This window comes from Agrobacterium burrii (assembly GCF_017313405.1).
Classification (GTDB): Bacteria; Pseudomonadota; Alphaproteobacteria; order Rhizobiales; family Rhizobiaceae; genus Agrobacterium; species Agrobacterium burrii.
On the sequence record NZ_JAFLNA010000006.1, the window covers coordinates 173,015 to 288,357 of the forward strand.

At 58.2% G+C, this 115,343-nt stretch carries 101 protein-coding genes and 3 pseudogenes (2 of these 104 running past the window's edge); 52 read left to right on the top strand and 52 right to left on the bottom strand.

The features are described from left to right. The 6 genes from JZX89_RS13430 to JZX89_RS13455 form a co-directional block, all read right to left on the bottom strand. Nucleotides 1-162: the start of a DUF1801 domain-containing protein gene (locus tag JZX89_RS13430; RefSeq protein ID WP_207134332.1), read on the bottom strand. Its footprint begins 297 nt before the window's first position; 162 of the gene's 459 nt are visible here — the first part of the coding sequence; the start codon lies at nucleotides 160-162; the stop codon falls past the left edge of the window. 278 nt (nucleotides 163-440) lie between these two features. Then, the gene (locus JZX89_RS13435; RefSeq protein WP_207134333.1) at nucleotides 441-1,874 is read right to left on the bottom strand and encodes an FtsX-like permease family protein; all 1,434 of its coding nucleotides are present in this window, start codon (nucleotides 1,872-1,874) and stop codon (nucleotides 441-443) included. Further along, nucleotides 1,871-2,560: an ABC transporter ATP-binding protein gene (locus tag JZX89_RS13440; RefSeq protein WP_207134334.1), complete on the bottom strand. Its 690-nt coding sequence runs from the start codon at nucleotides 2,558-2,560 to the stop codon at nucleotides 1,871-1,873. Before JZX89_RS13440 ends, JZX89_RS13435 begins: the two co-directional genes overlap by 4 nt. Before the next feature lie 4 nt (nucleotides 2,561-2,564). Then, entirely contained in the window at nucleotides 2,565-3,029 is a 465-nt protein-coding gene (locus JZX89_RS13445) for a hypothetical protein (RefSeq protein ID WP_207134335.1), read from the bottom strand. A gap of 114 nt (nucleotides 3,030-3,143) precedes the next feature. Continuing rightward, complete coding sequence (locus JZX89_RS13450; protein WP_149900755.1) at nucleotides 3,144-4,898, bottom strand: alkaline phosphatase; 1,755 nt, start codon at nucleotides 4,896-4,898, stop codon at nucleotides 3,144-3,146. A gap of 176 nt (nucleotides 4,899-5,074) precedes the next feature. Beyond that, nucleotides 5,075-5,668 (bottom strand): TetR/AcrR family transcriptional regulator, encoded by a 594-nt coding sequence (locus JZX89_RS13455; RefSeq protein ID WP_174374476.1) that lies wholly within the window; start codon nucleotides 5,666-5,668, stop codon nucleotides 5,075-5,077. A 121-nt stretch (nucleotides 5,669-5,789) separates the two neighbouring features. Here JZX89_RS13455 and JZX89_RS13460 point away from each other — a divergent pair, with 121 nt between their 5' ends. The 12 genes from JZX89_RS13460 to JZX89_RS13515 all read left to right on the top strand — a co-directional run bounded on the left by JZX89_RS13460 (nucleotide 5,790) and on the right by JZX89_RS13515 (nucleotide 20,004). Further along, entirely contained in the window at nucleotides 5,790-7,016 is a 1,227-nt protein-coding gene (locus JZX89_RS13460) for an MFS transporter (RefSeq protein ID WP_207134336.1), read from the top strand. A gap of 293 nt (nucleotides 7,017-7,309) precedes the next feature. Continuing rightward, on the top strand, nucleotides 7,310-8,020 hold the full coding sequence (locus tag JZX89_RS13465; RefSeq protein WP_052819159.1) for a GntR family transcriptional regulator: 711 nt from the start codon (nucleotides 7,310-7,312) through the stop codon (nucleotides 8,018-8,020). A 30-nt stretch (nucleotides 8,021-8,050) separates the two neighbouring features. Continuing rightward, entirely contained in the window at nucleotides 8,051-9,166 is a 1,116-nt protein-coding gene (locus tag JZX89_RS13470; protein ID WP_207134337.1) for an ABC transporter ATP-binding protein, read from the top strand. Further along, nucleotides 9,163-10,092 carry an ABC transporter permease gene (locus tag JZX89_RS13475; protein WP_207134338.1) on the top strand — a complete coding sequence of 310 codons (930 nt, stop codon included), beginning with the start codon at nucleotides 9,163-9,165 and terminating at the stop codon, nucleotides 10,090-10,092. The genes JZX89_RS13470 and JZX89_RS13475 overlap by 4 nt, the downstream gene beginning before the upstream one ends. Nucleotides 10,093-10,103: 11 nt before the next feature. Further along, a complete protein-coding gene (locus JZX89_RS13480) occupies nucleotides 10,104-10,985 on the top strand; it encodes a carbohydrate ABC transporter permease (RefSeq protein ID WP_035223884.1) in 882 nt (293 codons plus the stop codon). A gap of 60 nt (nucleotides 10,986-11,045) precedes the next feature. Further along, the gene (locus tag JZX89_RS13485; protein ID WP_207134408.1) at nucleotides 11,046-12,575 is read left to right on the top strand and encodes a type 2 periplasmic-binding domain-containing protein; all 1,530 of its coding nucleotides are present in this window, start codon (nucleotides 11,046-11,048) and stop codon (nucleotides 12,573-12,575) included. A 71-nt stretch (nucleotides 12,576-12,646) separates the two neighbouring features. Next, complete coding sequence (locus JZX89_RS13490; RefSeq protein ID WP_207134339.1) at nucleotides 12,647-14,977, top strand: heparinase II/III domain-containing protein; 2,331 nt, start codon at nucleotides 12,647-12,649, stop codon at nucleotides 14,975-14,977. Between the two features lie 17 nt (nucleotides 14,978-14,994). After that, on the top strand, nucleotides 14,995-15,744 hold the full coding sequence (locus JZX89_RS13495; RefSeq protein ID WP_174374471.1) for an SDR family NAD(P)-dependent oxidoreductase: 750 nt from the start codon (nucleotides 14,995-14,997) through the stop codon (nucleotides 15,742-15,744). A gap of 16 nt (nucleotides 15,745-15,760) precedes the next feature. Continuing rightward, nucleotides 15,761-16,930, top strand: coding sequence for an SGNH/GDSL hydrolase family protein (locus tag JZX89_RS13500; protein ID WP_207134340.1), 1,170 nt, complete (start codon nucleotides 15,761-15,763; stop codon nucleotides 16,928-16,930). Next, entirely contained in the window at nucleotides 16,927-17,961 is a 1,035-nt protein-coding gene (locus JZX89_RS13505; RefSeq protein WP_207134341.1) for a hydroxyacid dehydrogenase, read from the top strand. Before JZX89_RS13500 ends, JZX89_RS13505 begins: the two co-directional genes overlap by 4 nt. Continuing rightward, the gene (locus JZX89_RS13510) at nucleotides 17,958-18,755 is read left to right on the top strand and encodes a sugar phosphate isomerase/epimerase family protein (RefSeq protein WP_207134342.1); all 798 of its coding nucleotides are present in this window, start codon (nucleotides 17,958-17,960) and stop codon (nucleotides 18,753-18,755) included. Before JZX89_RS13505 ends, JZX89_RS13510 begins: the two co-directional genes overlap by 4 nt. Nucleotide 18,756: 1 nt before the next feature. Further along, nucleotides 18,757-20,004 carry a glucarate dehydratase family protein gene (locus JZX89_RS13515; protein ID WP_207134343.1) on the top strand — a complete coding sequence of 416 codons (1,248 nt, stop codon included), beginning with the start codon at nucleotides 18,757-18,759 and terminating at the stop codon, nucleotides 20,002-20,004. Nucleotides 20,005-20,066: 62 nt separating this feature from the next. On the opposite strand, the gene JZX89_RS13520 is transcribed toward JZX89_RS13515, so the two are convergent. Next, complete coding sequence (locus tag JZX89_RS13520) at nucleotides 20,067-20,909, bottom strand: LysR family transcriptional regulator (protein WP_207134344.1); 843 nt, start codon at nucleotides 20,907-20,909, stop codon at nucleotides 20,067-20,069. Nucleotides 20,910-21,007: 98 nt separating this feature from the next. On the opposite strand from JZX89_RS13520, the gene JZX89_RS13525 reads away from it, so the two are divergent. The 3 genes from JZX89_RS13525 (at nucleotide 21,008) to JZX89_RS13535 (ending at nucleotide 24,234) form a co-directional block, all read left to right on the top strand. After that, the gene (locus JZX89_RS13525) at nucleotides 21,008-22,261 is read left to right on the top strand and encodes an MFS transporter (protein ID WP_207134345.1); all 1,254 of its coding nucleotides are present in this window, start codon (nucleotides 21,008-21,010) and stop codon (nucleotides 22,259-22,261) included. Between the two features lie 357 nt (nucleotides 22,262-22,618). Then, complete coding sequence (locus JZX89_RS13530) at nucleotides 22,619-23,569, top strand: MYG1 family protein (protein WP_207134346.1); 951 nt, start codon at nucleotides 22,619-22,621, stop codon at nucleotides 23,567-23,569. A 146-nt stretch (nucleotides 23,570-23,715) separates the two neighbouring features. Further along, nucleotides 23,716-24,234: a hypothetical protein gene (locus tag JZX89_RS13535; protein WP_207134347.1), complete on the top strand. Its 519-nt coding sequence runs from the start codon at nucleotides 23,716-23,718 to the stop codon at nucleotides 24,232-24,234. A gap of 104 nt (nucleotides 24,235-24,338) precedes the next feature. On the opposite strand, the gene gst is transcribed toward JZX89_RS13535, so the two are convergent. From gst to JZX89_RS13555, 4 genes are all read right to left on the bottom strand, one after another. Then, nucleotides 24,339-25,037: a glutathione transferase, Atu5508 family gene (gene gst / locus JZX89_RS13540; protein WP_207134348.1), complete on the bottom strand. Its 699-nt coding sequence runs from the start codon at nucleotides 25,035-25,037 to the stop codon at nucleotides 24,339-24,341. Between the two features lie 236 nt (nucleotides 25,038-25,273). Next, nucleotides 25,274-25,570 carry a eukaryotic translation initiation factor eIF-2-beta/eIF-5 family protein gene (locus tag JZX89_RS13545; RefSeq protein ID WP_149900741.1) on the bottom strand — a complete coding sequence of 99 codons (297 nt, stop codon included), beginning with the start codon at nucleotides 25,568-25,570 and terminating at the stop codon, nucleotides 25,274-25,276. Nucleotides 25,571-25,604: 34 nt separating this feature from the next. Then, complete coding sequence (locus JZX89_RS13550) at nucleotides 25,605-25,787, bottom strand: hypothetical protein (RefSeq protein ID WP_174374461.1); 183 nt, start codon at nucleotides 25,785-25,787, stop codon at nucleotides 25,605-25,607. 139 nt (nucleotides 25,788-25,926) lie between these two features. Further along, nucleotides 25,927-27,615 (bottom strand): dihydroxyacetone kinase family protein, encoded by a 1,689-nt coding sequence (locus JZX89_RS13555; protein WP_207134349.1) that lies wholly within the window; start codon nucleotides 27,613-27,615, stop codon nucleotides 25,927-25,929. Nucleotides 27,616-27,879: 264 nt separating this feature from the next. Here JZX89_RS13555 and JZX89_RS13560 point away from each other — a divergent pair, with 264 nt between their 5' ends. The 5 genes from JZX89_RS13560 to JZX89_RS13580 all read left to right on the top strand — a co-directional run bounded on the left by JZX89_RS13560 (nucleotide 27,880) and on the right by JZX89_RS13580 (nucleotide 33,826). After that, entirely contained in the window at nucleotides 27,880-28,185 is a 306-nt protein-coding gene (locus JZX89_RS13560; protein WP_153515999.1) for a hypothetical protein, read from the top strand. A gap of 332 nt (nucleotides 28,186-28,517) precedes the next feature. After that, the gene (locus JZX89_RS13565) at nucleotides 28,518-30,113 is read left to right on the top strand and encodes a peptide ABC transporter substrate-binding protein (protein ID WP_207134350.1); all 1,596 of its coding nucleotides are present in this window, start codon (nucleotides 28,518-28,520) and stop codon (nucleotides 30,111-30,113) included. 54 nt (nucleotides 30,114-30,167) lie between these two features. Then, nucleotides 30,168-31,091 carry an oligopeptide ABC transporter permease OppB gene (oppB, locus tag JZX89_RS13570; protein WP_149900736.1) on the top strand — a complete coding sequence of 308 codons (924 nt, stop codon included), beginning with the start codon at nucleotides 30,168-30,170 and terminating at the stop codon, nucleotides 31,089-31,091. Further along, nucleotides 31,084-32,214 (top strand): ABC transporter permease, encoded by a 1,131-nt coding sequence (locus JZX89_RS13575; protein WP_207134351.1) that lies wholly within the window; start codon nucleotides 31,084-31,086, stop codon nucleotides 32,212-32,214. The genes oppB and JZX89_RS13575 overlap by 8 nt, the downstream gene beginning before the upstream one ends. Before the next feature lies 1 nt (nucleotide 32,215). Beyond that, nucleotides 32,216-33,826 (top strand): ABC transporter ATP-binding protein, encoded by a 1,611-nt coding sequence (locus tag JZX89_RS13580; protein WP_207134352.1) that lies wholly within the window; start codon nucleotides 32,216-32,218, stop codon nucleotides 33,824-33,826. Nucleotides 33,827-33,946: 120 nt separating this feature from the next. Here JZX89_RS13580 and JZX89_RS13585 read toward each other — a convergent pair. The 3 genes and pseudogenes from JZX89_RS13585 to JZX89_RS13595 all read right to left on the bottom strand — a co-directional run bounded on the left by JZX89_RS13585 (nucleotide 33,947) and on the right by JZX89_RS13595 (nucleotide 39,117). After that, nucleotides 33,947-34,782: pseudogene (locus JZX89_RS13585) on the bottom strand (oxidoreductase). A gap of 112 nt (nucleotides 34,783-34,894) precedes the next feature. Beyond that, a complete protein-coding gene (locus tag JZX89_RS13590; RefSeq protein ID WP_207134353.1) occupies nucleotides 34,895-38,008 on the bottom strand; it encodes an efflux RND transporter permease subunit in 3,114 nt (1,037 codons plus the stop codon). Continuing rightward, nucleotides 38,008-39,117, bottom strand: a complete 1,110-nt coding sequence (locus JZX89_RS13595; RefSeq protein ID WP_207134354.1) for an efflux RND transporter periplasmic adaptor subunit — start codon at nucleotides 39,115-39,117, stop codon at nucleotides 38,008-38,010. The genes JZX89_RS13590 and JZX89_RS13595 overlap by 1 nt, the downstream gene beginning before the upstream one ends. Nucleotides 39,118-39,214: 97 nt before the next feature. Between JZX89_RS13595 and JZX89_RS13600 the strand changes: the two genes are divergently transcribed. Next, nucleotides 39,215-39,793, top strand: coding sequence for a TetR/AcrR family transcriptional regulator (locus tag JZX89_RS13600; RefSeq protein ID WP_149900720.1), 579 nt, complete (start codon nucleotides 39,215-39,217; stop codon nucleotides 39,791-39,793). 115 nt (nucleotides 39,794-39,908) lie between these two features. Continuing rightward, complete coding sequence (fabF, locus tag JZX89_RS13605) at nucleotides 39,909-41,207, top strand: beta-ketoacyl-ACP synthase II (RefSeq protein ID WP_207134355.1); 1,299 nt, start codon at nucleotides 39,909-39,911, stop codon at nucleotides 41,205-41,207. A gap of 489 nt (nucleotides 41,208-41,696) precedes the next feature. Here fabF and JZX89_RS13610 read toward each other — a convergent pair whose 3' ends face one another. The 3 genes from JZX89_RS13610 to JZX89_RS13620 all read right to left on the bottom strand — a co-directional run bounded on the left by JZX89_RS13610 (nucleotide 41,697) and on the right by JZX89_RS13620 (nucleotide 44,396). Then, complete coding sequence (locus JZX89_RS13610; RefSeq protein ID WP_207134356.1) at nucleotides 41,697-43,076, bottom strand: enoyl ACP reductase FabMG family protein; 1,380 nt, start codon at nucleotides 43,074-43,076, stop codon at nucleotides 41,697-41,699. A gap of 243 nt (nucleotides 43,077-43,319) precedes the next feature. After that, the gene (locus tag JZX89_RS13615) at nucleotides 43,320-43,718 is read right to left on the bottom strand and encodes a hypothetical protein (protein WP_153515951.1); all 399 of its coding nucleotides are present in this window, start codon (nucleotides 43,716-43,718) and stop codon (nucleotides 43,320-43,322) included. A 264-nt stretch (nucleotides 43,719-43,982) separates the two neighbouring features. Continuing rightward, on the bottom strand, nucleotides 43,983-44,396 hold the full coding sequence (locus tag JZX89_RS13620) for a winged helix-turn-helix transcriptional regulator (protein ID WP_246746696.1): 414 nt from the start codon (nucleotides 44,394-44,396) through the stop codon (nucleotides 43,983-43,985). Between the two features lie 23 nt (nucleotides 44,397-44,419). Here JZX89_RS13620 and JZX89_RS13625 point away from each other — a divergent pair, with 23 nt between their 5' ends. Then, complete coding sequence (locus JZX89_RS13625; RefSeq protein WP_369809550.1) at nucleotides 44,420-45,403, top strand: NmrA family NAD(P)-binding protein; 984 nt, start codon at nucleotides 44,420-44,422, stop codon at nucleotides 45,401-45,403. Between the two features lie 155 nt (nucleotides 45,404-45,558). Here JZX89_RS13625 and JZX89_RS13630 read toward each other — a convergent pair whose 3' ends face one another. The 7 genes from JZX89_RS13630 to JZX89_RS13660 all read right to left on the bottom strand — a co-directional run bounded on the left by JZX89_RS13630 (nucleotide 45,559) and on the right by JZX89_RS13660 (nucleotide 55,237). After that, entirely contained in the window at nucleotides 45,559-47,508 is a 1,950-nt protein-coding gene (locus JZX89_RS13630) for a MacB family efflux pump subunit (protein ID WP_207134357.1), read from the bottom strand. 8 nt (nucleotides 47,509-47,516) lie between these two features. Then, entirely contained in the window at nucleotides 47,517-48,710 is a 1,194-nt protein-coding gene (locus tag JZX89_RS13635) for an efflux RND transporter periplasmic adaptor subunit (RefSeq protein ID WP_207134358.1), read from the bottom strand. A 248-nt stretch (nucleotides 48,711-48,958) separates the two neighbouring features. Then, complete coding sequence (locus tag JZX89_RS13640; protein WP_207134359.1) at nucleotides 48,959-50,308, bottom strand: sensor histidine kinase; 1,350 nt, start codon at nucleotides 50,306-50,308, stop codon at nucleotides 48,959-48,961. Between the two features lies 1 nt (nucleotide 50,309). Continuing rightward, nucleotides 50,310-50,984, bottom strand: coding sequence for a response regulator transcription factor (locus JZX89_RS13645; protein WP_153515956.1), 675 nt, complete (start codon nucleotides 50,982-50,984; stop codon nucleotides 50,310-50,312). A gap of 197 nt (nucleotides 50,985-51,181) precedes the next feature. Beyond that, entirely contained in the window at nucleotides 51,182-51,466 is a 285-nt protein-coding gene (locus JZX89_RS13650; RefSeq protein ID WP_149900712.1) for a YMGG-like glycine zipper-containing protein, read from the bottom strand. Nucleotides 51,467-52,252: 786 nt separating this feature from the next. Further along, entirely contained in the window at nucleotides 52,253-53,005 is a 753-nt protein-coding gene (locus tag JZX89_RS13655) for a response regulator transcription factor (RefSeq protein ID WP_207134360.1), read from the bottom strand. Between the two features lie 171 nt (nucleotides 53,006-53,176). Next, on the bottom strand, nucleotides 53,177-55,237 hold the full coding sequence (locus tag JZX89_RS13660; protein WP_207134361.1) for a sensor histidine kinase: 2,061 nt from the start codon (nucleotides 55,235-55,237) through the stop codon (nucleotides 53,177-53,179). Between the two features lie 343 nt (nucleotides 55,238-55,580). Here JZX89_RS13660 and JZX89_RS13665 point away from each other — a divergent pair, with 343 nt between their 5' ends. The 3 genes from JZX89_RS13665 (at nucleotide 55,581) to JZX89_RS13675 (ending at nucleotide 62,884) form a co-directional block, all read left to right on the top strand. After that, on the top strand, nucleotides 55,581-58,688 hold the full coding sequence (locus JZX89_RS13665) for an IPT/TIG domain-containing protein (protein WP_207134362.1): 3,108 nt from the start codon (nucleotides 55,581-55,583) through the stop codon (nucleotides 58,686-58,688). 76 nt (nucleotides 58,689-58,764) lie between these two features. Then, complete coding sequence (locus tag JZX89_RS13670) at nucleotides 58,765-61,662, top strand: RICIN domain-containing protein (protein WP_153515960.1); 2,898 nt, start codon at nucleotides 58,765-58,767, stop codon at nucleotides 61,660-61,662. 109 nt (nucleotides 61,663-61,771) lie between these two features. Then, nucleotides 61,772-62,884, top strand: a complete 1,113-nt coding sequence (locus JZX89_RS13675; RefSeq protein WP_153515961.1) for a hypothetical protein — start codon at nucleotides 61,772-61,774, stop codon at nucleotides 62,882-62,884. Nucleotides 62,885-63,390: 506 nt separating this feature from the next. Here the strand turns inward: JZX89_RS13675 and JZX89_RS13680 are convergent. Together JZX89_RS13680 and JZX89_RS13685 are read right to left on the bottom strand one after the other, a co-directional pair. Next, on the bottom strand, nucleotides 63,391-63,765 hold the full coding sequence (locus JZX89_RS13680; RefSeq protein ID WP_149900706.1) for a VOC family protein: 375 nt from the start codon (nucleotides 63,763-63,765) through the stop codon (nucleotides 63,391-63,393). A 39-nt stretch (nucleotides 63,766-63,804) separates the two neighbouring features. Further along, nucleotides 63,805-64,611, bottom strand: coding sequence for an AraC family transcriptional regulator (locus JZX89_RS13685; protein WP_153515962.1), 807 nt, complete (start codon nucleotides 64,609-64,611; stop codon nucleotides 63,805-63,807). A gap of 432 nt (nucleotides 64,612-65,043) precedes the next feature. Here JZX89_RS13685 and JZX89_RS13690 point away from each other — a divergent pair, with 432 nt between their 5' ends. From JZX89_RS13690 to JZX89_RS13700, 3 genes are read left to right on the top strand one after another with little or no spacing between them, the layout of a single operon-like run. Then, a complete protein-coding gene (locus tag JZX89_RS13690) occupies nucleotides 65,044-67,074 on the top strand; it encodes an FUSC family protein (RefSeq protein ID WP_207134363.1) in 2,031 nt (676 codons plus the stop codon). Beyond that, on the top strand, nucleotides 67,071-67,280 hold the full coding sequence (locus tag JZX89_RS13695) for a DUF1656 domain-containing protein (RefSeq protein ID WP_149900703.1): 210 nt from the start codon (nucleotides 67,071-67,073) through the stop codon (nucleotides 67,278-67,280). The genes JZX89_RS13690 and JZX89_RS13695 overlap by 4 nt, the downstream gene beginning before the upstream one ends. Continuing rightward, nucleotides 67,277-68,155 carry an efflux RND transporter periplasmic adaptor subunit gene (locus tag JZX89_RS13700; protein ID WP_153515964.1) on the top strand — a complete coding sequence of 293 codons (879 nt, stop codon included), beginning with the start codon at nucleotides 67,277-67,279 and terminating at the stop codon, nucleotides 68,153-68,155. Before JZX89_RS13695 ends, JZX89_RS13700 begins: the two co-directional genes overlap by 4 nt. Nucleotides 68,156-68,530: 375 nt before the next feature. On the opposite strand, the gene JZX89_RS13705 is transcribed toward JZX89_RS13700, so the two are convergent. The 3 genes from JZX89_RS13705 to JZX89_RS28560 all read right to left on the bottom strand — a co-directional run bounded on the left by JZX89_RS13705 (nucleotide 68,531) and on the right by JZX89_RS28560 (nucleotide 70,125). Next, complete coding sequence (locus JZX89_RS13705; RefSeq protein ID WP_153515965.1) at nucleotides 68,531-69,286, bottom strand: anti-sigma factor family protein; 756 nt, start codon at nucleotides 69,284-69,286, stop codon at nucleotides 68,531-68,533. Next, nucleotides 69,283-69,825, bottom strand: coding sequence for an RNA polymerase sigma factor (locus tag JZX89_RS13710; RefSeq protein ID WP_153515966.1), 543 nt, complete (start codon nucleotides 69,823-69,825; stop codon nucleotides 69,283-69,285). Before JZX89_RS13710 ends, JZX89_RS13705 begins: the two co-directional genes overlap by 4 nt. A 123-nt stretch (nucleotides 69,826-69,948) precedes the next feature. After that, nucleotides 69,949-70,125 carry a hypothetical protein gene (locus JZX89_RS28560; RefSeq protein WP_246746697.1) on the bottom strand — a complete coding sequence of 59 codons (177 nt, stop codon included), beginning with the start codon at nucleotides 70,123-70,125 and terminating at the stop codon, nucleotides 69,949-69,951. 189 nt (nucleotides 70,126-70,314) lie between these two features. On the opposite strand from JZX89_RS28560, the gene JZX89_RS13715 reads away from it, so the two are divergent. After that, nucleotides 70,315-71,352 (top strand): S8 family serine peptidase, encoded by a 1,038-nt coding sequence (locus JZX89_RS13715; RefSeq protein WP_246746698.1) that lies wholly within the window; start codon nucleotides 70,315-70,317, stop codon nucleotides 71,350-71,352. Nucleotides 71,353-71,430: 78 nt separating this feature from the next. Here the strand turns inward: JZX89_RS13715 and JZX89_RS13720 are convergent, their stop codons facing one another. After that, the gene (locus JZX89_RS13720) at nucleotides 71,431-71,679 is read right to left on the bottom strand and encodes a hypothetical protein (RefSeq protein WP_207134364.1); all 249 of its coding nucleotides are present in this window, start codon (nucleotides 71,677-71,679) and stop codon (nucleotides 71,431-71,433) included. 240 nt (nucleotides 71,680-71,919) lie between these two features. Here JZX89_RS13720 and JZX89_RS13725 point away from each other — a divergent pair, with 240 nt between their 5' ends. From JZX89_RS13725 to JZX89_RS13765, 9 genes are all read left to right on the top strand, one after another. After that, entirely contained in the window at nucleotides 71,920-73,401 is a 1,482-nt protein-coding gene (locus JZX89_RS13725) for an SLC13 family permease (RefSeq protein WP_369809551.1), read from the top strand. 145 nt (nucleotides 73,402-73,546) lie between these two features. Continuing rightward, entirely contained in the window at nucleotides 73,547-74,755 is a 1,209-nt protein-coding gene (locus JZX89_RS13730) for a glycerate kinase family protein (protein ID WP_207134365.1), read from the top strand. Between the two features lie 339 nt (nucleotides 74,756-75,094). Further along, a complete protein-coding gene (locus JZX89_RS13735) occupies nucleotides 75,095-77,506 on the top strand; it encodes a TonB-dependent receptor (RefSeq protein WP_207134366.1) in 2,412 nt (803 codons plus the stop codon). Between the two features lie 170 nt (nucleotides 77,507-77,676). After that, nucleotides 77,677-78,600, top strand: a complete 924-nt coding sequence (locus tag JZX89_RS13740) for an iron-siderophore ABC transporter substrate-binding protein (protein WP_246746699.1) — start codon at nucleotides 77,677-77,679, stop codon at nucleotides 78,598-78,600. Beyond that, the gene (locus JZX89_RS13745) at nucleotides 78,597-79,625 is read left to right on the top strand and encodes a FecCD family ABC transporter permease (protein WP_207134368.1); all 1,029 of its coding nucleotides are present in this window, start codon (nucleotides 78,597-78,599) and stop codon (nucleotides 79,623-79,625) included. The genes JZX89_RS13740 and JZX89_RS13745 overlap by 4 nt, the downstream gene beginning before the upstream one ends. Continuing rightward, nucleotides 79,622-80,608 (top strand): FecCD family ABC transporter permease, encoded by a 987-nt coding sequence (locus JZX89_RS13750; protein WP_207134369.1) that lies wholly within the window; start codon nucleotides 79,622-79,624, stop codon nucleotides 80,606-80,608. Before JZX89_RS13745 ends, JZX89_RS13750 begins: the two co-directional genes overlap by 4 nt. Continuing rightward, entirely contained in the window at nucleotides 80,595-81,389 is a 795-nt protein-coding gene (locus tag JZX89_RS13755; RefSeq protein ID WP_149900693.1) for an ABC transporter ATP-binding protein, read from the top strand. The genes JZX89_RS13750 and JZX89_RS13755 overlap by 14 nt, the downstream gene beginning before the upstream one ends. Nucleotides 81,390-81,668: 279 nt before the next feature. Next, nucleotides 81,669-82,214, top strand: a complete 546-nt coding sequence (locus tag JZX89_RS13760) for an RNA polymerase sigma factor (protein WP_149900902.1) — start codon at nucleotides 81,669-81,671, stop codon at nucleotides 82,212-82,214. Between the two features lie 122 nt (nucleotides 82,215-82,336). Continuing rightward, nucleotides 82,337-83,287, top strand: coding sequence for a FecR family protein (locus JZX89_RS13765; RefSeq protein ID WP_149900692.1), 951 nt, complete (start codon nucleotides 82,337-82,339; stop codon nucleotides 83,285-83,287). Here JZX89_RS13765 and JZX89_RS28885 read toward each other — a convergent pair. The 4 genes from JZX89_RS28885 to JZX89_RS13785 are packed head-to-tail and all read right to left on the bottom strand — an operon-like array spanning nucleotide 83,258 to nucleotide 86,889. Then, entirely contained in the window at nucleotides 83,258-83,488 is a 231-nt protein-coding gene (locus tag JZX89_RS28885) for an SDR family NAD(P)-dependent oxidoreductase (RefSeq protein WP_207134370.1), read from the bottom strand. The genes JZX89_RS13765 and JZX89_RS28885 overlap by 30 nt on opposite strands. A 30-nt stretch (nucleotides 83,489-83,518) precedes the next feature. Next, nucleotides 83,519-84,376 (bottom strand): aldo/keto reductase, encoded by an 858-nt coding sequence (locus JZX89_RS13775; RefSeq protein WP_207134371.1) that lies wholly within the window; start codon nucleotides 84,374-84,376, stop codon nucleotides 83,519-83,521. 47 nt (nucleotides 84,377-84,423) lie between these two features. Beyond that, nucleotides 84,424-85,407, bottom strand: coding sequence for an aldo/keto reductase (locus tag JZX89_RS13780; protein WP_174374427.1), 984 nt, complete (start codon nucleotides 85,405-85,407; stop codon nucleotides 84,424-84,426). A 15-nt stretch (nucleotides 85,408-85,422) separates the two neighbouring features. After that, on the bottom strand, nucleotides 85,423-86,889 hold the full coding sequence (locus JZX89_RS13785) for an MFS transporter (RefSeq protein WP_369809552.1): 1,467 nt from the start codon (nucleotides 86,887-86,889) through the stop codon (nucleotides 85,423-85,425). A gap of 107 nt (nucleotides 86,890-86,996) precedes the next feature. Here JZX89_RS13785 and JZX89_RS13790 point away from each other — a divergent pair, with 107 nt between their 5' ends. The 8 genes from JZX89_RS13790 to JZX89_RS13825 all read left to right on the top strand — a co-directional run bounded on the left by JZX89_RS13790 (nucleotide 86,997) and on the right by JZX89_RS13825 (nucleotide 93,282). Further along, nucleotides 86,997-87,890 carry a LysR family transcriptional regulator gene (locus tag JZX89_RS13790; protein ID WP_149900688.1) on the top strand — a complete coding sequence of 298 codons (894 nt, stop codon included), beginning with the start codon at nucleotides 86,997-86,999 and terminating at the stop codon, nucleotides 87,888-87,890. Between the two features lie 120 nt (nucleotides 87,891-88,010). Continuing rightward, entirely contained in the window at nucleotides 88,011-89,096 is a 1,086-nt protein-coding gene (locus JZX89_RS13795; protein ID WP_207134372.1) for an alpha/beta hydrolase, read from the top strand. Between the two features lie 35 nt (nucleotides 89,097-89,131). Then, nucleotides 89,132-90,235, top strand: coding sequence for an alpha/beta hydrolase (locus tag JZX89_RS13800; protein ID WP_207134373.1), 1,104 nt, complete (start codon nucleotides 89,132-89,134; stop codon nucleotides 90,233-90,235). Between the two features lie 141 nt (nucleotides 90,236-90,376). Beyond that, nucleotides 90,377-90,718, top strand: coding sequence for a carboxymuconolactone decarboxylase family protein (locus tag JZX89_RS13805; protein WP_153515980.1), 342 nt, complete (start codon nucleotides 90,377-90,379; stop codon nucleotides 90,716-90,718). Nucleotides 90,719-90,759: 41 nt separating this feature from the next. Beyond that, entirely contained in the window at nucleotides 90,760-91,230 is a 471-nt protein-coding gene (locus JZX89_RS13810; protein ID WP_207134374.1) for a (R)-mandelonitrile lyase, read from the top strand. A gap of 31 nt (nucleotides 91,231-91,261) precedes the next feature. Next, complete coding sequence (locus JZX89_RS13815) at nucleotides 91,262-91,735, top strand: cytochrome P460 family protein (protein ID WP_149900684.1); 474 nt, start codon at nucleotides 91,262-91,264, stop codon at nucleotides 91,733-91,735. After that, the gene (locus JZX89_RS13820) at nucleotides 91,732-92,415 is read left to right on the top strand and encodes a DUF4405 domain-containing protein (protein WP_207134375.1); all 684 of its coding nucleotides are present in this window, start codon (nucleotides 91,732-91,734) and stop codon (nucleotides 92,413-92,415) included. Before JZX89_RS13815 ends, JZX89_RS13820 begins: the two co-directional genes overlap by 4 nt. A 249-nt stretch (nucleotides 92,416-92,664) precedes the next feature. Further along, nucleotides 92,665-93,282, top strand: coding sequence for a glutathione binding-like protein (locus tag JZX89_RS13825; RefSeq protein ID WP_207134376.1), 618 nt, complete (start codon nucleotides 92,665-92,667; stop codon nucleotides 93,280-93,282). A gap of 26 nt (nucleotides 93,283-93,308) precedes the next feature. Here the strand turns inward: JZX89_RS13825 and JZX89_RS13830 are convergent, their stop codons facing one another. Beyond that, on the bottom strand, nucleotides 93,309-94,256 hold the full coding sequence (locus JZX89_RS13830) for a LysR family transcriptional regulator (protein WP_207134377.1): 948 nt from the start codon (nucleotides 94,254-94,256) through the stop codon (nucleotides 93,309-93,311). A gap of 319 nt (nucleotides 94,257-94,575) precedes the next feature. On the opposite strand from JZX89_RS13830, the gene JZX89_RS13835 reads away from it, so the two are divergent. The 3 genes from JZX89_RS13835 (at nucleotide 94,576) to JZX89_RS13845 (ending at nucleotide 97,550) form a co-directional block, all read left to right on the top strand. Beyond that, a complete protein-coding gene (locus JZX89_RS13835) occupies nucleotides 94,576-94,893 on the top strand; it encodes a DMT family transporter (RefSeq protein WP_149900681.1) in 318 nt (105 codons plus the stop codon). Nucleotides 94,894-94,927: 34 nt separating this feature from the next. Then, nucleotides 94,928-95,923, top strand: a complete 996-nt coding sequence (gene pdhA / locus JZX89_RS13840) for a pyruvate dehydrogenase (acetyl-transferring) E1 component subunit alpha (RefSeq protein WP_149900680.1) — start codon at nucleotides 94,928-94,930, stop codon at nucleotides 95,921-95,923. An 85-nt stretch (nucleotides 95,924-96,008) separates the two neighbouring features. Then, nucleotides 96,009-97,550, top strand: coding sequence for an amino acid adenylation domain-containing protein (locus JZX89_RS13845; protein WP_207134378.1), 1,542 nt, complete (start codon nucleotides 96,009-96,011; stop codon nucleotides 97,548-97,550). Nucleotides 97,551-97,769: 219 nt separating this feature from the next. Here JZX89_RS13845 and JZX89_RS13850 read toward each other — a convergent pair. After that, a pseudogene (locus tag JZX89_RS13850) lies at nucleotides 97,770-97,961 on the bottom strand (transposase); the annotation flags it as partial. A 7-nt stretch (nucleotides 97,962-97,968) separates the two neighbouring features. After that, entirely contained in the window at nucleotides 97,969-99,150 is a 1,182-nt protein-coding gene (locus tag JZX89_RS13855; protein WP_207134415.1) for a glucoamylase family protein, read from the bottom strand. Between the two features lie 357 nt (nucleotides 99,151-99,507). Here JZX89_RS13855 and JZX89_RS13860 point away from each other — a divergent pair, with 357 nt between their 5' ends. Together JZX89_RS13860 and JZX89_RS13865 are read left to right on the top strand one after the other, a co-directional pair. Further along, on the top strand, nucleotides 99,508-100,317 hold the full coding sequence (locus JZX89_RS13860) for a cyclase family protein (RefSeq protein WP_174374417.1): 810 nt from the start codon (nucleotides 99,508-99,510) through the stop codon (nucleotides 100,315-100,317). 539 nt (nucleotides 100,318-100,856) lie between these two features. Continuing rightward, the gene (locus JZX89_RS13865) at nucleotides 100,857-101,090 is read left to right on the top strand and encodes a BrnA antitoxin family protein (RefSeq protein ID WP_207134416.1); all 234 of its coding nucleotides are present in this window, start codon (nucleotides 100,857-100,859) and stop codon (nucleotides 101,088-101,090) included. 30 nt (nucleotides 101,091-101,120) lie between these two features. Here the strand turns inward: JZX89_RS13865 and JZX89_RS13870 are convergent. From JZX89_RS13870 to tssH, 15 genes and pseudogenes are all read right to left on the bottom strand, one after another. After that, nucleotides 101,121-101,300, bottom strand: a pseudogene (locus tag JZX89_RS13870) (IS3 family transposase); the annotation flags it as partial. A 146-nt stretch (nucleotides 101,301-101,446) separates the two neighbouring features. After that, on the bottom strand, nucleotides 101,447-102,439 hold the full coding sequence (locus JZX89_RS13875; protein WP_207134379.1) for a type VI immunity family protein: 993 nt from the start codon (nucleotides 102,437-102,439) through the stop codon (nucleotides 101,447-101,449). Nucleotides 102,440-102,448: 9 nt separating this feature from the next. Beyond that, the gene (locus JZX89_RS13880) at nucleotides 102,449-103,441 is read right to left on the bottom strand and encodes a type VI immunity family protein (RefSeq protein ID WP_207134380.1); all 993 of its coding nucleotides are present in this window, start codon (nucleotides 103,439-103,441) and stop codon (nucleotides 102,449-102,451) included. A gap of 9 nt (nucleotides 103,442-103,450) precedes the next feature. Next, nucleotides 103,451-104,443: a type VI immunity family protein gene (locus JZX89_RS13885; RefSeq protein WP_207134381.1), complete on the bottom strand. Its 993-nt coding sequence runs from the start codon at nucleotides 104,441-104,443 to the stop codon at nucleotides 103,451-103,453. 8 nt (nucleotides 104,444-104,451) lie between these two features. Further along, nucleotides 104,452-105,573, bottom strand: a complete 1,122-nt coding sequence (locus JZX89_RS13890; protein ID WP_207134382.1) for a DUF4150 domain-containing protein — start codon at nucleotides 105,571-105,573, stop codon at nucleotides 104,452-104,454. Then, nucleotides 105,570-106,637, bottom strand: a complete 1,068-nt coding sequence (locus tag JZX89_RS13895) for a hypothetical protein (RefSeq protein WP_207134383.1) — start codon at nucleotides 106,635-106,637, stop codon at nucleotides 105,570-105,572. Before JZX89_RS13895 ends, JZX89_RS13890 begins: the two co-directional genes overlap by 4 nt. Next, nucleotides 106,634-107,659, bottom strand: a complete 1,026-nt coding sequence (locus JZX89_RS13900) for a DUF2169 family type VI secretion system accessory protein (RefSeq protein WP_207134384.1) — start codon at nucleotides 107,657-107,659, stop codon at nucleotides 106,634-106,636. The genes JZX89_RS13895 and JZX89_RS13900 overlap by 4 nt, the downstream gene beginning before the upstream one ends. A 5-nt stretch (nucleotides 107,660-107,664) precedes the next feature. Then, entirely contained in the window at nucleotides 107,665-107,913 is a 249-nt protein-coding gene (locus JZX89_RS13905; RefSeq protein WP_207134385.1) for a hypothetical protein, read from the bottom strand. 82 nt (nucleotides 107,914-107,995) lie between these two features. Next, nucleotides 107,996-109,159 (bottom strand): hypothetical protein, encoded by a 1,164-nt coding sequence (locus tag JZX89_RS13910; protein WP_207134386.1) that lies wholly within the window; start codon nucleotides 109,157-109,159, stop codon nucleotides 107,996-107,998. Nucleotides 109,160-109,175: 16 nt separating this feature from the next. Continuing rightward, nucleotides 109,176-110,327, bottom strand: coding sequence for a hypothetical protein (locus tag JZX89_RS13915; RefSeq protein ID WP_149900668.1), 1,152 nt, complete (start codon nucleotides 110,325-110,327; stop codon nucleotides 109,176-109,178). A 9-nt stretch (nucleotides 110,328-110,336) separates the two neighbouring features. After that, nucleotides 110,337-112,451 (bottom strand): type VI secretion system tip protein TssI/VgrG, encoded by a 2,115-nt coding sequence (gene tssI, locus JZX89_RS13920; RefSeq protein WP_153517072.1) that lies wholly within the window; start codon nucleotides 112,449-112,451, stop codon nucleotides 110,337-110,339. Between the two features lie 14 nt (nucleotides 112,452-112,465). Beyond that, on the bottom strand, nucleotides 112,466-112,966 hold the full coding sequence (locus tag JZX89_RS13925; protein WP_149900666.1) for a type VI secretion system amidase effector protein Tae4: 501 nt from the start codon (nucleotides 112,964-112,966) through the stop codon (nucleotides 112,466-112,468). 11 nt (nucleotides 112,967-112,977) lie between these two features. Next, nucleotides 112,978-113,367 (bottom strand): Rap1a/Tai family immunity protein, encoded by a 390-nt coding sequence (locus JZX89_RS13930; RefSeq protein ID WP_149900665.1) that lies wholly within the window; start codon nucleotides 113,365-113,367, stop codon nucleotides 112,978-112,980. 109 nt (nucleotides 113,368-113,476) lie between these two features. Next, on the bottom strand, nucleotides 113,477-113,953 hold the full coding sequence (locus tag JZX89_RS13935) for an Hcp family type VI secretion system effector (protein WP_046801021.1): 477 nt from the start codon (nucleotides 113,951-113,953) through the stop codon (nucleotides 113,477-113,479). Between the two features lie 57 nt (nucleotides 113,954-114,010). After that, a protein-coding gene (tssH, locus tag JZX89_RS13940; protein ID WP_207134387.1) for a type VI secretion system ATPase TssH crosses the window boundary here: on the bottom strand, nucleotides 114,011-115,343 show its 3' portion. The gene runs 1,316 nt beyond the window's last position; the window shows 1,333 of its 2,649 coding nt (coding positions 1,317-2,649); the start codon falls outside the window, past its right edge; the stop codon is at nucleotides 114,011-114,013.

Consider the following 115,343-nt stretch of genomic DNA (forward strand, 5'->3'; position numbering starts at 1 on the left):
CGGGCTTTTCCAGCCCGGCATGGCGGCGATATAGGCCTGCACCGGTGCATCGCCATACCCCTTGGCAATCTGTGGATTGCCGCCTGAAAGAAGCTTCGGCGCGTCAAAGGGCGGCTCGGCCTCCGCGATCTTGGCAGCTTTTTCCGGTTTCTTTTCAGCCATCGCGCCTCCCCCCAATGTTACGCAGTTTCCTCACGATTTCGCAGGTGTCGGGGAGAGCCTGCCACAAAAAAAAATCGACCACAGTAAAAAAACTATATTTTATATGCGTTCTTCGCTGCCCGGGCCGGTGGACATGTGCAAAGCCGGATTACACGCCGACACAACCCGATCTACCGGCATGGCGATCAAAACAAGGGGACACGACCGTGCCAATCACCCCGGACTGGCACGCGTCAATAGATCCCCAAACGTAGCCTACGATACCCCTATGGGTGCTCTCAGGCGCGGAGCGCGGCTGCGGGAGACTGGCGATAGGCAAGCAGCGCGGGTATGGCCGCCAGAACGGCGGCAAAGCCCAGCAGGAAAAGCGCAAGACGCAGATCTTCGCGGGTGAAGCCGACCGGCAGGATCACGCCACTTTTCGCGGTAAACAGCTGCGCGCCGATATGGGCAGCGCCCAATCCGAGCAGAAAACCGATACCGACACCAAGCGCCACCAGAAAGAAAAGCTCCAGCCAGACGATGGCGAATACCGAGCCGCGGGGCGCGCCGAATGCCCGCAATGCGCCGATCTGCCTGCGCCGTTGCCCGACATGGATCACCGTTACCAGCATCAATGCTGCCGCCACCAATCCCTGCGAGCCGGCCGCGACCGCACCCAGAACCATCTTGGCATCACCAAGCGTGGCATAAAGACCGGTCAGCACCTCGCCCGGAAAAACGCCAAGCGTATTGCCGCTGCGATATTCCTGTCTCAGCCGATAGGCATCGGCAATCGTCTTCGGTTTGACGAGAATGGCCGGCAGGCCGGGCATGTTCTCACCAAAGGTCTCTACAATCGGCGCGTCGGGATCGATGCTGCCATGATGATCGGACTCGGCATGCCCCGAAGAGGCGTCCGGCGCGAGAGCCGCTTTGGGCTCCTGCGGCATCCCGATCTGAATAACGGCATCGGCGTGGCCGTCCTCACCTCCGACATGCGTGTCGCCATCCTCATGATGTGCCCCCTCTTCGTGGGCGTGGTCATGGCCGTGCTCCTGATGCCCGTCATCATGCGCAACCGCGTGACCTTCCCCATGGTCCTCCCTCTGGCCCTCGTTGTGATCATGGCCAAGACCATGAACGTGCCATACGGCCTGAATCGGCACGAGAATGGCGCGATCCCAGGGCGTGCCGGTCGGCCGCAGCTTGCCGACGGCCTTGTAGGCGATCTCTGTATGGGTGCGGCCACCGGTTTCGGCGGAACCATGCATCGGCTTGATCTCTGCCCCGACGGACAGGTTGACGGCAGCACCAAGAAGGGCTTCGCCTTCCAAAGCAAACATCCTGCCCTCGGCAAAGCCGGGCGTGGTGTTGCTGACGAGGTTTGTCGTCGTACCGACAATGGGATAGCCGGCGAAAGAATCTCCAAAACCGACGGGGGCAGCCCAGGCAACGCGCGGATCGGCGGCAAGTCTGGTGAGGACGGCGCCATCCACGAGCGGCAATGGCGCCGCCTGCAGGAAGATGGATGAGAGGATCAACTGTGTTTCGCTGCCGGCAGCACCAACAACAAGGTCGAATTTATCGGCGGCGCGGGCGCTGCCGAGACGCAAAGACCTTTCCTGCAAGGTGACGGCCACACCGAGCGCGGTGGCCAGCGCCACCAGCAGAACCACGACGGCCCCGCCCAGCCACAGGCGACGCAGGTCGGCCAGGATGAAGCCGATCATGCTGCGATCTCCTTCGCGTCAGTATCGGCAACGACACGGCCGCCACTGAGTGTCAGACGCCGGTCAAGGCGACCGATCAGATGCTGATCGTGGCTGGCGACAATCAGCGTGCTGCCGGTGCTGGCGGCAACGGCAAGCAGCAGGTCGCCGACAGCCTCGCCGCTGTCGAGATCGAGGCTGGCGGTCGGTTCGTCGGCAATGATGACGCCGGGGCTGCGCAGCAGCGCCCGGGCGATGGCAACACGCTGCATTTCACCCCGCGACATGGTCTCGACATGCTGCCCGGGGCGCTTGAGGCCAACGGTCGCAAACAGGGATTCCGCACGCTTTATAAGCTCTGCATTTGCCACACGCGACAGGCGGGCGGGTAACAGGATGTTATCCAGCGCAGACAGGCCGGGAAAAAGATGAAATTCCTGCATGACGAGGCCGATATTGGCAGCCCGCCAATGGTCGCGACGGCCCTCGGACAGATCCGCAATGTTCCCGTTCCCCCAAACGACGCGGCCGGTCTTAACGCGCTCAAGGCCGGCGATGATGTTGATGAGGGTGCTCTTGCCCGAGCCGGAACCACCCGTCAGCGCCACGTGGCTTCCGGCAGTGATTTCCAGATGGTCGATAACGAGAACCGGGGCAGCCAGTCCGGGAAAGGACACGGCAAGATTTTCTATCTTCAGAGGCAGCATGGTCTCAAACCGTCGCGTATTCTGCCTGGCGAATGCGCAGGAGACTGACGAAGCCGGTGTCCGGATCGGTCCAGGAACCCGTTTCCAGCGTGCCGCGCACTTCGATCGTCTGGCTGGGCTGGGTAAAGGTCTGCTTTTCGCCGAGATAGACGACGACAATATTGTCCGGCCAGTCTGAATCGGTGGAGCAAAACGGGCAGATCGACATGGGTATTTCGGTGAGCACGAAAAAATGCGCCTCGGCCTTCAGCGGCGGCGCCATGAAGCCGCGCATGGCGACCTCCTTGCCGTTCAGCTGCTTGACCTTTTCGGAAAATTCCAGCCCGAGAACGGTGACCTTGCCATAAAGCTCGTCGAAGGTGATGTCGCTTTTCGCCTGCGCCCGCGTGCCGGCGGCCAGCAGCGGCAGACCAGCAATGAGACCAAGGGTCTGGCGGCGATTGAACCGCGCCGGATCAGTCCTGCTCATGATCATTTTCCTTCTTGAAAGGTCTTTCATCGTCAACCGTCATGACCGGCAATGCAGGACCGTCAATGACGGCAAGGGCACGCCATGGTGGCGCGCCCCTGCCCTGCTCAGATATTAGTTGGTCTGCTTGGCGCCGAGAGCGAAAGCCTCTGCGAGACCCTTGTAGACATCGCTCTGCTCCATATAACCGCGGAAGCCTTCGGCACCGGGTCCTTCGGCCTGCAGCACGACGTCATCAACCGCGTGTACGCCGCTGTCGGAGCTCTTCGGAATGATGCCGGTGACCAGCACGGCACCGGGAACATCCTTGTACTGCTCGTTGGCGATGTATTCCTTCTTTTCGTTCTGGATAGCCGGCGCAAACGGGCCATCGAGCTTCGGACGGAAGGTTTCGTAATGATCCGGACCGTTATTGGCGTTCAGGAACAGACGACGCGAAACATCGACCTTGTCCGGATAGCCGTCGCCGTCCTTGTCTTCATAGTTCGGGAAACCGGCTTCGGCATAGGTGCCGACCTTTTCACGCATGTCCGTACCGGGCTTGTCATCATCGACAGTACCGATGATGGAAACGCCGTGGGTATGGTCGCCGGTGACGATGATCAGCGTATCGGGGTTCTTGGCCGCAAATTCGCGGGCAACGCCGATGGCCTTGTCGAATTCGATCGTGTCGACGACGGCGCGATCCCAGTCGAGCGGATGCGACATCTTGTCGACGTTCGCCGCTTCGACCATCAGGAAGAAGCCTTCCGGGTTCTTCGACAGGCTGTCGAGCGCAACCTTGGTCATTTCAACCAGACCCGGTTGGTCCGGGAACTTGCCCGTGGTGCCCTTTTTCAGGAACTCGCGGTCAAGCGTGGTATCCATGTTGCCGGTGTGGAACAGGCCAAGGATCTTGCCGGTATTGGTGCCGGCAGCCGTTGCGAGTTCAGCCTTGCTGGTCGCCAGCGTGTAGCCCGCTTCCTTGAACAGGGCGATATAGTCCTTGTCGTCCTTGCGCTTGGAACCGGCGGTTGCCTGCGGCAGGAAATAAGCGGAACCGCCGCCGAGAAGCACATCAGGCTTCACGTCGAACAGCATGCCGTTGATGTCGGCCTTGTCGCCACGCTTGCGGGTATGGGCAACGACGGCAGCCGGCGTCGCATCCTGAACTTCGGCGGTGGAGATGATGCCGATCGACTTCTTGGTCTGGCGGCGCAGGGCTTCAGCCAGCGTTTCGACCTTCGGATCGTCGAGCGAGGCCGGAGTGCGGTCGGCATAAACGCCGATGGCGTTCACGGCGGTCTTGTGGCCGGTCATGTAGGCCGACATGGTGTTGGCGCTGTCGGTGGCGACGGCATCGGTGGCGGAGGTGCCGATGAAGGCAACCGGCGGCACGTCATCCATGTTGAGACGGCCATTGGCCTTACCCTCGGTCATGCCCTTGGACATGATGCGGGCGGCGGTGCGATGTGCTACCGACAGACCGTCGGCGATCAGGAAGATCACATTCTTGGCCTTCGCCTGGGCAGGCGTGCCATAAACCGTCCAGGTCACGTTCTTGGTTTCGGAACCGGCCGAAACTTCAACCTTGTAGTCACCGGCATTGGCGAGCGTGATGCCGCGCAGGATGACGGCCGAACCAAGAACCTTGTCCTTGTTCTTCTCTTCGGCAACGAACTCGACGTCCTTGCCGAGAACAGCCTTGTAATCCTGGCCGTTGACGGTGATCTTGACGTCTTCCGGCTTTACGACGGCGTCGAATTCCGCTTTGAAATCAAACGGCGAACCGGTCAGGATCGTAGCACGATCAAGCGGATAGACCTCGGCAGCCTGAGCGGCGCCGGCAAGAAAGGTCGTAGCGACCAAAGCAGCAACAATTTTGCGCATATTCCCCTCACGAGACATGTGAAAACCACAGCCTCTCCTAGACCCGCCATATGACAGTTGGATGACTTGTTGATTGCCATGTCGTGAAAGCTTGCGCTGACGGGGAAGCTATGAGGTGGGCGCTCAAGACGCCGCCCTCCCTTCAGTCCAGAGGTGCACGCCTGAACGGACGCGCATCAGCCTTTGTGAATGCGCAATCCTTCAAGCAAGGTGCGGAAGCTCTCAACCGCCCGTTTGGAAGTCGTCTCAGGATCGTCGGAATTGGCGATCCACTGGGCGGCGCTGCTGCTTGCTGCGTTGATGAAACGGGCACACGCCTCCGGGTCGATATCGGTGATTGTCCCTTCCTGCTTCAGCACATCAAGGCTTCGCGCGACGGCGGAGATACAGCCATTGGCATTTGGCCAGCGAGAGGGATCACCGAGCACAGCCGGTCCATCGCGAAACATGATCCGCTGTATTTCCGGCTCAAGAGCCATGCGGACATAACCGACATTCTCATCGATGAAACCGTCCCACCGGGTCGCGGCTTTCGACGAAATCTCGCAGAGCCTTTTCGTCATCTCCGCGTCGATCTCAGCGACAACCGCCAGCAGCAGGCCCTTTTTATCACCGAAATGGTGATAGAGCGCGCCACGGGTCAGCCCCGCCTCGGCGGTGAAGTCGTCCATCGACGCTTCAGCATAACCGATGCTGCCAAATGCCTTGCGACCGGCGGACAGAAGCTTTGCCCGTGTCTCGGCAATCATTTCACTGCGGGGTTTGCGCATTTTTTCTCCGTAGTCCACATACATCACGTATATTAGTTGACATACGCGACGTATGCAATTATTTCATTCACATACGCCACGTATGTGTGTGGTGGATACTCCCTGAAGAAGGTGCATCCCGATGTCTAATCCATACAGAGAAATTTTTAAGGCTCCGGGCGCGAAGGGCTTTTCCGCCGCGGGCTTCTTCGCCCGCCTGCCAATTGCGATGGCGCCGATCGGTATCGTCGCCATGCTTTCGCAGACCCATGGCGAATATTGGCTTGCCGGCGCCGTCTCGGCAACCTTTGCACTCACCAATGCCGCAGCCGCACCGCAGATCTCCCGCCTGGTGGACCGCAAGGGCCAAAGCAAGATCCTCATCCCGGCCACCATCATATCGGTCATCGCTTTTGTGGTTTTGATCCTCGCCACGAACCAGAAGTGGCCGGTCTGGACCCTGTTCCTTTCAGCCTTCCTCGCCGCCGCCATGCCCAGCATCCCCGCCATGATGCGTGCCCGCTGGACGGAAATCTTCCGCGACCGGCCAGAGCTGAACACCGCCTTTGCCTTTGAATCCGCCGCGGATGAGCTGGTTTATATTTCCGGCGCGTCGCTTTCCGTCGGGCTTGCGGTCTCGCTTTTTCCGGAAGCGGGCATGATGATCAGCACGGCGTCGCTGGCGCTCGGCACCTTTGCCTTCCTGCTGCAGCGGTCGACGGAACCCAAGGTGCGCCCGGTTGAAGGCGACAAACGGCAGCAATCAGCTATACGGCTGCGGCCGGTCCAGATCATTACACTTGCTCTGATCTTCGTCGGCTCGACCTTCGCCACGGCCGAGGTGAGCGCTGTGGCCATCACCAAGCAACTCGGCCAGCCGGAGGCCGCCAGCCTCGTCATCGGTGTGTATGCCATCGGCTCCTTCGTAGTCGGCCTGCTGCTTGGCGCGATCAACCCGAAAATGCCGTTACATCGCCAGTTGCTGATCGCAGTCAGTGTCCTTGCGCTTACCGCCCTGCCGCTTCTCTTTGCCACCTCCACCGTTGCCCTGCTCGCCTTTGCGGTTTTCCTCAGCGGTGTTGCAATCTCACCCATCTTCATCACCGCCTTCGGCCTGATCGAGCGCCGCGTACCGGAATCGATGCTGACGGAAGGTGTGACCTGGGTGATGACCGGCATCGGTATCGGCATGGCGCTCGGCGCCTTCATCGCCGGCTGGGTAATCGACAATTTCGGCCCCACCAACGGCTTCTGGATGTCCGTTGTTGCCAGCCTTTCGACAGTCGCCATCATTGGCCTCGGTCAGCGCAGCCTTTCCGGAGAGCAGAGATTTTCTGATCCGGCATGTGCGGCACAGCCCGCCGAATAATAACGGCGGCAAAATAGCTGGCATTATCATGCCCACAAGGCGCTTTTAGCCGCCGCTGAAACTCCCTTCAAAATCAAAACCCTTGCACCGGAGCGATCAAAGGATCGCTCCGGTTTTTTCGGTGTGGCGCTTCCCAACCGATCATTCACGCTTGACTCTCAAAAACACAATAGATATGTCACTACATAATCTGATATCTCAGTTTGGTAATTGATATGTCTAACGCTCTTAAATTTCCATCGCTGCCATTATCCGAACTCGTCACCCCGCGAGACTTGCCGGCTGATGGAAACATGACAAACCGGATCCATGCCCTGCTTCGCAAACTGATTGTCGAAGTGAAGCTGCTTCCCGGGCGTGCACTGTCGGAAAAGGAAATCGCAGCGCTCCTGCATGTCAGCAAGACGCCCGTGCGCGAGGCGATCATTCGCCTTTCCGAAGAAGGTTTCGTGACTGTCGTGCCGCAGGGCGGCACCTATATTTCGCCCATCGACGTGCAGCGTTACATGGAAGCCTGCTTCATCCGGTTCAAGCTGGAAGAGGGCGCCGTCATCGAGGCAACCAAGCGGCACTCGCTGGAAGACATAGCCCGTCTGAAAACCTGCATTTCCCAGCAGCGCACCGCTGCCGAGGACGAGGAATTCACGGATTTCTTCCTGCTGGATGAGGAATTTCACCGCACCATCTTCGCGGCAGCCCGCCTTCCCGGCGCCTGGAGCGTCGTCAATCAGGCGAAGGGCGAAATGGACCGGATGCGCCATCTGAAGCGTGTTTTTGCGGTTCGTCGCACTGAAAAGGTGATCGAGGAGCACGAAGCGATCGTCAGCGCCATCGAGTCAGGCGATATCGAGGCCGCACGCGAAGCCGTCCAGCGCCATCTCGGCTCACTCGAAACCAAGATCGCAGAACTCTCCAAGAACCCGAAGATCTGGACGTTCATCGAACAGGTCAACACGCGCGTCACGAGGAAGCGCGCCTCACGGGGGTCGAAGACGCCTGACTGAACATTCAAGGCTTTTGAGGAGGGGCCTTTCATGTCCGCAGTTCAAATCAACGACGTCGTCAAGCGCTATGGCGCCCTCGAAGTCGTCCACGGTATCAATCTTTCCATACAGCCGCAGGAATTCGTTGTCCTCGTTGGGCCTTCGGGATGCGGAAAATCCACCACGCTGCGCATGCTCGCCGGACTGGAGGACATCTCGGACGGCACCGTTTCGATGGATGGCCGGGTGGTCAACAAGGTCGCCCCGAAAGACCGCGATGTCGCCATGGTATTCCAGAACTATGCGCTCTACCCCCATCTGAGCGTGGCCGAGAACATCGCCTTCGGCCTGCGCGTCAGGGGCGAGAAGCGGGCCGTCATCGACAAGGCCGTTGCAGAAGCCGCACAGATATTGGGACTTACCGAATATCTAGCCCGCAAGCCGGCCGATCTTTCCGGCGGCCAGCGTCAGCGCGTCGCCATGGGTCGCGCCATCGTGCGCCAGCCGAAAATCTTCCTGTTCGACGAACCCCTCTCCAATCTCGATGCCAAGCTGCGCACCCACATGCGCGCCGAGATCAAGCTGCTGCACAAGCGGATGCAGGCCACCAGCATCTATGTCACCCACGACCAGGTGGAGGCGATGACGCTTGCCGACCGCATCGTCATCATGAATGGCGGCCATATCGAACAGGTCGGCTCGCCGATGGAGGTTTTCCTCGAACCGGCGAACACATTTGTCGCAAGCTTCATCGGCTCGCCGCCGATGAACCTTCTGGACGGGACGATCGAAAGCCATGATGGCCGCGTCACCGTTGTCCTCGATGGCGGCTCCGGCCAGCGCTTCAACATTCCCGATGCCTTCGCGAAGAACGCAACGCAAGGACAGGCCGTCAAGCTCGGCCTGCGACCGGAAATCATGTCGGTGGAGGCTGAAGAGGGTCGTGAAACATTAAATTGCAGCATCGATCTCGTAGAGCCGTTGGGCGCTGAAGCGCTGCTGCATGGGAAGGCCGATGGCCAGCCATTTATCGCCAAAGCCGAAACGCTTTATGGCGACCATGCCCTCAACGGCGTCAACCGGCTTTCCATCGATACCGCACGCGTCCACGTCTTTGATGCAGCGACCGGAAGGTCGCTCAAAAACCGGGGTGGAGCGCGGCCATGAAACAGGATTTCCAAGGGCGCCTTCACGACCTTCAGGAAGACATGCGCCGCGACTGGCAGCTCTACCTCCTGCTCGCGCCGATGCTCATCTGGTTTGCGGTTTTCCTCTACAAACCCATGTACGGATTGGTCATCGCATTCCAGGATTTCTCGATCTTTCGCGGCATCGAAAAAAGCCCCTGGGTCGGTTTTGCGAATTTTGTGGAGCTTTTCCAGAATGACATGTTCATTCGTTCCTTCTGGAACACCATCACCATCAGCAGCCTTGGCCTGATCTTCGCCTTTCCGGTGCCGATCATTCTGGCTCTGATGTTCAACGAAATTCAAAGCGGCATTGCCCGCAGCTGGGCGCAGACGGTCGTTTACCTGCCGCACTTCATTTCGGTGGTGATCGTCGCCGGCATCGTCATCAATTTCCTCTCGCCATCGATCGGCATCGTCAATCTCATGCTGAAAGGCCTTGGGTTTGAGCCGATCTATTTCCTGACCCAGCCGGAATGGTTCCGCCCCATCTACATCGGCTCGTCAGTCTGGAAAGAGGCAGGCTTCGAATCCATCGTCTATCTCGCCGCCATCGCCGGCGTGAGCCCGACGCTTTACGAATCCGCCCGGGTGGACGGCGCGTCGCGCTGGCAGATGATGTGGCGCATCACCCTGCCCTGCATCCTGCCGACAATCGTGATCATGCTGATCATCCGTATCGGCAATCTGGTCGAAGTCGGGTTCGAATATATCATCCTGCTTTATCGCCCATCCACCTATGAGACGGCGGACGTCGTTTCCACCTTCATCTACCGCACCGGCCTGCAGGGCACCCAATATGATCTGGCGACGGCCGCCGGCCTCTTCAACGCGGTCATCGCCTTCGTCCTCGTCTATTCGGCAAATCGCATCAGCCGAAAAGTCTCTTCGACATCGCTGTGGTGAGGAGCTGAAACATGGCAAACTTCAATCTCTATTCCCGCGGCGACAAGATTTTCGGCTGGGCAAACGCCATTCTTCTCGGCCTGTTCGTCCTGTCGACGCTCTATCCCTTCATCTACGTGCTGTCGGTCTCGCTCTCCTCGGGCGCTGCCGTCACGGCCGGCCGCGTCACGCTCTGGCCCGTCGATGTCACGCTTGCCGCCTATGACCGGGTGTTGTCCGACCGGATGTTCTGGGTCGCCTATGGCAACACCTTCATCTACACCTTCGGCGGCACGCTCATGAGCCTGCTGATCATGATCCCCGGAGCCTATGCGCTTTCGCGCAAACGCCTGCGTGGCCGCACCTTCTTCAACATCGCCATCGCATTTACGCTCTGGTTCAACGCCGGCATGATTCCCTTCTTCCTGAACATGCGCGATCTCGGGCTTCTCGACAGCCGCTTCGGCATCATCCTCGGGTTTGCGGCCAATGCGTTCAACGTCATTCTGCTGCGCAATTTTTTCGAAGCCGTGCCAAAATCATTCGAAGAGGCCGCCAAGATGGATGGCGCCAGCGAATTGCAGCTGCTGTGGAAGGTATTCATTCCACTGTCGAAACCCGCAATTGTCACCGTCGCGCTGTTCTGCATCGTGTCGCGCTGGAACGGTTATTTCTGGGCCATGGTGCTGCTGCGCGGCGAAGAAAAAATCCCGCTTCAGGTCTATCTGAAGCGCGTCATCGTCGACCTCAATTCGAATGACGAGTTCGCCTCTAGCCTGCTCACCGCCCACTATTCGTTCGAGACGGTGACATCGGCGATCATGATCGCGTCGATCATTCCAGTCCTTATTATCTACCCCTACGCGCAGAAGTATTTCACCAAAGGAATTCTGCTGGGTGGGGTCAAAGAGTAGCAGCACAAGGGAGGAGAACCTGTGAGAGCACTACGAAAAGGCGCGCCCCTACTGGCGTTGATGACAGCCGCAACCCTGTCCTTGCCGGCATTGGCACAGGATACGGGCAAGATCACCGAAGACCCGCTGGAACTGACGATCCATTTCCACTTCCGCGACAAATACGTCTATTCGGAAAAGTGGCCGGTGGAACAGAAGGCCGCGGAAATCACCAATATTCACGTCCGGAACGTGGCGTCGCTGGCGACTACGAGCAGCCGCGATGCATTCAATCTTCTGATCGCTTCGGGCAACCTTCCCGATATCGTCGGCGGCGACGCCACCGGCGGTTTGAAGGAGGACTTCATCCGTTACGGGCTGGAGGGCGCGTTCATTCCGCTCGATGAGCTGATCGAGGAAAACGCCCCCAACCTCAAGGCATTCTTCGACAGCCACAAGGAAATCCGCAACGCCATCTCCGGACCGGACGGCAAGCTTTATTTCATTCCCTATGTGCCGGATGGCAAGTTCTCGCGCGGCTGGTTCATCCGCCAGGACTGGCTCGACAAGCTTGGACTGAAGCAGCCGGAAACACCGGAAGAGGTCTACGAAGTTTTGAAAGCCTTCCGCGACAAGGACCCGAACGGCAACGGCCTCAAGGATGAGGTGCCTTATTTTGCCCGTGAGGAAATCGATGCCGTCCGCCTCATCAATCTGTGGGACGCACGCGTTTCGGGATCGGAGCGATATGGCGACTTTGCCGTTTATGACGGAAAGCTGCGTCACCCCTGGGCGGAAGAAAACTACAAGACCGGCATTTCCAATGTCGCCAAGTGGTACAAGGAAGGGCTGATCGACAAGGAGATATTCACCCGCGGCGCCCGCTCGCGCGAATATCTCTTGGGCAACAATCTCGGCGGCATGACACATGACTGGTTCGCCAGCACCTCGACTTACAATGACGCCCTGTCGCCGAAGATCGAGGGCTTTGCGCTAAAGCCCATGCTTCCGCCCAAGACGGTTTCGGGTGAGCGTTTCGAAGATTCCCGCCGCCTGCGTGTCCAGCCCGTTGGCTGGGCTATTTCGGCGACCAACGAACACACCGTCGAAACCATCAAATATTTCGACTTCTGGTTCTCGCAGCAGGGCCGCATCCTGTCGAATTTCGGCGTCGAGGGTCTCACTTACGAAATGGTCGACGGCAAGCCGCAGTTCAAGAAGGAAATCCTCGACAACAAAGATCCGGTCAATGCCCAGCTATGGGCAGTCGGTGCCGCGATCCCGCGCGGATACTGGATGGATTACGAATATGAGCGCCAGTGGACGAACAAGATCGCGCTTGAAGGCATTGACATGTACGAGAAGTGCAACTGCCTCAAGGACGAGTTCATGGGCGTTTCCCTGAACGCCGAGGAAAAGGCGACCTTCGACCGCTACTGGCCGAGCATCCTCACCTACATGACCGAAATGCAGCAGACCTGGATTCTCGGCGCGCAGGACGTCGATACCGGCTGGGACGCCTACAAAAAGCGCCTCAGCGCCCTCGGTTACGACGAGGTCATCAAGATGATGCAATCGGCCTATGACCGCCAGTACAAGGCGGCGCAATAAACCCTCCGACCACGATGGCGGCTTTATCGCCGCCATCCTTTCCCATCTGTTTTCATAGGAGTTAGAGCGCAATGCGTCCCTCTGCCCCGGCCATCTCCAGACAGACACTTCTCGATGAACCCCGCCCGGGTTCATTGACCATTGGCTACGAGCCGAGCGAAGAAGCACAGCCGACGGAGAACCCTCCGCGCTTTTCATGGCTACCCGATATCGACGACGGCGCGCGTTACGTGCTGCGCATTTCGACCGATCCCGGCTTTGCGGACAAAAAAAAGCTCGTCTTCGAAGATCTCGCCTGGAATTTCTTCACACCGGATGAAGCACTGCCGGAGGGCCACTATCACTGGTGTTACGCGCTTTGGGATCAGAAATCCGCAACGGCGCATTCCAACTGGAGCACCGTGCGCAGTTTCGAGATCGGTGCCGCACTGCCGAAAACGCCGCTGCCCGGCCGGTCTGCCCGCCACGCCGCCGCGCAAACCAGCCACCCCCGGCTGTGGCTTAACTCCGAGCAATTGAGCGCCTTCGCCAACGCCGTTGCCAAGGACCCCAACCATTGCGGCTGGGCCGAATTTTACGAAAAATCGGTTGAACCATGGCTGCAGCGGCCGGTTATGCCGGAACCGCAGCCCTATCCCAACAACATGCGTGTCGCCACGCTCTGGCGGCAGATGTACATCGATTGCCAGGAAGTGATCTATGCGATCCGGCACCTGGCCATCGCCGGCCGCGTGCTCGGGCGCGACGATCTTCTTGATGCATCCCGCAAATGGCTGCTGGCAGTCGCCGCCTGGGACCCGAAAGGTGCGACCTCGCGCGCCTATAATGACGAGGCGGGGTTCCGTGTCGTCGTCGCCCTCGCCTGGGGTTATGACTGGCTGTACGACCATCTGAGCGAAGACGAACGCAGGACCGTGCGATCCGTTCTTCTCGAACGGACGCGGGAAGTTGCCGATCATGTCATCGCACACGCCCGCATTCACGTCTTTCCCTATGACAGCCATGCGGTGCGCTCGCTCTCGGCTGTACTGACACCAGCCTGCATCGCGCTTCAGGGCGAAAGCGATGAGGCCGGAGAATGGCTCGACTATACCGTCGAATTCCTTGCCACGCTCTATTCGCCATGGGCCGGAACCGATGGCGGCTGGGCGGAAGGTCCGCATTACTGGATGACAGGCATGGCCTATCTCATCGAGGCCGCCAACCTGATCCGCTCCTATATCGGTTACGATCTTTATCAACGGCCGTTTTTCCAGAATACCGGCCGCTTCCCGCTTTACACCAAGGCGCCCGGCACCCGTCGCGCCAACTTCGGCGACGACTCCACGCTCGGCGATCTTCCCGGCCTGAAGCTAGGATACAACGTCCGGCAATTCGCCGGCGTCACCGGCAACGGTCACTATCAGTGGTACTTCGATCACATCAAGGCCGATGCGACGGGCACGGAAATGGCCTTTTACAATTACGGCTGGTGGGACCTGAACTTCGACGATCTCGTCTATCGCCACGATTACCGGCAGGTGGAAGCCGTGTCGCCCGCCGACTTGCCGGCACTCGCCGTTTTCGATGATATCGGTTGGGCCACTATCCAGAAACATATGGAAGACCCGGACCGGCACCTACAGTTCGTCTTCAAATCCAGCCCCTACGGTTCGCTAAGCCACAGCCACGGCGACCAGAATGCCTTTGTGCTTTATGCCCATGGCGAAGATCTGGCGATCCAGTCCGGTTATTATGTGGCGTTCAATTCGCAGATGCATCTGAACTGGCGGCGTCAGACACGGTCGAAAAATGCCGTGCTGATCGGCGGCAAAGGCCAATATGCGGAAAAGGACAAGGCGCTTGCCCGCCGCGCCGCCGGCCGCATCGTCTCGGTGGAGGAAAAGCCCGGCCATGTTCGCATCGTCGGCGATGCAACCGCCGCCTACCAGGTTGCGAACCCGCTGGTTCAAAAGGCTCTGCGCGAAACCCACTTCGTCAATGACAGCTATTTCGTGATTGTCGATGAGGTGGAATGTTCCGAACCCCAGGAACTGCAATGGCTTTGCCATACGCTCGCAGCCCCGCAGACCGGCAGGTCGAGCTTCCGCTACAATGGCCAGAAAGCCGGCTTCTACGGGCAGTTCGTCTATTCTTCGGCCGGCACGCCGCAAATCAGCGCCGTGGAAGGTTTTCCCGATATAGACCCGAAGGAATTCGAAGGGCTCGATATTCACCACCATGTCTGCGCCACGGTTCCGGCCGCCACCCGGCATCGCCTTGTCACCCTTCTCGTGCCTTACAGCCTGAAAGAGCCGAAGCGTATCTTCAGCTTCATCGATGATCAGGGTTTTTCCACCGACATCTACTTCAGCGATGTCGATGACGAGCGCTTCAAGCTCTCACTTCCCAAGCAGTTCTAACCATACGAGGTTTTCCAATGCAGCGTTTTACCAACAAGACCGTTGTTGTCGCCGGCGCCGGCCGGGATATCGGCCGGGCATGTGCCATCCGTTTTGCGCAGGAAGGCGCCAATGTCGTTCTTACCTATAATGGTGCTGCCGATGGTGCGGCTACAGCCGTTACCGAAATCGAAAAGCTTGGCCGCTCGGCTCTGGCCATCAAGGCTGATCTCACCAATGCAAGCGACGTTGAGGCAGCCATATCCGCAGCTGCGGACAAATTCGGCGAGATCCATGGCCTCGTCCATGTTGCCGGCGGCCTGATCGCCCGCAAGACAATTGCAGAGATGGACGAAGCCTTCTGGCATCAGGTCCTCGACGTCAATCTGACATCGCTGTTCCTGACCACCAAGGCCGCATTGCCCAAAATGGCAAAGGGCGGGGCGATCGTCACCTTCTCGTCGCAGGCCGGCCGTGATGGCGGCGGCCCGGGCGCTCTTGCCTATGCGACCTCCAAGGGTGCCGTGATGACGTTCACCCGCGGGCTTGCCAAGGAAGTCGGCCCTGATATCCGTGTTAACGCCGTTTGCCCCGGCATGATCTCGACCACCTTCCACGATACCTTCACCAAGCCGGAGGTGCGCGAACGGGTGGCCGGCGCGACGTCGCTCAAGCGCGAAGGGTCGAGCGAAGACGTCGCCGGTCTGGTGGCCTTCCTCGCGTCCGACGATGCCGCCTATGTCACCGGCGCCTGCTACGACATTAATGGCGGCGTCCTGTTTTCCTGATATCCCGGTAAAAACCATGTCCGTATCGTTACCAAGGGCGAGCCGGGTTGCCATTCTCGGCACCTCGCTCGTCCAGCAGAACCATATTGGCGACGCCAGCTCGCTTGCCACATCGGCACGCGGCTGGATGAGCTGGGCCGAGGTGCTGTCGCATGGCAGGCTTTGTTGCCCGGTTCACCACGATCCATCCGTGCCGCCCGGCTGGGAGCCGAGTAATAGGCCCGGTGTCAGCCGGTTCTTTTCCGGCCTCAATTTCGGGGTTTCCGGCCAGAAGGCGGTCGAGATCGAACGGCGGCTGCCGCGACTGCTGCAATCGGATTTCGATCTGATCATCGTCGATGCCGGTACCAATGACATGATGGTGGAAACGCGCCAGACGATTGCCGACACGCGGGCAAGGATCGCCTCAGTCCTGCTCGCCGCCGGCAAGACCGTGATCCTGCTTCCCATTCTGGCGCGAAGCGTCGGGAAATGGCCCGCGGGCGGTACGGAGCGGGCAAAGGCGCACTGGATCAACCGGCGAAGCATCGAATTTGCGGCAAACAACGCCAATTGCCATGTCTTCGACTGGAACGCCGCGTGGGTCGACCCTGACAGCGAATTCGGCGAGCCATATCCCGGCTATTCCGATGACGGAACTCATTTTTCCATACCCGGCGCCTTTGCCGTCGGGCAATTGCTGGCGGATTATCTCGAAACGATCGTGCCCCGCGCGACTGCCCGGCTGCTGTCAAAGGATGACCGCTTCGATCCGGTAAACAATCCCGCCGGCAATCTCGCATCGGATCTTTCGGCCCGGACCGTCACCGAAACGGGTGAGCAGAACCATCGTCTTGGCGGGCAGCTTGTCCACCCCGGCACTGGCGTGTGGGTGGAAGCGATCTGCGACGTGGAGGTGCCGGCCAATGATGGCGTTCTGGCCATATCGCTGCGACTGAAAGATGTCGCAGACGAAGGACAGTCAGTAACAGCGCTCGCACCGTTCCGTGCCAATGACGGCAGGCTCTTTTCCTTTCCGTCCGCACAGTGGCAAGGCGCGTTAAGGACCCCTCCCCTGAAACTGCGGCCGGGCAAAACACGGCCTGAGCTTTTTCTCGATGTGATCCTGCAGCCAGGTTCGCAGCCGATCGAGATCGATGTTTCCAAGATCGACATCCGCCCCATTTCAAATCCGGTGCGCGCATGAAACATTCTCAGACCAAACCACGCCTGCTGATCGCCATGCGCAGCGAGCTTCCCGAAGGTTTCTTCGGTTCGCGCGAATGGGCGCGGCTGAATGCCATAACGGATATCATTCCGGGTTTTCCCCATACGGATTTCGACACGGCTAAAGGTGCCGAAGCTCTCGCCGAAGCGGATATTCTGCTCGCTGCCTGGGGTACGCCATCCCTCACCCGCGAACGCCTTTCACGCGCGCCACGGCTAAAAATGCTGGCCTATGCGGCATCATCGGTGCGGATGGTTGCGCCCGCAGAATTCTGGGAGACGTCCGATATTCTCGTCACGACAGCCGCATCCGCCATGGCCGTGCCGGTTGCCGAATTCACCTATGCGGCGATCATCATGTGCGGCAAGGATGTCTTTCGACTGCGGGATGAACACAGGGTAGAGCGCGGCACCGGCGTTTTTGGCAGCAGGCGTGGCAAAAGCCTGGCCCATCTCGGTAACCATGCCCGCAAGGTCGGCATTGTCGGTGCCTCACGCATCGGGCGTCTGGTGATGGAGATGCTGGCGCGCGGCACATTCGAGATTGCCGTTTACGATCCCTTTATCTCAGCAGAAGAAGCAGCTTCCCTCGGCGCGAGGAAAACGGAGTTGGACGAGCTTCTCGCATGGTCCGATGTGGTCTCGCTGCACGCGCCGATCCTTCCGGAAACGCACCATATGATCGGCGCCCGCGAACTGGCGCTGATGGCCGATCATGCCATCTTCATCAACACCGCGCGGGGTTGGCTCGTCGATCACGATGCATTGCTGGCCGAGGCCCTTTCCGGGCGGCTGCGCATCCTGATCGACACGCCCGAACCCGAGCCCTTACCAACGGAAAGCCCGTTTTATGACCTGCCCAATGTCGTGCTCACCCCTCATATAGCCGGGGCGCTGGGCAACGAATTACGCGCTCTTTCCGATCTGGCCATTACCGAGATTGAACGCTTCGTCGCGGGGCTTGCGCCCCTCCATCCGGTCCACAAGCAGGATATGGAGCGGATGGCATGAGCGGTTCCGACTATTGCTTTTCGACCCTCGGCTGCTCCGAACTCAGCCTGCATCAGACCGCCGATCTGGCAGAGCGCCATGGTATAACAAGCGTGGAATTGCGCGCACTATCGGGCACGATCGACCTGATCGCCGCGCTCGTTGCCGAGTTTGGCACACCTGCCCGATTTGCCGCCTTCCTGTCCGAACGCAACCTCAGAATTGCCGCTCTCAACACATCCATGCGGCTGTTCGGCAGCAGTAGTCTCTCCGAGCTCGACCCCTTCATTGACTGGGCGGAAGCTGCCAACATCGCCTATCTGCGGATATTCGACGGTGGCAAAAAAATTGGGGCGGAGGAGCTGGATCGCGCAGCGGCGCTGCTGGACGAGTGGCAAGGTCTGCGGCAATCACGCGGGCTGAATGTCGAGCTGATGATCGAAACCCACGATGCGTTGGCCGATTTCGATCAGCTGCTCGCCTTTCTGGAATACGTGCCGACGGCCCGGATATTGTGGGATACCCATCATACATGGGCCAGGGGCACCGATCTCAAAACCCTTTGGCACCATATCGCGAAAAACGCCGTCCACCTGCACGTCAAGGACAGCACGGCGGATATAGAGGGAAAACGGCACTACGTCTTGCCCGGCCAGGGCGACTTTCCCATCGCGGAACTGCTTTCGTTGCTCCAGCCGGACGAACGGAAAATACCCCTCAGTCTCGAATGGGAACGCCACTGGCACCCTCAACTGCCACCATTGGAAGACGCGCTGAAGGCTGCGCGCCACTGGTGGCGACAAGGAGTTTCTTGACATGCGCATAGCCGAAATCCACCTCACTCCGGTCGCCATTCCCGACCGGCCGTTGCTGAACTGCAAAGGCGTCCACCAGCCCCACGCGCTGCGCACAATCATCGAAGTCATATGCGACGACGGCACGACCGGGCTTGGGGAAAGTTACGGCAGCATCAAGGCGCTGGATGGGTTGCGCCGCGCCGCGCCAGCCCTCATCGGCTTGGACCCGTTTCATCTTCACGAACTGAAATCGCGTGTCATCGCAGCCTTGCCGGGCGGTGGCGGCATCAATGCCAAATCGGCTGTCGCCGATCACAAGCTGACGGATGTGGTTGCCTCGGCCTTCGAAGTCCCCTGCTTCGACATTCAGGGCAAGCTGCTCGGGCGGCCGGTTTCAGACCTGCTCGGCGGCGCGGTTCGCACAAGCGTACCTTTCAGCGCCTATCTCTTTTTCAAATTCGCAGGCCATATCGGCGAAGCGGCGGATGAATGGGGGGAGGTTCTGACCCCTGACCAGATGGTAGGCGAAGCCCGCAGGATGGTCGACACATACGGCTTTCAATCGTTGAAACTGAAGGGCGGCGTGCTGCATCCCGATCTCGAGATCGAGACGATGCTGAAGCTGCGGCAAGCCTTTCCGCATCATCCCCTGAGGATCGATCCCAATGGCGGCTGGACGGTGGAAACGGCCATCTACATTGCCCGCAAGCTTGAAAATATTCTGGAATATCTTGAGGATCCGGTCATCGGCATGGACCAGATGGCGCAGGTGGCGGCCGCAACCTCAATCCCGCTCGCCACCAACATGATCGTTCTGGAATTCGACCAAATCGCCACCGCCTTCCGCAAGAACGCGGTGCAGATCGTGCTGTCAGATCACCATTACTGGGGCGGATTGCGCGCTTCGACCCATCTCGCAAAGACCTGCGAGACATTGGGGCTTGGTGTTTCCATGCATTCCAATTCCCACCTCGGCATCACCCTTGCGGCGATGGTGCATGTGGCCGCCGCAACGCCGAACCTTAGTTTCGATTGTGACACACATTACCCATGGACAGGCGTCGATGTGATCGAGGGCACCCCTTTCACATTCCGAAACGGTCGTCTGGATGTGCCGACAGCGCCCGGACTTGGCGTCAGTCTTAATCGGCAGAAGCTCGCCGAACTTGCGGCTCTCTATGAGCAGACCGCGATGAAGGAGCGCGACGACACAGCCTACATGAAGCTCTTCGACCCCGCCTATGAAAGGCGTGTGCCGCGTTGGTAATCTTGCATGGCCAGAACTCGACTGGGCGATTTCTTCGCGCTTCCGGCCAACCGCACGCCAGATCAGGATGATCGAAATGCCCCGGTGATGCGTCGAAGCACGGCATTTGCACTGTCGCCGGTAACCGTCGAAATCATCACGACATCCAGTTTCGGAAGCTCCGGCAGCGCGCGGGCCTTGACCTGCCGCACACCGGCGGGGGCTGCACTTTGCGCCAGAAGTGCTACGCCAATCCCGGCTTCGGCCGCGGCTCCGACCGCCGTGGCACCGGTGCCGACAAACACTTCGCGCCAGGGGATATCCGCCGCCTCCAGCGCCCGAAGGGCCATGGCGCGCAAATTGCAGGGTTCGGGTTGAAGTACCAGCGGCAGCGGGGCGTTTGAAGGCAGATCGAAATCCGCGCTGCAATACCAGCCAAAGCTCTCCTGAAACAGAGGCTCGCCATCCCGGCGGATATCATCGTGCCGCAGCACAACGATCGCGTCGAGTTCTCCGGCATCATAGAGGTCAAGCAGGGTCCGTGTGCCGGCCGTGCGAAGATGAAGCGTCACGCTCGTCTCGCGCTCGCTGACCACCCGAAGTATCCGAGGCAGGTCGGCTCCGATCAGATGATGGGTGACGCCGATCGCCAGACGCGTTGGCTCCTGCCCAAAGACATCAAGCGCACGACGACCGGCAGCGACATAGGCCCGCGCCGGCTCCAGAAAGCGTTCGCCTGCAGCCGTCAACCGCACCCGGCGTGGCGTCCGCTCGACGAGGCGATGCCCCAGCAGGTCTTCGAGCCGGCGCAAGCGCAGGGATATGGCCGCCTGCGTCGTATTCATAACGCCTGCAACCCGCGTGAAGGACTGCAATTCGGCAACAAGAAGAAAAGTCTCGACGGCTTCAGGATCCAATGAACGCATGCTTGCATAACAAACTGTTATCGCTGAAACTTGCAAGCTCCTAATTCTGTCGGCTGAACAGAAAGGTTACTGCACGAAAACCCTGATAGGAGCCTTTCGTGTCGTCACAGATTTCTTTGTCCTCGCCCCCACCCGCGTCCGAGACCGATCCCAGCATCTGGGCAGTCCTTGCCGTGGCGGTCGGAACGCAAACCGCGGGCTCATTCGTATCGCAGGGAATTTACATTCTCGTGCCCTTCTGGCGGGAAGCATTCGGGGTCTCCCTCGCATCTGCGTCGCTTGCCGTGACCGTCATGAACGGTGTCCAGATCGCGACAATGTTCATGCTCGGCCGCGCCATTGATATTCACGGTGAACGTCACATCGTCGGCATTGCCATGCTCGGCATGGCGATCGCCATGGCCTGTGCGGCGGCATTCGCAAACAGCCTGCCCGCGCTGCTTGTTTGCATCGCTTTTCTGGGCGGCACCTATGCGGCCGTCCAACCGGGCGGCACGCGGGCGATCATGCGCTGGTTCCCGCCTGCCAAACGCGGCATTGCCACAGGGTTTAGGCAAGCAGCGGTTCCCTTCGGGACAATGATTGCAGCCGCTCTCCTGCCATTCATGGCGGTCCGTTACGGGTGGCATGCCGCGGCATGGCTTTGCGGCGGTATTTCCATCGCCGGCGCGGCGCTCTTCTGGGGGCTGTATCGTGAGGGAGGCGATTTGGCCGCCAAAACCGAGCGTCCACTGCCTTTGGCAAAACTCGTCCGCATCGTCGGACAGGATCGCAGCTTCTGGCCCGTATTGCGGCTCGGTATCGCCATGTCTGCATTTCAATTCACCCTGACCGCACACATCATCGGCTTCATGGCGGATGGATTGGGGCTAGGCCTCTTTGTCGCTTCTTCGATGTTTGCCGCCACACAGCTTGCTGGCATTCCCGGCCGTATTCTGCTGCCATGGCTCAACGATCGTTTCCGGCCCGGTCTTCGCGGCCAATCCTTTGGCCTGGTATCCGTCATTGCCGCCGGCGCGGCCACAATCCTTGCGCTTCTTCCCATCGGCACTCCGCCGCCGGTGATCCTCCTGGTGCTCGTCATATTGGGTATATTCGGGATCGGCTGGTTTCCGCTTTACCTTCTGCAGATTGCCGAGAGCGCACCGAAAGGTTCGATAGCATCGACAATCGCCTTCGCGTCCACGATCTGTTTGGGTGTGATGGCAATTGGTCCCTATCTCTTCGGGCTGCTGGTTGATGGTTTTGGCTATGGGGCGGCATGGGCGGTACTCATCTTGCCGGTGGTTGTGACGGCCCTGCCCCTGGCAATCTCGCCGCGCCCCTCGATAGCCCAAACCGGCTCGTCGTGAAGAGACTGAATAAAGACGCCGATCAAAACCTCTCTGAGACGCCGCAACAGGTGGAAGAGGCTTGCCGCGGCGATGGAAATCTACGCAGCCCGCATCAAACAAGCCACAGGTCTAGATGTCGGCTCTCCACTGGGCGCTGGCGCAGCGCGTGGGCTGGGAGCGGCTGTGCGGCAAGCTTCACCCACCGCTACGGCATTGTCATATGGGTCAAAACGAAAACCAAATATCCGGGAACGTACAGCATATCATTGCTTTTGGTCTCCATCGCGAATGGCGGGTTGAGATGGCGTCCGGCACAGGGTATCAGATGCCCAGCCCCAAAGCGGGCCTTCCGCAAGCAACAAGGCGTATCCTGACATGATCCCGGACTTCCTCGTCACCCATTCCGGTGGCTTCCATGCTGACGAACTTCTGTCCAGCGTCGTGTTGACCCGGCTTTTCCCGCAGGCCCGCCTCGTTCGCAGCAGGGCAGCCGAATGGATCACACCCGGCGCGGACCGCATCATCTACGACGTCGGTGGTGCTTATGACCCAGCGGGCAGGATCTTCGACCACCACCAGCGCGGCGCACCGTTGCGGGATGACGGTCAGCCCTATAGTTCGTTCGGCCTGATCTGGAAGCACTTCGGCCGGGACTATCTTGCCGCCTCTGGCGTTCCACAAGAACATGTCGAAACCGTCCATGCATCGTTCGATACCAACTTTGTGCTGCCGGTCGACCTGGTCGACAATGGCACGCTCAGCCCGTCCATCGCTGGGCCACTTGCCGGGCTAACGCTGCCTGTTTTACTGGAAACCCTGAAGCCCGTTTTTGACGAGACAGATCCCGACGCGGACAATCGCAGTTTCCATGCCGCGCTGGCCATTGCCCGCAGCTTCATCGAGGCGAGAATAGCCAACAGCGCTGCAAAATTGCGGGCTGAGGCGCTTGTGAAACAGGCTATCGTGGATGCCGGTGAAGGGCATATTCTGGAACTACCGGTGGGAATGCCGTTTCGGTCCGCCATCGTGAAGTCGGGTGCCGACCACCTACTTTTTGTCGTTCATCCCCGCAACAACGACTGGTGCCTGACCGGTATCCGCCGCGCGGATGAGGGCTTCGAGCTGCGGGCAGATTTGCCGGTGGCCTGGGCCGGCCTGACGGACAAAAATCTCGAAGCGGTTTGTGGCGTCGAAGGCGCGAGCTTCTGCCACAACGGCCGGTTTGTCGCGGCGGCCAAAACCCGCGATGCCGCGCTGGCCATGGCGGAGTTGGCGGTGAAAGAAGCACTCTCCCTCGGCAATGAAGCGACAGCGACAAAGCTGTGACATTAAGAGGATGAGCATCGTCATGTTCTGATGGTTTGGGAAAAGGCTCCTCGGATATCGACAAGTGGAAACTTTGGTGCTCCAAGCAAAGGTGATACCTGACGCATCTCGGCCAATAAACGACAGGCAAACTCTAAGGATCGCCTATGCTTGCTTTCACACACCTTCGTCACGGCGCGGCCGTAATGTGCGCCGCCTTCGCTATGCTTCAAGTCGGGAGCGCTGCGGCGGCGGAAGCGGATCCCACATTTTATGACGCGGCGTTGTGCAATCCTCCTTACTCGATGACATCCGCGACCGAGATTTACGATGCAGCGGAAAAGCTTGCAAAACCCGATACATCGTCACTGGGCGCCGCAATCTACACGCTTCCATTTCAGATTGGCCGCGATGGATTTGAAAGTGAGGAAGTGTTCTTCGCCAATGGCGCAGTCGGCGTCTTGATCAAGGGCCAGCGCGCCGACGATCTGGCGGCGAAATATAATCTGAAGCCAGAAACCTCCGACCTGATGGGCACATCCAGCAAAGGCTACGCCCGGGAACTTTCGCAGGACCTGCAGCCCCCGGAAGGTCTGGCTGGCCCGGGGAAAGTTTCCATTGTGGCCCGGGAAGGTGACGCTCTAGGCGGTAAGACCCTGTTGGCTTGCGAATTCGCAGCGGACTGAATAACGCTTCCGTGGAAGGACCGCCACACAAGACTTTGCGACCAGTTGCCTAGTTAGGCTTCAAGGCTTGGAGCCACGCAGCGGATTGTCCGATACATTCACCGTTAGCCGGCAACTTTTCGGAGCGATTTTTCGATCTCTCCTCCGCAATAAGCGTCACCATAGTTTTCAAAACTCCGGCGGTTCAAGAGCGCCAGCGGAGCCGTATTCCCCACCCGCTTGGAAAGCCCCCAGATGACTGGCGAGGTGTCTTCGATGATGCCTTTAATGACCGGAAAGCGTTCAGCCACCGTCGTCCAAAGGAGGGCGGTGACTATATCTGCGACGCCGGGTTTTTCCGGTCCGAGCATAAATCCGGAATCAGCAGTCAGGCCGTTTCTTGCTCCGGTATCCTCGAAAATACGGATCCACTTCTTCAAACGAGGGCCGAACTCCGCCCATTTTTCTGGCGTCCACATCTCGCGCCCCCCACTGAGCGTCAGCTCATCAAGGACGTCGTTGGCGTCGTTTACGACTTTGGCACTAAGCGCGCGGCCCTCGGCAGCGGCCGGCAAAATATTCAGCCGCTCACCCAGATAGAGGGCGATTGCCGGCATCTGAGAGATTGCGAAATGGCGCTCGCGATCAATCAAAACCGGCGGCCCCATGAAAGCTATCGGCTGTCTCCCCACCTCACGATGCATCATATCGTCTATCGCATCGACACCATGTTCATCCCAGGAGCATCCGCCATGGGCCAGAATTCCCCTGATGAACTGACCTCTAAACGGAACTGGCCAGTAATAAAGGTCGAAGTCGCTCATGTCGTCCTCCTATATGTTACGTAAACCACTAACGGGGCTGGCGATTGCCAGTTCCCCCCCGCATTGCGCTGAAAGCAAACACGGGAATTCGACGACCTGCTGCAAGCAGCTGGTCGTTCAAATTTTGACGCATTACGGGTGATGACGACCGGGCGCGCTTGGGCTCAAGCTGTAAGCACCGCAGCACTTTCGGTTCATTGCATTTGCTACTTGCTCCACAGATGTCAGCCACGGCTTCAATCCGTTGGGTCGAAGATCAGGCGTATCAGAGTTCCGTCAGTCGCCGCGGCACTAATTGCTTTTGCAATCAACCGGAGCGGTCCGCGCGCGACGAGTGTCTCCGGCAAAGGTTTTTTTCCATGGCCCGGATCGATAAAGGCTGAACACTCATCATCCGAATTCAACATTGCCATGAACGATGTTGCAACGACGTGCTGGCCGCAAGCGGCGCATCGCAGAATATACGAACCGAAATGGATGACAGGTTCAGTCTCGTCCAATCCGCACGAGGTGCAGGCCAGCATCGTGTTCATGCTAAATATATCCCGAGTACAGCTGCCGATGCCCCTATGACGCAGCGGTCAAAATGATCGCGATACCGATCAGCATCGGTCCCATCCACTTGAAATGACGAACCACCGGTAACTGCTGCCTGGGGTTTTTCGATAGGGGCAAATAACCAAAACCCACTGCGGTCATCCACAGACCGGCGCAGAACATGATGAATTCGTCGATATAAGCTGCAATCATGACTGCTCCCAGCTACGAGTGGAGGTGAAACAATGTCCATCATCAGCCTCCATTGCTCAAATTAAAATCCCATCAGCGCGCAGGGTGAGGGTAACGCGCAGACGGCACGTGTTTGTTGCAGGCGACCCGCCCCCACCAGCTAATTGTTCCCGATTGCTTCAAGCCAGATGCTGACGGCGACCGCACCCGCGTCGGGGTGCCCGACAGCCCGTTCGCCGAGATAGCTCGCGCGCCCGAGGCGCGGCCTCATGGAGGTCGTCGCCTCCGCACCCGCAACGCCCGCCGCCACGGCGGACCGCCAGGCCTCTTCGGTCGGAGCACCCGCTGCGAGTTTGTCCCGAAACGTTTCTGCCGCCGGATGAAGCGCATCTATCATCGTGCGGTCCCCTGGCTTCGCACCGCCAAGTTCCGAGATCGCGATAACCGCCGCTACAAATGCTTCCGCCATCTGCTGAGCCGTCGGGCTTTCAATCCCGGCAAGATGGCGCGAGGCGCGCATCAGCGCCGTAGCGTAAAAGGGTCCGGAACTTCCGCCAATCGCCTTGCGCATCGCGTTTGCCATCGCCATCAGCCCATCGGCGACGTCTCCGAAGTTTTCCTTTGGCAGTGCAAGTATCGCCTCGGCACCACGAACCATGCTTGCGCCAAGGTCACCGTCACCCGCAACACTGTCCAGCTGCGTTAATTTGGGCTCTGCTGCAATCAAGGCATTGGCAATCCGATCTGCGGTGGAGCGCAGTCGACCGCCGGCTGCGGTCATCCTGTTTCCGACAGGCAGGCTCTTCTCGGCACTTGCCGAGGGCAGGATCCGCTCGCGGTTCACCACACCGCCGCGTGGCCATGCGCTGGCATCGGTTGGCGCATCGATGAGGCTGAGCGCTGCCTCGTCGACATGCATGAGCGACAACGAAAAACCCGGCATGTCCAGAGCGGAAAGAAAGGTGCCGGCCCACGCCCGGTCAACCACGACGCCCTTTTCTTCCAGTTGCGTGACCGCAGATCGCGCGACGATCGCGAGTTCCATTGGCGGCGTCGATCCCAGCCCGTTGACCAGCAACGCAACCCGGTCCCCGCTCTTTAGCCTGCTGTCGGCTTCGATCGTTTCGAGGACCAGTTTCACAAGCTCGTCCGCCGATGCAATAGGCATCCGCCGGACGCCCTGCTCGCCATGAATTCCGAGCCCGACTTCGATTTCAGCTTCGCCAAGCACAAAGCCCGGCCTGCCCACGGCGGGCAGAGTGCAGGAACCCAGCGATACCCCCATGGAGGATGTTCTTTCGGCAGCGTCGCGTGCAATCCGGGCCACCTCTTGCAGCGAAAGTCCCCGCTCCGCGGCCGCGCCGGCGAGCTTGTGAACAAACACCGTGCCCGCAATACCGCGGCGACGGTCAGCGGGAACCGTGTCCTTTAACGCGACATCATCGGCAACGACCACAATCTCGACCGGAATTCCTTCAGCCCTTGCCAATTCGGCCGCCAGTCCGAAATTCAGCCGGTCACCCGTGTAGTTCTTGACAATGACCAGAGCGCCAGCGGGTCCAGCCCCAGCCCTGATACCGGCAAGAACCGCATCGGTGCTTGGCGATGTGAAGACGTCGCCTGCCACGGCGACAGTCAGCATGCCCTCGCCGACATAACCTGCATGAGCCGGCTCATGTCCACTACCCCCGCCCGACAGAACCGCCACCTTGCGCTTTTCCGTTTCCGGAAGGCCAGAGCGGATAACCACGTTCTCGTCTGCAAACAGGACTGTCGCAGGGCTGAGCGTCACCACACCTTCGAGCATGTCCCGCACAACGGTGGATGGGTCGTTGATGAGCTTCTTCATGCCGTATTCCTCTTTTCAGGTCGCCGTTTGCTGGTGGAGGACGAGCCGTGCCCCTGCTGGCCCTGAACAAGCACGATCTCCCGGCCGATTTCAAGCTCGGGCGTTCGTCACTTGCGAACCGCTGCCCAATAAAATGTTGTGAGAAAATACCCTGCATAAATGGGCTGCTGGTTTGCAAACCAATCAGCGCATCATGCGCAAAGTTTGAGTTGACCGTTTTAAGTGGTGAGGTGACACTTGCAGCAATGGACAGGGAGGAAGATGATGGACGACGCACAGCAATGGCGCCAAATGGCAAGTGCGCCGAAAAACGGCAACCGGATCCTCGTAACAATACGCTCGTCAGAACAGGGACCAGCCCAGGTAGATCTTGCGTATTGGGCGAAGAGCGACCGGTTCGGTGCAGAAGGCTGGCGCGCTTCAGACTCGTTACCGGGCCGGATTATCGAATACGCTGAGCCGGAATTGAAGTGTTGGATGCCCGTCCCCTCGGCCAATGCCGATGGTCTCGCAATGCCATCCCCCTGGAAAGGTGAGGACGATCGCGAACTCGATGGATCGGGGATATAACGGAGCGTACCGCCATATTTCGATCGTCGCACGCAGGCTCGATGGCAGCCATCTCCAGTATCGCGGCGAGCGGGACAAAGGGATAGCGTGTTGACGAGTTAGGACGTGAACCACTCGGCCGCCGAGAGTATGCACCTTCAATATGGAACAACCTGGCGCGCGATAGACCTAAAACAAAGTATTTTATACGGAGTAGCTGGGTCCAGCGGGGGGGGTGCCTCGCACATAAGTAAAACTTGTGGTTTCCTCATCAACTCACAATTTATTGTGGTTGCACTCCGGAGCAATTTGGCCTTGTTTGTGGACTCAAAATATTCACGGGGAAAGAAACAATGTCGATAAAAACAACAACACGCGCCACTCTGCTGGTAGGATCGCTTCTGTTTGGTGCCAGTTCCGCGCTTGCAGAAACAGTTCTGCATCGTGGCAATGCCGGCGAACCACAGACGCTCGATCAGGCCCAGACTTCCATCAACATCGAAGCCTTTATCCTGAAAGACCTTTATGAAGGTCTCACCATTTACGATGCCGCCGGCAAGATCGTCCCCGGCACGGCCGAAAGCTGGACGCTGTCTGAGGATGGCACTGTCTACACGTTCAAACTGCGTGCGGATGCGAAGTGGTCGGATGGCACCCCGGTAACGGCCGGAGATTTTGTTTTCTCCTACCAGCGTGTCGAAGACCCAAAGACCGCCGCAAAATACGCAAATATTCTCTATCCGATCAAGAACGCCGAAAAGATCAACAAGGGCGAGGTTCCGGTTGACCAGCTTGGCGTCAAGGCGGTGGATGACAAGACCCTTGAGGTCACACTTGAGCGCCCAACACCTTTCTTCCTTGAACTCCTTTCTCACCAGGCGGCTCTGCCGATCTCAAAGGCAAGCTACGAAAAGAATGGCACCGACTTCGTAAAGCCCGGTGTCATGGTCTCGAATGGAGCCTACAAGCTCGAAGCGCATGTTCCCAATGACAGTTTGACCGTCGTCAAGAACACCAGTTTCTGGGATGCGTCCAACACCAAGATCGACAAGGTCATCTTCTACCCGATCGATGATCAGGCCGCATCCGTTCGTCGTTTCGAAGCAAAGGAAATGGACCTCGCCTACAACTTTTCCGCAGACCAGATCGACCGTCTGCGCAAGGCCTACGGCGAACAGGTTCACGTTTCGCCGACGCTTGCCACCTATTACTACACCTTCGACACCCGCGAAGCGCCTTATAACGATGTCCGTGTCCGCCAGGCGCTCTCCATGGCAGTGGACCGTGATTTCCTCGCCAAGGAAATCTATAGCGGTTCTCAGATTCCGGCCTACTCCATGGTTCCTCCGGGCATGGATTCCTACAAAGAGCCGGCAAAGGCAGATTTTGCCACGCTGTCGCAGCTTGATCGTGAAGACGAAGCCCTCAAGCTCATGAAGGAGGCTGGTTACGGTGAAGGCGGCAAGCCGCTTTCCATCGAAATCCGTTACAACACCAACCCGAACCATGAACGTGTCGCGACGGCTATCGCTGATATGTGGAAGAACACCTTCGGCGCGAAGGTGTCGCTGGTGAACCTCGACGTCGCCTCGCACTATGGCTACCTTCAGGAAGGCGGCAAATTCAACGTGGCGCGTGCCGGTTGGGTTGCGGACTATGCCGACGCCGAAAACTTCCTGGCGCTTTCGGTATCTTCCAACAAGACCTTCAACTATTCCAAGTTCAACAACGCCGAATATGACGCGCTGATGCAGAAATCCTACGACGAGAAGGATCCCGCAGCTCGCTCCAAGCTGCTGCATGAGGCAGAAACCATCCTCATGAAGGAACAGCCGGTTGTTCCGCTTTTGACGCAGGCCGATCTTTGGCTGGTTTCCAACCGCGTCAAGGGTTGGGTCGACAATGCTGCTAACGCACACCTCAGCCGCTTCCTGAGCGTTTCCGAATAAGCAGCGTCGGCACGGTGGCTCACCCCACCGTGCCATGCCGGAGCCTGAAAAACCATGATCTCGTTTATCCTGCGCCGTTTGGCGAGTGCGGTGCCGACTTTGTTTATCGTCGTCACGATTTCGTTTTTCCTGATGCGTTTCGCGCCGGGCGGTCCGTTCAATCTTGAACGTCCCCTGCCGCCGCAGACGATGGAAAACCTGATGAGAACCTATCATCTGGATGAGCCGTTATGGCGCCAGTATCTCATCTACCTCGGCAATGCCGTCACCGGCGATTTCGGGCCGAGCTACGTCTACAAGGACAATACCGTCGCACAGTTGATCGGCAAGGGTCTGCCTTATTCGCTGGAACTCGGCAGCTATGCTCTTTTGCTGGCGCTGGTTGGCGGCGTTCTTGCCGGCACCCTGGCCGCGCTCAGGCAGAATAGTGCCTTTGATTTTTCGATCATGTCCATTTCAACGGTCGGCGTTACCGTGCCGAACTTCGTTGTCGCCCCTGTTCTCACGCTCGTCTTTGCCGTTTTGCTCGGGCTTCTGCCCGCCGGCAGCTGGGGAGACGGATCACTGCGATATCTCATCCTTCCGATGATCGCGCTCGCTTTACCGCAGCTTGCGGTTATCGCGCGTCTGACACGCGGTGCAATGATCGAGGCTTTGCGGATGGACCATATCCGCACCGCCAAGGCTTACGGTCTTCCGGCGCGCAACGTGGTGGTGTTCCACGCCATGCGCGCGGCGATGCTTCCGGTCGTTTCCTATCTGGCTCCTTGCGCCGCAGCGCTGTTGACGGGTTCGGCTGTCATCGAGACGATCTTCACTATTCCGGGTGTTGGCCGCTACTTCGTTCTTGGCGCGATCAACCGTGACTATACCTTGGTGATGGGAACCGTCGTTCTCGTCGCCATTTTTGTCATCCTGTTCAATCTCGTGGTCGATATTCTCTACGGCCTGCTTGATCCGAGGGTCAGACATGACTGATATTTCCGGGAACATTGCCGATAAACCACCGGTGAAAAGCCGAAGCCTGTTCCAGCTGGCAGCCCTGCGTTTCAGACGAAACAAGGCCGCCATGGCGGGGTCCGTCATGCTGCTGCTGATCACGCTTTTCTCGTTCATTGGTCCGCATTTCCTGACACACACCTATGATCAGGTGTTTTCGTCCTATGTCTCCGTCCCGCCAAGCCTCGAGCCACGACCAGACGTAAACAACCTTCAGGGCGTCATGGAAGATGTGGCAGGCCGCGCGCGCGTCGAACTGAAAGAATTTGCCGTCGAAGGGCAAAACTTCACCGCAACGGTTACCTCCAGCAGCCAGATCGACCCACGCACGACACGCTATTTCGACCGCGCCAACGAATTCGAAAACACGAAGGTCGTTGCAACGGAAGACGATGGTCGAACGCTGAAGCTGGAAGGCGACGTCAACCGCGAATACTTCCTCTTCGGTACAGACTCGAACGGTCGCGACATGCTGGCGCGGGTGATGCTGGGCGGGCAAATCTCGATCGCCGTCGGCGTTCTGGCCAGCCTCGTTTCGCTCGGGATCGGCGTTTTTTACGGCGCAACTGCGGGGTATACCGGCGGGCGCGTCGACAATGTGATGATGCGTTTCGTCGAAATCCTCTATTCGCTGCCCTTCGTTTTTCTGGTGGTCGTTCTGGTGGTCTTCTTCGGCCGCAGCTTCATCCTGATCTTCCTGGTCATCGGTGCGGTCGAATGGCTGGACATGGCGCGTATCGTCCGTGGCCAGACGCTTGCCTTGAAACGGCGGGAATTTGTGAGTGCCGCACAGGCTTTGGCTTTGAGCGACTGGCAGATCATCCGCCGTCACATCATTCCCAATACGATCGGGCCTGTCGTCGTGTTCGTCACGGTTGTCGTGCCCAAGGTCATTCTTCTGGAAAGCTTCCTCTCCTTCCTCGGCCTTGGCGTGCAGGCGCCGCTGACGAGCTGGGGGGCGCTGATTTCCGAAGGTGCCAACAATATCCAGTCGGCTCCGTGGCTGCTGATATTTCCGGCGATCTTCTTCGTGCTGACCCTGTTTTCGCTCAATTTTGTGGGTGACGGGTTGCGTGATGCACTCGATCCCAAGGATCGTTGACATGAATACGACATCTGAAACCATCCTCACCGTCCGTGACCTCAAGGTTGAATTCACAACGCCCGATGGCACGGTGAATGCCGTCAAGGGCATCGAGCTCGATGTCAAACAGGGTGAAACGCTTGCCGTCGTCGGAGAATCCGGTTCCGGAAAAAGCCAGACCATGATGGGCATCATGGGACTGCTTGCATCCAACGGGGTTGTCGAAGGTTCGGCAAAATATCGTGGACGCGAGTTGATCGGCCTGCCGGTCAGCGAGCTGAACAATATCCGGGGTGCGAAAATCACCATGATTTTCCAGGAGCCGATGACCTCGCTCGATCCTCTCTACAGGATCGGCGCGCAAATCGCCGAGCCGATCATTCACCACAGGGGCGGTAGCAAAAAGGAGGCCCGCGCACGCGTTCTCGAGCTCCTGAAGCTTGTGGGGATTCCCGATCCGGAGCGGCGTATAGACAGTTACCCGCATGAGCTTTCCGGTGGTCAACGCCAACGCGCCATGATTGCCATGGCTCTCGCAAACGAGCCGGACATTTTGATTGCGGATGAACCAACCACCGCGCTTGACGTGACGATCCAGGCACAGATCCTCGACCTTCTGAAATCATTGCAAAAACGCTTCGGCATGGCCGTCGTCCTCATCACGCATGATCTCGGTGTTGTCCGCCATTTCGCCGACCGCGTCGCGGTTATGCGCCGCGGGGAAATCGTCGAGGCCGGCACGACGGAAGATATCTTCGATCGCCCGCAGGCTGACTACACCCGGATGCTTCTCGATGCAGAACCCAGCGGGCACAAGTTGCCAGTGGGTAAAGAGGCGCCTGTCGTTCTCTCCGGGAGGAACGTGACGGTCGATTATAAAATTGCGGGTGGCTTCCTGTCGAAATGGAGCAAGTTTCGGGCTGTCGATGACGTTAATCTCAGCCTTCGCCAGGGACAAACCATCGGCATCGTCGGCGAGTCCGGATCGGGCAAGTCCACCCTCGGTCGCGCGCTTCTGGGGCTTACCCATTCCAAGGGCCGCATTTTCTTCGGCGAGACGGAAATCAGTGGCCTTGACCGAAAGGCCATGCGGCCATTGCGGCAGCATTTGCAGCTGGTATTCCAGGATCCCTATGGTTCGCTTTCGCCAAGACAGACGGTCGGAGAGATCATCACTGAAGGTCTGTTCGTGCATGAGCAACAACTGAGCCGCGCGGAGCGGGACAAGCGGGCAATAGAAGCACTGAAAGAAGTCGGTCTGGATCCAGCCACCCGCAACCGCTACCCGCACGAGTTTTCAGGCGGGCAACGTCAGCGCATCGCAATTGCCCGTGCGATCATCCTCAAGCCCGATGTCGTCATTCTCGATGAACCGACATCTGCGCTGGACCGGTCCGTTCAGGGACAGGTTATCGATCTGCTGCGTGATCTGCAGAAGACGCATGGCCTTTCCTACATCTTCATCAGCCACGACCTTTCTGTCATCAAGGCCATTTCGGACTACGTGATCGTCATGAGAAACGGGAAGATTGTGGAGGAGGGAGAAACAGACGCGATATTCAACAGGCCGACGGCTGAATATACCGAAACACTCATCAAATCAGCGTTTTCGGCGGAAGCAGCACCATAGATTATCGGCCAGCTGAGCAACAGCCTGTATACTTTACCCCTGATAAGGCATGCCCTTGGAAGAGTACTGCGAGGCCGAGCGGCATGTTGCCCCGCAGTCCCAAATCGAGCTTGACCCGATTTATGAAGACCTCACTTTTCCAAAACCGAAAGTCTTCCGCAGGCTTCCATCGACCGCCTTTGCCGGCATGAAGCTGCGCAACCGGCTGAGAAGGTTGCCTGGCGGCCAACTGGCTGGCGCATTTTGTACGGCCCCTCAATGGCAGCCAGTATCTTTGCCGCAACCAATGTCGGCGCGGGAGCCGATTTGATTTGTGCCTGTACTGTCTGGATGGTCGCTTCGGCCTGCTGGGCATAGACACCCAGCGGCGCTTCCGTGTGTGCAGCATTCACATCGAGGTTCGTATTCGTGAACGTCGGCTCCATGAGGATGACACGAACGTTAAAATCTCGGATCTCGTGATCGAGAGATTCGGACATACCCTCGAGAGCGTGTTTGCTGCTCGCATAAATGCCCATGAATGGCGCCGGCAGAAAGCCCAGAACAGAGCTTATATTAATGATAAGTCCGCTGCGTGCTGCCCGCATTGACGGCAGGGCGCCCCGGATCATGCGAAGTGGACCGAGGACGTTCACATCGAAAACCCGTCCTGCTTCAGCAGGCGTGGTATTTTCGACAGGCCCGACCAGCGAGACGCCCGCATTGTTGATGAGGACGTCAATCCTGCCCGCCTCGGACAATACCCAGTCGATAAAACTTGAAACCGATGCGTCGTCGGTCACATCTACCGCCTCGAATTTTACGCCGGGGATAGATTTAGCGCGGTTGGGGTCACGCGCACCGCCGAATACGCGGTAGCCTTTCTGCGCCAGAAGACGAGCGGTGGCTTCGCCTATGCCTGACGACGCCCCTGTTATCACGATCACTTTCTGTTCGGCCACCGTGGCCTCCTTCATTTTCTGGTTGTTTCGGTAAGGGCTGCTGGCGTGTCCGGGCAGACCGAAGCGGCAGCACCAGGCACGATAGATGCGAGTTGAAATTCATCAGGTTTGAAGATGCCGGGTGAGATCACTCTGCCGCCATCGCGAGCACCGGATTGGGAACGTGTTCTTCCGATTGGAGCTGTTTCTCACCCTTGGGCGGCTTGATGCGGAACCATGCCGCGTAAAGTGCTGGAAGAAACAGCAGGATCATTACGGTCCCGACAGCCGTTCCGCCGATCAGCGTATAGGCCATCGATCCCCAGAAGACCGAATGCGTCAGCGGGATGAAGGCGAGGACGGCTGCGAGTGCTGTCAGGATAACGGGTCGCGTTCTCTGCACGGTCGCTTCGATGACGGCATGGTAGTCATCCAGACCAGCGGCCTGATTTTCCTTGATCTGCTCGGTCAGGATCAGCGTATTACGCATGAGGATACCGGCCAGACCAATCAAGCCGAGGATGGCGTTGAAGCCGAAGGGCTGGTTGAAAATCAGCAACATCGGCACCACGCCGGCAAGGCCGAGCGGTCCCGTCAGCATCACCATCGTCATCGTCGACAGGCTGCGGACCTGAAGGATGATGACGATGAGCATGGCGGCGACCATGGCCGGGAAAATCTTCACCAGCGCCCCATTCGCCTTGAGGGACTCCTCGATATTGCCGCCCATTTCGATGCGGTAGCCGACGGGAAGCGAGGCGATCAATGGCTGAAGGGCCTTGAAGACCTGCTGCGACACTTCCGGCGGCTGGGTTGCCTCGTTTATATCAGAGCGGATGGTGATGACCGGCGTGCGGTCACGGCGTTTCATGATCGGCTCCTCGAAACGGATTTCGGAATGACCGATCTGGTCGAGCGGAACCGGGCGACCGTTTCTGCTCATCAGTGAGAAATCCGAAAGCCTTGAAGGATCGAGCCGGTTTTCACCGGCGCTGCGCGCCACCACGGGAACGTTGCGGATATTTTCGCGAACCTGCGTGATCGGCACGCCACTCAGCAGCAACTGCATCTGCTGCGCAGCCTCGGCGGGAGAGAGGCCGATAAGGTTGAGCCGATCCTGATCCGGGATGAACCGCAGCACAGGCGTGCGGTTGCCCCAGTCGCGGTTGGGCTGGCGAACGTCGGGTACGGTCTTCATGATGGCGAGCGCTTGGTCGGAGATTTTGTACAGTTCGTCCGGATCCGGCCCCATGATGCGGAACTCTACGGGAAATGGCGTATAGGGACCGAAGACGAGCTGTGTAATCCGCACGTTCGCTTCCGGAGCTAGTCCGCTGGAAACCGCTTCCCGAAGACGATGCTTGAGCGCCTCACGCGTATGGGCGTCGGATGTCAGCACGACGATCTTGGCGAAAGCCGGATCCGGCAATTCAGGCGCCATGGCGAAGAAGAAGCGCGGCGCGCCCTGACCGACATAGCTTGTCGCGATCTTCGTTTCGGGTTGCTCTTTCAGCCAACCCTCGAGTTTCGCGACGGTCGCCGTCGTCGTCTCGATGCTGGTCCCTTCCGGCATACGCACTTCCACCAACACTTCGGGACGATCCGACGTCGGAAAGAACTGCTGCTTGACGGCCCCCATGCCAACAACGGAGGCGGCCATGATGACGGCAACGAGACCGCAGGTCAGGAACTTGTGGCGTACGGCAAATTCTATGAGGCTGCGAAGTCGCCGGTAATTCGGGGTGTTGTAGATGGCGTGGTGACCGCCTTCCACCGGTTTGATTTCAGGCAGCATCTTGACGCCGAGATAGGGCGTGAAGATCACCGCAACGAACCAAGAGACGATCAAAGCGAAGCCGACGATCCAGAAGATGTTGCCGGCATATTCACCGGCGGCGGATTTGGCAAACCCCACCGGCATCAACCCGATGATGGTCACAAGCGTGCCGGAAAGCATCGGGGCGGCCGTGTGGCTCCAAGCATAGGCGGCCGCCTTGATGCGGTCCATGCCTTCTTCCATCTTCACCACCATCACCTCGATGGCGATGATGGCGTCGTCCACGAGCAGCCCGAGCGCCAGAATGAGCGCGCCGAGTGTGATGCGGTCGAAGAACCGCCCGGTTTCCAGCATGATCAGGAAGACGACGCCGAGCGTCAACGGAACCGCAAGTGCGACGACAATGCCGACGCGCCAGCCAAGGCTGACGAGGCTGACGAAAAGGACGACGCCGAGCGCCATGGCGAATTTCAGCATGAATTCGCCGACGGCTTCCTGAATGTTGACCGCCTGATCGCTGACTTTGGCAAGTGTCATGCCGAGCAGCAGAGTTTGCGCAATCGTCGAAGACCGGTCTTCCAGCGCCTTGCCGAGTTCCAACCCGTTCCAGCCCTGCTGCATGACTACGCCAAGCATGATGGCGGGTTCGCCCTCGTGGCGGATGAGATAGGTGGCGGGGTCCTGATATCCACGCCGCACTTCGGCGAAATCCGACAGCTTCAGGACACGTCCGCCCACGACGATGGGTGTTTCAGCAATCGACTCGACGCTGTCATAGGCGCCATCGAACCGGATGAAGACCTGCGGACCCTGCGTATCGATCGAGCCCGCCGGGGTGACGGTATTGCGCCGTTGCAGGGCGGAAGCGATGTCCTGCGCCGAAATCCCCAGCGTGGCCAGCTTGGAATAGGAGAATTCCACGAAAATCTGTTCCGGCTGCTCGCCTAGAATGTTGATCTTTTTCACGCCCGGAACGTGAAGCATGTCCTGACGGATCGTCTCGGCCTGCCGCACGAGATCGCGCATCGCCATGCCCTTGGCTTTCAGGGCATAAAGGGCGAAGCTGACATCGGAATACTCATCGTTGACGAAAGGGCCTATGACACCGGGAGGGAGATTCCGGGCTTCATCGCCAAGTTTCTTGCGCGCCTGATAAAATTCGCCTTCGACGGCGGACGCCGGCGTATCGTCTCTGAGCGTAACGGTCAGGAAAGCGTAGCCCGGCCGTGTGGTCGTCTCCACGCGATCGTACCAGGTCAGTTCCTGAAGGCGCTTTTCGAGCGGTTCGGCGACCAGATCCTGCATTTCGCGCGCAGTCGCCCCCGGCCAAACCGAGGTAACCGTAAGTGTCTTGATGGTGAATGAGGGATCTTCGGCTCGTCCCAGTTTGACGAAGGCGTAAGCGCCGGCGGCAGCCAGCAGGACGATGAAGAACAGGGTGACGGCCCGCTCGCGAACGGCAAGCGCGGAAAGATTGAAGCTCATCAGTTTGCCGCCTCTGCTTTTTCAACGCCGGTGCGCACGCTTGCGCCATCCTGAAGCAGATGCGCGCCAAGGGCGACGACAGCCTCCCCGGCCCGAAGGCTCGAAACGATTGCCTTTTCCTCGCCGATCCGTTCGACCTTCACTTCGCGAAAACGAACGCTTGAGGATTGTTCATCGACGACCCACACGCCCGTGCGCGTGCCGTCATCCAGAAGCGCACCGATGGGAACTTCGGCGTGCGCCAGCGCGTCCTTATTTTCCACGTTTATCGTAACCGTTGCCCCAAGCGGCGCGGATGCCGCCGCCCCCTGCAATACCCAGCGCGTTTCATAGGTTCTGGTTTGAGGGTCGGCAGCATCGGATATCTGGCGGAGCACCGCTTTCTCCTGCCCACCGCGGCCATAGACAGCGGCCTGCGCAATGGCGCCAATTTCGGGCCTGAGATTTTCCGGCAACCAGACGAGTGCTTCGCGCGGCCCTGCTTTCGCAAGCCTTATGACCAGCTGGCCTGCCGAAACCACCTGTCCGGGTTCGCCGAGTGTTTCGACGATCGTACCATCTCCGCCCGCCACGAGCAGAGCATAGGTCGCCTCGTTTTCGGCCACGGCTGCGTCAGCCTTCGCTGCAGCAAGTTGCGCCGTGGCCGTATCCAGAGTGGCTTTCGCCCTTTCATACTGCTGGGTGGACGAAGCCTGAGATTTGACAAGAACGGCAAAGCGCTTCTCGTCGGCCTGAGCCTGTACGAACGTTGCCTGCGCGGCCGCAACCGCATTGCGTTTGGCGGTCAGAGCAAGCCGAAGATCGGTCTCGTCGATCCGCATCAATGGCTGTCCCGCTTTCACCTCTTCACCAAGTTCGGCGAACCGCTCGACGATCTTGCCCGGAACCCGAAAACCCAGATCGCTCTGCACCCGGGCTGCAACAGCTCCGGTAAAGCTGCGGTTTATCGTGTTCGGGGTCGTGGCCTTGGCCACACTGACGAGTGGAGCAAGACTGCGTGGATCTGCAGCCGCCGCCTGCCTTTCCGTCGGCACCATCAGGAAAATCACCGTGACGACACCGAGGATGGCAGCCACTGCCACGGTTGAGAGGAGAATTTTTCGTTTCATGGGACTGGCCTTTTTCACAGTGGTGCCATAATTCTTAGATTGCTACCAAACTCTAAAACATATATAGATGTCAAATGAAATCTAATTGGAGGTCCACATGAGAGTGAGCCGCGCACAGGCCGAGGAAAATCGGGACAGGGTGATCACCGTCGCAAGCCGGCTATTTCGAGAACATGGTTTCGACGGAATTGGTCTGAAGGATTTGATGAAAGGGGCCGGCCTTACCCAGGGTGGCTTCTACAAACAGTTCACGTCGAAGGACGATCTTGCCGCCCTAGCATCCAGACGCGCTCTGGAAAGCGCCACAAGACGATGGTCCGCCGCGGCCGCAGACACCTCAGATCCGCTCGAAGCTGTTATGGCGTTCTATCTTTCCAGAGATCACAGGGGAGAAAAGGCGGAAGGTTGCCCGCTCGTTGCACTGGGGGCGGACGCGGCCCGACAGAGTGTGGAAGTTCGGCGTCCGTTCGAGGATGGCATTCGCGCTCACTTCGAGGTGCTGGATGAGCTCATGGGAGACGCTGATAATTCTGGCCCCAGCGAAAAGGCCATGGCGATACTGTCCATGATGGTGGGTGCCGTCACGCTCTCCCGCATCATCGAGGACGAAAGCCTGTCGCAACGCGTCCTGGACGCAGCCGCTGGCGAAGCCAGACGTATTGCCCGCAGTGACTGAGGGCATTTCAGGCTCCGCATAAACCGCATGTTTTTTGAGACTGGTCCTGAGCTTCATTCAGGTCGAGGGCCGAAGGCATGCCTATTTTTAAATTTCAAAGACAGGTGGAAAGCAGATGCGTCGTATAGTTGTCACAGGTATGGGAGCTGTCAGCCCCCTTGGAGCAAACGTCGATATTTCCTGGTCGCGCCTCGTTGCGGGCCAAAGCGGCATTCGCCGGCTGGGTGACGATGTTGTCGGGGATATTCCTTCGAAAGTAGGCGGCGTTATCCCCTCTATCAGCGAAGACGCGGAAGGCGGCTTCGATCCGGACAGGATCGTTGCGCCAAAGGATCAACGCAAGGTCGACCGCTTCATCATCCTGGCGCTGGCCGCCGCAGAGGAAGCGCTGGCGCAGGCAAATTGGAAGCCGGCCTCGAATGAAGACAGGCTGCGCACCGCGACGATCATCGCATCCGGCGTCGGCGGCTTCCCCGCGATCACGGAGGCGGTGCGGACCGTCGATCAGCGCGGTGTACGTCGTCTCTCTCCTTTCACCATTCCGTCGTTCCTCGTCAATCTCGCGGCCGGCCAGGTCTCGATCCGGCATGGCTTCAAAGGTCCGCTTGGAGCACCCGTGACGGCATGTGCTGCCGGCGTTCAGGCGATCGGCGATGCCGCAAGGCTGATCAAATCCAATGAAGCCGATATTGCGATCTGTGGCGGGACGGAAGCCTGCATGAACATCGTCAGCCTCGGCGGTTTTGCAGCAGCAAGATCGCTCTCGACAGGTTTTAACGACACCCCCGCCAAGGCATCGCGTCCCTTCGACACGTCGCGTGACGGCTTCGTCATGGGCGAAGGCGCCGGCATACTCGTCATAGAGGCTCTGAGCCACGCTCTTGCCCGCGGGGCAACCCCGATTGCAGAACTCGTCGGTTACGGAACGACGGCCGACGCCCATCACATCACCTCCGGTCCTGAAGACGGAAGCGGGGCGCGCAGAGCCATGGAAATCGCCATCGCGCAGGCCGGCATTGCCCCATATGAAATTGGCCATCTAAATGCTCATGCAACATCGACACCAGTGGGAGACCTGGGAGAGATCAGAGCCATAAAAAGTCTATTCGGCCAGAAAAAATCTATTGCTGTCAGTGGCACCAAGTCAGCGACAGGACACCTGCTTGGCGCGGCCGGAGGACTTGAAGCCATCTTCACGATCATGGCGCTCAAAAACCAGATCGCGCCTCCGACACTGAACCTGAACACGCCGGATCCCGAAGCGAGCGGCATCGATCTCGTTGCAAACGAAGCACGATCCCTGGACGCTGACTATGCGATATCCAATGGCTTCGGTTTTGGCGGCGTCAATGCCAGCGCGCTTTTTCGCCGCTGGCCAAAGGGAAACAACAGCCGGACATCGCCCTTGAGCTAACGCTCATCGTCACATCCGTAGAACCACCACGGTGCTCAAGCAATCGCGACACCCAAGAACCTCCTGAAAACTGGAGGGAAGATGAGGCTCAGGTCACACTAGCTGTGTGCCAGGACATTTTGAACGCAAAAAGGACTCCGAGTTTTCTCGAAGCCCTTTGATAAGTCTCACAAATTCTGGTTGCGGGGCCTGAACGCACGGAGGCTTGTAAATTCGCCGCTCTTGATGGAAACCGAACCGGCGTTCCTTGATACAGCTAAGTTAACCCGTTGGATTGATACGACTGAAGCGTTCGGACACTTGAACGGCTGCCGCATAGGCACCTCAAGGCTGGCAAATCGCCGCTTCGGGTCTCCTGCCGTCTTCCGCTTCGCGCCAACAACGGACATTCGCGTCAGACGATGCACTGTCCGATTTAGGGCGATTCCTGTCGCAAGATTCGTCACTCATGTCCAAAACACAAAGCTGCCAAGTTAGGCCGGGAAGCCTTCACGCCATCTCAACGTCAGAGGATTCCATTCCTTGCGCGATCAGCGGCGCAGGAGACTTCGACTGAAGGTGGGAAGCGTTAAGTCGCCGGGCCACAATATCATGGTTGAGCCATAGGACGGGACCGGAGGGTTCGGAAGATTCGCCGAAAATCAGCTGCCCGGTCGCCTTCACAACGAGGCCGCTGAGGAGGTCGCTGATCATCAACTTTCTATCGCGATGCATCTGGGTGATCTCATTTGACGTGCCGATGGTCAAATCGGCCTGTGCCTGACTGTTTGCCATGGGCCAGGCTGAAAAATCATAGAATGGACGCATGACCTCGCTGGCCTGCATGGCGGCGATCTTGCCGAAGACGTCTTCCATAGTTAAGCCATCGACCAGCAACTGCTCACAGGCCTGCCACTGTTCGTCTGCCCATTGGCCACCGTTTTCTTTCTTCAACGCAAGCAGCAGCGGTATCAGGGGCAGCTCGATACCCGTGAACACATCGGAAGAATTGGTCCGGATTTCGGGACAATTATAGACAGTTGCCTTCACCCCTGCCGCCCAGGCTTCCTCTGCAATGCCTTCGAGCCGCATCTTTGCATAGCCCTGCGTGTAGTTGGTGTAGGTCTGCCAACGATAGCTTCCGTCAATGAGGACGGCTGATCCGTGGTAACCATAGGCTGTATATCGCACCTGTCCGCCCGAAGCCTCCACGCGCTCGCGGATCGCCGCGCTGAAATCAATGAGATGGCGAAATGTGTTTGCGGAGACATCGTCAAAATTCTGCAGGATGAGTTTTCCCAGGTCACTGTCGAGCAAGGTCTGCGACGACATGTGGCGGGTTCCTGTGCCCTTGTAGATTCGATTGGCGACGACCAGGAATACCTTCGCCTTCGGGATGCCCCCGGCCATTGTGTGGGCGAAGAAAACATTGCGGCCAGCAACGATCATGCCGTCGAGAACGGCCATGACTTTTGAAAGCGACTCCGTAAAACGCGCAGTGGCAATATCGCGGCATTGCTCGACATAGTCCCAGTCGAGCTTGTCGTGTTCCCAGCTCTCAAGCGTCATCTTTGCCAGAAGATCGGTGGGCGTTGGGCCGCCTTCGGGCGCATCCAGATCAAAACCCGCCATAAGAGGGATGTTGATGATCCTGCCGCCCAGTTGGGCCTCCGCCGAAGACAGTTCCTCGGCGTCGAGCGGCCGCAGCCCGTTGTTCTCGTCGCGTCGCCCGACCGTGATCCCGACAATCTCCATTCCAGCCCGTCTGGCTTCATCGAGCAAGCCGGTGGCGTATCCGCGGCCGAACAGTTCGCCGAAGAGTACGAAAACATCGCCTTTACGGAAAACCGTGTTTTCGGAAAGATGATTCAGTGCAACCGGATTTTCCATGCTGTCAGCTCTTTGATTCGTGTGTCGTCGAGCAATGGCTCATACGAACTTCACAAACACATGACCGTATAGGCACGGAATGGAAACTCATTTTCGGTGACCGTTCATTTCAAAACGTGAAGTAGGTCTCTCTTGGCCCTGGAATAAAGGGAAATGCCGAGGCTGTTGGAGATCGGCGCACGATACCGAAATGAGTTCGGTGGGTACCTGCTAAATAATTAGAAAACCGCTCGCAGCGACGCATCAGATGGATTTGTCGAATAAGTCTGCCTCACTTTGGGTAGTGAACGTGAAAGTGACCCGTTCACTGTCATCGTCCTGGCGGATGCCAATTGCAGTCACAATCAACCGAGCGATCTCATCCTTGGCTTCACTTCCCGACCGAGACGAATTCACCGCTTTCTCGATGGCCGGTGCGAATACTTCGCTGATTACACCGAGGCGCATATTGTGTTTCATGATGATATCCCGGTCTTCGATAATCGCTGCCTGTTCAGCTTCCGGGATTCCGGCATTGTCCATTGCAGTTATAGTGGCATTGGTCGCTAGCTTGATCGGACCCTCCTCAAGCCACCGATCAACCATCTGATGGAACTGGCGCATACGCACAGCGGGGATTATTTTCTCTACAGTGATCGACATCTGTGTTCCTTTGTCAGCTTCTATGCATACCGATACGCGCTCCCTGGATAAGGGCTTCGTAGGTGAGCCAAGAACTTGGCTGGCCTGAAATGACCAATTTTGGGGTCGGAATTGGACTGCCCGATTTTGGCGACCAAGGATGAAATAGCTGCTATGGAGCGCGGCGGGTCACCATGGCAGCTTCTGACCCCAAAGCGGTCGTATCCAAGCGTTGCTAACCTGGACCGACATCTGACCTTCTCAGCCAATTCCGGGGATTTGGATTTACAACTCCCCCTGGTCGTAAGCGCGCCGGCGCGCCTTGATGGCGTTCAGATTGTCGTGGACCCAGAAGTTAAATCCCTCAAGGGCGCGCAAAGCTCCGTGGCCGATCTCTGTTAGCTCGTACTCAACACGCGGCGGCACTTCAGGGAAATAATGGCGTATAACGAATCCGTCACGCTCGAGATTGCGCAGGGTGAGCGTCAGCATGCGCTGGGTGATTTCGCCGACCTCTTTTCTCAAGGCTGAAAAGCGGAGCCGATGATTCTGGGCGAGCGAAAGACGCCAAAGAACCGGCACTGTCCATTTGTCACTCAGCAGGCCGCAGACCCCGTTTGACGGTATGGGTCTGAAGTGTCTGTCGTTTTCTGATCCGCGCGATGTGTCGGCATCGATCTGTTCATCCAAGGGTATCATCCTTGTGCCTGATGCTAAAGAATGTGCCGTCTTCCGGCAAAACTACATTCGTATATATAGACGGTCCTTGTTTAACGCGAGGGTTTCAAGTGACCAATAGCAAGCACCCCATTCTGGTTTTCGGCGCTACCGGAAGGCAGGGAGGATCTGTCGCCAAAGCCTTGTTGAAGGCGGGATGGCCTGTTCGCGCACTCGTTCAGGATTCCACCAAAGCTGCATCTCTGCAATTGCGGAATGCAGGCATCGAGCTTGTGCAGGGTTCATTCGAAGAGACCGATGTCATCCGCACCGCGATGAAAGGCGCTTACGGTGTCTTTAGCGTACTGCCAGCCAACCTGGCTGCCGAAGACGAAGTCCGTCATGGTATATCGATTGCGGATATCGCTGCCGAAACCGGCATCAACCATTTTGTTTATTCGTCGGGCGCCAGCGTGGGGAACGAACTGACAGGCGTTCCGCGTTTCGACGCCAAGCCTCGTATCGAAGCCCATATTCGACAACTCGACATGACTACGACCATCATCCGGCCGATGATTTTCATGGAAATGCTGGTGCGACCCGGTTTCGGCCTGGATGAGGGCCGGTTGATATCCCTGATCCGGCCGGACCATTCCATTCAGCTCACAGCCGTGGAAGACATCGGCAGATTTGTTGCTGCCATGCTTGCCGACAAGCCCCGCTTTGGCGGCACAACGCTTAAGGTCGCGAGCGACCGTCTGACCGGGCGTGAACTTGAGGTCGCCTTCAGCGAAGCAGCCGGCCGACCGGTAAGCTATGAACGGTTTCCGGACGATGTTCTGGCTGCAAACGCTGATCTCGCGCATATGGCGGAGAGCCTGATAGACGGGCCGCTCGCCGAGCAGGTCGATCTGAAACTCATGCGCGAAATCAACCCCGACCTGTTGACTTTCGCGTCCTGGCTTGCTGGCAACGGTCGCTGGATGCAGCCTTGTCGGCATCAGTGTCATGACACTACGCGAGGCTCAATAATAACAACCGGGACGTAACGGGGACAGGATTGTCAGGCAGCTTTCGACCATTGCCGCCGTCACCTCCTCGTAGCGGCATGCCGCGCAGTCCACCCTTTGCGATCAAGTCATACTCCCTGTCCAAGTTGGACACGGATATCGTTGCTCGCAACCGAGCAGACGTTTGCGGGTCATCAGTCACGTGCCAAGGCTTCGATCGGGTCCAGCTTTGCCGCATTGCGGGCGGGAAGGAAGCCGAAGACTATTCCGATCAGGGTCGAGCAGGTGAAGGCCACCATGATGGAGCCCGAAGAGAAGATCATTTTGAAATCGGGGCTCAGCAAATTGAAAAGAGCGCTGATCCCGAGGGCGAGCATCACTCCCATGAAGCCGCCGACAAGGCAGACCATGACGGCCTCGATCAGGAACTGGTAGAGGATGTCGCTGCGGCGAGCGCCAACAGCCACACGAACCCCGATCTCCTTGGTGCGCTCGGTCACGGACACCAGCATGATATTCATCACACCGATGCCGCCGACAATCAGCGAGATCACGGCGACTGACGAAATCAGCAACGTCAGGGTTTGCGTGGTGGTCTCGATAGTCTCGCGAATGGTCGCCGAGTTGGTGAGGAAGAAGTCTTTCGCGCCATGCCGACGCTCGATAAGGCGCGAAACCGCAGCCTCGACATTGCCCGGATCGACATCGTTGCTGATACGGACCGTTATACCGTCGACGTTCGGACGACCCAGCATGCGACCCATGACCGTTGTGTAAGGCGCATAAACCGTCAATGTATCAACCGCCGGGCCGAAGGAGTTTTCCCGTTTCGTCACACCCACAACCCTCGCCGGCATTGTGCCCAGAAGGATGACCTGCCCCACCGGGTTTACCCGGTCTGGAAACAGGTCTCGCGCAGCGTTTGCATCGATCACCACATTCTGACTGTAGGCGGTAACGTCCTCTGCGTCGAACAATTGTCCATGCGCCAGCTCAAGGCCCCGTACACGAAAGAAGTCCGCGCCGACTCCGGAGACTGACGCATTGACGGCCACGGCGGCGCGCTTGACAGTTACGCTCGTCGCGACGGTTGGTGTCACGCTGTCGACATAGGGCTGGTTCACCAGCGCTTCGGCGTCGGCGGGAACCAGCGTCCGTATCCTGCCCGCTTCCAGATCGCCGAAGCCTTTACCGGCCCGCACCTCGATCGTGTTGGTGCCGAGCGAACTGATACTGCTCAGGATTTGTTGCTGCGAGCCGGCTCCCAGTGCCGAGATAGCCGCCACCGAGGCGATACCGATGATGATACCAAGCATGGTCAGAAGCGAGCGCATCTTGTGCGCCCATATTGCCGCGCCCGCCATACGAAAAGCTTCGGCCATCCGGTCAATTGCGCCACGCCAGCCAGCGCCCGGCGCGTGCTCGCGGATGGGACGGGCCGTCGCGGCGGATTTGGATATATTGCGCTCGTCGGAAATGATAACGCCGTCGCTGATCTCTACAACCCCATCCGCGTGTTCGGCGATCTTCTTGTCGTGAGTGACCAGGATGATGGTGTGCCCTTCGGCATGAAGCTCGCGCAGAATCTTCATGACTTCGGCGCCACTGTGCGTATCCAGCGCTCCGGTCGGTTCGTCGGCCAAAATTATCTCGCCGCCATTCATCAGGGCGCGGGCGATCGACACCCGCTGCTGCTGGCCGCCCGAAAGCTTGCCCGGGATATTGCCCGTCCGCTCGGCCAGGCCCAGTCGGGTCAACAAGGAGATCGCTCGCTTGTGCCGGTCGGATCGGCTGCGTCCGGCATAGATGGCTGGCACCTCGACGTTGCTGGCCGCGCTGAGATCGCCAAGCAGATGATAGCGCTGAAATATGAAACCAAAACGCTCACGGCGTAGCGCCGCCAGTTCGTCCACGGACATCTTCGAGGTCTCGCGTCCTTCGATCCAGTAGCTGCCGGCCGTCGGACGATCGAGGCAGCCAAGGATATTCATCAGCGTCGACTTGCCGGAGCCCGAGGCGCCGATGATGGCCATCATCTCGCCGGCCTCGATGTCGAGGTCGACGTCTTTCAGCACCCGCACCATCTCGTCGCCTGCGGGGAAAGCGCGGGATACCCCACGTACGCGGATCAGTGGTTCCGTCATAACGCGCCCTACCGCTTTGCCGCGGCCAGTTGAGCCTGGCCATCCGTGCGTTCGTCCGTGGATGCTCCCAGGACAATGGTCTCGCCTGCCTGAAGACCGCTAAGGATCTGGATGTCCGCGCCGTTGTCGATACCGACCTGGACCTGCCGGATCTGGACCTCGCCCATCGCGTCCAGTATGCGCACACGCGCCGTATCGCCGGCCCGGGGCGCCCCTTCCACTGCACTGAGCGGAACCAGCACGGCGCCGCTGACGCGGCTCAAGACGATGGACACCTGCGCCGTCATGGACGGCCGCAGGACCCCGTCCGCATTCGCCACGTCGATCAGCCCGGTGTAATAGACCGCACCGTTGGTTGAGCCAATCCGGCTCGCGGCGGCGTTGCTCTCGTTGGCGATGGAGGCCGGGGCCGGTTCCACCTGTCGCAACTCCCCATCGAAACGGCGCTTCGGATCGCCAAGAATGCTGAACCAGACCGGCAGGCCCCGCCGCACACGCACGACGTCAGCCTCGGAGATATCCGCGCGCACCGTCATTGTGTCCAATCGCGCGATCATGACGATGGTCGGCGCAGTCTGCAGGGCATTCACGGTTTGGCCCTCGTCAGTGACGATCGCAACCACAGTGCCGGCGATCGGGGCAGTGATGCGGGTATAGTCCAGTTCTATACCCGCAGACTCCAGCGCGACCTGCGCTTGGGCGACCTGAGCGTCCAGCGACTGAACCTCAGCCCGCGCGGTGTCTCGCATCGCAACCGCGGCGTCATACTGGGCGCGCGGCGTGGAACCACCTGCCAGCAGGTCACGCTCGCGCTCGAAATCCTTCTCGGCTTTCACCAGACCGGCGCTGCGCGCGGCGTGAACGGCGCGGATGTTGGCCAAAGCGGCCTCACGGTCCCGCAAGGTGTTGCGCCGGGTCTGGGAATCGATCTCGGCCACCAATTGGCCAGCCTCGACGATGTCACCGATCTTGACAGCCAGATGCTCAACGCGACCCGAGGCCTGGGCGCCGACACGCACCAGCTCGAGCGGCTCGAGAACCCCGGTCGCCAGCACCACCTCTTCAATGTCACCCGTTCGTGCCTGCGCCGTCACCAGTTCAAGCTTCGCCGGCGGACGCAGAAACAGGAGCCAGACGCCCAGCAGACCGACAAGGGTTGCCGCCGCCAGGATGAAACGCTTGCGGGTAATGTGTCGTGTCATTTAGTCGTGGTCCATGCTATTGAAATTTGCGGGCTTTCTCTGTCACGAGAGTTACCCGAAAATTACGGGGAGCGGTCGTCGCGCCTGATCCGTTTGGCACGCGCTGTAAAATCAACCGATCGGCAAAGAGTGTTTGCAATGTGGATGGTGTGCCAGAGATTGCCCGCCAGACATCAAGCGATCGCGGCCGTGCTCAGCCAATATCGACGGATGAAGATGCCTTGACCTGTTGACGCAGGCGACGGCCCCTACCGCTGCTGGAAAACGCGCTTCTCGCGCCAGCGCACGGCGAATGTGCTGCCCTTGCCTGGAGCGGACGAAAGCTCAACGTAGCCGCCGTGACGGGTAACGATCTCGTTGACCATGCTGAGCCCCAGGCCCGCACCTGAGCCGTGAGGGCTGACCCGGTAGAACGGTTCAAATATGCGCGACTGCTTATCGCCGGCAATTCCGCAGCCCTGATCGGCGACAGTCACGCTGCCGTCAGCCTCAATACTGACAGATATCTGTCCTCGTCCGCCTCCGTACTGAACTGCATTACGAACCAGATTGACGAATGCACGCTCCAGAGCTTCGGCATCCCCGGGAACGAACAGGTTTTCCGCATCGCTATCGAACGAAATCTCGTAGCCTTCGGCGATCGCCAGGGGAGCAAGGTCGGCGACCACCTTCGACACAACGCTGTTGAGATCGACAGGTGCATTCTGCTGGGGCTTCTGCCGGTACTTCTCGGTGTCGAGAAGCTGGTTCGCGATCGCTGTAAGTCGCTTGATGGCCGTCTGCAGGTGTGTCTTGTCCGCACCTGGTGAAAGCGTATCTATCCTCACCTGCAGGACAGCGATCGGCGTTCGAAGTTCATGGGCCGCGTTGACGAAGAAGCGCTCTGTCGCTTCGAAGCCACTATCGAGACGACGCAGTGCTCTGTTGATGTCGCGCACCAGACGAAGCACCTCATTGGGCAAGCCACGCTCTTCCACCAGGGCGCCACGCGTGTCGAGATCGATCCTGTCAAGACGCGTGGTCAGATCGCTGAAGGACCGCAAAGCCAGGCGTGTGACAAACGGGACGCCAATGAGGGACATGGCGACGAGGATCAGCGCCGGCACGCCGATGGCAAGGTTCCCCAACAGCACGGTCACACCATATTGGGACATCGAGACACCGCCAGCAAAAATCGTTGCCTCACCGGCCTCTGTGTCGAAACGCTCCATGCGGGCGACACTCAGCGGATCGTTCAGGTCACCATGGAGCTCGACACTTCTGAACGCCCGCAGGAATGGCATGTTGTCGGCAATTTTCCCGGGAGGCGCGCCGTGTGCAAGGACAATATCTTTTCCAAGGTCTGCCACGAACCACAGGTCAGGCGCTTCCTCCATAATCTCTTTAAGCTCGGCCGTCGGCAACAGATGGACCCGGCCATTCGGCTCGAGACGAACCGAGTCTGCGATTTCCTGAGACAGCCAGATGGACGTGATCGCCACATCGGGCTTGAGGCCAGAAAGGAGATAGAAAACCAGGCTGAGCGAGGCGATGACCGCGCAGAGCTGCAGGACAATAAAACCAAAAGTGAAGCGCCAGCGAAGGGATGTGCTGGTCATCCTATTTCTGCTCATGAAGGTAGTAGCCTATGCCACGAATATTCTTGATAACAATGTCGGCCTCCGCTTCGCCAAGCTTTCGGCGCAGGCGAGACATATTGGATTCCAGTGAGTTCGACTGGATCTCATCGTCAAAGGAATAGACCTGACCCTCAAGTGACGAGCGCAACACGGTACGCCCACGGTTTCTCAGAAGAGTTTCGATGATGAGCAGTTCCCTGCGGGTAAGCGCAAGCCGGACGCCGTTGACATGCACATCGCATGAAACACGATCATAGGTGACGTTTCCTGCCGACAGGACGAATGGGCCGGTTGTCGGCACCCGCCTCAGCACAGCGCTCATTCTGGCAATCAGCTCGGGAATTTCGAACGGCTTCGGCAAATAGTCATCGGCGCCGTCATTGAGGCCGGAAATTCGCTCGTCGGTCGACCTCAGAGCGGAGATGATGATCGATCGCGTATTTGAACCCGCGCGGCGCAAATCGGCGAGAAAGGTACTACCATCGCCATCCGGCAGTTGCCGGTCGATAAGGACAATATCGTAATCCGCCATGGCGATTGCTTCCCGCGCCGTCACCAGATCTCCAACAGCGTCCAGCACGATGCCATGCTGCGAGAGGGCCGTCCTCAAGGCATCCGTCATTTCCGGATCATCTTCGATAAGCAGAAGTTTCATAGTGGCCTGATCGTGCAAGTCCCGGACAGCTGTCTCAGGAATTCTAACAGCAAATTATATGTGTGGTTCAGATAAACTCGACTGTCATGACCGACTGGCCGCCAAGTTGATCGGCGGTCCAGATGTTCGGCAACGGGGAACCGAAATCTGCCCGGTATCCATTTGGCCTTTAGCCCCCGTCGCCCAAGGCCAGTTTTTTATCGGCAGCGACCGTAGTTATCCCGATATCTGCAATCGTAGCTGCGCCGGTCCCGATGTTCCCAGCGATCGCGGCGGTTCCTGTCGTTTCGTTCACTAATGTTCCCAATGACAGCCCCTCCTGCGCCACCCGCGGCGGCTCCCACTGCAGCACCTTCCCACGTGCCGCTTGCCAGCCCGCCGATGATCGCGCCACTGGCCGCACCAATGCCGGCACCCTTTTCCGTCTGGCTGCACGCCGTCAGCGTCAAACAAACGAATACGCCTGAAATGATCTTTTTCATGTCTGTCCTTTCGATCCATCGCCGCTACGGTCGCCCGTCGACCGTTGAGACGCACCAAGGCGGAGACGTATGACCAGCGAAAATTACGTGGAAGTTACGCAGAACCGTCGGTATCGACACAGGCCGAAAGCGCAAATTCGTATAGGATGCGCGGCTTCGCAGATTTACTCTGCCTTGAGCTAGCACCGAACGACACTCGTCGCTTAGCCGTTTCCTCTCGCACGGGCATATGCGGCGGCATCGACAAGCTGCGCCTTATGTAATTCGGCATTGGCACTTTCTGCATCTCGGAAGATTGCCGCTTACCAGCAACCATATTCGCTTATCCATCGGGCAAGCGGCGGCGTCAGCGCCTCCGGCCGCCCCCCGGCTTTGCACCTGTCGCTTTTTAAATTTTTTGTTTTTTGCCGAGGATTTAGCACCGATGATCGTAGCGTTTTAGCGTACTGGATCGTAGTTTGGGCTATTGGGGGATATTATGGAGTAGGAATTGGTTGCGGGGGCCTGCTTTCATCTTTACTTGCGATCATCGAAACCGCGCCATTCTTTGCTAAAATCGCTCACGAACGGCGGTAAAAGCGGCCTATTTCGTACAGTTGCGTAGTAGCGTCGACGTCGAGCCTGAGCGAACGGCCGCATTCTCACGGTTAACTGCCAAACGACAGGTGGCATGGCATCTGGATACTAACTGGTACCTGGTGTGCCGGAAGCGGCATGTAGGCCAGTTCCAGCGCTCCATACTGCAAGCCGACCATAGTCACTCAAGGAATAGACGACCCACAGACCTCAACGCATAATGATCTCGCCGGAGAACTGGAAGCCTGCGGCATGGATCACATGTACCGGAAGTTCCAGTCCTGCCTCACGCGCCTTCACGCGCAAGCGCCGTAAAACAGCATCGAGGCTCCTGGTCTCCGGGGTCATTTCCCCGTAGCCCATGGCGCGCACAAGCTCTGCGCGAGATACGATACGGCCGCCCTCTTCAGCCAGTCTTGAAACCAGCTTCGCCTCCCGCCCGGATAGTCTGATCGCTATCCCTTGCGGGGACACGAGGCGCCGGGCTGGGCTATCAAAACGCCAGCCTGTGGCCGGCTCAACCGGTGGCTTCGAGGTTTCGCCTGTCTGCACGATGCGATCTGCGAGATTTTTGATGGCCAGAACGAGTTCATCACCATCAACGGGCTTGGTCAGGTATAAATTCGCGCCTTCGGCATAGCCCCGGAGCTTGTCATCCCTCAATGTCCTGGCCGTGAGGATGATAATGCCCAGATTTGTGTTTTCCATTATATAGCGTGAGATCTCGAAGCCGCTTATATCCGGAAGATTGAGGTCGAGGATGGCAATATCGAAGTTTTCGGTGGCAAATGCCCGATCAAACTCCGCACCATTCGCGACTGCCGTTACCGCAAGCGCGTTGAGACGAAGAAAATCTGTCAGCCCTTGCCGCAAGTCGAAATCATCTTCAACAAGGATTACGCGAATACGTTGATTTCCGCCCGATTGTCTTGGATAAGGGCGTGGCGTTGGTTCTCTGATCATCGGCCTTACGTCTGGATGCCATGCAATGCAGCCCTGAAGCAAACTGCATGACTATCTTACCCGTTCCTCCTCCCGGTCGCAAACGCATGAAAATCACGGGCAGGATTCTGCAAACGGAAAATCCGGACCATGAGCACTATGTCCCGGTGACTAATCGTCCGCTCCGCAGGTTCACCCCGGAACCGGCAGGGCGATCGTTGCCTCGGTTCCGCCCCCGGCCCTGCCTGCGAGCACGAAGCGCCCTCCGTGCGCATCCGTAGCCCGCTTGACCAGAGACAATCCCATACCGGTCCCCTCGATATGCGCCGAATTGGCTCCGCGAACGGAGTTCCTGACGAGATCTTCGGGTTGCTGTCCTGCGATCCCGATGCCTTTGTCACGGATCCGCAGGTGCACCTCACCCCCCTCGCAAAATACGTCCAGCCAAACCATTGATGATCCTGCGGGGGCAGAAAACTTGAAGGCATTTTCGAGAAGATTGATGACTGCTAGCCTGAGCATTTCGCGATCAGCACGAATTCGCGCACGTTCAGCCTCGCTCGTCACCGTAACGTTGATAGTGGCACCGTGGAGAAGATCGTGCGCACCCGGAATGATGATACCGATCAGATCGGCAACGCTAGTTTCTGAAAATGCTGGTTGATAGGCTGGTCCCTGAAGCTTGCTGCGTGTCAGGTTGACTTCGAGCACCTCGACCAGCCGTGAAATGCCGACACGCGCCCGATCCAGTCTGGCGCGATTGGCGTCATCGTTCTTCGGAAGCGTGAGCCTCACGCTTTCAAGGTTCGTGCGGATGACGCCAAGAGGGGTTCTATACTGGTGCGAAATGACTTCCATGAACCGGACCTGCTGCTCCTGTGCCTTTAACTCGGCATGCAATGCGTGTTCCGCAACGCCTTTCGCTTCCTCAAGTTCGCGCGTCCGTTTCAGCACCAGATCATTGGCATGCTGCTCGGCGGCATTTGCCGCGAGAACTGCACGGCGATCCGCTTCCCTTGCCGCCGCCTCGGCATTACGAAGCCGCACGGCAAGCGAACCTGTCAGCAGGGTAAAATGGATGATGCTCGTTGCCGCGTAGGAACCGGCGACCCATACCGGCAAGGGGAGAACGCCGTAGCGCTGGCCATTGGTTGCCATCAACCCGGCCCACAGCAGGCCGAATGCCGCAAGGTTGAGGCCATGTTGAGCATCGCGGGAGCGGATAAAATCCAGAAATGCAACGATCATGGCCATTGTGGTAAGTATAAGAATGACGGGCCCGGCCACCAGCACGAAATAGCGGTTCACCCCATACAGCACACAGAATATGCCCACCACGCCAACCAGTGCGGCAAACCGGAAATAGAGATCGATAAGCGGATAGCGGGGGCGCAGATCAAGAATTGCGGCAATCGAGAGAGCACCGGCGATCAGGCCAAACCACGATGAGGCGCTGGTGAGATAGTCATTGCCCAGTCCGCCTTCATTGAAGAACAGCAGCCTGGCCAGGCCGAGGCTTCCAAAATATGTCGAGCTGACAGCCAGAATATCCATGGCGAGAATGATGTAAAATCTTTTTCGATCAAAATAAAAGAAGAAGAACTGGATGACGAGCAATATGCCCATGCCCCCGAACCACATGCCACGAACGATATTCTGGATGATCGACCCATATCCGTAATGGGCGGAAGACAGTATTTCCGCTGAAACGTTGAGACTTGCGTCATGATTCCGGGCGCGCAGATATATGATCGTCGTCTGGCCCGGCTGCAACTCAAGGGGAAGTATGTTCGCCGATGTGTTTACATTGGCGCGTGAGCGCGGCGAATGATCACCCATCTCGTAGACATCAAAATCCGCAGCACTCATTCCGGCTTTTTGCACGCCAACATATGCCTCCAGCTCATCCGTAAAATTCGGCGTGAGCGACAGGAGGAGATTCTGCGGATGTTCCGCCTGCGGAGACAAGGCCAGCGCAAATCTCATCCAGGCGGAGGTCCGGACGAAACCGAGATTGATATCATGCCCGGCAATCGGCGCGAATAACGAGTGCTGCGCGAGCAGATCATCCAGTGTCGCCTCTGCATTCTCGACAAGTGCGACATCGATAAAGCCATCAAGAGACAGGGAGCCGGAAAATACGCCCGGCACGTCCCGAATGCGAATTTCCGAAGCGCCGTCGCCAGCGCTTGTGGCTGTGGCACCAAGGAACAACGCGATCAGCATGGCCAGAAAAAGCTTCAATATCGACATATGCCACACCCGGAAGGTCAATGGCCAGAATGGCCGCAACAGTCTGAACGAGCCGGTTCTTGTCCTCCGTCGCGCACACACCACCCGTTCCCACTGGCTCCCGAAGGTAATGTTGTCAAGCATGAAGCCTGATTCCCGATAGCAGGAACCGGCGACCCGTCGAACCGGTCTTACGACCTGTCGATATTTAGGGCGATTGTGGCCACGCAGACACGCTTTCCGTTCCAAACCGTTTCAAACCGTTCCAATTGCGTTCTGTCCGGGCAGGGCGAAGCAAACTAAACATGTTCATTGCTGCAAAAGGCATACCTTCGGAAACGCATGCACGACGGAAAACTTTGAAATGATTGGTGTCAAGGCCACGGGATTTCTTGCAAGAAAACTAGTGCTCAGGAAATTTTTGCAAGCGTCACTAATCCGGAGGATCCTTCTTTCAACCTTAACGATGACGGGCCTTGCAGTAACGGCATCTCCCGCTCTGGCGTTGTCGAACGCCTGTACGACCCTGAATAGCAATAGTGGCACCACATCCTATTCAGCAACATTCAATGCGGCGGATTTTGTGACCGGGGAAACGGTTACGGTGTCATTTACCGATAATGGCGGCGACCCAAAAACCGTCCCCGAGATCAACTCCGCCCAGATCAGGCTGAATAACCAGAATAGCAGCACCGTATTTTATCGGTATTCGAGTTATACAGGTTCTGCTGGACCCCATTTTGGCAGCCACAACTCCCTGAGCACCAACGGGCTATCGATCCAGATCAATTCCAGAACATTCCTGAGCGGGGTTACGATTGTTTGCTCGGCCCCTATCTCGGCCCCGAATGTTACCTCGATTTCGCCTGCATCCGGCACAACAGCGGGCGGAACGGCTGTTACCATTACGGGCACCAATCTGACCGGGGCCACTGCGGTCAGCATCGGTGGTGTAGCCGCAACCGGCGTTACGGTCGTGTCGGCAAGCTCGATTACCGCGACAACGCCCGCTCATGCGGCAGGTGCCGTGAATGTGGTGGTGACCACGCCTGATGGAACAGGCACACTCACCAACAGCTACACTTTTGTGGCACCGGCACCGCCGGTCGCCAATGCTGTTTCCGAGACTGTTGCTGCCAACTCGACCGGCAATGCCATTGCGCTGAACATTACAGGTGGTGTGGCAACTTCGGTTGCAATAGGCACCCAGGCAGCAAACGGTACAGCGAACGCTTCCGGCACGTCGATAACCTATACACCGACAGCAGGCTTTTTCGGCCCCGACAGCTTCACCTATACCGCGAGTAATGCCGATGGCACCTCGGCGGCGGCAACGGTCAACATCACCGTCCGCCCGCCCGTGCCGGTCCTCAGCGGTATCTCGCCCGCATCCGGCACAATCGCCGGCGGGACGGCAGTTACCATTACCGGCACCAACCTGACTGGAGCAACCGGAGTGAGCATCGGTGGCGTTCCAGCAACCGGTTTCACCATCAATGGTGCGACATCGATCAGCGCGACAACGCCAGCAAACAGGGCAGGTGCTGTGGATATCGTGGTTACCGCTCCGGGTGGCTCGGGTACATTGGCCAATGGCTTCACCTATCAGCCCGAAACACTCGTCATCTTACCGGCAAGCGGAAGATTGCCTGACGGAACGACTGCCAATGACTACCGTCAGACACTTTCTGTGAGGGGAGGCACCGCACCATTCACCTTCAGCGCCTCCGGATCCTTGCCGTCAGGTCTGGGCGTCGATCCTGCAACGGGCGAAATTTCCGGAAGGCCGACAGTCGCCGGAAGCTACAGCTTCACCATCACGGTAATCGATGCAAACAATGTTACAGGTTCTGCGAGCTACGCCGTCAGTATCGTCTCTCCTGTAACCACACTTGTGTTTACGCCAGGTGGCGGAGCCCTTGCGGACGCCATGGTCGGCGAGGAATATAGCCAGACTACCACAGCCACCGGTGGCACCGGTTCACTGGTCTACAGTCTCGCCTCCGGAACTCTGCCCAGGGGAATAGTGCTCAATATCTCAACCGGCGAACTGACCGGCCCCACCGCCGCCGATGCTGAAGAGAAGGATTATGCCTTCAGCATTCAGGCGCGTGACGGCAATGGCTCCACAGGAACAGCAAGCTATTCGCTGACCGTCCGGCCCCGAGCCGTGACTGTCACTGACAAGGTGGTCAATATCGATACCGGCTCCTCGCCTGTCGATGTTTATCTGAACCGCGGCGCGACAGGCGGCCCATTCGTGCAGGCCGAAACGACCTTCGTGGAGCCGTCAAATGCGGGAACTGCAACGATTATCCAGGGCCAGCTGGCCCAGAGCGGACCGGTTAACACGCCTGTTGGCTGGTATCTTCAATTCACGCCGAACCCGGCCTATTCGGGTCAAGCCCGTGTCGGTTTCAGGCTTACCAGCGCACTGGGTATCTCCAATACCGGCACAGTGGTCTATAATATCGCCTATGACGCCGGGCAGGTGGAATCGGATATCGACCAGCTCGTCCATAGCTTCATCCGCACCCGCCAGAGCATGATCGCTTCCACGATACATGTTCCCGGACTTCTCGAACGCCGGCAGATGAGCGAGGCAACCGGGCCAGTTACTGCCCGCATGACGCCATCGCAAAACGGCATGACCTTAGACTTCTCCACCAGTCTCGCCCGGATTCAATCGGCAAGGGACAAGGCCGACGGCCAGGCTGGCGGCTATAGCTCACCATTCAATATATGGATCGATGGCGCCTTTCTGGCTCACACCGATACTTCGGACAACGGCGGCAAGTGGGGCAGCTTCGGCATGCTCAATGCCGGCGCGGACTACCTTCTGACAGAGAAGATCTTGTTCGGGCTGTCTTTCCACTATGATTACATGACCGACCCGACAGACGAGGACGCAGAATTGAGCGGCAACGGCTGGCTCGCTGGCCCCTATGCCTCTTTCGAAATCGGCAAGGGCGTGTTCTGGAATGCCAGCCTGCGCTATGGCGGATCTGTTAACGACATCGATACGCAAATCTGGGACGGCGAGTTCAGAACCAGCCGCTGGATGGCCGATACCGCAATCGAAGGCCAGTGGGATATCGGTAGTGATACAATGCTGAAGCCGAAGTTCAGGGCAGTCTATTTCTCGGAAAAAGTCGAGGATTACACCGTAGGCAACGGCACTGGCGACACTGTTATCATCAATGGCTTCAACGAGGAGCAGTTTCGCGTCAGTCTCGGTGCCGAGATCACGCGCTCCTTCACTCTCGATAACGGCTCGATGCTCAGGCCGAATATCGGTGTGACGGGAGGCTTATCCGGCCTCGATGGTCCCGGGGCCTTCGGCGCCCTCAAGGCGGGGCTGGCACTTCAGACGCCGGACCTGTGGATGGTTGATGCCAGTTTGCTGTTCAACTTCGAAGGGGATGGCGACAGGTCAATCGGCGGACGGATCGGATTGAACGGGCAGTTTTAACAGCCGTACGTACGCCACCTGCACGGGACCGTGCAGGTGGCAACATATTTCAGCTTTAACATTTCAGGAATCAGTGATGCCAGGTCCACAGCCCGCCGAACCGGATGAAGACGAGATCGAGCAGAAATACGAGGCGCTGAACCAGCGGACCCGTATCCACTGTCTGCAAGAGGCGGAACTGGAAGTCACAGAGGCTGAAAGACAGCTGAAGGTCCGGGCGGCACAAGTGCAGAAAGAAGCGGCAGACGACCGTGCCGCGATCCTCTCCGCCGTGCGGACCTCGACACCCGACATCACGAGCAAGCTCGTGGAAAAAATGGACGAGATGTCCATTGCAAATCATGAGTTTACGGCGCGCGATAAAACCACGCTGATGAATCTGGCCAATCTCCAGATCAACGACAGTCAGGACTTTTTCGATCTGACGCCGGCTCAGAGGGAAGACCTGCTGGATCGCGTCGGATTCTATCGCGGTGTGGCAATCGATCAGCGTGCTTCGAACCAGGTTCAGGTCGGTTTCAGGGATGTGCTGAGGCGACCCGGAGCAGAAGCGCTCTCTGCGCAGCCCGCGAATATCGTCGTCGCCAAGCCATTGTATCGAAAGCCGGCATTTGCAGGATATTTCGAGAATTATTTCGCTTTTTCGGAAGAGGTGCATCAGAACCAGAAGAATGGCGTCACTAACCTGAAGTTCTCGCTGGCGGTGAGTGCCGGTGTGGCTGTACGGGGCGGCCTGGGCGTTGCAGTCTCTTCGTCACGGCAAAGCCAGGAGGGGGCTGGCGGCCTGCAGAAGCAGGTTTTCATAACCTCGAACTTCTTTTTGCCCCGGATCGAATTGTCATTCGATGATCGAAAGCCCTGTGCCAGCCAGGAATTCATCGATGCGTGCCGCGAAGTGATGGACGATTACCAGACCATCGAAGGCCGGTTTTCAGCACTCCGGAAAGTGCTCGACGCTTTCGGCCACTTCGCCCCGACAATGATCCTTGTTGGCGGTCGCCTTTTCGCCACCGAAACCAGAACATACGAAGGTGCGCAGACGACGAGCGACGTTACAAAACGTTTCGCAGCCTCTGTAAAAGCAAACCTGAAAACGGTCTCCGCCAATGTCGAGGCATCTGTCGAGGGCGAAGATTCCTCGCAGGATCAGGCGAGTGAAAACTCACGGAAAGAAAACCAGTCGGCCACATTTCACGCTATGGGCGGAGAAGGCGGTCTTGTCCAGTATGCCGGCGGCTGGATCCGTTCATTATCTGATTACCGCCGCTGGAGCGTTGTGCAGCGTGAGGATCTCGTACCGAGCATCAATCTTCTTCCTACCGACCTGAGAGATGCGTGCTGGTCTATCCTCGGCGAATTCGCTGCAAGGAGTACCAAACGTGATCTGCTATACAGGGAGAACGCAGCATTTATTTTCTACGGGGAATATGGGGATCGTCTGGGCAATCTGGCCGCTGAAACATGGTTCCTTGCCGAGAATGCCGCGCACCTTTGCGGACTGACTATCAGCCAAGTACCGCCGACTGACGGAGGCAGCATTGGCCTGGTGGAAATCATCCCGTCGGATACGCAAGCCTGGAGAATGAGTCCCGAGGGACATCTCATCGCGTTTGTTACTCGCCCGGCCGGCCTCAAGGGTCGTGGAGCGACAGCCGAATTTGCTATCAGTATAGGAGAGGCTGAAGCAGGCTCGAAGCAGGCCGAACTTCCGGTTCTGTTGAAGCAGGTGGGCATGGCCGAGCATCAGCAATGGGCATATTCCGGTGCGGGAACCTTTACCAGCACCACCATGAAAGGGAATTATGTACTCGCCGTCAACCAGGCAAAAAGGCTGGTTGCGCGGCCGCAAGCAAAAAGCGCCAACACAACGGAGATCTGGAACCTCACCGAGATCACACCTTCGCTCGATCTGAAGACATTTGCGCAACTGCCTTCGACAAAGCCCGATGGACTGTTCAAGCTGGGCTCCCGCGACAACAAGATGGTGTTGTCTGTTCAGGATGCAGAATGCGTCAGCAAAATAGCACCTGATATCGGTTCCCGCGTGGTCATGCTGCCTGATCTTGGCGGTGCGCACCAGGTATGGACCATGGGCGGCGATGGCGTGATCACCAGCCGTATCAAGGCAGTTGATGGCGATGTGGAGAGCGAGCTTCTGCTGACCGCCGATAGCAACGGGCAATTATGCGCAAGGACTAGGACCGCGAGCGAACGCCAGCGGTGGGCCTTGACGAGTGAAGGTTATCTGAAGCCCATCACCGAAACCTCGAAGGTTGCAACATCCGGCACGGCGAACAATATGCACGGACAGTCTTATCCGGTCAGCCTCGAGGAACAGGCCGACACCGACCGTCAGCGATGGTCTGCGGTTATGACTGCCGATGCAGGCAGATCATTCACGCAGGACTTTCCCCAAGAAACGAGCGTTTTTCCATACTCCATCTATTCCTTTTGCAGCCTTCCCATCCCGGTCAGGGGCAAGGTCAGGGGCCTGAGATTCAAGGCATATAACCGTGGCCGGACCCGAGATGGCTGGGGTTTGAAATGCGAACTCTATGTCCAGAGAACCGGTTCATCCACATGTCAATGGGTATATGAGGAGCGGGAGCCGGATGAGGCCGATCCAGAGCAGTCTGCCTATATCTGGAGCGACAAGGCACAAGGTAAATGCTTTATCCAGAACAGCCTGCTCTATCTGCCGTCCCATCCCATAAGCGAAATGCGTTTTGCCTTCGTCCCGGGAACCACGATACTAAGCCCGATGTACAGATATGACGGCCATGCCGAATGGATCGCCCCGATGAGTTCGCGCTCCGACACTCTGCGGGATGCAGACCAACTCGTCGTTGCGCAGAAGGGCGTCATCGCGGATGCGGCAAAAGATGTTATCGGCATAGGTTTCTATCGCGAGGAAAAAGTCAATTTCCTCGCACCCCGGATTCTTCTTGCAGACCGGATCCCGTCCGATCGCTGATGCGTGAGAAGGAGCATTGCGCACTATGTAACCCGGGCATGTGTCCGGGTTCGGGCGCCTGATACAGGAAACTTGTTATAAATCTTTTCCAGCAGGTTGGTTGTCGCCAATGAATATTTCAGTCTTCACCTGGAATTTACAGAACTTTTCAGAAAGCAAGGCCCGTGAACTCTCCCGCGATGTGGCTGATCATATTGTGGCGGTCCTTGAGGATGGCGATAATAAGGACCGCAAATTTTTAGGGACCTTGCTGGAAATCAATGCTCCGCCAAGGACAAGGGCCCGTGGGCTGAATTCGATAGACGTTATCGTGGACTTGATAAAACAGGCTTTCGATCCACACAGGGCGAAATATTCGCCCACCGTGGTTGCCTTTGATTGTGGCGGCCTTGCCTACACCCGTGAGTGGATAATTATAATTTACCAGGGCATCGAAGTTCTGGATGTCAAAAAGCTCGGCTTTCCGGCAAATCTGCGCCCCTATATCGATAAAGCCAATCAGGAGGCTATACAGGCAGCCCATGATGCACGGAAATTGCTCAGAAAGGCATATATCACGAACCCATACGCGACTGCGGTTCCAGTCATCGAGCAAACGTCGCTGAACAAGAAACGGTCGGCATCTGCTGTCGAGGGATCAGACGACATTGACAGCGATGAAGACGGAGGCATTATCGGGAAGAAAAAACTCCACTCGGATACCAGCCCCGTCTACTCCGTTAAGGGGCAGGACTATCATTTGAGGCTGGATTCCGTCAAACGATGGGGTGCCAAGGTCGCCAATCAGGAAACAGGTTGGTATCGGGATGGTTGCGTCATCACCGCAGCAGTGAAAATGCCCCGCAGTTACGCCAACATCACGATTACGTCCGCGCACTTGCCCGGGCCGAATTTCACAAGCATGGACAAGAATATCGTTCCCGTATTTGTCGACACAAGTGTCATTCACGGAGCGGACATTATGATCGGGGACCTGAACCACTGGGGTTCGATAAAACGGCGCTTTTACAAAGATCTGAGCGCCGGACTTGAAAAGGGCACAACTCTTCTGCAGACATTGCCCACGGCATTGTCGAATTTCAAGGCCGACCGCGCGATCCTTCGTAAGGGCGGGAGATGGAAAGATGCTGTTACAAGAGTTGACGCGGCAGACCCCTTGTTAAACAGAAGCTTCGAACGCATTTCTGATCATGCAATGCTCACGGTTGTCCTTGAGCGCTGACATACTTGTCTCCTGTCTCCGATCCGGTCGCGGCCAGGGTTTCAAAAGCACTACCCCGTTCTCCCGTCAGTTAGAAGCCAATGTTTCGCGAGGCGATGAAGGTTCGACGTCTGCAGCAAGGCTCATCTCACGATTTCGTTCGCCAACCGGTCAATGCAACGAGGTCGGCCAGTCGCTCCTTATAGGAAACAGACCTCTGATGATCACCTAGTCTAACCCGGAGAGCTACCTCGTCGCCTGCCGTTCAACCCAAAATCGAGCGTGTTTATAGTTGCGTACTTCAATTGAAGCCGCGACCTCGAACAATATGCGCTCTCCACGGGGACAAAAAATGTACGCAGCGGATCTATTCTGGTTCTTCTAAGTGCCCTGCCTTCTCTTGCCGCAGATGACGTCGATGAACTGACCCGCAAGGTCTCCAACCCCGCCTCTTTATGATAAGCGTCCTCGTCCATTCGGATTTCGATATCGGTCGCTGGGCATTACTAGGAGCTAGCACAGCTACCTCATTTCAGCTGATGCGTCCGCGCGGAAAGTTTGTTTCCGTCGGGGTCGCGAAGATATGCGACGAACGCGCCGTTCGGTCGTTCCGTAGGCGGGCTCTCGATTGACGTGCCGCCGTGTGCGACACCAGCGGCATGCCATGCCACGACATGGTCGGGGGTCGTCGCCGCAATACCGATCGTTCCGCCGTTGGCAGCGGTCGCCGGCTTCCCGTCGATCGGTTTCGTTATCATCAGCCGCCCTCCTTCATGTGCGTAGAGCAGTCGGCCTCGCGCATCCATCTCGCCGGGCTTGCCCCCTAGGGCAACAAAGGTGGCGTCGTAGAAATTTCTAGACCGTTCCAGGTCGTTACTGCCGATCATGATGTGGGTGAACATGCCTTATCTCCTCTCAGGTGATAACTGAATTTCATGATGCTACCGGTCAAAGTTACCTAAATATCTGGCTGGCGATGTGCCAAGCGCTTTCTTGAACATGGTGATAAATGCAGACACGGATTCATATCCAAGGTCGCCCGAAACCTGCTGAACTGTCGACCCGGCCGCAAGGCTGCGGATTGCGACGATCAATTGCAGCTGCTGTCGCCAACGACCGAATGTGAGGCCGGTCTGGTGCTGGACGAGACGTGCGAGCGAATTCTCACTCATCCCCACCCGCCTTGCCCATAGCGCCATCGTACTACGATCGGCAGGATGGTCGGCCAGCTCCGATGCAATCCGCACAAGCCGGGGCTCATCTGTAAGCGGGAGATGAAGATGCTCTATCGGCATCCGCGGCAATGCCGACAGAAGCAGTGTTGCCATGAGTTCTGAATCTGCGGTCACTGCTGCGGGCTGATTAGCCATCTCAATGATAAGTTCCCGGATGAGCGGGGATAGAGACAGTGTGCAGCACCGGTCCGGCAGATCGGCAGCGCCCGGCTCGATGAACAGAAAAAACAAACGGGCGTTGGCGGTTGCCACGTTGCTATGCGGCATGCCGCCGGGAACCCAGACGCCGCAATGGGGCGGCACCATCCACATCCCGCTTGGAACGCGACATGTCACACCGCCCCGTGAGGCCATGACAAGCTGCCCTTTTTGGTGGCGGTGTTCAGGTGCCTCCCGTTCGTTCTGGGATACGTCGATCCTCACAGCGTGCACTCGCGCCGCGGACTTTTCTAGGTCGTGGTCGCCCAGGGCTGCAGAAAGGGATAGGGGCGGATGGTGGAATTTAGTCATCATTTGAGAGGATATCTAAATTCATCAACAGGCTTTGTCGATAGAGTCATCCCAGATAATTCGGAGAATGACGATGTCAGTGCAACATCATGAGCCTGGATACTGGTCTGATATCTTTCAGACAGAAATTCGATTGCCTCAGACGTGCTATTCCAAGCATTGCATCATGCTTCCAGACAGCGTGGGGCGCGGGGCCAGTCGCATAGCTATCGCGCGAATGGCCGTGAAAACCTTCCTTGAGAGAGTTGGCGTTTGGTTTGCCCGCCGGTCACGGACATCGTCGGTCGTTTCACGCGCTGATCTGTCGGATGCTTATATGCATGCATGTTTAGCGACACCGTTTTTTTGCTACGTCTCGCCTGAACTCTATGGACTGACCACCTCCAGGGGTGACAGAGGCGCGACGCAGGTCGACGCTCACCCGGTGGATGACTTATGAGCGCTCGAACCTTTGTCACCCCCGGGAACGTGATCTTTTCATTGAAGACGTTCCTTGCGGCAATGCTTGCTTATTACATCGCAATCAGGTTCGATCTGTCGCGACCGTTTTGGGCGGTTTCAACCGTCTACATCGTTGCTCATCCCCTTTCGGGCGCCATCTCATCAAAATCGTTCTATCGACTGCTGGGAACGCTGATCGGGGGCGGCGCGACCATCATTATGGTCCCAAATCTCGTGAACTCACCCGCACTGCTTTCCGCAGCGATTATCTTGTGGGTGTCGGGATGCACGTTCATCAGCCTTCTTGACCGCACACCCCGCAGCTATGTTTCCCTACTGGCCGGATACACCGTGCTTCTCGCAGGATTGCCACTTGTCACGGCGCCGGCAAGCACGTTTGACACTGTCGTTGCGCGGGTCGAGGAGATCGGACTTGCGATCCTGTGTGCCTCGATCGTCAGTCACGTTGTTTTTCCAGTCCATGTCGGCACAGCACTGCTCGGGCGGATCGATGCTTGGATGGCAAGGGCGCAGGCGCTCCTTGCGGCAACTGCAACCGCCAGGGCGGATCAAGCCCGAAACAGAGCGGAACGATACGCCTTGGCGGCAGAAGCGGCGGACCTGCGGTCGTTCACAGTCCACCTTCGATATGACGGATCGAGATATCGATCTGCCGTTTCGCTTCTGAGGTCACTGCAGTACCGCATGGTCGCCATTCTTCCGTTGTTGAGCGAACTCGAGGATCAGCGAAGGGCATTGGCCAGACTCGGCACTCCGGGCACGGAGCAGGCCATGTCGATGATTGCGGCGATCGGATCGACATCGTTAAGCTCCCCGGAACTCTTCGGGATCAAAACCGATGCGCCAGCTTCTTTCGAAGCGCCTCGATCATGGGAAGTGCTTCTTCTTGCTAATGTTTCGCGGAACTTGCGGGATATTGCTCAAGTTTCTCGTGAGTATCAGTCGCTTCGAGACGCTTTGAAGGAAGAGAATGCAGCGAGGGCAGTTGGTCGCTTCGCGTCTCGGGAAAACATCCCAGCCCAGCACGCTGACATCGCCATGGCGTTGCTTTCGGCACTGGCGGTTGCGATCTGCCTCACAACATCAGTCACCTTCTGGATCGCCAGCGCGTGGACCGACGGCATGACATTTGCCCAGATTTCAGGCGTACTTTGCTGCCTTCTGGCGACGATGGACGATCCAGTGCCAGCCATGCGCAAATTCGTGTACGTTACCATCGGGTCGGTCATGGCGGCGTCCGTCTATGCCTTCGCGATCCTTCCGCTGATCGATGGTTTTGTGCCGCTTGTCGCTGCACTAGGCCTCTTCCTGATACCTGCAGGGATTTGCCTTGCCGTGCCTTCGCTTGCGATCGTCGGCATGGGCCTTTGTATAAACTTTCCACTTCTTCTTACCCTTCAGGCACACCAGAGCAGCGACTTCATGACGTCTGCAAACTCGGGTACCGCGACTGTTCTTGGTATGGTCTGGGCGATCGTGGTGTGCGGCATCTTCCGATCTGTGAGGGCCGAGACGAATGCCAGGAGGCTTTTCTCAGTGACACAGACGCATATCGCCGGGATCGCGGCGGGCCAGCATGCCGACGCGCATGTCACGCGCCATCACGTCATCGACGTGGCAGGCATGTTTGCAGTCAGGGCGGCGAAACTACCCGCCACATCCGACGCCTCCGATGCCGACCTGATGAGGGACCTGCGCGCGGGGCTCCACATAACGGCAATGCAGGTGCGCTCGAACGAAGCCTCGATACCTGTTTGTGTCCGGGCCAAAGTCATCTTCTCAGCTTTGGAGCTCTTGTATCGGATGACGCCCGCCAAGCGTGGCGAGGCCATGGAGCGTGCACTTGGTATGCTGGACGCCTTTATTCTTTCGACCGCGGACCTCTCCGTAACGGACGCCGACCCGGAACTCATGGTGCACGCGGCCGCTCTTCGTCTGTGCCTTGCACCGGAGACGGATCCTCCGGTTTCGACAACGTCTCCATCGAATAGGAATGCCAAGTGACCGGACAATTCGACCTCTATGGTGTCTTCCTGCCTTGGTTCTCCGCACTCGCGGTGTGTGCATACGGCCTGCTCCGGGTGCTCATGCCGGTGTTCGGCAGACTGAGGCTTTATTCAGCGGTGTGGCATCGCTCACTGTTCAACCTCGCACTTTATATCACTCTCCTTGGCGTGCTTTCCGCTGTTCTCAACTGGTTGCAGACATGACAAATTTTACCATCACCTTTGGCAGAGCCCTATTGACCTTATCCATGACATGTTGCGCAGCGGTTCTAAGCTGGCACCTGTGGTCTTTCTACATGGAAGCGCCGTGGACACGGGACGCTCACATCCGGGCAGATATCGTTCGTCTGGCACCAGATGTGTCGGGACCCGTCACAGAGGTTTTGGTATCCGACAACGCGCAAGTCGAGAAAGGGATGCCCCTGTTTCGGATCGAAGCAAACCGTTTCGAACTCTCTCTGCGCCAGGCAGAGGCCCAAGTGCAGAGCAGTAAGGCCGCAGCGGATCTGGCGAAGATCGAATTCGAACGATATCAACTGCTCGCCTCTAAAGAAGCCGCCAGCCTCAAGGAGCGGCAGCACGCAGAAAGCCTGCGGTACCAGGCAGACGCCACTTACCAATCGGCACTCGTCGCCCTTGATCTCGCGAAGCTGAACCTTGACCGAACAACCGTAAGAGCGCCAGTCTCGGGCAAAATCACGAACTTCCCTTTACGTCGAGGCAACTATGTCTCCGCCGGAAATGCGGTCGGGGTGCTAATAGAAAGTGACGCCATCTACGTTGCGGGGTACTTTGAAGAAACAAAACTCCCGCGGATCCATGTCGGAGATAGCGCGAAGATCGAGATAATGGGAGAACGGCAGCCGATTATCGGCCATGTCGCAGGTGTTGCCGCCGGGATTGAGGATCGCGAGCGAAGCGATTCTGCAGGCTCGCTGGCTAGCGTTGCTCCGACATTTTCATGGGTCCGCCTGGCCCAGAGGATTCCGGTGCGAATTGAGATCGACGACGTTCCGAAGTCGGTCAGCCTGATTGCGGGGAGGACCGCAACAGTCTCTGTTGAGCCGAGGAGCGACTGAGGCGTAAAGCCATCCTATGCGCCGGAATACGTAGATCGAGGTGCACGCGCGTCCCAACGTTTTCGTGACCCCAATCTGCAAGGGTAGACTTGAGGGTCCCTCGGCGATGAGCCCTGCATTTTGTCTGGTTTAAGGCATTCCGAAAGCATGGTGCCTAGGACCATGTTAGCCCGCAAAGCGGGCCACTCCAACCCATTCGCGTTGAACGGATACGAACCTGCGGCCTAGTTAAACACTGGTCTTCCCTGCCTTAAATTTAACAAATGGTCAAAGGCTTGTTTTCGCCCCAAAACCTGCGCCATGATCGCGTTCTCCTCGCGGCATATGCGAGAAGAACGGTGCAGATCGGAACTCATTCCGCGCGCATCTGAAAAATCATTCGGCCTTGCCCGCAAGCGCGTTTTTTTCCGCTTCGGCGGAAAGCGGTTCACCGGCGTCGATCGAGGCCAGATAGGCATCGATCGTTTCCTGGGAAGATGCCGGCACATACCCCTCCGCACGTGGCGACGACAGAGCAAGACGCGTGACCCAGTTTCCATCCGAGCGACAGGCAACGGTTGCCGTCGCCTCGTTCTGTCGTTTCACCTCGTATTCCCGGCAGAGTTCACCCTGGCCATCGATAAAACTCGAAACGATATGCAGCGCCTCGGATTTACCAAGCGCGACATCGCTGCCGGAGGGTTGCCGGTCGAGGGCGGCGGAAAGGGCGCTTTCGGGGGCGGCACCCGGTTCGACACTTCCACGCCCTGCCATATAACCGCCGACACCGGTGATGACGGCAAGAATGGAGGCTGCGATCGGCATCATCCACGGCTGCCCGCTGCGGACTGCTGTCCGCTTTCCGGCTCGTTGGAAAGCAAGGACATTGTTTTCGGCCTCACTCGCAGCCTTGGTTTCAGCGGCTTCGGCCATACGCCGCACGTTTGCGGCAAGCGCTTCAGGCACCGGCTCATCGATCAGCGGTTTCATGGCAGATCCAACCGCCATTCGTGTGTCGAGAAAGACGGCCAGACGTTCGGCCAGGGCATCGTCGGTCTCAAGCGCCGCTTCCAGACGCCGGCCGGTCGCGGCGTCAAGTTCGCCATCGGCGAACGCCATCAATGTCTCGTCGTCAAAATGTTCCATGGTCATGCAACGCCGCCTTTCGTATCGGACGAACGTTTCTCCCCGAAACTTATTCCCGTCAGTTCAGCCAGATTTTTACGCGCCCGCGCCAGACGGCTCATAACCGTGCCGATGGGGATGGAGAGCACATCGGCCGCGTCGCGATAGCTCAGTTCTTCCACGCAGACCAGAACCAGCACTTCGCGCTGTTCTTCCGGCAATTTCTGCATGGCGGTCGCCACTTCCATCAGTTCCATGCGTGCATGGGTTGCGGTCTCTCCAGAAGGAACCGACACGTCATAAGCTTTCTCGATCTCCTCCTGCGGGCCTGCAGTGCGGGCGCGGCGGAGATGATCGATCCAGAGATTGCGCAGGATGCGGAACATCCAGGCATCGAAGCGGGTGTCGGGCGCAAAACTTTCGGCCGCAACGATTGCCCTCTCGCAAGCAGCCTGCACGAGATCATCGGCCAATTCACGTGAATGGCAGAGCGAGATCGCAAACCGACGCAGGTTGGGCAGAAACTCAACCAACCGCTGCGGCACTGTGGGCGTGTCATTCGTCATGTATGTTGTTTGGCACGATACGGAATATTTTGTCGAGACAAACGTTTATCCAAGATAGCGTTCCCGTATATGTTAGGAATGCTTCGGCTGTTTTCCACCGGAGGTAGCGCCTTGTCGATGACTTCACCGATCCGCTTCAGGTTTTTTATCGCGATTCTCATCGCTGGCGGTGGCGTGACTGCGCCGCCAGTGCTTCAGTCCGTTGGTATCGCACCCGGAATCACCGCGGCGTTTGCTGATGATGACGACGGAGGCGATGACGATGGAGACGATGGAGACGATGGTGGCAGCGGCAGCCACGGTGGCTCTTCCAATGGCGGAAACGGCTATGATGCTCGGCGGCCACGAGGTGATTTGCGTTCGCTGTTCGGCTGGCCATTCAAACGGGCGGAACGCCGCGCACCCCCAACACGCACCGTCTCCGTTCCCAATCGTGCCCCAAATGAAATCGTAGCGTTGGGACTCCAAGAGGCCACGATCGCAAACCTGATGCAGGACGGGTTCGTAGTCGACGAACGGACGCCTATCGCGCTTACCGGCAGCGAAATGGTCAAGCTGACGATACCGCGCGGCATGACGCTGGAGGCGGCCCGGCAGGCAGTCGGCACCGCGGCGCCTGCCGCTTCTGTGGATTTCAATCATTTTTATCAGCCCGAGCAGAAGGAAACGCCACCCTGCCCCGGCGGCAACTGCAAGCTGGCAAGGCATATCGTCGACTGGCCACAGGATGCCGGGTATGGACGGGCCACAAGCTGCGCCACGCCCCTGCCGATCGGCCTGATCGACACTGCCATCAACGCCGATCATGCCTCGCTTGCCGATGCGGCGATCGAAGTGCTGCGATTGGGAGACGGCGCGGAGCCGACATCTGCAGCGCAGCACGGCACTGCCGTTGCCGCCCTTCTGGTCGGGTCTGCCAGCAGCCGCGCTCCGGGTCTGCTGCCCGGCGGCAAACTGGTCGCGATTGATGCCTTTCAGCGTTATCGCAAGGCCGCCGATATCGCAGACATTTACGATCTCATCCGGGCTCTCGATATGCTCGCCGTCCGAAACATCCGGATCGTGAACTTGAGCCTGAGCGGGCCGCCGAACACGCTGTTCGAACAGGCTGTGCGTGCCACCATATCGAAGGGCACAATCCTGATCGCGGCCGCCGGCAACGACGGCCCGAACGCCAAGCCGGTCTATCCCGCAGCTTATGCGGATGTAATCGCCGTAACGGCCGTGGACAGAAATATGAAGCCTTACCGCCGTGCGATTCGTGGCGAGCATATTGACATTGCTGCCCCAGGCGTCGGTGTATGGACAGCCGCTTCCGTTTCCGGTGGAAGGCAAAAGAGCGGCACTTCGTTTGCGGCACCCTTCGTCGCCGCCGCCGCCTCGCTGCTACTCGGCGCCGCCCCCGAAATGAGACCGCATGAGGTTGCGGATGCCCTCACGCGTTCGGCAAACGACATGGGAGAGCCGGGCAAGGACGCGATTTTCGGCTGGGGCCTTCTGAACGCAAAGGTTCTGTGCCAGAGTTGATGTCGCTAGTGCTGTGCCTGAAAACAAAATGCCCGGCGCATGGCCGGGCACGAAATGTCTGTTTTCGATGACGGGATATCAATCGTCGTCGTCATCATCGTCATAGTCACGGGAACCGCCACGAAATCTCGGCCATTCGTCATCCCCGCCACGATACCGACGGTCATAACGGCGATCGTCGTCATCCTCATCGTCCACCAGGATAACCTGCGAGGATGCGACTGTGCGCGGGTGCACCTGCGGCATGGCTTGGGCCTGATGTACTGACGCCGCCAGTGTGACGGTGGCAAGCAGGGCCATCGCGCTCGTGGCAAGAACTTGGCTCATGACTGTTCTCCTTCCATGTTTCATGTCGATACCAGTCGATGAACGCCGTTGAAGCCGGTTTATTCCGAGCGCCATACATTTTTTTCGGCATCTCTTCTTTTCTCGAAAAAGCATCACGGCCGGGAATATCAGCCGTCATCAAACGTTCACAACCAGACACGGGGAGATCCAAGGCCGACTGACCGCCTCCCCACGATCTGAAACAGCCTTCTGATGACGGCGTAATCCAAAGGAGGCCAAGTGGTGGCGCACCTCATGTTCTTGCCCATGGCAAATCCGCAGAAAGACCAAACGGCGACTGTGGTATCCGAACCTGTCGTATCTTTGAAACATCTCAAGCAGGTGGTCGCAGCACTGCTCATCGGTTTTGCAGCCGTGCTGATCTTTCTGGCAATCGATGGCCTGACTATGTCGATGCGGGCAACGCTCTTCATCTTCTTCTCAGCGATCACCGCATGGACCATCCTTGAGTTGCCGGAGACTCCGGTCGCGCTGGCAGGTGCTGTCGCATTGGCTGTCGTCGGCGCCATACCGGAGGATCAGGTCTATCGCTCGCTGGGCAATGACATCATCTGGCTGCTTCTGTCGGCCTTCGTGATTGCCGGCGTGTTGCGGCATGTGGGCCTGATCGAGCAGGTGATGGATCGCCTGATGCCCAGGATGAGCAGTATCCGCTCGATGTTCTGGATGCTGACGCTTCTTACCTTCGCAACCGCTTTTATCATTCCCTCGACATCTGCCCGCGCCGCAATCCTGATGCCGGTCTATCTCGGCTTGTCATCCGCAATTGGCAATGCGCGGATTTCCCGTGCACTCGGCCTGCTTTTTCCCACCGTCATCCTGCTCTCGGCCGGTGCGTCACTGATCGGTGCCGGCGCACATCTCGTTGCTGCCGGTTTCCTGTCTCGCCTCACCGGGAGCCAACCGGATTTCATCGGCTGGCTGGTTCTGGCCGGCCCATTTTCACTCGCTACCTGCCTGATTGCCTGCATCATCCTTCTGCACGTGTTCCTGACGAGGGAGGAACGCGAAATGGCACCAGGTGGAAACGTCTCACCAAAACGCCCCACATCGCTTTCGCGCGAACAGATCGCCGTCGCCGCAGTGGTCTGCGCCACCGTGTTGATGTTTTCTACCCAATCCCTTCACGGCATCGGCATGGCGCTGGTCGGCGTGGTGGCAGCGCTTGTGTTGTGCATGCCCAATGTCTCCGGCATGACGCTGAAAGCCGCCCTGAAAACCGTCGAATGGAACCTGCTGCTGTTCATGGCAGGAACATTGGTCATCGGTGAAGCATTAATCGAAACGGGCACGGCCCAGATGCTGGCCGATCGGCTGGTGAGCCTCTTTCGCCAAAGCATGATCACCGCACCGATCGCAATCATCTCGTTTGCCGTCATCATCGCCACTTTTTCCCATCTGGTGATCACATCGCGCACGGCGCGGGCCACGGTGCTCATCCCCGCCTTCGCGCTGCCGCTCTCGGCACTCGGCGTCGATCCCTCAATTCTTGTGATGGTCGTCACACTGGCCAGCGGCTTTTGCCAGATGACCATGGTATCGGCGAAACCGGTCGTGCTGTTCGGTGGCTTGGAGCCCCCGGCCTTTACACAGGCCGATCTGCGCAAGCTCGGTTACATCCTTGTCCCGCCTTTCATATTTCTCCTTATTCTGGTGGCAACCATATTGTGGCCGATACAGGACTTCGCCACAGAAAAATAAGCAAAAACAACAATCTAAAAGCCTCAAGAGCCCGGCTATGGGGCTCTTTTTTTATTTAGCCGAATAAATTTCTTGGCGGCTGGAATAAGCACTCGGCCATCACGTTTTCCTCATGTCACAAACATGTCATGAAAGGATAATTCCCATGCCCTTCCGCGTCGTTGTCGCCCCTTCCGGTTTCAAGGAAAGCCTCTCTGCCGAACAGGCCGCTGACTGCATCGAAAAAGGCGTTCTGCGCGCATTTCCAGGCTCGGTCGTCAACAAGGTGCCGATGGCTGACGGCGGCGAAGGATTCACCCGGGCGCTGGTCGGCGCCACCCATGGCACGATCCATCCTGTCACCGTCACCGGACCGGTCGGAGAGCCGGTGCAGGCCTTTGTCGGTTTCCTTGGTGGTGGCGCCGAGCCAACAGCAGTGATCGAGATGGCAGCTGCTGCGGGCCTCAGCCTCGTCCCACGCGATCGTCGCAATCCTTGCCTGACCACAAGTTATGGTGTCGGCGAGCTTGTGCGCGCAGCGCTCGACCTGGGCGCCAAGCGGATTTTGCTCGGTTGCGGCGATAGCGGCATCAACGATGGCGGTGCCGGCATGGCACAGGCGCTCGGCATCCGCCTGCTGGATGCCAACGGCAACGAACTGGATCGTGGCGGTGCAGCTTTGACGCAGTTGAACCGTATAGACATCAGCCCCCGCGACCCACGCCTCGCACATGTGCGCATTGATGCCGCCGTCAACTGGCACAACCAGCTTCTTGGCGAGCGTGGTGTCGCTCGCGTCTTTGGGCCACAGAAGGGTGCGACGCCGGAACAGGTGGAAGATCTTGCTGCGGCGATGGAAATCTACGCAGCCCGCATCAAAGACGCCACCGGTCTCGATGTCGGCTCCGCGCCGGGCGCTGGCGCATCGGGCGGACTGGGAGCAGCCGTTCTCGGTCTGCTTTGCGGCAGACTTCATCCCCGCTATGAGATTGTCATGCAATATCTGGAAATCGACGATTACATTCGTGATGCCGATCTGGTCATCACCGCGGAAGGAAGCCTCGATGGTCAGACGCCCTTTGGCAAGGTTCCTGCGGAGGTCGCACGGCGCGCCAAGGAGGTCGGTGTTCCGGTGGTGGCGCTTGCAGGTACGATCGGCAAGGGCGTGAGGCTCAATCTGGATTGCGGTATCGATGCTTTCGCGTCGATCCTGACACGGCCATGCTCATTGGAAGACGCCATCTCGTCTGCTCCGAAGCTTCTTGCTCGTTCCGCGGAAGACGCGGTTCGGATGATCATGATCGGCACGACCTTGCGGCTGCCGTTCGCTCACTTATTATTAGCTGAAGTGAACGCCACCAGATCCGAAGGCTAACCAAGAACTTGGCTTCACTGTACGACTGATTTGGAGCCGGAACCGGAATGATCTCTTCTAATATCCAAACTGAGATAGCGGCCATTTCCGGTTTTATCTGGCTGAAGATGGTGAATACTGTCCCACCTTCGTGCTGAAAGCACCCGCCGATCGGGATGAAGAACTTCGTCTCGCCACGCGCCAATACCTCGGCGTCGCGTGAGCGATCATTTCCTTAAATTTTTCTCCAGACCGGAGTCCCAAGTCCAAACAGTCAATCGTCTAGATCACGAGTGAATGTGTAGCCATTCCTCGTGATGAACTTGCGGCGCCTTGAACGCCGCACGATTGGGGGTTTTTATGACTAAGACTAAATCCGTCTCGCGCGGGGCTGGGGCGAGCCTCAAGGCGGTGTTTCTGGCGGGAACAGCACTCGTGATGCTGAGCCCCATGCTGCCGGCAATGGTGCAAGAAGCTGCAGCACAGGCGTCCGAGCGAGCGATCGCGGTGCGGCCCGGTCCGTTGACGCCGGCGCTGAACAACCTCGCCGCCCAGACCGGCCTGCAAATCCTGTTCGATGCATCGGTCGCCGAGGGGAAGACGACCCGTGGTGTGAACGGCACGCTGACGCCGGAACAGGCGTTGAGGACAGTGCTCGCCGGAACAGGCGTGGATGCCCGCTTTGCAGGAAGCAACCAGGTGACGCTGCAGACCGGTGCGGCCACTTCCGGCGCGACAGCTGACGGCACCACGCAGCTTGAGGCAATAACGATTTACGGCGCCCGCAATGCGTCGACGTTGGGTGCCACGACCACCAGCGTTGCCATCGTCAATGCCGAAACCCTTGTCGAAAGCCAGATTCGCACGACGCAGGACACCTATCGTCGCATGGCAAACGTACTGGACAGCGCCACGGTCAACGCCGGGTTCGTCATCCGTGGCATGAGTTCTGAAGGTCTCGTCCCGTCCGGCGGGCCGGCCGGCTCAGTCTATGTCGACGGTATCGTTCAGACGCGTTACAATGCCCGTTTCGGGGCACGTAACCTCTGGGACGTCGAGCAGGTTGAGGTCTATCGCGGCCCGCAATCGACGCTTTCAGGCCGTGCGGCCATGACCGGCGCCATCTATATCAAGTCGAAAGATCCGACCTTCGACAGGCAGGTCGAACTTTCCGGCACCGTTGGCAGCGACGACCTCGCGGGCACGGCCTTCATGGTGAATACGCCCGTCGTCGAGGACCAGATAGCGCTGCGCATCTCGGGCGCTTTCGAGCGTTCGGACGCCCAACCCAATTACTCAAATTTCAGTATTTTTGACAATTTCGATGACCTTACGACCGACATTAGCGGTGTTGTTCGCGCCAAGGTGCTGATTACGCCCTCGGAAATGCCGGACACCCGCGCACTGCTCACTTACTCCTACTCGAAGGACCGGCCCAACGACGCGCTTGTTGGCCTCGATACGGGCCGCGGCGACTTCAACGATTCCCCGGTTACCTATACGGAATATCGCTGGACGGAAGCGCACAATGTCGGCCTCGAGGTTACGCATGATTTCTCGAATACGCTGCGCTTCACCTCGCAGACCGGCTATCAATATGGCATCAACAACCGGCGCTCCATCGACTACGGCACGTCAGGAACCATCTATGGAAGCACTGGCGAAGATGACAACTCCATCTTCACGCAGGAGTTCCGCCTCAACTACGAAGGCGATCGCTGGAAATGGGTTGCCGGCGTGTACGGCAGCCACGAGGTCTGGGATGGCGCGACAGACTTCATCGTAGACTATCCCGGCTTCGGGCCGGTGCAACTCAGCGACACGCAGAATCGCAGGACATCGAACTTCGCCGTCTTTGGTGAAGCTACCTATGAATTTGCACCCACGTGGTTCGCAACCGTTGGCGGGCGTCTCGATTATCTGAAAGACAGGGACTACCAGCGAAACTACTTTGGCCTGATCGATCCGTCTGCCGTCCTGACGGGTACCCCGTCATCCCTGAACGAATTGAATTTCGTGCCGAAGGTGGGCATTTCCAAGGAGCTCAGCGATACCCAGACGGTCGCCTTGACATATACGCAGGGATTCCGCTCGGGCGGTTCCTATATCGACCGGCTGGATCCGACCAATTTCAAGGTCGCCACATACGATCCGGAGTTTTCCCAGAACGTCGAATTATCTTACAAGGGTATGCATCTCGACGACCGGCTGACACTCAATGCGAACCTGTTTTATACGAAATACGACGACCAGCAGATAGAAATCCGCCCGAACCCCGCTATCCCGGGCTATCGCATCACCTCGAATGCTGCAACGTCGAGAGCCTGGGGATTCGAAATCGAGCCGACCTACGAGGTTACGGATCAATTCACGGCCTTCACCTCGATCGGTTATCTCAATACGAAATTCCTGGAATTCAACCATGCTTCCATCGGCGACCAGTCAGGAAAGGCTTTTCCTGAAGCCCCGGAATTAAGCTGGGCTTTCGGCGGACGTTATGAGTTCGATAACGGTGTCTTCGTTGGCGCCGATGCCAAGTACACGACAAGCTACAATTCGCGCTTCGGCACGAAGGGCATGTACGATATCGACCCGCGCTTCATCGTGAATGCGCAGACGGGCTTCAAGAAGGACAATTGGGAAGTGACCGCCTTCGTGGAAAACCTCACGGACGAGAAATATTTCACGATCGTGGATCGCGACGCGGCAAAGCCCTTTGGCCAGCAGGGCAAGGGTCGCTCCTACGGCCTGAACGTCCGCGTGAAGTTCTGACGAACCCGGCTGTGGGGCGTCTTGCCGCACAGCCTTTTCCACCTTGCAGGATTTCCGCCCTTCCTCGAAAGGCAGGAATCCTGCAATTCTTTGTTTTTACGCATTTTCCGGACGTAGAACCGCTACGCACCTCTTCCTGGAAATGCTCTAACGACGAAATGATACCTGCCTTGCGCTTCTGTCTCGCTTTTCTCGCCTTTCTCCTTCCCGCCTCGTTTTCGCAGGCTGCCTGCGAGGGAAAGGCCATAACCGAGGGTGTCTACAATCCACCCTTCTGTATTCCGGCGGACGTAAAACGAATCGTGACGCTGGATCCGCTCATCACCCTTGGACTGCTGATCGAACTTAAGGCGCCCGTCGTTGCGACGCCCTATATGGCGATCACCGAGGATGAGGTTCTCGACGCGGTGAAGGCCCAGAAGATGGTCGACCTCGGCAATCCCAGAGAACCGAGCCTCGAGCGCGTGGCGGCGCTGAAGCCGAATCTCATCATCGGATCGGCAGAGGTTCACTCGGCGATTTACGAGCAGGCTGCACAGATCGCGCCAACCGTCCTCTTCAAGCATATGGACTGGAAGGCATATCTTCAGCGCCTTTCCGAAGTGACCGGGAAGGAAGGCGTGGCAAACGACGCACTCAAGGCTTACGACAGCCGCGTCGCCGGGATCCGCGCGCGGATGAAGGACCAGAACCTGACGGTCTCGACCGTCCGTTTCGCGCCAGACCGTTTCGTTGTCTTTGTGGATGGGCCTAACGCCTATGCCCCCTTTGCCGTGCTGCGCGAGGCAGGTGTGAAGCGCGCCGCTTACGAGACTGTCACCGATGAAACGATCGTCAAACGGCCAGATTGGGAGGAACTCGCCAATCTCGATGGTAACGTGCTGCTCTACGTTTCTGCCAGCGGTTTCGAAAGCGGCCCGGACGATGCGCTCGAAAAGCAGGTGACCGAGAACCCTCTCTGGCAATTGCTACCAGCCGTGCAGGCCGGACGCGCCCATCGGGTCGATCGCGGTCCCTGGCAGAGTTTCCACGGTATCGGTTCGGCAAATCGCATTCTCGACGATGTCGAGCGATATGTACTGGCTGGTCAATGATCGACCGAAAGGCCGCTCGGCCCGTCACTGCCTGTAGCGTGCGGTCGCTTGCGCTCGCAGTGCTCCTCTGTCTGCTCATTCTTGCCGCCATGAACGCCGTTGCACTCGGTACATCTGCCATGTCGTTTTCCACCATGACGGCCGCTATTTTCCAGTTCGATGGCTCGCGCGACCATCTTCTCGTCACGACCATTCGCCTGCCCCGTGTCATTGCTGCACTGCTGTCCGGCAGTGCACTCGCTGTTTCCGGCGCCATCATGCAGGCGGTCACCAACAACCCGCTCGCCTCTCCCGGCCTGCTCGGCATCAACGCCGGCGCATCATTTGCCGTCGTTTTGGTGATGACACTCTTTGGCACGGGCATCGGCGACATCTATGTCTGGTTTGCCTTCATCGGCGCCGGTATCGCCGCCATCGTCGTCTATGCACTCGGTTCAATTGGCGCTGTCGGACACTCCCCGCTCGGGCTCGTGCTGGCGGGCGCCATCGTCGCAACCTTCCTGACCTCGCTGACCACCGCGATCCTGATCTTCGACCAGAGCACGCTCGATGCAGTTCGCCTGTGGACCGCAGGTTCGGTGACGGGGAGAACCATGACGCAAGCGAAAACCGTTGCGCCCTATATCCTCACCGGCCTCATCGCCGCTCTCTTTCTTGGCCGGCATCTCACGACGCTCAGCCTCGGCGCGGATACCTCGCGTGCACTCGGACAGAACCCGGTCATTTGGCGCGGTGCATCTGTCGTCGTCGTCATCCTGCTTGCGGGCGGTGCCGTGGCACTTGCCGGACCGATTGGTTTCGTCGGCCTCGTCGTTCCGCATATGGTGCGCATGATTGCCGGTGTTGACTATCGCTGGGTTATCCCTTTTTCGGTGCTCGGCGGCGCACTGCTGGTTGTCGTCTCCGATACGGTCGGGCGACTTGTCTTTGGAAGTCAAAGTTTCCCCGTCGGCGTGACGATCGCGCTCATCGGCGCGCCGTTCTTCCTGTATCTCGCCCGAACGCGCCTTAGAGGCTCGGCATGATCCGGCTTCTCACCATCCTCGCCCTCCTGCTCACCATCCTCGTCGCAGCAAGCCTCGCTTTTGGCGATGTTCCTCTGACCTGGCAGGAACTCTACAATGTCATCGTCGGGATGGGGGAGCCTGCTCCACAGAGCACGATGATCGTCTTCGATTTGCGTTTGCCGCGAGCGCTTCTCGCCCTTCTCGTCGGCGTGGCGCTTGCGACCGCAGGCACGATCACGCTTGCGATCATGCGCAATCCATTGGCCGAGCCCGGTGTTCTCGGAATCAACAGTGGCGCTGCGGCGGCGGCCATGGCCGTCATCGTTCTGATGCAGAACCCGTCGATCGCGCTTTTGCAGGCAGCCAGCTTCCTGGGCGCCGCCATCATGGCGCTGGCGGTCTATGCCCTTTCCTGGCGCGGCGGCACGTCCTCGCTCCGCATCATCCTCATCGGCATCGGCCTCTCCTCCCTCGCAACGGCTGGAACGACCTTTCTCTCCGCATTCGGCGACATTGGCGATGTACAGCGCGCCATGATCTGGCTTGCGGGCAGCGTTTACGACGCGAATATGGGCAAGGTCCAACTTCTCGCCCTATCACTCATTGTTCCGGTAGTGTTTGCCTTTCTCGCCGCGCGCGAACTCGATCTGATCCGCTTCGGCGATCATTCGGCCAAGAGCCTCGGTCAGCCAGTCGATCGCGTCCGTGGCCTGATGATCGTGCTCGTCACGGTGCTTTCGGGCGCTGCCGTAGCGGCCTCCGGCCTCATCGGCTTCGTCGGTCTCGTCGCGCCGCACATAGCCCGGCGGCTCACCGGGGCATCGCATGCCCGGATGCTGCCTGTCGCCGCACTTGTCGGCGCCTGCCTCGTCGTCGCTGCCGATCTCATCGGTCGCATCCTCCTGCCGCCGGTGCAGCTTCCGGCCGGCATTGTCACCAGCCTCATTGGTGCACCTTTCTTTGCCTATCTTCTCTGGGGACGCCGCCATGGCCAAGGATAAGCAACTCCCTGCCAAGATTGCCGGCAAGGGCATCGACATCGCCTACGGCCAGCGCCGCATCGTCGAGCGGCTCGACCTCGCTATCCCGGAACGACGCTTCACGGCGCTGATCGGGCCGAACGGCAGTGGCAAATCCACGCTTCTGCGCAGTTTCGCGGGGCTTATGAAGCCTTCCGGCGGCAGCGTTCTTCTCGATGGGCAGGACTTGAACGACCTCTCGACCCGTGAGGTCGCTCGCAAGGTGGGCGTTCTGCTCCAGGGGCCTGTCGCACCGGAGGGGCTTACGGTCAGCGATCTTGTGCGGCAGGGACGGTATCCACATCGCTCGCTTTTCAGCCGCTGGTCGGCGCAGGATCAGGAAGCATGCGATGAGGCACTCATGCTGACGGGCACGGCGGATCTTTCCGACCGTGCGCTGGACAGCCTTTCCGGTGGTCAGCGCCAGCGCGCGTGGATCGCAATGACGCTGGCGCAGCAAAGCGAAGCGATCCTGCTTGACGAACCCACGACATATCTCGATCTCGAGCATCAGATCGAGCTGATGAACCTCATTACGGCGCTGGTCGCCAAGCACGGAAAGACGGTCGTCGCAGTACTCCATGACATCAACCAGGCGGCCCGCTACGCCCAGCATATCGTTATACTCCACGACGGCAGGGTCACGGCGGCAGGAACGCCCGATGCGGTCATCTCATCGGAGACGATCTTGGATGTCTTCAAGGTGAAGACAGTCGTGATCCGCGATCCCGTTGCGGGAACGCCGCTCTGCATTGCGCTGTGAGCACCACAGCCGTTACCGAAATATCACACCGCCGCCTGTTTTGAACATTCGGCCTGTCTAATGCGCAACCCCGAGCCAAAACGTGGGAGGTGGAATCGAGCAACGAAATCAGGCATAAAGATGAGTTTTTAACTCTTGATTTATCCCGAGGCCGCCCGTTGGTTTTGAATGTTTCTAACCTATTGCACTTGCATGGGTTTTATAGATTAGCTAGCCATCGGTCTTCGAGATTCAGCAGTACTTATGCTGAACTGGCTGTTGGTTGGGAACTGTTTGCCAATGTCGAGCTCTTCGCCTTCACCCCTTGTCTGGGACAGTGTTGATAGCAACGATTTGCTGAACCGGGCTATGGAAGCTTACTATGCCGACATTACGAACGCTGTTCGCAGACGCGGCCATCCATCATCCACTGCCCGGGATGTGGTGCACGATCTCTATGTGAAACTTGCCGCCAAGCCAGACCTGCTGCAACAAACACGCTCGATCAAATCCTTTCTTTGCCGGGCAGCTATCAATCTCGGCATTGACCGCCAGCGTCGCGAGACGAAAGAAGCTCGACTTTTCTCCGGCTCGGAGCGTGAAGCCCTTTCGGTCGCGAGCAGCGGGCCTGCGCCTGATCAGTCGCTGGAAATCGAGGCGCGGCTTGCCGCGCTCCGCGAGGCAATCGCCGAACTGCCGGAACGGCGACGCCTCGTTTTCATCCTGCACCGGCTCCATCATCTGACACCCGACCAGATCTCCGTCAGGCTCAACATTTCCAAAAACATGGTGGACCGACATTTGCGCCGCGCCTTCGCCCACTGCCTTGATCGTCTTCTCCAGTAAAACAAGAGATTCTCGCGTTCCGTGCGGAAAACCACTACGGATTATTGCCTGAATTGATCTAAGAGATCCCCCAATGGCGACGTCGAACGTCTAGAGGTCAAGGTTTAAAGCTGGAGATGCCTATGCCGGCCAAAGGAGCGACGAAAGTTCAAAAAAAACGAAACCGTGAAGCGGCCGACTGGATCCTGCGCAATAGCGATGCCAACCAGTCGCCAACCGACAAGGCGCGCTTCAAGGACTGGCTTGATCGCGACCCGGAAAATTGTCGGACTTACAGCGCTGCTGAACGCCTGATGGGTGATGCCCGCCGGGCAATACAGTCGGATTCTGCGCTCGCCAACATCAAGGTGAAGCCGCGCAGTGCGGGAAAACCGGTCATCGCAGCGCTCTTGGCCATAGGCCTCGCGACGGGCGGCTTTTTCGCGTTCGATGGACCGATGCGCCTGGAAGCGGACATTATTGCCGGCACAGACGAAATGCCTGTCATCACGCTCGAAGACGGGTCTGAGGTTCAGCTTAATGCCTCCTCAACGATCGCGTTGGATTATACCAGGACCCGCCGTACCGTCCGCCTTCTTCAAGGCCAGGCCTTTTTTCGGGTCGCCCATGCTGTCGAAAGACCCTTTACAGTTGTTGCGGGGATGGCGACGGTTACTGCGCTCGGGACCGCTTTCGATGTCCGCTACGGCAACAACGACACCGAGGTGACCGTCACGGAAAATGCGGTCCAGATCGAAATCGACGGAGATGACGCCGTCCGCGTCGGCCAGGGCGAGCAAGCGACTTTCGACCACGAGAAAAAGAAGATGGCCATTTTACCGGTGGACAGCCTTGCTGCACTCGCCTGGAGGCGCGGCCAAATAGTGCTCGACAATGCTCCACTTTCCTACATCGTGGAGGAGATGAACCGGCACTTCTACGGTCGAATCATCGTTGCCGACTCGGCTCTGGCCAATCGCCGCGTCAGCGGCACAATGAAGATTGCGGATACCAATGATGCGCTCGCTTTCGTAACGGAGGCTCTTCACGTGAAATCGACGCGCCTAGGCCCTCTCATCGTCATTAGACAGTAAAAACACTAGTCTCGCCGTACTGACGTTCGATATTCGGATCGATCTGGCTCGGTGCTGCAGCTGCCCTATGGTCAGAAAGCCGCCCGGCTCGATCAATCTAACCTTGATCCCGAAAGCCGCCACTTCCTGATCAAGGCAATCTGTAAAACCTTTCAGAGCCCATTTTGCGGCATGATATGCTCCCAGATTGGGGAAAGCCACAACGACGCGCCGTCATCATACGGCATTGGCTCAAAGCTTACGTGTGCCAAGCCACTTCACCTTTTCCGGATCGCGATGGTCGAAGAAGCTGCTGGCCTTCTGGTCAAGCGAGGAGATGGCTGCGACGTCGTTCTGGTCGAGCTCGAAATCGAAGACCTGGAAGTTCTCAGCCATGCGCTCCTTGCGCACCGACTTCGGGATCGCGACGATCTCGCGCTGGATCAGCCAGCGGAGGACAACCTGTGCGGTGCTCTTGCCATACTTCTGGCCGATCGACTGCAACAGTTCGTTCGTGAACAGCCCGTTCTTTCCTTCCGCAAAAGGTCCCCAGGCTTCCGGTTGAACCTTGTATTCCCGGAGGACTGCTTGAGCGTCCTCCTGTTGGTGGAATGGGTGGATTTCGATCTGATTGACCGTGGGCACGATTTCGTTGTGAAGCGCGAAGTCCACCAGTCGGTCGGGATAGAAGTTGCTGACGCCGATGGCGCGAATGCGACCGGCCTTGTGCAGCTCCTCCATCGCACGCCACGCGCCATAGACATCGCCATAGGGCTGATGAATGAGCCAGAGGTCGAGATAGTCGAGCTGGAGCTTGTTCAGCGAGCGTTCGAAGGCCGCCTTGGCACCTCCATAGGACGCATCTTCGATCCACAGCTTGGTCGTGACAAACAGCGCGCTTCGATCGATGCCATGACTGCGGATCGCGTTGCCCACCGCCTCTTCATTGCCATATGACGTCGCGGTGTCGAGGAGACGGTAGCCGACATCGATCGCGTCACGCACGCTGCGTTCGCACTCTGCTGGATCGGGCACCTGAAAGACACCAAAGCCGAGGATTGGCATCTCGACGCCGTTGTTCAAGGTTACTGTGGGTATTGAGCTGGTCATGTTGATTTCCTTCGATAGTTACGGGAGCACAAAGCCCAAAAATGTCGTTACTTGCCCACTCGGGCTTGAAGATGCGCGGGATACCGGTCGCCGACAATCTCGATTTTCGCGAGTGCGTCCGAGATGGCTGCGACGTCCTTGACCGACAGCTCCACAGTCGACGCACCGAGATTTTCCTCAAGGCGATGGAGCTTCGTCGTGCCGGGGATAGGCACGATCCAAGGCTTCTGAGCGAGCAACCACGCGAGCGCGATCTGCGCAGGGGTTACGCCTTTGCTCTCCGCGATATGGGTGAGTGCGGAGACGAGCGCCTTGTTGGCTTTCAGGTTTTCCGCTTGGAAACGCGGAACGACGCTGCGGAAGTCCCCCGGTCCGAACGTCGCCGTCTCGTCGATCTTACCTGTCAGAAAACCTTTGCCCAACGGGCTGAACGGAACGAAGCCGATCCCCAGTTCCTCGAGAGTTGGAATGATTTCCTTTTCAGGTTCGCGCCAGAACAACGAGTATTCGCTCTGGAGCGCTGTGACGGGCTGGACTTCGTGGGCCTTGCGGATCGTCTGCGCTCCCGCTTCGGAGAGACCAAAGTGTTTAACCTTGCCCTCCGCAATCAGGTTCTTGACCGTCCCAGCGACGTCTTCGATTGGAACGTTCGGATCAACGCGATGCTGGTAGAGCAGATCGATCACATCCGTGCGCAGTCGCTTCAAAGATGCGTCGACCGATTGGCGGATGTAGTCCGGACGGCTGTTCAAGTGCTGACCGCCGTCCGGGCTTGGAAGCTCGAAACCAAACTTGGTAGCGATGACGACGCCGTTGCGGATCGGCTGAAGCGCCTCGCCGACCACGTCCTCATTGGTGAACGGTCCGTAGACCTGTGCTGTGTCGAAGAAGGTGACACCGCGATCGTGGGCCGCGCGAATAAGTGTGACAGCATCCTTGGTTGCGGTTGCAGCACCGTATCCGTGGCTCAGGCCCATGCAGCCGAGGCCGAGAGCAGAGACTTTTAGATTGCCGATTTTACGTGTTTGCATGTCTGTCTTCCTTGATTACGCCGCGCTTTCCACAAGCGCGGCCTCTTCCTGGTTTTCTTTTGTCCGCCAGGCGGCGGGAACGATGGTCACTGCGGCGATTATCAGGGCAAGCACAAGCATGGCTGTTCCTGCGTCGAACGCATGCGAGACCCGGAATGCCGTAAGGTCGGCTCCTGCCAGGCCCGCCGATCCAAGGGCGGCGACTGCGATCAGAATGCCGAGGCCAACCGAGCTCCCCATCTGATGGGCCACGTTGACCGCACCTGATGCAGCGCCTGCGTCTTCCTTGGAAATCCGCGCGACGCCCGACGACGTAAGGGGGCTCAGGGTCAGTCCCTGGCTGATCCCGATCAACACCATGGGTAACGCCACCGCGGTCCAATAGTTCGAGCCGATGCCTGCGCGACTCAACCAGCCCATCGCGATTATACCAGTGGCCATGCCTGCGATGAGAACGGCGTTGCGCCCGAAACGAGCGATAAGTCTTGGGACAAGTATCGCGAAGGGAACATGCAGCATGGTCGCGGGGACGAAGGCGAGGCCTGTGACGGCCGGGCGGAAGCCCGCGACGTCCTGAAGAAAGAGCGTGGTGAAGAAGAAGAAGCCGACCATGGCACCAAGATAGAGAACCCTCGCGGCGTAAGCTCCGGATCGCTCTATGTCCGAGAACAGTCGAAGGGGAAGAATCGGCTGTGCCGCGCGACGCTCGATCTGGATGAAGGCTGCGAGCAGGCAAACGGAGGACGCCAAGGTGGCGAGTGTTATTCCGTCCCATCCCGATTGCGCCGAGCGGATGAAGCCGTACACCAGCGCTCCCATGCCCAACGTAGAGGTGATCGCGCCTGGAATATCTAGCGCACCCGGTTGCTTGGAGGCCTCTGGAACGTAGACCCGAGCGGCGAGGATCATCGCGATGCCGATTGGCAGATTGATGAAGAAGCCGACACGCCACGACAGCCAATCCGCCAGAAGACCGCCGACAATCAGTCCGACGGTCGCGGATACTCCCGCGGCAGCGCTGTAGAGCGACACCGCCCGGACACGCTCGTCGCCCTCGTCGAAGTTTGTCTGGAGAAGAGCAAGTGTTGATGGAGCCAGGATTGCGGACCCCAACCCCTGAATGGCGCGCCAGGACAGCATCCACGTTGACGAGTGCGAGGCACCGATCGCCATCGAGGCGATCGTAAAGATCGCCATTCCCACAATGAACATCCGCCGTCGGCCGAGGATGTCGCCGGCGCGGGCTCCCAGAAGGAGGAACCCGCCGAATGTCAGCGTGTAAGCACTCTGTACCCACGCCAGGCCAGCGTCGGTGAAGCGCAGTTGCTGATGTATCTTGGGCAGCCCGGTCAAGATGACGGAGATGTCGAGCACGATCATCACGTAGCTGATCAGGATGATCGCCAGAATGGCGGATTTGTTCGGCAATGGTTTCGTTGGATTGCTGCTCGACATCACGTCTTCCATTTTCTGGTCGGCCACGTCGTCCTCCACGACCAGGCGTCTGTTTCGATGAATGCAAGATATGCCTTGCCGACCATTTAGATTAGAGACACTAATCGGGATGCAGCTATAAGGATGTCTAATGAATGCCGCAGGAGAACTTCAACGATCTGGTCGCCTTCGTCATGGTGGCGCGCGAGGAGAGCTTTACAAAGGCCGCCGTCAAACTGGGCGTCTCGCAATCGGCGCTCAGCCAGACCGTTCGCGGACTTGAAGAGAGGCTGGGGCTTCGTCTGCTGACCAGAACGACGCGCCGCGTATCTCCGACGGTGGCTGGCGAGCGGCTTCTTCAGATCGCCGCTCCGAGATTCGAGGAGATACAGGCGGAACTCGCGGCGCTCACCGAGATGCGGGACAAGCCGGCGGGGACCATAAGGATCACTGCAGGCGAACATGCCGCAATCTCGGTCCTCGCTCCGGCGCTCGACAAGTTCTTACCCGACAATCCCGATGTGAAGGTCGAGATCACCGTCGATTACGGGCTCACCGACATCGTAGCGGAGCGCTACGACGCCGGGGTGCGGCTGGGCGAGCAGGTCGCCAAGGACATGATCGCGGTGAAGATCGGTCCTGACATGTCCATGGCTGTCGTCGGTGCCCCGTCGTATTTCCGCCAGAACCCGTGGCCGGAAACGCCTCAGGACCTGACGGGGCACAACTGCATCCAGATCAGAATGCCGACCCACGGGAATATCCTTGCCTGGGAATTCGAGAAGGAAGGCCACGAGCTGAAAGTGAAGGTGGAGGGGCAACTGGTCTTCAACAACATCGCAATGCGGCTCGACGCCGTCAAACGGGGGCTCGGACTTGCCTATATGCCGGAAGACCAGGTAGCGCAGCAGATAGCGAGCGGCGAATTGGTGCGCGTGTTGGAAGACTGGTGTGCTCCATTTCCAGGATATCACCTCTACTACCCTAACCGCAGGCATACATCTCCGGCGTTCGCGCTGATGATCAACGCACTGCGCTACCGCCAGTAACGAATTAATCAACCGTTTGTGATTGATAAGTCAGGCTAATGGCCTCAATCAGAAATAGCTATCTAATCATCTGGGTGATGCTCAAGTAGCGTTCCTCCAACTTAATGTTGTGAGATCGCTATGCCCCAGACATTCGCCAAGACCCTCTCTGTCCTACTGTTCTCGAGCGCGCTGCTGACATCCGGTGTCACCAGCGCTCAGTCTCCGGAAAAGCCTCAGCCCCTCGTCATTCAGGATCAGGGCAGCTTTGCCGTTGGCGGTACCGTCTCGAAGACGGCAGGAACGTACAACAACAATGCTCCAACACCAGAAGGCCAGTCGCTTCACGGCGATCATGCCTACGTCTTCTATCAGGTGCCGCAGAACCCGAAGCCATTGCCGATTATCATGCTGCATGGAGCGTTCCAATCCGCCCGTAGCTGGGAGACCACCCCCGACGGTCGCGAGGGCTTCCAGAACATCTTCCTTCGTAAAGGGTTCTCCACCTATCTTGTCGATCAGCCGCGCCGTGGCCGCGCGGGCAATAGCACCGTGGCTGCTACGATTGAACCGACGCCCTACGATCAGCTTTTCTTCGACCAGTTCCGTCTTGGAAAATGGCCTGACTATTTCCAGAATGTTCAGTTCGACCGCAGTCCGGCAGCACTCGACCAATTCTTCCGCTCCGTAACCCCGAACACCGGTCCATACGACGTCAAGGTGATCTCAGACGCGATGTCGGCCCTGTTCCAGAAGACAGGACCCGGCATTCTGTTTACCCACTCACAGGCGGGAGGCCCAGGCTGGATGACAGCGATCAAGAGCTCGAACGTCAAGGGCATCGTCGCACTTGAACCTGGCAGTGGCTTCATCTTCCCGCAGGGCGAGGTGCCCGCCGACATGCCAAGCGCCGCTGGCACGCTGAAGGGCGAGGCAGTTCCGCTCGCCGACTTCGAAAAGCTGACCAAGCTGCCCATTATCATCTATTACGGCGACAACTTCCCGGTCGAGCCGACAAGTGAGAGAGGTCAGGATAACTGGCGCGTTCGTCTCGCTATGGCCAAGCTGTGGGTCGAGACCGTGAACAGGCACGGTGGTGATGCGACCCTGGTCCATCTGCCGGAAATCGGCATCAAGGGCGGCACACACTTCCTGATGTCGGACCTGAACAACGTCGAGATCGCCGACCAGATATCCAAATTCCTCACCGACAAGAAGCTCGATTGAACCATCGGCGCTAGCCCTGAAAAAGGAGCCAGACGATGACTGACGAAATCATCAATAAGAGAAGACGCGAGTTCCTCGGAGCCTCCGCGCTCATCGTTACCGGTGCAATCCTGGGAGTGCCAACAATGCCGACCAATGCCATGGCTCTTGACTACAAGCAGAACCCGTTCACTCTCGTCTATGACGGTGCGATTACCCGAAACGAGCCCGGCAAGGTCAACATCCATCCGGTCAAGTACAAGCTGAACGGCCTCGACATCGTCGCCAACGTCTACACACCGCCCGATTACGATCCTGCGCAAAAGTACCCCACGATCGTTCTTGCCCACCCGAACGGCGGTGTGAAGGAACAGACCACGGGTCTTTACGCGCAGCGGCTTGCGGAGCGCGGGTTCATCACCATCACGGCCGACGCCGCGTATCAGGGCGGAAGCGGCGGCACGCCGCGCAGCACCGACAAGCCCCAGCACCGCATCGAAGACATCCATGGAATGGCTGACTTCATCAGCACCTTCCCCGGTGTCGATACGACGCGTCTTGGCCTGTTTGGCATCTGTGGCGGCGGTGGGTACTCCCTGGCCGCAGCCAAGACCGACAAGCGTTTCAAGGCGGTGGCGACGCTCAGCATGTTCAATTCAGGGCGGGTCCGTCGCAACGGATTCCAGGATAGTCAGATGGACACGATCCAGAGTCGCCTTCAGCAGGCCTCAGCGGCCCGAGCTCAGGAAGCGGCTGGCGGCGAAATCCTCTATTCCGGCGACGCCGATATGACCGACGCCCAGATCGCCGCATTGCCGTTCGATCTCTATCGGCAGGGATACGAATACTATTGGCGCACCAACGCCCACCCCGGTTCGACCTTCAGATACACGACCAGCAGCCTGATGGACCTGATGCGCTGGGACGCGATCGACGAGATCGCGCTCATCGACGTACCCCTTCTGATGATTGCCGGCAGTGCCGCCGACACGCTGTACATGACGGAGGAAGCGTTCCCGAAGGCAACCGGCATAGCGGACAAGGAGCTCTTCAAGATCGAGGGCGCCAAGCACATCGAGACCTACTGGGTACCCGAATATGTCGAGGCCGCTCTGTCCAGGCTAAAGCCTTTCTTCGATCGCCACCTCGCTTCGACGTGATGACGGGACCCACGGGCACCTCATTCACCCCCCTTACGAATAAACCCCATAGTCTCAGGACGAAAGGACTTGGACGTGAAGAAACTAATCACAGGAATTCTTGCCGCAGCAATCGTCTGCGGAGCAGGAGTGGAGGCCAGTATGGCACAGCAACCAGCATCTAATCTTGATTCCGCACGGTCGCGCACCCAGCAATTGATGGGAGACATCGCTCCGAAGCTGGCGGAACTGACGGATGATGTCCTTTACGCCGACGTCTGGGAGCGGCCGCAGCTCTCCCAGCGCGACCGAAGCCTCGTGACAGTCACTGCCTTGATTGCCCTCAACCGTCCAGACCAGCTTCGCTCGCATCTCGTTCGCGCCAAGGCGAACGGTCTGACGGAGGAGCAGCTCGTCGAAACAATCACCCACATGGCGTTCTATTCCGGTTGGCCGAGCGCGGTTTCGGCCGTGGCGATCGCGAAGGAAGTATTTGCCGAGTAGCACGGACAGCCTGACTAAAACTCCTCGATCACAGGTGACCGATGAACATGAAAACCGTAATGACCGTTGCTCTCTCCCTTGGAGCGTCCGCCGCGTTTGCACAACCTGACAAGCCCGTATCGATCACCAGGGCAGGAACGCATCCCTCGACGGTTGGCCCGTCGAGCAACTTCACCGGGGCCGTTCGCGTCGATTCCCGTTTTTCGGCAACTGCACCGGCGACCGTCGGCGGCGGGACGGTAACCTTCGAACCCGGTGCGCGGACCGCGTGGCACACCCACCCGCTGGGTCAAACGCTGATCATCACGGCTGGCGTCGGCCTCGTCCAGCACTGGCAGGGCGAAATCCAGGAACTCCGGCCGGGCGACATCGCATGGATACCGCCAGGCGTGAAGCACTGGCACGGAGCGACCGAGACGACCGGCATGTCCCACATCGCCATTTCCGAAACGCTGGATGGCAAGTCGGTCAATTGGATGGAGCACGTCTCCGATGAGCAATACACGCGGTGACGTCGGATCACGCGCACATTACGAGGTGCCCATGCGAAGTTTGATTGGTGGTGTAGGCGGGGCGGTTCTCTCCGGGCTGGCTGTCATCCTGGTGGGGATGCAGGTGCAGGCCGAGCCGACACGCGCAACGATGCCCGACATCGACAAACTCATCCACTACACGACAGTGACGCGCGGCGAAGTTACCGAGCACATCATGACGACACGCGAGGCGATCGAAGCCGTGAAGCGCGGCGAGCCGATCCCCAACGGCACCCACGTGGCCCTCGTCGACTACCGTGACGGAAAGGTGTTCCGGACCTTCATCATGGAAAAGGGCGAGAACTGGGGTCAGGATTATCCGGAGAACCGACGGACCGCCGATTGGCAATTCCAGTGGTTCAAGCCGGATGGTACCATCAACGAGGCCGAGAACACGGCGCGCTGTCAGAGCTGTCACATGTCCCGCGCGGACCGGGACTTCCTCTACACGTTCAACGAGATGCGGCGGTTCGAATTCAAATGACTGTGTTTCGCGCTCGTCTCGTGCTGGATTTCCTGGCCATCCCGCTGATCATCGCCTGCCTTGCATATTGGTGGCTGGACAACCTGTCTCACGAACTGTTCGGCACGGCTCTCTTCACGCTGGTCATCGTGCACAACGTCTTCAATAGGCTGTGGTACCCGAGGGTCAGGAACGGTAGGCGCGACGCCGTTCGGATATTCAACATCGTCTCGATCGTCTGTCTGGCAGTAGCTATGCTTATTATGCTGGGCACCAGTCTGCTCATCTCGCGCGACCTCTTCTGGTTTACGTCGATCGACGGCGGGTTCACAGTTCGCGAGCTTCACATGTTCGCCGGTTACTGGACCCTGCTGATCGTCGCCGTCCATTTGGGAACACGCTGGACCGTCGTGATGAACACCGTCCGATCGACGCTGGGTCTGACATCGACGAACGCCGTTCGCACCCTGGTTCTACGGATCATCGCCTTCGCCATTGCGGTTTGGGGTGTGAAGAGCTCTTTCGACATGACGTTCGGTTCGAAGCTCATGCTCAGCTATTCGCTCGACATGTGGGACTTCAACGAGAGCAGTCTGGGATTCTTTCTTAACTACCTGGCAATCGTCGGCCTCTATGCCGTCGTGACCCACTATGTCCTCGCGTTCATCAAGACGAGCGCCTCCAAAAGACTTGCAGCCTGATAGGAGCAAGCCGCGTTCGCTTCTCGATCTCTTCCTGAGCGGCACGCACCGCGGGCGGCTGCTCGGCCTGATGACGGAGCAGGAAGCACATGCGCGGGTGCCCGAGACCGTCGAGCAGGCCGTTGCCATCGTCTTTTGCGAGACGCAACCCTTTTGCCGAACGACAATCGAGGCTTGCCAGCATCCAACAACCCGTTCTTCCGATCATCGCCTATCATTGCGGTGCCGGAAACAAACGGGAGAACAGGAATGAAGCTCTATTACGCGCCGGGAGTCTGCTCAATGGCTGCCCATATCGTCGCCGCCGCGGCCGAAATTCCACTGACTTTGACGAGGGTGGACATTCGCAGCGAGCCGCACCGGATTGAGGACGGCCGCATTCTGAATCAAGTTAACGCGAAGGGCGTGGTGCCTATATTGGAGCTCGATGATGGCCGCGTGCTGACGGAAGGCGTCGCCATCCTGCATTTCCTTGCCGATCTGAAGCCGGAGGCGATGCTGAAGCCCGCGCCTGACAGTTTCGAGCACTATCGCCTGCATGAATGGATGACCTTCGTCAGCTCCGAGTTGCACAAGACCTTCAGCCCGTGGCTGTTCCACCCGGAATATGGCGTGCAGGCCGCCGAGGTCGCAAGGGAGAGGCTGCGCGCGCGTTTCGACTTTCTGGACAAACATTTCGCCTCCGAAAGTTATCTTGTCGGAGGCCGGTTCAGCATCGCCGACGCCTATTGCTTCACTATCATGAACTGGTCGAGCGGACGCGAGCTCGATCTTGCCCCATGGGTCAACCTTTCTCATTACCTGTCGACGATCGCCCAAAGGCCGGCGGTACGCAGGACGATGGCCACCGAGGGCCTGCGCAACTAGCGCCAGCGGCTGAGCGACGGGACCTCTCAGCCCGCGGACCGAGCTGCATCATGCCTTTCTTCGTCCGGACTCGGGGACCCGCCGCGCTTTCCCTCCAGCAGCGCGCGGCGCGCGAGAAGGCCACCGCCGACGTGATCGAAGAAAGCGCGAACGCGTGCCGTGTTGCGCAGATCCTTATGCGTGATCAGCCAGAGTTCGCGGGTGAGTTCGGGCAATGGTTCCTGAACACGTTCGATATCGGGTTCGGGATCGCCAAGATAGCAGGGAAGCAGCGCCAGCCCCAAGCCCGCCTTCACCGCCATCAGCTGGTTGACGAGGCTGCTCGAACGATAGGCAAAGGCGCGTGGAGAGATGTTTTCGGTCAGCCACATCGATGCCGCCGCAACGGCGGCGCTGTCCCACCCGACAACGACGTGGCTGGAGAGCGAGGCAATATCCGCGGGACGCCCTCGCTCGGCAAGGTAAGTGCTGCTCCCGTAAAAGGTCCAGGGTGTCGATGCGATCTTGCGGCCGAACAGTTCGCCTTCATGCGGGCGCGTCGCCCGAATGGCGACGTCGGCCTCCCGACGCAACAGATCGAGCTGCCTGTTGTCGACCAGCAATTCCAGTTCGATACCATCATGCTCGCGACGAAAATCGGCGAGTACCTCGTTGAGGATACGATAGGCGAGCGTCTCCGACGAAGTAATCTTGAGTTTGCCCAGAAGCCTGTTGTCCTGGCCGGCGATGGATCGATCGAGCGTCATGATTTCTGCTTCAAGCCGCTCGGCGGCCATGATCATCTGGACGCCGGCGTCAGTGGGGACATAGCGGTTCATCGTCCGGTCGAAGAGCTTGACGCCCCTTCTTTTCTCGAGGGCGTTCAGCCAGCGGAAGATGGTCGAATGGTCGTGGCCAAGATCCCTGGCGGCGCCGACCAGCGATCCGGCACGCCCGATCGCCAGCACAATTCTGAACTCGTTCCAGTCCTTCACGTCTTTCCACCTCGCAAATATGCACAGCCTTCCGGATTGAGGAATTGCAAAACGGAAAGGCGGATTTCGCATGACAGGCCGATGACCTGCCTTCGGACAGTAACGCCATCGACCGGACGCGTCCTCTTGCAAAAATGCAAATCCGCCTTTCCGAAAGGAAAGCGCGCCGCTGCTCCGCAATTGCCCGATGGCAACGCCCGCTTGCCAAACCACAACGAGCTTTGCGGGCCGAGCATTCCTATCATCCCTGCCACTGCCGGGGTGCAAGCGCCGCCGGCCGAAACGGCGGAAAACAAGACGATGAAGGAATACGGCGGGCATGGCTTGGATATTGCTGGTCATATCGGGGTTTCTCGATGTCGGCTGGGCCATCAGCGTAAAGATGGCCGCAGGCTACAGCCGTCCGGGCTGGTCCGTTCTTTCTCTGGCTCTGCTCGCCGCCTTCATTTTCTGTCTCGGCAAAGCCCTGCAGACCCTGCCGCTCGGGACAGCATACGCCGTATGGACCGGCATCGGCGCCATCGGATCTATCGTTGTCGGCATCGTGGTCTTCCGTGAGCCAGCAACGGCGGTCCGTCTCTTCTGGCTCGCCCTCACCCTCGGCGGGATCGTCGGCCTCAAGCTTTCAAGCAGTTGAGCCCCGTGCCGTCGTTTATGTTGTTTAAAAAGGAATGAAGATGCCCAAGCTTAATGCCGACCCGAACTTCGTCTTTTCCAGGCAGGAAGAGTTGAAGGCCTTCAGAGACATGCTTCTCATCCGCCGCTTCGAGGAGCGATGCGGCCAGATGTATGGCGAAGGCCTGATTGCCGGCTTCTGCCACCTCTATATCGGCCAGGAGGCCGTGGTCGTCGGAATGCAGATGACGATAGGCGAAGGCGATCAGGTAATCACCGCCTATCGCGACCACGGCCACGCGCTGATGTCGGGCATGGATCCCAAGGTGGTGCTGGCGGAACTGACCGGCCGCATGGCGGGCGCCTCTAAGGGCAAGGGTGGCTCGATGCACATCTTCGATCCCAAGAGGGGTTTCTACGGCGGGCACGGCATCGTGGGCGCACAAGCCTCGATCGGCACAGGGCTGGCATTCGCCAACAAGTATCGCGGCAATGATCGCGTCTGCCTGACCTATTTCGGCGACGGAGCCTCCAATCAGGGGCAGGTCTACGAAAGCTTCAACATAGCGAAGGTCTGGGGCTTGCCGGTGGTCTACATCATCGAAAACAATCATTACGGCATGGGCACCAGCGTCGAGCGCGCCTCGGCCAATCTCAACCTGTCGCAACGCGGCCTCTCCTTCAACATTCCCGGCGAGCAGGTGGACGCCATGGACGTGCGCGCAGTCCGCGCGGCGGGAGCGAAGGCGGTCGAACATGCGCGGGCAGGCAACGGGCCGATCATCCTGGAAATGCTGACCTATCGCTATCGCGGGCATTCGATGTCAGACCCGGCGAAGTACCGATCCCGCGAAGAGGTCGAAAAGGTCAAGAACGACAACGACCCGATCAACCGCTCGCGCACCCGCATTCTAGAGGAGGGGCATGCGACCGAAAGCGACATCAGGCTGATCGAAAAGGAAATCAAGGACATCGTCGCCGAAGCGGTCGATTTCGCCAAGACCAGCCCGATGCCGGATCCGCTGGAGCTCTATAGCGACGTCTATTCGTGACTTCGGGCAGCGCGGCCACCAATCGGCATGAGAAGGGTAAAGCCATGACGTACCAGGACAGAAGCTTGACCGTGCGGAATGTGACATGACGCTCAATCAACGGCTTTTGGCGAGCGCCAGACAATTCCGCGAGCGGCCCGCAATAACGGCGGCCGGCGTTCGGGCCTCCTACGAGGAGTTGTTTTCCGCCGCCGTTGGTGTTTGCAGGCGTCTGGATGCGGAGGGCGTCAAACCCTGTCAGCTCATCGCGGTCTACGGGGAGCGATCCTTCGCGACCTACGCCTCGATTCTCGGAATCCTGCTGGCCGGCTGCGGTTATGTTCCCCTCAATGTCGCCTTCCCGGCGGCCCGAAACAGCCAGATTCTGTCATCCTCGGCAGCAGCGGCGCTTCTCGTTGACCGCAATGTCGCGGACGAGGCGATCCGCCAGATCGGCCCCGCCACGGCCGCCCTGCCCGTCCTGGACATTGATCCCCTGCCGCAACCAAATACAGGCGGATACGCATTCGATACCTTCGTTTCGCGCCGCGCCTTGACAACCGAAGCCATTGCCTATCTTCTCTTCACCTCGGGAACCACAGGCGTTCCAAAAGGCGTACCGATCAGCGCCGGCAATCTGACATCCTATATCGACGCGGTTCACCGGCTGATTCCGATCGATTGCAGCGATCGCGTCCTGCAGGCGGCCGACCTGACATTCGATCTTTCGGTGCACGACATGATGCTGTGCTGGCTGCATGGCGCCGAGCTTGTTGTCGCCCCTCAGAACGGGGCAATCCTCGCGCCACGGCTGATCAGAACCCATGAAATAACTGCTTGCCTGATCGTCCCCTCCGCGGCGGCGAAGGCGATCGAACTCGGTCTCGTTTCGCCGCATTCGATGCCATCGCTGAAATATAGTCTTTTCGCCGGCGAAGCATTGCCGGTGTCCCTCAGCAGCAAGTGGCACGCGGCAGCGCCCGGCGCAGCGCTCTACAATATGTATGGCCCGACCGAAGGCACCATCCACACCTCCCATTACCGCGTTGATCCGCAGAACTTCTATCAGGGATCGGTAACGCCCATCGGTTACCCGCTCGGCGTCCAACGGATGTCGATCAGAGATGCGGATGGTATGGAGGTGTTCGCTGGCGACACCGGCGAAATATGGCTTTCAGGTCCCCAGATGACGGAGGGGTATTGGAACGCGCCCGCGCTAACCGCAGAGAAATTCCCGTTTCGGGATGGCCAGCGTTGGTATCGAACCGGCGATCTGGGACGATGGGACCCTCAACATGGCATCATTTTCGCCGGCCGCGTTGATCGCCAGGTGAAGATACTCGGTTATCGCATCGAGCTGCAGGATGTCGAAGCCGCGTTGGCGAAGGCTGCCGGGGCGGAGCAGGTCGCAGTGATTGTCCGGCCGAAACAGGAGGGTGGTTCAGACGCGATCATCGTCGGATTTATCGTTGGCCGCCAAGGGTCCTCCGATGAGATCAAAGTCGCGCTCCGGGGCGTGCTGCCATATTACATGCTGCCGTGCGAAATCCATTTCATTGCCGATCTGCCCGTCAACGCGAATGGCAAGATCGACTATCGCGGGCTGGAAAAGCTACATGGCAGCCTTCGTGTGGCGGCGGTCCGTTGAGCATACGCAGACCCATCCCGGCGGCTTTGGCTGTGGTGATCCGGGAGCGATCGGTTCTGCTGGTCCGCCGCGGGTGAACGATCGGGAAAACGCCTCGGCCGCTAGTCGGATCGCGAGTTTTTGACGTTCATCTATAACTTGGTGTCCACCTCTTTTAAGTGGACACCACGTGCCAAAGCTCACTCAATTGTAGAAGGTGCGGAGAAATTCGCGCTTACGACTGACCTTCTTCGATCTTGCAGACGCCAACATCGTTTCGACGGCAACCGAAAGGGTGTCGGGGATCGAATGCTTGCGAGGACGGCCATGGTCGGAGACGGGAAAGATCATTCTGACATCATCGGGATAAACCTTCTGATGCTTGGGGATACCGACCGCCCAGGTGAAGCCACGCTCACTTAGCCCCTTTCGGCACACATCACGACATTGCACTGCCGCGAAGTGTTGATCTGCCAGCCTCATGCGCCTTCGTCCCCTCATGAGAGCTGTCCTGATAAAAACCCAGATGCGCCAGGCCGTTTTTCACTTCCGGCGCATTCATGAACAGATCCCAGATGAGACCGGTGCGATGGTTTTCCATCATTGCGACCACCGGGCCATGATTGATTGCAAGATGCGTTCGGGAGACCCAGCCCGTTGAAGGCTGAAAGGCATCCATCAGGCCGAAGCGGCCGATGAGCGCGCCGTCACGCCATTGCAGGAAGCGTAGCACCGCCTGTTGTGACCGCAGCGGCATAAAAGGCATGCTGGAGAGGGCTGCCGTCGTCGCGATAATACCGTGATCGTTGGTCGGAGAGTTGACCACGTAACCCTTTGGCCCATCACAGGCGGACAGTCCCCATCCGTCTTCGATTGCATATCGGGTTCGGCAGTAGTGGTAGTTGATCTGGCAATGGGCGTGAGCCTGCTCCAGATAATCACGGCAGTAAGCATCCCCCAAGCCTCGTGGATCAAGCGTACAGAACGAGTAGTGCGACAGGAAGAGCGGGCCTCCATATGGCTCGCCAAGCGGCAGCCGCACATCGAGATACTTCGATCCATTCCGGATTGCGCCACGGCGCGCCCACCCGGAATGATAACACTCCGGGCTTATCGGATGCGCAACTGAACCTGCCGCCAGCACATAGCAGACCAAAGCCTCGTTCCAGCCCACAATCGGCAGATTTTTCGCCCAGGCATATCGAGGGCTCCAATGCCAGAAAAGCGGCCCTGTTTCTCCCCTGGTAAACCAGTTCCATTCGACAGCCTCGACTATTTCAGTGATAGACCGGCGCAAACCAATCTCTTCGGATGTCTCTCCGCTGAAGAACTCCCGCACGCAGATAAGCGCCTGAACGAGAAGCGCGGTTTCGACAAGATCACCGCCGTCATCGTATTTCGCAAAGGGTATTGTTTTTCCGCTCGATGTATCGACGAAGTGAGGAAAGGCGCCGTGAAAACGCTTCACTCCAGCCAGCGATTCCAGCATACGGCACGCGCGCGCAATGGCGTCCCGGTTGCTTATCCACGTACGATGAACGCCAACGATGAGCGAGAGGAAACCAAACCCGACACCCGAGATTGAGGTGATCTCATGGATCGGCGAACCGTCGGATCGCATCCGATCCCTGGGCAGCCCGCTCTCAGGATGGCTTCCGGACCAGAAATAGTCAAAGGTGGCGCGGTGCAGGCTATCAAGTTGACCGGGTAATTCGTCTGTCACTTCCAACCTCAAAAGATCCACGGCAGTTGGGAGCAGACCCGTGCCAAGCCTTATCCGACTCGGTTACTATTTCCAAATGCGCAGGAATTCTTCGCCGGGAACGGAGGCCCACATTCGAAAACAGGCTCCGCGACGCCGATGTGGATTTAACATGTCTTTCTACCAAAGCTGAGACCTTGAGAACGACCAATCTTGCTTCACTAGGGTTTTGCGATACCGTCATGAACAGAGGTTTCGCAACGGAGGGAAGATGGGATGTGCAATCACTGCGTGATAGAAGACGTGAAGAAGAACATGCTGTCGCGTCGTATGCTGTTTAAAGGGGCGGCCTTTGCGGGTGTGGCGATGACCGCGGGAAATCTGGCGACACCGGTCCTTGCTCAGGCGGCTCACAAAGTCGTCGATCTCACTCATGTGTACGATTCAACCTTTCCAACATTTGATGGCAAGCCCGGAATAGAATTCGAATGGGCTGCAGATATCGCCAAGGACGGATACCAACTCCATAAATTGACGGTTTTCGAGCACACTGGAACCCATATCGATGCGCCTTTCCACTTCAGCGCCGATGGCGCCAGCGTTGATCAGTTGGAACCCCAAAAACTGGTCGCGCCGCTGGTCATCATCGACATCACCGATCGCGCCAAGGAGGATGCCAATTCGACCATTGAGGCGGCGGATATAGAACGCTGGATCAGCGCAAATGGCGAGATTCCCGCAGGTGCCGTCGTGGCTTTGCGTTCTGGTTGGGCAACAAAGGTTAAAAGCCCCTCCTTCCGTAATGACGACGCTGGAAAATTCGCCTTTCCCGGCTTCGGCAAGTCGGCGACCGATTTACTGCTCGAGCGCGACACCGTTGCAATTGGCGTCGACACGCTCTCACTGGATCCAGGCAACTCTGCCGATTTCGCTGTGCATAATTCGTGGCTTCCAGCCGGCCGCTACGGTATCGAAGGTCTGAACAACCTTGAGGCGTTGCCGATCAAGGGAGCGACAATCGTCGTTGGCGCGCCAACCCACCGAGGCGGGACAGGCGGACCGGCTCGTATTCTCGCGCTTGTTTAATCGTAACTGGTCTCCTGGCGATGAACGACGACTTCCGGAAATAACGCCGCAGAAGCAGGTGCTTGCTTTTGCGGTGGGCTGCCAGTGAACTGCTCGCCAGCCATGATACTTTCCAGAACGCTTTTGAACCGTGTTTTACGACCGCCCTCGCATGCTGTCTGCACAGAACGCCGTGGCAATGATTAGTCTAAGCCCTCCGGAAAATCCGTCGCGTGAAAAACTTGCCGATAACTGGCTGAACTACAGATCAAGAGGAATGTGCCTGGCGCCACTGCGTCAGCCGCGGGCTCTCTTTACGCCGCCCATACCGGTTCATCGAGTCACTGAAAATCCGACAAGCGCTCAAAGCCGCGATTGTGGATGACGATGTGCGATCTCTTCCGGATTGCGGGACGGCTGACCAGTTTGTCAGCGGCAAGGACGCTCTTTCGGCTGCCGACTACACGCGGGTTGCGACAGCCGCTATGTTGGATATACATCCCGGAAACAAAGGCTGACCGGTGGAGCTGTTCAAGCGCCCGACAAGAGAGGATATGATCATGGCTACGAAACCCCGACGACCGTCCAATCCAAAAGACGCGGCCGAGGCGCTGTTCAAACCGGCAAAGAAGGTCGTGGCGCCGGTCGTTGAACGGCCTGCAATCCCCAACACCAGGGAGCTTGTGTCATTGAAGATCGACAGCGATGTCCTCGCGCATTTTCAGGCGGACGGACTCGGCTGGCAAGAGCGCATCAACGATACCTTGCGAGCCGCAATGAATGCGTCCAATTAACATGCTCTCGATGAAAATCGAACCTTCGGCCTTACCGGTTGCGAGCTGGTCGTGAACGAAATCCATCGCCCAGACATCATTCGGGCCGACAGCCGTTTGCCGATCTTCCGGAAGCTTTGCCTTCACCCGCCGCTTGGGTGTCTTGTTACGCAACTGCAGACCCAAGTCTCTGTAAATGCGGTAGGTTCGCTTGATGTTGGTGCCCAATCCGCAAAATAGAACCCGGTCGTCAGCCCGAACAACCATTGGATGGCATTGCCCGGCGGCAAACCGATTTCGTCCAGTTTCTCGAGGTCACCGCGCTCTTCGAGGGTCGCCGTTGTGGCGATGAATCCGTTTATATCCAAGACGCCATCCTAGCGCTCGCCCCCATCAAACCGGCGTGTCCACCATTCTGTGTACTCCATCTCATCGACATCGTGGGGAGCCCGTAGATAAGGATAGTCCCAGTTCTCGTAGCGCAGGGGTTTAAGGAAATCATTGACCGCACGATATGCCAAGGGCACCCGCCCCTTGTTCAAGTCGCCCAGTACAGGCCGTTCACCCGCCTGGAAAACGACGCCACCCTCATAGGGATGAAGGACGATCTCTTCTCCGAGCACCTCTCTCGCCTTCTCAAGACCACCGACGCGCTCAAGCAACTCATCATTGACGGCTGTCAGCCAGTTCACGTCACGGATCACATCGGTGCGCTGTGAAATGATTAATCCAAAACGGATGCCATCTTCATAGAGGAGGCCGGGAAATCTGCGGAACAGTGGATAGGCCCGTTCGGTTGCACCTGTCGCATAGGAATAGAAAAAAAGCGACATCCCCGACACGGCGTAAAAAACCTGAAGGTCACGGCAGGCGTCAACGAAGAAACGCACGACACCTAGTGGATCTAGCGATAGTTGCGACAACCTCGTCTGGTACATCAGGTGCCCAGAGCCGCCACGATACCCAATGCCGGGAAGAAGCGCTGTCAAATAGTCGTGTACCGGATCGGTCGACCGCAGAGCTTTGGCAGGCATATGTCTGATATAAAAGCCTGCTGTCTCCTTCTCATCAGCGTAATTGCTCTGTGCTAGATGCCGCTCGATGTCATCTCTCGAAGACACACGGCGCGAACGCTCACCAACCGTCAGCAGATTGGTGTTTCCTTTCGTAAAATCGTAGTAGCGCAACGCCAGATCAAGCGCCGCTCGGCGTGTCCGCAGTGTTTCACCATCCGCAAAATAGAACCCCGCCGTCAGCCCGAACAACCATTGGATGGCATTGCCCGGCGGCAAACCGATTTCGTCCAGTTTCTCGAGGTCACCGCGCTCTTCGAGGGTCGCCGTTGTGGCGATGAATCCGTTTATATCCAAGACGCCATCCTAGCGCTCGCCGCCATCAAACCGACGTGTCCACCATTGCGTATACTCCATCTCATCGACATCGTGAGGCGCTCTCAGATAGGGATAATCCCAGTTCTCGTAGCGCAGGGGTTTGAGGAAATCATTGACCGCACGATATGCCAAGGGCACCCGCCCCTTGTTCAAGTCGCCGAGCACAGGCCGTTCACCCGCCTGGAAAACGACGCCACCCTCATAGGGATGGAGGACGATCTCGTCTCCGAGCACCTCTCTCGCCTTCGCAAAACCACCGACGCGCTCAAGCAGCTCATCATTGACGGCTGTCAGCCAGTTCACGTCACGGATCACATCGGTGCGGCGCAATATTTCTAGGGTGAAATTACTGCCATCTTCGTAAAGGAGGCCCGGAAACCGACGGAACAGAGGATATGCTTTTTCAGTCGCACCCGCCGCATAGGAATAGAACAAAAGCGACATTCCCGAAACGGCATAAAAAACCCGGAGATCACAGCAGGCGTCAACGAAGAAGCGAGCCACGCCAGCTGGGTCGCGTGATAATTCCGATAGCCGTGTCTGATGCATCAAGCGCCCATTGCCGCCGCGATAGCCGGCGCTTGGAAGAAGGACAGTAAAGTAGTCATGGACCGGATCGGTCGAACGCAGCGCCTGTTTTGGCATATGCCTGATATAGAAGCTCGCAGTCTTCCCCTCGTCAAAATATTCATCTTGTGACAGATTTTGCGCAACGTCTTCCCGTGAAGAGATGCGACGTACACACTCGTTAAAGGACAACAAATTTGTGTTGCCCTCCGCTAGGTCGTAGTAACTTAGCGCCAGATCGGCCATGGCTTGGCGTGTACGCCGTGTTTCACCACCCGCAAAATAGAACCCCGATGTCAGCCCGAACAACCATTGGATGGCATTGCCGGGCGGCAGGCCGATTTCATCCAGTTTTTCGAGCTCACCGCGCTCTTCGAGGATCGCCATCGTGGCGATGAGTTCGTCTATATCCAAGAAACCACCCTAGCGCTCTACACCATCAAACCGGCGCGTCCACCATTCGGTGTACTCCATCTTATCGACATCATGTGGCGCTCTAAGATAGGCGCGCTCCCAGTTCTCATAACGCAGGGGCTTGAGGAAATCGTTGACCGCACGATATGCCAAGGGCACCCGCCCCTTGTTCAAGTCGCCAAGCACAGGCCGTTCACCCGCCTGGAAAACGACGCCACCCTCATAGGGGTGGAGGACGACCTCGTCTCCCAGCACTTCTCTCGCCTTGTCAAGACCACCGGCGCGCGCGAGCAGCTCATCGTTGACGGCGGTCAGCCAATTCACGTCGCGGATAGTGTCCGTCCTGTCTCGTATGGCCAATCCGAAACGTGCCCCATCCTCGTAAAGCAGCCCGGGAAACCTGCGAAACAGAGGATAGGCTTTTGCCGTTGCGCCCGACGCATAGGAATAGAAAAAGAGCGACAAACCCGAGACCGCGTAGAAAACCCGCAGATCGCGGCAGGCGTCAACAAAAAAACGGATCACGCTATCCGGATCGCGCGACAGCGCCGATAGCCTCGTCTGGCACATGAGGTGTCCATTGCCACCGCGATAACCGGCGCCGGGAAGAAGGGTGGTGAAGTAGTCGTGAACCGGATCGGTCGAACGCAACGCCTGTTTTGGCATATGCCTCATGTAAAAACTCGCCGTCTCCTTCTCGTCGTAATATTCACCTTGCGACAGGTATTCCTCGATCTGTTTTCCCGCCGAAAGACGGCGTGTCCGCTCATTAAACGACAATAAATTGGTGTTTCCCTCGGCGAGATCGTAATAACGCACTGCCAAACCGAGCATGGCTTGGCGTGTTTGGCGCGTTTCTCCGTCGGCAAAATAGAACCCTGATGTCAGCCCAAACAGCCATTGGATGGCATTGCCGGGCGGCAAACCGATTTCATCCAGTTTTTCAAGTTCACCGCGCTCTTCGAGGATCGCCATCGTGGTGATGAGTTCGTTTAAATTCATGATATATCCTACTTTATCGGTATCGGGCGGCCGGGGAATCGACGACCGGGTAAGGGCAGCCAGATCGGATTCTCAAGACCTTTCCGAAGTTCGCGCCACAGCCTCTCAGCTTCCCACTGCCGCTCCTGTTCGCGCTGCCTTACAGCTTCCTCACAATTGTCGCACTCGTCCAGCACGACAAACTCACTGTATTCAGCGCCGTGCCGGTCAGCGATATCTTCATATGCTCTGGCCTTCGCCGCATCGTTTGGAAACTTGTCCCCCGGAAACTTCATATCATACATGTGGGTCATCTGGCCGTTCTCGACTTTCACCACATCCAGCCAGCGGGAGCCACGCACGTTGAACCATCGCGTGCCGCCCCAGGGCGCCCGACGGGGAACCTTCGGAATGTCGTGTTCCTCTCCCTGCAGAATGATATTGCCGGGCGGTTTATCCGGGAATGTATTGTTCGGATTGTTCGGGTCCCAGAATCCAAGCTCGGAAATATAGCCGTAGTTAGTGCGCGGATCTCCCACGGGCATGCTGCTGCCAAGAACCGTGTTTGGATATTGTGCCTGGATCGTTGCATCGACACAGCGCTGATAGCGCCCGGGGCTCGACTCGTCGTCGCGCGGTAAAACCTGATCGATCCATTCAAGACCCTCGGTAACGCTGTTTCTCGGACGATGCAGCGCATAACAGCGGCAGCCCACTTCACACAGGTAACGCTCAGGATCACCTTCGGGCAGATCGGTTTTGTAACCTCCGACCGATACGGTGTTGCCCTTGTTGAGGAGCATCTTGTCGGTAAGGCGCGTCACTGCGCGGCCTTGCATGAAGACGTTGGGGGACCAGGAAAGGAAGGTGGCCTGATGCAGATGCGTGCCGGATTTGATCCCGCCGGACGAACCGGGTTCATCGCCGATCGATTTGGCGAACCGGGAGCCGCGCACGCCATTCATCGCCCCGCCATGCGAGAATACCGTGGTCGTCCCGTCGGCAAGATCGCGGGCAAATGCGGTATTCGTGTATGGCACCGGCACAGGCTTGGGCGGGGTCAGGCAAACATCCGGCAAGGTCGAGCGGACGTAGCCATTGGAGTTCTTGTGGCAGAGCGTAATCCCGTTGATGCGAATTGTTTCCTTCATGCGTCTACCCTACCGGTTTTCATGTCGCGCTGGACGCTCTCCACAATTGTTGCCGCTCTCAGCCCGTCGCGGGAACTGGCCGACAGAAGACTGTAGCGAAACTCTTCGCCGTCCGGTTCGGCATTTTCCCTGCGCGATCCCGGCGCCGGCGCAAGTGCAAGAGCGGCCATCACAAGCCCGCTTGCCGCCCCGAGGTCACCGAGCTGAAGCGCCGGGATTTCCGCCCTGTCGGCCAGCTCGGCCATTTCCGCGGCATTGGTTGTGATCGCATAGCCAAATTCCTCAGCGCGTACGCGATCGCCATTGAGATCGACAATAAAGCGATCAGGAGAAAAGCCTCCTTCGAGGAGCATCCCATAACAGCTCGCAAGGGCGCGACCCATCAATCCTCGCTCGGGATCAATCGGGCTTTCAGGCTCTTCCATGGTAGAAAGGCGCGCAATTCGACCGAGCCGCACATCATTTTCCGGCCCAAGTGCCAACACGGCCGCAGCTTCGCCGGGAACCATGCCGTAAGGGTTGTCTCGTGTCAGCAGTTCACCGTGATAGGCCAGACTGTCGAGCATGTCTGAGTGGATATAACTGTCAACGACGGCAACGAGAACAATTCTCCCCGTTCTCCTCACGATTTCCGGACAATCCCTGCCAACAAGCTGCAGGCTTTCAGCCTGTCCGCCGAAGGAAACGGAGAGGCTCGTCACCTGCGGCAGAGGGGCCTGGTGGAGCCTGGCATTAAAGTCCTCGGCGACAGGTCCGCCTTCCATCCAATAGGGCAGCAGCAGAAGCATCGCATAGTCGGCGCTTTCCTGTCCGCGCTTCGTCAGCTGCGCAACGCAATCGGCAAGCGCGCAGGCAAGTAATTTTCGCAGCCGCTCGACATAGTCCCGCTCTTCCGTCAACGGAAAGACCGCCGCAAGGGTTGGTGGTCGCCCGTCCGCCATCACCAGGCTGCGGTCCTTCTCGGTGAATCTTTCGCCGCTCGAATAGGCGGCAATTGCCGTTTCAAAGTCTTTGCCCGCCGGACACGTCAGGCCGGCCGCCAGGATTGAAACCGCCGTTCTCATGCGACAACTCCGGCCATCTGCCTTAGTCGGAGAAAAGAGACCTCGACATCCTGGTCGCGCCCGCCACATGGCACATGGGCATTCCATACCAGATCCACGAGACGCTCATCGCCAGTGATCTCCACCTGAACGAGCCTGAACCTGTGCGTCAGCGTCTTTCCGGCAATACGCGTATCAGCTTCGAGGATACATTGCGGCAGGCGAAATGTATAACCGCCTTCCGGATGAAGCCCTTCCAGTCGTACCGGCTCACCGCCGCGCAACTCGCCGGAATAGATTTGATCGATCGGCGCGGTCTGGTGGAAATTTTCGGAGAAATCCGAGGGCAAAAGCGGCGACCTGTTTTTAATCCAAGCGTCATCATAGGTGCCAGCGTGGATACGCCGTGCTGCCCAGGCAGGCTGAATCGCGCCAAACCCGACCGGCTGCGAAAGCGGTCGACCTGGTTCGAAGACATCCGCAGGGGCTGCAATCTGGGGCATATCTAGTTCCGCGCCCTCCGGCGCGCGCTCAAAATGACCCGACCAGCCCAAGCCGATCGGATTGGCGTCGCACTCGGCGCCCTCATCGTCGGCAAAGGGATCATTCCCGCCCAATGACCGCGTCCATGACAGTTCGGTGCGAGCGACGCGATCCTTCTCGGCAATCTCCCAGCCACGCCTTTTTTTGACCATGCACCCTCTGCCCGTAACGACGGCCTGCTTGGTCAATGTACCGACACCAACGGTGACGTCGATACGGTCCACCGGCTGCTCGTCAGGCGCAACAGCTGAGCCATGAACGAGAATATCGGCAGCGGGCCTGAAAGGGGCGAAATCGGCATCTGCAACAAGCTCGCGTGCCTCTGCATCACGGTAGACGGGAGAGAGCCGGATGGGCTGCGGCTCAAGCAGGTCGGTCATGCCGTCCGGACGCGCGCGAAATCGTCCGCGCACCGCGACACACCAATATTCCTTTCCATCGCGGTCGCGAATGAAATAGCCGTCCGCGGAGAAAGGCGTGTTGTTGCTGACTGCCCACATGCCGGTCAGTTCAGATCAATATAGGCGGCGTCCAGCGCGATGTTCTGGCGAGCCGTCTGGATAATTTTCTTGCCTTCCACCCTGACGACCCCATCAGAGCCCAACGTGATACGAGCGTCGCCGTTGCGGATCGTCATCGTCCCGGAACCGTCGAACTCGATCATCGCCGCAAGCTTCAGCAGCTTACCCCAGGCGTCCTCCGATAACGGGAGCATTTGTCCCAAAAGCACCTTGCGATCAGGGATTTGGTTCATATCGTGCGAACTCCTCTCAAAAATGATCCAGGTGGAAGGCCGTTCAAAAAATGTCCGGCTGTTCTGTTAAAACCTAAGCGGCTCATTTCAGTTGGTCCACCAAACCGTCGCCGATGACACGAGTGACGAAGTCCGTATGGATCATCGTTGCAACATCCGTCGGCGCAGCAGGGAACGCCGTCACCGAAGCAACCGCAGCAACGATGCCCTTCTTGACGTTCAATACGGTCTTGGCGCGTATCTTCTGGCCGCTGCCTTGCAGGGTGACGATATCGATGAAGCCTCGATCAACGTCACCGACTTTCTCATCCGGAACGAAAGTCACGTCCTGATCCAACTTATAGCCCACATCCGGCATCAAGTTCTGCAGCTCGATTTCCACCACTTTCGCGGCGAGCTGCCGCAGTTGTTCGTCAGTAGGCGATAGGTCCGACTTAGGTGTTGGGAAGATAAACAGCGATACGGCAGCGTTTCCGTCAGGATCATTGGAATTTGTGAACATCGCCCCGGTATAGGACGGATTGGGATCGCTGTTCTGCGTCAGTTTCTTCCATCCGTCCGGCAGGCGTGCGGAATAAACGGTACCACCGCTGGATGGCAGCTCCTGCGAGTGCATCGAGCCATCAATGCTGTCAGTCAATTCGTTATCAAGCTTCAGAGCGCCGAAAAATTGCGCGATCTGGGGTTCGACGCGGGCAGCCTCCTCTTGCGCGTAGCCAGCGCGCACGATGAGCAGAGACTTGTCATCGCGCCAGACCGCCACCCTCTCACGGCGGTTGAATCCATTATCCGGCCCGAGGGCAAACACATCGCCAGCGTCGCGACCATATTCCTTCATCGCAGAGACCGAAGGCGCCCATTCTTTTGCAAAGAGCCGGGCGTAATCAACCCCACGCGCAACCTTTTCCGGTTTGATCTCCGCGGTGATTATCTGGATTTCAAAATGATCGCGATTGGCGGGATCATAGCCAATCGACTGCAGGGTGACGTTGTCGAAGGTTTCATACTTATCCCATTCGGACAGTGCCCGCTGCTCCTTGAACCACATAAAGCTATCGATCTTCACTGAGTGAAAGTTAAGATCCCTGGCTTCCTGAAATGTATATGGCTCCGACGCCTTCGCTGTGCTGTCGAGGGTCAAACGGCTTGTATAATCTTCAGCCATAACATCCAATCCAATTGCGGTCGTCATTAAAACCATCGCCGAAAAAGACAGTCGGCGCAGCACCAAAAATAGAGACTTCAACGTTCGGTTCTCCGTATCATTTTCCCTGCCATCCCTTGATGAGGTCTGCGGCCTTATCAAGACCCGTCAGTCCGCCAGATACTTTCGCACCGCCGCCCAGGCCGAATCCAAGTTTTGCGCCAACTTCGGCGCGCGCCTTGCCATTTTTCACACCTGCTTCCGCAGATGCCTCAGCCTGAGCCCCAACAGCTCCCTGCAACTCACCGCCGAGACACACGCCAATATCCCATTTGTCCTCAATGAGTTGGTTGTGCTCTTCAAACAGCCAGTTCCACGCTTTGATGACAGGATTGCCAACACGGCTTGGCGTCAGGCAGAGTTCTCCGTTGACTGAGCCCTCAATGACATTCGCCTTGGCGGCAAGTTTCAGTGTCCCCGTTACCTCTTCCGGGTTACCGACAAAAGCAACCTCACCCTCCACCTCTCCTTTCAGCACCGCGCCTTTCGCGGCTCCGGAGATGACCTGGTCCTTGAGAACTTCAACCTTGCCCTGAGCAGCGGCGGCACTGGCTTTTGCGCTCAATTTGGCGTCAATTCCGCCTTTGGTGATAGAGAACCCGGCCTTTCCATCACCTTCTCGTGCCCCGAGCTTGTATTCTCCCGAAGCCCAATCCTTTGCCGGATCGCCAAAGCTGTCTCCAGCCACCTTCTTATCGTGTTTCCACCAGGTATATTCGGCAACCTGGAAATTGCGTTCCTTCCATTTACCCCGCCAGTCGGTGTCATGAGCGGTCTTTCCATCCGGGTTGCGGCGTGTGTAGCCCGAAGCAAGATACTCCCTGACGCCGCGTTGATATTTCTTGCCGATGCCGGCGTCCTTATAGTCCTGGCTTAGTTCACCAAACTTCCAAGCGCTGGCGCTTTCCTTGTTCTCGTTTTCACGCTCGTTCTGAGGAAGGAGTTTGTTTGCGCTGGACGACCGCCCGAAAAGCACGGTCTCGTCGACAGCGGGTATGTATTCGCATAATCCGCCGTTGGAATTGAACGACGGCTGGGGAGCATCCGCGCGAAATGGCGGCGTGATCCCCGGAGACACCGGAAAAAACGGATGACGCTTGAATGTCGACAGGTCGGTTTTCAACATGTCCAGGACATTGTCGTCGTCATATGCGGAAAAAGGCACCCCCAGCATACGAGACGGCGGCAATCCTGATGGTTTCTCAGCCATGGCCTACACTCAGTTCTGCGTAATCTGGTCGGCTTGGAAATGAATATGCTTGCCTTGAATCACGATATGCCCTTCGCGCGACATCGTCAGCATCGAATTCTCTCCTACTTTGATCGTCAATTGTTCGCCCACCCTGATGTTCATGATGCGCCCGATATCCGTGTCGGAGCGCCCCCGAACGATGACACTGTGAGCTTTGCCGACCGTTGTTTGATAGGTGTGTCCAACAACGGTTGATTTGGCCCCGCCGACAACCTCCGAGGAACCAATACCGACGACCTGCGAGTGATTTTTCTCGACGAAAAGCTGGAAATTCCCTTTTGCGAAATTGAAAGGGTCCGGAATTTTGAGTTTACCCAATGCCGCGCCAACCTTGTCGAAAACAAGCTTCGTCTTGTCCCTCAAAAGGTTTGACAAGGCATTCTCGCCTACCGCAATCGACATATTGCCCGCGATAACCTCATCATGATCGCCACCAACTTCCGTCGATTTATCGTTGGCCACGAGTTCCGATTTGTCGTGCCCCACGCGCTTGGAATAATCATTTAGAATTTCAAAGTTTGTATCCTTTTGAGCGTGCAGAAATACCTCTTCCTGTTCTGCTTCATCCTCAAACCGCAGTTCATTAAATCCAGCCCCCTTGTGTGTATTGGTCCTGAAAGTGCTCCGCGTCTTATTTGCCGGTAACTCATAGGGCACCGTCTGGCGTGCATTCGGCACCACACCGGTCACCAGCGGACGGTCGGGATCGCCGTCCACGAAGGCAACCATCACTTCCATGCCGATGCGGGGAATGATCTGGCCGCCCCAGGTGGAGCCCGCCCAATTCTGCGCCACCCGCACCCAGCACGTATCGGTTCCATCCTTCTTCGCCTTGCGGTCCCAGGGAAACCACAGCTTGATACGGCCATATTGGTCGGGATGGATTTCCTCGCCTTCCGGACCAGCGACGATCGCCACCTGCGTGCCTTCGATGCGCGGGCGTTTTGTTGACCGATGCGGTGTCAGCGGCACGCGGGCGGGGATCGCCTCGAAACTGTTGCGGTATTCCGGCTCGTTGCCGTTTGTTTCATAGGAGAGGTCCACGATGTTGTGGCTCGCACGGATGATGACATGCTCTTCATACGCATGTTCGGGGTGGGCGACCTCGTATGGGGTAAAGCGGCGGCCCGCTTCCAGAGTGCGCGAGGTGGATGCGCCGAACACACGGTCATGATCAGCCTCGATCGACTGAGTGCGCAGTTTCTGCGCCCGCTCCGCCTCTTCCACCGTGCTGATCCGGGCCGGATATTCATAAAGCTCGCGCTTGGTCGCATCCGGCATCTGCACCAGCGATGGCGTCATCGTACCAGGCACCATGCCCGGCGTCTCGAAGTTCCAGTCGGCACCGGCCCGCTGGCCCGAAACGTAGGAAAAGCGCCGCGCCCAGTCATTGATGTGGTTGCGATCCGAAGACCCCTGCGCCAGACGCACCGTGCCCTCGCCCTGCGCTGAAGCAGACGGGGCAAGCCAGCCGCTGGCGCTGTCGGCCACATGCAGCTTGTGGGAACCATCCTCATGGGCAAACCAGTAGAACAGCCCGTCCTCTTCGAAACGACGGGTGAGATAATCCAGGTCGGTCTCGTTGAATTGCACGCTGTAATGCTGTGCCGGCGGCGGCGAGATGATGCCTGATGTATCGGGAGCGGGAATGCCGTGTTCGGAAAACAGCGTCTCGACGATCTCGATCGCGGTCTTGTCCATCCAGATGCGGCAATCGGAACGGCGCGACAAAAGCCACATTTGCGGCCGGATGGTCAGCGCATAGGAGCGCAGCCCGCGGGTGATCGGCGGTCCCTCATGCAGTTCGGTCACCAAGCCGTTGAAGGGGCGGCGGGTACCGCCGCCGTCTTCACCATCTCCCTGGCTTACCTCCACCGAGACATCAACCAGCCGTCCGATCAGTTCTTCGGGCTTGACCGCGTCTTTCTTTGCCCGCACCGTCAGGCGGATATCGAAGAGTTGCGACACGCCCTCATCGACCGACAGACGCTCCGGCAGCAACTGATCCTCGCCGAGCGGAGACTTGACCTTGAGAACGCGGCTGGCCTGAACGAAATCAGCAGATGAAGGTTGATCGGTCATGAGACACTCCTGAATCAGGATACGCGACCGGCCTGCAGGGGCCAGAACCAGATCGTTTCCGAATTATAGTAGCAAGCCGATGCGCATTGCGCGGCCTCCGCACCACCTCGCACGAGGTCGATATGACCGCCGCCGCTGTAGCCCGGAATGTTGTTGAATGCGACGACGCCGTTACGTGCACCGATACCGGTTCGCGCCGTTGCCGGCGTAAAGGGCTCATGCTCGCCGAGATAGCCGGTCCTTCTCAGCAAAGCGGCAAGGCGGCGCATGTTGACCTCGATGCCTTTTCCGGCATAGGCGCCCTTCTGGATGCGGTGCGAGGCGGGTACAATATTGATGCCCGATTTCACGAATGCGATGCTGACGCGGATCGCACAGGTATTATGATAGTTCGGATTGCCGATATAATCTTCCCAGCCGATTTCGGTGAACAGATCACGCTGGCTGATATAGTTGGAATGCGAGGGTTCGCTGCTCGGATAATTGGCATAAAGAGTGTCAAAGTTAACGCGCATGGCTTGTCCCACTAGTTACTTTTCGGCTCACAGGGAAAGGAGGACGCAAGCGCCTCCCGCACGAGAATGGCTGCCTGTTCATCCAGTTTTTCCGCAGGGAGATCGCCGAGATAGGTGTAGATCCGGTCGGTGAGTTCATGAGGCGCCACGGTGCCTGCACCACACCAGTCCGATCCGCCTGTAAGGTCGGCCACACCGGCGATATAGGCGCTGGATTTGGCGACGGAAACCAGCCGCCGCATTTCCGGATCAGACACTTCCGGAGCGAGCTTGCCCTCGATTGCCTGCTTGAGTTCGGCACCGGAGAATATCCATGTCCGTTCCGCCGCCCCGGCCGGTGAGAAACCGGAAAGAGCCAGAACAAACGACATGGGAACAAGAAACGCATATTGGGAGCGCATGAAAAACCCGCTTCGTCCAACGTGGATGAGAAACATCACGACGTGAACTGCAAAACTGCAATGAAAATGGTCCGGTGCCGGCCGATACCGGCACCGGGTCGCGTGGCTATCAAGCGGCCTTGGTCGTCGCCAGATCGTAGGAAGCGATCATCGGAGACTGCGGCGAGTTGTTGTCGTCGAACGGCGTGTACTTCACTTCCATCTTGGTGAAGTTGAGCTTGATGGTCTCAACCGGACGGTCGCCGCTGGAATCCACCGAGTAGCTGGCGATAAGCGTATTCGTCAGCAGGTACTCGATATAGGTATTGCCGGGGTTGCCGGTGGTTACCATGTGGACTGTCGCCAGCTTGCCGGTACGGCCGGCGCAGGCTTCCTGGAAAAGCTTGGTGGAAGAAGAATCGCTAACCTTGGTCAGAATGACTTCCGAAATCGTCGGTTCTGATGCTTCGCGGTTTGCAGCAGAACCAGCAGAAGTGTTCATGTTGCGGGCGACGTTCCAGTGAATGGCTTCGATGTCCATCCACTTGCGGTGCTCTTCGTGCGTAGCGTCGCCCTGGATACCGTCAATCTGCAGATAAATTGGCATGCTGTAAGCTCCTGTAGCTGAAATGACCTCTTGCTTCGAGGCCGAGTTGCCCTTCGTCTAATGCCGCATGCGTCGGGTAGTCCCTTCCGACGCGGCAACTTCATCCATCCCAACCCCTTCGGTCGCGACGAATTCATTCTTTTCCCCAGCCGCTTCGGCACGAATGCCGAACCGATTTTCTTCAAAATCGACAACGACCTTTCCGACCCGTTCTCCCGCAACGACTTTCGCGAGGAAAAAGCTGGAGAGAGGCGGCAGGAGATCCTTGCCGATCATGATTTCGATGGCGCGCGCACCGATGTCGCTTGCGCCGGCGCGCGTCACCAATGCGTCGCGCGCTCCGTCAGACAAGGTCAGGTCAGCGCCGTATGTCGCCAGAACCCGCTCCCTGATCTTGTCAATCTGCATATCCACGATCCTCGCCAGCTGTTCCGCCCCGAGAGGCATGAAGGGCAGAATGATCGTGCGCCCAAGGAAGGCGGGCTTGAATTGTTTCGTCAGTTCCGGCATCAGCAGCGCTTCAAGCGCCTCGCCTTCCGGCATCGTATCGGGATCGGCGGAAAGTGCGGCGAGCAGTTCCGAGCCGGTATTGGCGGTCATGAAGATCGTGGTGTTCTTGAAATCGACGTCGCGGCCTTCGCCATCGCGAAGCACACCCTTGTCGAATACCTGGTAGAAAATATCCTGGACGCCGGGATGGGCCTTGTCGATTTCATCGAGCAGCAGAACCCCGAACGGCCTGCGGCGCACCGCCTCCGTGAGCACGCCGCCTTCGCCGAAACCGACATAGCCGGGCGGCGAGCCAAGAAGCAGCGAAACCTTGTGCTCCTCCTTGAACTCCGACATGTTGATCGTCGTCAGGTGGCTGTTGCCGCCGTAGAGCAGGTCCGCCAGCGATAGCGCCGTCTCGGTCTTGCCCGTCCCGGACATGCCGACAAGGAAAAATACGGCGGGCGGGCGGCGCGGATCGGACAGCCCGGCGCGGGCGGTGCGCATGGCGTCGGCAATCCGGCCGATCACCACATCCTGCCCCACAACCCGCTGCCGCATGCGATCATCCAGCGTGCGTGCGCTTTCGATCTGATCCGCAAGCAGTTTGCCAAGCGGAATCCCGGTCCACCGAGAAACGACGGAGGCAATAGCGTCGCGGTCCACCACCGTCGGCACAAGTCTCTCGACATTTGCCGGCTGAACCTCGCCGACGGGCCGCAGGCGCGATATGTTCGACGCGCCGGTCTCATCCGCCTGCTCCTCGCTGAGCGCGGCAAGTTCGGCCATTTCCGCATCGTAACGGCCACGCAGATCAACGATGCCGGTCTCGAGCCTTTCAAGCTCGTCGCGTATCGACTGAATGCGGCCTTGCATGTCTTCATCCTGCGGTTCACGCAGA

Coding starts and splice junctions, on each gene's coding strand:
- JZX89_RS13435 (WP_207134333.1), bottom strand. CDS start 1,874: ATGATCGGCTTCATCCTGGCCGACCTGCGTCGCCTGTGGCTGGGCGGG.
- JZX89_RS13440 (WP_207134334.1), bottom strand. CDS start 2,560: ATGCTGCCTCTGAAGATAGAAAATCTTGCCGTGTCCTTTCCCGGACTG.
- JZX89_RS13445 (WP_207134335.1), bottom strand. CDS start 3,029: ATGAGCAGGACTGATCCGGCGCGGTTCAATCGCCGCCAGACCCTTGGT.
- JZX89_RS13450 (WP_149900755.1), bottom strand. CDS start 4,898: ATGCGCAAAATTGTTGCTGCTTTGGTCGCTACGACCTTTCTTGCCGGC.
- JZX89_RS13455 (WP_174374476.1), bottom strand. CDS start 5,668: ATGCGCAAACCCCGCAGTGAAATGATTGCCGAGACACGGGCAAAGCTT.
- JZX89_RS13460 (WP_207134336.1), top strand. CDS start 5,790: ATGTCTAATCCATACAGAGAAATTTTTAAGGCTCCGGGCGCGAAGGGC.
- JZX89_RS13465 (WP_052819159.1), top strand. CDS start 7,310: ATGACAAACCGGATCCATGCCCTGCTTCGCAAACTGATTGTCGAAGTG.
- JZX89_RS13470 (WP_207134337.1), top strand. CDS start 8,051: ATGTCCGCAGTTCAAATCAACGACGTCGTCAAGCGCTATGGCGCCCTC.
- JZX89_RS13475 (WP_207134338.1), top strand. CDS start 9,163: ATGAAACAGGATTTCCAAGGGCGCCTTCACGACCTTCAGGAAGACATG.
- JZX89_RS13480 (WP_035223884.1), top strand. CDS start 10,104: ATGGCAAACTTCAATCTCTATTCCCGCGGCGACAAGATTTTCGGCTGG.
- JZX89_RS13485 (WP_207134408.1), top strand. CDS start 11,046: ATGACAGCCGCAACCCTGTCCTTGCCGGCATTGGCACAGGATACGGGC.
- JZX89_RS13490 (WP_207134339.1), top strand. CDS start 12,647: ATGCGTCCCTCTGCCCCGGCCATCTCCAGACAGACACTTCTCGATGAA.
- JZX89_RS13495 (WP_174374471.1), top strand. CDS start 14,995: ATGCAGCGTTTTACCAACAAGACCGTTGTTGTCGCCGGCGCCGGCCGG.
- JZX89_RS13500 (WP_207134340.1), top strand. CDS start 15,761: ATGTCCGTATCGTTACCAAGGGCGAGCCGGGTTGCCATTCTCGGCACC.
- JZX89_RS13505 (WP_207134341.1), top strand. CDS start 16,927: ATGAAACATTCTCAGACCAAACCACGCCTGCTGATCGCCATGCGCAGC.
- JZX89_RS13510 (WP_207134342.1), top strand. CDS start 17,958: ATGAGCGGTTCCGACTATTGCTTTTCGACCCTCGGCTGCTCCGAACTC.
- JZX89_RS13515 (WP_207134343.1), top strand. CDS start 18,757: ATGCGCATAGCCGAAATCCACCTCACTCCGGTCGCCATTCCCGACCGG.
- JZX89_RS13520 (WP_207134344.1), bottom strand. CDS start 20,909: ATGCGTTCATTGGATCCTGAAGCCGTCGAGACTTTTCTTCTTGTTGCC.
- JZX89_RS13530 (WP_207134346.1), top strand. CDS start 22,619: ATGATCCCGGACTTCCTCGTCACCCATTCCGGTGGCTTCCATGCTGAC.
- JZX89_RS13535 (WP_207134347.1), top strand. CDS start 23,716: ATGCTTGCTTTCACACACCTTCGTCACGGCGCGGCCGTAATGTGCGCC.
- gst (WP_207134348.1), bottom strand. CDS start 25,037: ATGAGCGACTTCGACCTTTATTACTGGCCAGTTCCGTTTAGAGGTCAG.
- JZX89_RS13545 (WP_149900741.1), bottom strand. CDS start 25,570: ATGAACACGATGCTGGCCTGCACCTCGTGCGGATTGGACGAGACTGAA.
- JZX89_RS13550 (WP_174374461.1), bottom strand. CDS start 25,787: ATGATTGCAGCTTATATCGACGAATTCATCATGTTCTGCGCCGGTCTG.
- JZX89_RS13555 (WP_207134349.1), bottom strand. CDS start 27,615: ATGAAGAAGCTCATCAACGACCCATCCACCGTTGTGCGGGACATGCTC.
- JZX89_RS13560 (WP_153515999.1), top strand. CDS start 27,880: ATGGACGACGCACAGCAATGGCGCCAAATGGCAAGTGCGCCGAAAAAC.
- JZX89_RS13565 (WP_207134350.1), top strand. CDS start 28,518: ATGTCGATAAAAACAACAACACGCGCCACTCTGCTGGTAGGATCGCTT.
- oppB (WP_149900736.1), top strand. CDS start 30,168: ATGATCTCGTTTATCCTGCGCCGTTTGGCGAGTGCGGTGCCGACTTTG.
- JZX89_RS13575 (WP_207134351.1), top strand. CDS start 31,084: ATGACTGATATTTCCGGGAACATTGCCGATAAACCACCGGTGAAAAGC.
- JZX89_RS13580 (WP_207134352.1), top strand. CDS start 32,216: ATGAATACGACATCTGAAACCATCCTCACCGTCCGTGACCTCAAGGTT.
- JZX89_RS13590 (WP_207134353.1), bottom strand. CDS start 38,008: ATGAGCTTCAATCTTTCCGCGCTTGCCGTTCGCGAGCGGGCCGTCACC.
- JZX89_RS13595 (WP_207134354.1), bottom strand. CDS start 39,117: ATGAAACGAAAAATTCTCCTCTCAACCGTGGCAGTGGCTGCCATCCTC.
- JZX89_RS13600 (WP_149900720.1), top strand. CDS start 39,215: ATGAGAGTGAGCCGCGCACAGGCCGAGGAAAATCGGGACAGGGTGATC.
- fabF (WP_207134355.1), top strand. CDS start 39,909: ATGCGTCGTATAGTTGTCACAGGTATGGGAGCTGTCAGCCCCCTTGGA.
- JZX89_RS13610 (WP_207134356.1), bottom strand. CDS start 43,076: ATGGAAAATCCGGTTGCACTGAATCATCTTTCCGAAAACACGGTTTTC.
- JZX89_RS13615 (WP_153515951.1), bottom strand. CDS start 43,718: ATGTCGATCACTGTAGAGAAAATAATCCCCGCTGTGCGTATGCGCCAG.
- JZX89_RS13620 (WP_246746696.1), bottom strand. CDS start 44,396: ATGATACCCTTGGATGAACAGATCGATGCCGACACATCGCGCGGATCA.
- JZX89_RS13630 (WP_207134357.1), bottom strand. CDS start 47,508: ATGACGGAACCACTGATCCGCGTACGTGGGGTATCCCGCGCTTTCCCC.
- JZX89_RS13635 (WP_207134358.1), bottom strand. CDS start 48,710: ATGACACGACACATTACCCGCAAGCGTTTCATCCTGGCGGCGGCAACC.
- JZX89_RS13640 (WP_207134359.1), bottom strand. CDS start 50,308: ATGACCAGCACATCCCTTCGCTGGCGCTTCACTTTTGGTTTTATTGTC.
- JZX89_RS13645 (WP_153515956.1), bottom strand. CDS start 50,984: ATGAAACTTCTGCTTATCGAAGATGATCCGGAAATGACGGATGCCTTG.
- JZX89_RS13650 (WP_149900712.1), bottom strand. CDS start 51,466: ATGAAAAAGATCATTTCAGGCGTATTCGTTTGTTTGACGCTGACGGCG.
- JZX89_RS13655 (WP_207134360.1), bottom strand. CDS start 53,005: ATGATCAGAGAACCAACGCCACGCCCTTATCCAAGACAATCGGGCGGA.
- JZX89_RS13660 (WP_207134361.1), bottom strand. CDS start 55,237: ATGTCGATATTGAAGCTTTTTCTGGCCATGCTGATCGCGTTGTTCCTT.
- JZX89_RS13665 (WP_207134362.1), top strand. CDS start 55,581: ATGATTGGTGTCAAGGCCACGGGATTTCTTGCAAGAAAACTAGTGCTC.
- JZX89_RS13670 (WP_153515960.1), top strand. CDS start 58,765: ATGCCAGGTCCACAGCCCGCCGAACCGGATGAAGACGAGATCGAGCAG.
- JZX89_RS13675 (WP_153515961.1), top strand. CDS start 61,772: ATGAATATTTCAGTCTTCACCTGGAATTTACAGAACTTTTCAGAAAGC.
- JZX89_RS13680 (WP_149900706.1), bottom strand. CDS start 63,765: ATGTTCACCCACATCATGATCGGCAGTAACGACCTGGAACGGTCTAGA.
- JZX89_RS13685 (WP_153515962.1), bottom strand. CDS start 64,611: ATGATGACTAAATTCCACCATCCGCCCCTATCCCTTTCTGCAGCCCTG.
- JZX89_RS13690 (WP_207134363.1), top strand. CDS start 65,044: ATGAGCGCTCGAACCTTTGTCACCCCCGGGAACGTGATCTTTTCATTG.
- JZX89_RS13700 (WP_153515964.1), top strand. CDS start 67,277: ATGACAAATTTTACCATCACCTTTGGCAGAGCCCTATTGACCTTATCC.
- JZX89_RS13705 (WP_153515965.1), bottom strand. CDS start 69,286: ATGACCATGGAACATTTTGACGACGAGACATTGATGGCGTTCGCCGAT.
- JZX89_RS13710 (WP_153515966.1), bottom strand. CDS start 69,825: ATGACGAATGACACGCCCACAGTGCCGCAGCGGTTGGTTGAGTTTCTG.
- JZX89_RS13715 (WP_246746698.1), top strand. CDS start 70,315: ATGCAGGACGGGTTCGTAGTCGACGAACGGACGCCTATCGCGCTTACC.
- JZX89_RS13720 (WP_207134364.1), bottom strand. CDS start 71,679: ATGAGCCAAGTTCTTGCCACGAGCGCGATGGCCCTGCTTGCCACCGTC.
- JZX89_RS13730 (WP_207134365.1), top strand. CDS start 73,547: ATGCCCTTCCGCGTCGTTGTCGCCCCTTCCGGTTTCAAGGAAAGCCTC.
- JZX89_RS13735 (WP_207134366.1), top strand. CDS start 75,095: ATGACTAAGACTAAATCCGTCTCGCGCGGGGCTGGGGCGAGCCTCAAG.
- JZX89_RS13745 (WP_207134368.1), top strand. CDS start 78,597: ATGATCGACCGAAAGGCCGCTCGGCCCGTCACTGCCTGTAGCGTGCGG.
- JZX89_RS13750 (WP_207134369.1), top strand. CDS start 79,622: ATGATCCGGCTTCTCACCATCCTCGCCCTCCTGCTCACCATCCTCGTC.
- JZX89_RS13755 (WP_149900693.1), top strand. CDS start 80,595: ATGGCCAAGGATAAGCAACTCCCTGCCAAGATTGCCGGCAAGGGCATC.
- JZX89_RS13760 (WP_149900902.1), top strand. CDS start 81,669: ATGTCGAGCTCTTCGCCTTCACCCCTTGTCTGGGACAGTGTTGATAGC.
- JZX89_RS13765 (WP_149900692.1), top strand. CDS start 82,337: ATGCCGGCCAAAGGAGCGACGAAAGTTCAAAAAAAACGAAACCGTGAA.
- JZX89_RS13775 (WP_207134371.1), bottom strand. CDS start 84,376: ATGACCAGCTCAATACCCACAGTAACCTTGAACAACGGCGTCGAGATG.
- JZX89_RS13780 (WP_174374427.1), bottom strand. CDS start 85,407: ATGCAAACACGTAAAATCGGCAATCTAAAAGTCTCTGCTCTCGGCCTC.
- JZX89_RS13790 (WP_149900688.1), top strand. CDS start 86,997: ATGCCGCAGGAGAACTTCAACGATCTGGTCGCCTTCGTCATGGTGGCG.
- JZX89_RS13795 (WP_207134372.1), top strand. CDS start 88,011: ATGCCCCAGACATTCGCCAAGACCCTCTCTGTCCTACTGTTCTCGAGC.
- JZX89_RS13800 (WP_207134373.1), top strand. CDS start 89,132: ATGACTGACGAAATCATCAATAAGAGAAGACGCGAGTTCCTCGGAGCC.
- JZX89_RS13805 (WP_153515980.1), top strand. CDS start 90,377: ATGGCACAGCAACCAGCATCTAATCTTGATTCCGCACGGTCGCGCACC.
- JZX89_RS13810 (WP_207134374.1), top strand. CDS start 90,760: ATGAACATGAAAACCGTAATGACCGTTGCTCTCTCCCTTGGAGCGTCC.
- JZX89_RS13815 (WP_149900684.1), top strand. CDS start 91,262: ATGCGAAGTTTGATTGGTGGTGTAGGCGGGGCGGTTCTCTCCGGGCTG.
- JZX89_RS13820 (WP_207134375.1), top strand. CDS start 91,732: ATGACTGTGTTTCGCGCTCGTCTCGTGCTGGATTTCCTGGCCATCCCG.
- JZX89_RS13825 (WP_207134376.1), top strand. CDS start 92,665: ATGAAGCTCTATTACGCGCCGGGAGTCTGCTCAATGGCTGCCCATATC.
- JZX89_RS13835 (WP_149900681.1), top strand. CDS start 94,576: ATGGCTTGGATATTGCTGGTCATATCGGGGTTTCTCGATGTCGGCTGG.
- pdhA (WP_149900680.1), top strand. CDS start 94,928: ATGAAGATGCCCAAGCTTAATGCCGACCCGAACTTCGTCTTTTCCAGG.
- JZX89_RS13845 (WP_207134378.1), top strand. CDS start 96,009: ATGACGCTCAATCAACGGCTTTTGGCGAGCGCCAGACAATTCCGCGAG.
- JZX89_RS13855 (WP_207134415.1), bottom strand. CDS start 99,150: ATGCGATCCGACGGTTCGCCGATCCATGAGATCACCTCAATCTCGGGT.
- JZX89_RS13860 (WP_174374417.1), top strand. CDS start 99,508: ATGTGCAATCACTGCGTGATAGAAGACGTGAAGAAGAACATGCTGTCG.
- JZX89_RS13865 (WP_207134416.1), top strand. CDS start 100,857: ATGGCTACGAAACCCCGACGACCGTCCAATCCAAAAGACGCGGCCGAG.
- JZX89_RS13885 (WP_207134381.1), bottom strand. CDS start 104,443: ATGAATTTAAACGAACTCATCACCACGATGGCGATCCTCGAAGAGCGC.
- JZX89_RS13890 (WP_207134382.1), bottom strand. CDS start 105,573: ATGAAGGAAACAATTCGCATCAACGGGATTACGCTCTGCCACAAGAAC.
- JZX89_RS13895 (WP_207134383.1), bottom strand. CDS start 106,637: ATGAGAACGGCGGTTTCAATCCTGGCGGCCGGCCTGACGTGTCCGGCG.
- JZX89_RS13900 (WP_207134384.1), bottom strand. CDS start 107,659: ATGTGGGCAGTCAGCAACAACACGCCTTTCTCCGCGGACGGCTATTTC.
- JZX89_RS13905 (WP_207134385.1), bottom strand. CDS start 107,913: ATGAACCAAATCCCTGATCGCAAGGTGCTTTTGGGACAAATGCTCCCG.
- JZX89_RS13915 (WP_149900668.1), bottom strand. CDS start 110,327: ATGGCTGAGAAACCATCAGGATTGCCGCCGTCTCGTATGCTGGGGGTG.
- tssI (WP_153517072.1), bottom strand. CDS start 112,451: ATGACCGATCAACCTTCATCTGCTGATTTCGTTCAGGCCAGCCGCGTT.
- JZX89_RS13925 (WP_149900666.1), bottom strand. CDS start 112,966: ATGCGCGTTAACTTTGACACTCTTTATGCCAATTATCCGAGCAGCGAA.
- JZX89_RS13930 (WP_149900665.1), bottom strand. CDS start 113,367: ATGCGCTCCCAATATGCGTTTCTTGTTCCCATGTCGTTTGTTCTGGCT.
- JZX89_RS13935 (WP_046801021.1), bottom strand. CDS start 113,953: ATGCCAATTTATCTGCAGATTGACGGTATCCAGGGCGACGCTACGCAC.